The organism is Luteimonas padinae, assembly GCF_014652935.1.
GTDB lineage: Bacteria > Pseudomonadota > Gammaproteobacteria > Xanthomonadales > Xanthomonadaceae > Luteimonas > Luteimonas padinae.
The window spans coordinates 112,896-225,626 of sequence record NZ_BMZT01000001.1 but is presented as its reverse complement, the minus strand read 5'-3'; the positions used below and the strand labels follow the sequence as shown (position 1 = coordinate 225,626).

The 112,731-nt window shown below is 71.7% G+C and carries 103 protein-coding genes, 1 tRNA gene, 5 pseudogenes and 2 riboswitches (2 of these 111 running past the window's edge); of the genes and pseudogenes, 54 read left to right on the top strand and 55 right to left on the bottom strand.

Annotation, left to right across the window (positions count from 1 at the left end; genetic code table 11):
• Nucleotides 1-756, bottom strand: partial view of a bifunctional molybdenum cofactor biosynthesis protein MoaC/MoaB gene (gene moaCB, locus IE168_RS01055; protein WP_189494230.1) — the 5' portion only. It extends 255 nt beyond the left edge of the window; only the first 756 of its 1,011 coding nucleotides appear in the window; it begins with the start codon at nt 754-756; its stop codon lies off the left edge, out of view.
• Entirely contained in the window at nt 753-1,733 is a 981-nt protein-coding gene (gene moaA / locus IE168_RS01050; protein WP_189494228.1) for a GTP 3',8-cyclase MoaA, read from the bottom strand. The genes moaCB and moaA overlap by 4 nt, the downstream gene beginning before the upstream one ends.
• Nucleotides 1,725-1,860: riboswitch (molybdenum cofactor riboswitch) on the bottom strand. It overlaps the preceding gene by 9 nt.
• A gap of 91 nt (nt 1,861-1,951) precedes the next feature.
• Here moaA and IE168_RS01045 point away from each other — a divergent pair.
• Nucleotides 1,952-2,734, top strand: a complete 783-nt coding sequence (locus IE168_RS01045) for a cytochrome C assembly family protein (protein WP_189494226.1) — start codon at nt 1,952-1,954, stop codon at nt 2,732-2,734.
• Between the two features lie 174 nt (nt 2,735-2,908).
• Here the strand turns inward: IE168_RS01045 and radA are convergent, their stop codons facing one another.
• Nucleotides 2,909-4,288, bottom strand: a complete 1,380-nt coding sequence (radA, locus tag IE168_RS01040) for a DNA repair protein RadA (RefSeq protein WP_189494217.1) — start codon at nt 4,286-4,288, stop codon at nt 2,909-2,911.
• A gap of 148 nt (nt 4,289-4,436) precedes the next feature.
• On the opposite strand from radA, the gene IE168_RS01035 reads away from it, so the two are divergent.
• The 4 genes from IE168_RS01035 to IE168_RS01020 all read left to right on the top strand — a co-directional run bounded on the left by IE168_RS01035 (nt 4,437) and on the right by IE168_RS01020 (nt 8,608).
• Nucleotides 4,437-6,107 carry a GMC family oxidoreductase gene (locus tag IE168_RS01035; RefSeq protein ID WP_229822976.1) on the top strand — a complete coding sequence of 557 codons (1,671 nt, stop codon included), beginning with the start codon at nt 4,437-4,439 and terminating at the stop codon, nt 6,105-6,107.
• Nucleotides 6,108-6,150: 43 nt separating this feature from the next.
• A tRNA-Thr gene (locus IE168_RS01030) sits at nt 6,151-6,226 on the top strand.
• 599 nt (nt 6,227-6,825) lie between these two features.
• The gene (locus IE168_RS01025; RefSeq protein ID WP_189494213.1) at nt 6,826-7,824 is read left to right on the top strand and encodes a Tle-like phospholipase domain-containing protein; all 999 of its coding nucleotides are present in this window, start codon (nt 6,826-6,828) and stop codon (nt 7,822-7,824) included.
• Nucleotides 7,825-7,876: 52 nt separating this feature from the next.
• A complete protein-coding gene (locus IE168_RS01020) occupies nt 7,877-8,608 on the top strand; it encodes an ankyrin repeat domain-containing protein (RefSeq protein ID WP_189494211.1) in 732 nt (243 codons plus the stop codon).
• An 81-nt stretch (nt 8,609-8,689) separates the two neighbouring features.
• Here the strand turns inward: IE168_RS01020 and IE168_RS14460 are convergent, their stop codons facing one another.
• The 8 genes from IE168_RS14460 to murJ all read right to left on the bottom strand — a co-directional run bounded on the left by IE168_RS14460 (nt 8,690) and on the right by murJ (nt 18,281).
• Nucleotides 8,690-9,232, bottom strand: coding sequence for a hypothetical protein (locus tag IE168_RS14460; RefSeq protein WP_229822975.1), 543 nt, complete (start codon nt 9,230-9,232; stop codon nt 8,690-8,692).
• 29 nt (nt 9,233-9,261) lie between these two features.
• A complete protein-coding gene (locus tag IE168_RS01010) occupies nt 9,262-10,365 on the bottom strand; it encodes a glycoside hydrolase family protein (RefSeq protein ID WP_189494210.1) in 1,104 nt (367 codons plus the stop codon).
• Nucleotide 10,366: 1 nt separating this feature from the next.
• Complete coding sequence (locus IE168_RS01005) at nt 10,367-10,906, bottom strand: hypothetical protein (RefSeq protein ID WP_189494208.1); 540 nt, start codon at nt 10,904-10,906, stop codon at nt 10,367-10,369.
• Between the two features lie 186 nt (nt 10,907-11,092).
• Nucleotides 11,093-12,043, bottom strand: coding sequence for a 4-hydroxy-3-methylbut-2-enyl diphosphate reductase (gene ispH / locus IE168_RS01000; protein ID WP_189494205.1), 951 nt, complete (start codon nt 12,041-12,043; stop codon nt 11,093-11,095).
• A 137-nt stretch (nt 12,044-12,180) separates the two neighbouring features.
• Entirely contained in the window at nt 12,181-12,678 is a 498-nt protein-coding gene (lspA, locus tag IE168_RS00995) for a signal peptidase II (protein WP_189494203.1), read from the bottom strand.
• Nucleotides 12,669-15,455 (bottom strand): isoleucine--tRNA ligase, encoded by a 2,787-nt coding sequence (gene ileS / locus IE168_RS00990; RefSeq protein WP_229822995.1) that lies wholly within the window; start codon nt 15,453-15,455, stop codon nt 12,669-12,671. The genes lspA and ileS overlap by 10 nt, the downstream gene beginning before the upstream one ends.
• 56 nt (nt 15,456-15,511) lie before the next feature.
• Entirely contained in the window at nt 15,512-16,462 is a 951-nt protein-coding gene (locus IE168_RS00985; RefSeq protein WP_189494200.1) for a bifunctional riboflavin kinase/FAD synthetase, read from the bottom strand.
• Nucleotides 16,463-16,568: 106 nt separating this feature from the next.
• On the bottom strand, nt 16,569-18,281 hold the full coding sequence (murJ, locus tag IE168_RS00980) for a murein biosynthesis integral membrane protein MurJ (RefSeq protein WP_229822974.1): 1,713 nt from the start codon (nt 18,279-18,281) through the stop codon (nt 16,569-16,571).
• Nucleotides 18,282-18,391: 110 nt separating this feature from the next.
• On the opposite strand from murJ, the gene rpsT reads away from it, so the two are divergent.
• Complete coding sequence (gene rpsT / locus IE168_RS00975) at nt 18,392-18,664, top strand: 30S ribosomal protein S20 (RefSeq protein WP_189494198.1); 273 nt, start codon at nt 18,392-18,394, stop codon at nt 18,662-18,664.
• Between the two features lie 203 nt (nt 18,665-18,867).
• Here the strand turns inward: rpsT and cgtA are convergent, their stop codons facing one another.
• From cgtA to rplU, 3 genes are all read right to left on the bottom strand, one after another.
• Entirely contained in the window at nt 18,868-19,923 is a 1,056-nt protein-coding gene (gene cgtA / locus IE168_RS00970; RefSeq protein ID WP_189494196.1) for an Obg family GTPase CgtA, read from the bottom strand.
• 104 nt (nt 19,924-20,027) lie between these two features.
• A complete protein-coding gene (gene rpmA / locus IE168_RS00965) occupies nt 20,028-20,288 on the bottom strand; it encodes a 50S ribosomal protein L27 (protein WP_189494193.1) in 261 nt (86 codons plus the stop codon).
• Between the two features lie 12 nt (nt 20,289-20,300).
• Nucleotides 20,301-20,621, bottom strand: coding sequence for a 50S ribosomal protein L21 (gene rplU, locus IE168_RS00960; protein WP_189494191.1), 321 nt, complete (start codon nt 20,619-20,621; stop codon nt 20,301-20,303).
• 558 nt (nt 20,622-21,179) lie between these two features.
• On the opposite strand from rplU, the gene IE168_RS00955 reads away from it, so the two are divergent.
• The 3 genes from IE168_RS00955 (at nt 21,180) to IE168_RS00945 (ending at nt 27,179) form a co-directional block, all read left to right on the top strand.
• Complete coding sequence (locus IE168_RS00955) at nt 21,180-23,642, top strand: S8 family serine peptidase (RefSeq protein ID WP_189494189.1); 2,463 nt, start codon at nt 21,180-21,182, stop codon at nt 23,640-23,642.
• Between the two features lie 169 nt (nt 23,643-23,811).
• A complete protein-coding gene (gene uvrA, locus IE168_RS00950) occupies nt 23,812-26,763 on the top strand; it encodes an excinuclease ABC subunit UvrA (protein WP_189494187.1) in 2,952 nt (983 codons plus the stop codon).
• On the top strand, nt 26,760-27,179 hold the full coding sequence (locus IE168_RS00945; RefSeq protein ID WP_189494185.1) for an acyl-CoA thioesterase: 420 nt from the start codon (nt 26,760-26,762) through the stop codon (nt 27,177-27,179). Before uvrA ends, IE168_RS00945 begins: the two co-directional genes overlap by 4 nt.
• On the opposite strand, the gene IE168_RS00940 is transcribed toward IE168_RS00945, so the two are convergent.
• The 7 genes from IE168_RS00940 to IE168_RS00910 form a co-directional block, all read right to left on the bottom strand.
• The gene (locus IE168_RS00940; RefSeq protein WP_229822973.1) at nt 27,157-28,332 is read right to left on the bottom strand and encodes a sigma-54-dependent transcriptional regulator; all 1,176 of its coding nucleotides are present in this window, start codon (nt 28,330-28,332) and stop codon (nt 27,157-27,159) included. The genes IE168_RS00945 and IE168_RS00940 overlap by 23 nt on opposite strands.
• A gap of 146 nt (nt 28,333-28,478) precedes the next feature.
• Nucleotides 28,479-29,828: an autotransporter outer membrane beta-barrel domain-containing protein gene (locus tag IE168_RS00935; protein ID WP_189494183.1), complete on the bottom strand. Its 1,350-nt coding sequence runs from the start codon at nt 29,826-29,828 to the stop codon at nt 28,479-28,481.
• Nucleotides 29,825-30,343: a hypothetical protein gene (locus IE168_RS00930; RefSeq protein ID WP_189494181.1), complete on the bottom strand. Its 519-nt coding sequence runs from the start codon at nt 30,341-30,343 to the stop codon at nt 29,825-29,827. The genes IE168_RS00935 and IE168_RS00930 overlap by 4 nt, the downstream gene beginning before the upstream one ends.
• Before the next feature lies 1 nt (nt 30,344).
• Nucleotides 30,345-31,052, bottom strand: a complete 708-nt coding sequence (locus IE168_RS00925) for a C39 family peptidase (RefSeq protein WP_229822972.1) — start codon at nt 31,050-31,052, stop codon at nt 30,345-30,347.
• Complete coding sequence (locus IE168_RS00920) at nt 31,049-31,390, bottom strand: hypothetical protein (RefSeq protein WP_189494179.1); 342 nt, start codon at nt 31,388-31,390, stop codon at nt 31,049-31,051. The genes IE168_RS00925 and IE168_RS00920 overlap by 4 nt, the downstream gene beginning before the upstream one ends.
• A 72-nt stretch (nt 31,391-31,462) precedes the next feature.
• Complete coding sequence (locus tag IE168_RS00915) at nt 31,463-32,383, bottom strand: hypothetical protein (protein WP_229822971.1); 921 nt, start codon at nt 32,381-32,383, stop codon at nt 31,463-31,465.
• 377 nt (nt 32,384-32,760) lie between these two features.
• Nucleotides 32,761-33,252 carry a copper chaperone PCu(A)C gene (locus IE168_RS00910; RefSeq protein WP_189494177.1) on the bottom strand — a complete coding sequence of 164 codons (492 nt, stop codon included), beginning with the start codon at nt 33,250-33,252 and terminating at the stop codon, nt 32,761-32,763.
• A 43-nt stretch (nt 33,253-33,295) separates the two neighbouring features.
• Between IE168_RS00910 and IE168_RS00905 the strand changes: the two genes are divergently transcribed.
• On the top strand, nt 33,296-34,051 hold the full coding sequence (locus IE168_RS00905; RefSeq protein ID WP_189494175.1) for an enoyl-CoA hydratase/isomerase family protein: 756 nt from the start codon (nt 33,296-33,298) through the stop codon (nt 34,049-34,051).
• Between the two features lie 39 nt (nt 34,052-34,090).
• Here IE168_RS00905 and IE168_RS00900 read toward each other — a convergent pair whose 3' ends face one another.
• The 3 genes and pseudogenes from IE168_RS00900 to IE168_RS00890 form a co-directional block, all read right to left on the bottom strand.
• Nucleotides 34,091-34,957 (bottom strand): sulfurtransferase, encoded by an 867-nt coding sequence (locus IE168_RS00900; protein WP_189494173.1) that lies wholly within the window; start codon nt 34,955-34,957, stop codon nt 34,091-34,093.
• Nucleotides 34,954-35,777, bottom strand: a pseudogene (locus tag IE168_RS00895) (NUDIX hydrolase). Before IE168_RS00895 ends, IE168_RS00900 begins: the two are co-directional and overlap by 4 nt.
• 121 nt (nt 35,778-35,898) lie before the next feature.
• Nucleotides 35,899-36,609, bottom strand: coding sequence for an FKBP-type peptidyl-prolyl cis-trans isomerase N-terminal domain-containing protein (locus IE168_RS00890; protein WP_189494172.1), 711 nt, complete (start codon nt 36,607-36,609; stop codon nt 35,899-35,901).
• Nucleotides 36,610-36,786: 177 nt separating this feature from the next.
• Between IE168_RS00890 and IE168_RS00885 the strand changes: the two genes are divergently transcribed.
• The 3 genes from IE168_RS00885 to nth are packed head-to-tail and all read left to right on the top strand — an operon-like array spanning nt 36,787 to nt 38,683.
• Nucleotides 36,787-37,566, top strand: coding sequence for an enoyl-CoA hydratase-related protein (locus tag IE168_RS00885; RefSeq protein ID WP_189494170.1), 780 nt, complete (start codon nt 36,787-36,789; stop codon nt 37,564-37,566).
• Between the two features lie 8 nt (nt 37,567-37,574).
• Nucleotides 37,575-38,006, top strand: coding sequence for a hypothetical protein (locus IE168_RS00880; protein ID WP_189494168.1), 432 nt, complete (start codon nt 37,575-37,577; stop codon nt 38,004-38,006).
• Nucleotides 38,007-38,035: 29 nt separating this feature from the next.
• Complete coding sequence (gene nth / locus IE168_RS00875) at nt 38,036-38,683, top strand: endonuclease III (RefSeq protein ID WP_189494528.1); 648 nt, start codon at nt 38,036-38,038, stop codon at nt 38,681-38,683.
• An 18-nt stretch (nt 38,684-38,701) separates the two neighbouring features.
• On the opposite strand, the gene IE168_RS00870 is transcribed toward nth, so the two are convergent.
• A complete protein-coding gene (locus tag IE168_RS00870) occupies nt 38,702-39,391 on the bottom strand; it encodes a TonB family protein (RefSeq protein WP_189494165.1) in 690 nt (229 codons plus the stop codon).
• A gap of 134 nt (nt 39,392-39,525) precedes the next feature.
• Nucleotides 39,526-40,377: a 2OG-Fe(II) oxygenase gene (locus tag IE168_RS00865; protein WP_189494163.1), complete on the bottom strand. Its 852-nt coding sequence runs from the start codon at nt 40,375-40,377 to the stop codon at nt 39,526-39,528.
• A 264-nt stretch (nt 40,378-40,641) separates the two neighbouring features.
• Between IE168_RS00865 and IE168_RS00860 the strand changes: the two genes are divergently transcribed.
• The 21 genes and pseudogenes from IE168_RS00860 to IE168_RS00760 all read left to right on the top strand — a co-directional run bounded on the left by IE168_RS00860 (nt 40,642) and on the right by IE168_RS00760 (nt 65,934).
• Nucleotides 40,642-42,159, top strand: a complete 1,518-nt coding sequence (locus IE168_RS00860; RefSeq protein WP_189494160.1) for a hypothetical protein — start codon at nt 40,642-40,644, stop codon at nt 42,157-42,159.
• Between the two features lie 89 nt (nt 42,160-42,248).
• The gene (locus IE168_RS00855; protein ID WP_189494158.1) at nt 42,249-44,984 is read left to right on the top strand and encodes a TonB-dependent receptor domain-containing protein; all 2,736 of its coding nucleotides are present in this window, start codon (nt 42,249-42,251) and stop codon (nt 44,982-44,984) included.
• An 838-nt stretch (nt 44,985-45,822) separates the two neighbouring features.
• Nucleotides 45,823-46,653, top strand: a complete 831-nt coding sequence (locus tag IE168_RS00850; RefSeq protein ID WP_229822993.1) for a type II secretion system protein N — start codon at nt 45,823-45,825, stop codon at nt 46,651-46,653.
• Nucleotides 46,650-48,704 (top strand): annotated as a pseudogene (gene gspD / locus IE168_RS00845) (type II secretion system secretin GspD); the annotation flags it as partial. The gene IE168_RS00850 and the pseudogene gspD, both read left to right, overlap by 4 nt.
• A 95-nt stretch (nt 48,705-48,799) precedes the next feature.
• Nucleotides 48,800-50,305 (top strand): type II secretion system ATPase GspE, encoded by a 1,506-nt coding sequence (gspE, locus tag IE168_RS00840; RefSeq protein ID WP_189494152.1) that lies wholly within the window; start codon nt 48,800-48,802, stop codon nt 50,303-50,305.
• Nucleotides 50,292-51,497 (top strand): type II secretion system inner membrane protein GspF, encoded by a 1,206-nt coding sequence (gene gspF, locus IE168_RS00835; protein WP_189494150.1) that lies wholly within the window; start codon nt 50,292-50,294, stop codon nt 51,495-51,497. Before gspE ends, gspF begins: the two co-directional genes overlap by 14 nt.
• Before the next feature lie 11 nt (nt 51,498-51,508).
• Nucleotides 51,509-52,015, top strand: coding sequence for a type II secretion system major pseudopilin GspG (gene gspG, locus IE168_RS00830; protein WP_189494148.1), 507 nt, complete (start codon nt 51,509-51,511; stop codon nt 52,013-52,015).
• A gap of 9 nt (nt 52,016-52,024) precedes the next feature.
• Complete coding sequence (locus tag IE168_RS00825; protein ID WP_189494526.1) at nt 52,025-52,477, top strand: GspH/FimT family pseudopilin; 453 nt, start codon at nt 52,025-52,027, stop codon at nt 52,475-52,477.
• 31 nt (nt 52,478-52,508) lie between these two features.
• Complete coding sequence (gene gspI, locus IE168_RS00820; protein ID WP_386659912.1) at nt 52,509-52,931, top strand: type II secretion system minor pseudopilin GspI; 423 nt, start codon at nt 52,509-52,511, stop codon at nt 52,929-52,931.
• Nucleotides 52,932-52,993: 62 nt separating this feature from the next.
• Nucleotides 52,994-53,596 (top strand): type II secretion system minor pseudopilin GspJ, encoded by a 603-nt coding sequence (gene gspJ / locus IE168_RS00815; protein ID WP_189494524.1) that lies wholly within the window; start codon nt 52,994-52,996, stop codon nt 53,594-53,596.
• A complete protein-coding gene (gene gspK / locus IE168_RS00810; protein WP_189494145.1) occupies nt 53,593-54,570 on the top strand; it encodes a type II secretion system minor pseudopilin GspK in 978 nt (325 codons plus the stop codon). Before gspJ ends, gspK begins: the two co-directional genes overlap by 4 nt.
• Nucleotides 54,567-55,658: a type II secretion system protein GspL gene (gene gspL / locus IE168_RS00805; protein WP_189494143.1), complete on the top strand. Its 1,092-nt coding sequence runs from the start codon at nt 54,567-54,569 to the stop codon at nt 55,656-55,658. The genes gspK and gspL overlap by 4 nt, the downstream gene beginning before the upstream one ends.
• On the top strand, nt 55,655-56,146 hold the full coding sequence (gspM, locus tag IE168_RS00800; protein ID WP_189494141.1) for a type II secretion system protein GspM: 492 nt from the start codon (nt 55,655-55,657) through the stop codon (nt 56,144-56,146). Before gspL ends, gspM begins: the two co-directional genes overlap by 4 nt.
• Nucleotides 56,143-56,841, top strand: a complete 699-nt coding sequence (gene gspN / locus IE168_RS00795; protein WP_189494139.1) for a type II secretion system protein N — start codon at nt 56,143-56,145, stop codon at nt 56,839-56,841. Before gspM ends, gspN begins: the two co-directional genes overlap by 4 nt.
• A gap of 107 nt (nt 56,842-56,948) precedes the next feature.
• On the top strand, nt 56,949-58,094 hold the full coding sequence (locus IE168_RS00790; protein ID WP_189494132.1) for an OprO/OprP family phosphate-selective porin: 1,146 nt from the start codon (nt 56,949-56,951) through the stop codon (nt 58,092-58,094).
• Nucleotides 58,095-58,173: 79 nt separating this feature from the next.
• Nucleotides 58,174-59,325, top strand: a complete 1,152-nt coding sequence (locus tag IE168_RS00785) for a glycosyltransferase family 4 protein (RefSeq protein ID WP_189494130.1) — start codon at nt 58,174-58,176, stop codon at nt 59,323-59,325.
• Nucleotides 59,303-59,851, top strand: a complete 549-nt coding sequence (locus IE168_RS00780; RefSeq protein ID WP_189494127.1) for a phosphatase PAP2 family protein — start codon at nt 59,303-59,305, stop codon at nt 59,849-59,851. Before IE168_RS00785 ends, IE168_RS00780 begins: the two co-directional genes overlap by 23 nt.
• A gap of 288 nt (nt 59,852-60,139) precedes the next feature.
• Nucleotides 60,140-60,997, top strand: a complete 858-nt coding sequence (locus IE168_RS00775; protein WP_189494125.1) for a 23S rRNA (adenine(2030)-N(6))-methyltransferase RlmJ — start codon at nt 60,140-60,142, stop codon at nt 60,995-60,997.
• Nucleotides 60,998-61,052: 55 nt separating this feature from the next.
• Nucleotides 61,053-61,667, top strand: a complete 615-nt coding sequence (locus IE168_RS00770; protein ID WP_189494123.1) for a GNAT family N-acetyltransferase — start codon at nt 61,053-61,055, stop codon at nt 61,665-61,667.
• A gap of 112 nt (nt 61,668-61,779) precedes the next feature.
• Nucleotides 61,780-65,292 carry a transcription-repair coupling factor gene (gene mfd, locus IE168_RS00765; RefSeq protein ID WP_189494522.1) on the top strand — a complete coding sequence of 1,171 codons (3,513 nt, stop codon included), beginning with the start codon at nt 61,780-61,782 and terminating at the stop codon, nt 65,290-65,292.
• A gap of 87 nt (nt 65,293-65,379) precedes the next feature.
• Nucleotides 65,380-65,934, top strand: coding sequence for an outer membrane beta-barrel protein (locus IE168_RS00760; RefSeq protein ID WP_189494120.1), 555 nt, complete (start codon nt 65,380-65,382; stop codon nt 65,932-65,934).
• Between the two features lie 30 nt (nt 65,935-65,964).
• On the opposite strand, the gene IE168_RS00755 is transcribed toward IE168_RS00760, so the two are convergent.
• The 5 genes from IE168_RS00755 to IE168_RS00735 all read right to left on the bottom strand — a co-directional run bounded on the left by IE168_RS00755 (nt 65,965) and on the right by IE168_RS00735 (nt 70,323).
• Entirely contained in the window at nt 65,965-66,639 is a 675-nt protein-coding gene (locus IE168_RS00755) for a DNA-3-methyladenine glycosylase family protein (RefSeq protein ID WP_189494118.1), read from the bottom strand.
• Nucleotides 66,640-66,643: 4 nt separating this feature from the next.
• Nucleotides 66,644-67,033 carry a DUF423 domain-containing protein gene (locus IE168_RS00750; protein WP_189494117.1) on the bottom strand — a complete coding sequence of 130 codons (390 nt, stop codon included), beginning with the start codon at nt 67,031-67,033 and terminating at the stop codon, nt 66,644-66,646.
• Nucleotides 67,034-67,113: 80 nt separating this feature from the next.
• Nucleotides 67,114-68,271, bottom strand: coding sequence for a polyketide cyclase (locus IE168_RS00745; RefSeq protein WP_189494114.1), 1,158 nt, complete (start codon nt 68,269-68,271; stop codon nt 67,114-67,116).
• A gap of 148 nt (nt 68,272-68,419) precedes the next feature.
• Nucleotides 68,420-69,097 carry a response regulator gene (locus IE168_RS00740; protein WP_189494112.1) on the bottom strand — a complete coding sequence of 226 codons (678 nt, stop codon included), beginning with the start codon at nt 69,095-69,097 and terminating at the stop codon, nt 68,420-68,422.
• Nucleotides 69,094-70,323 (bottom strand): sensor histidine kinase, encoded by a 1,230-nt coding sequence (locus IE168_RS00735; RefSeq protein ID WP_189494110.1) that lies wholly within the window; start codon nt 70,321-70,323, stop codon nt 69,094-69,096. The genes IE168_RS00740 and IE168_RS00735 overlap by 4 nt, the downstream gene beginning before the upstream one ends.
• A 171-nt stretch (nt 70,324-70,494) precedes the next feature.
• Between IE168_RS00735 and IE168_RS00730 the strand changes: the two genes are divergently transcribed.
• From IE168_RS00730 to IE168_RS00705, 6 genes are all read left to right on the top strand, one after another.
• Nucleotides 70,495-71,091: a GNAT family N-acetyltransferase gene (locus IE168_RS00730; protein WP_189494108.1), complete on the top strand. Its 597-nt coding sequence runs from the start codon at nt 70,495-70,497 to the stop codon at nt 71,089-71,091.
• A complete protein-coding gene (gene minC, locus IE168_RS00725; protein WP_189494106.1) occupies nt 71,091-71,915 on the top strand; it encodes a septum site-determining protein MinC in 825 nt (274 codons plus the stop codon). The genes IE168_RS00730 and minC overlap by 1 nt, the downstream gene beginning before the upstream one ends.
• 23 nt (nt 71,916-71,938) lie before the next feature.
• Nucleotides 71,939-72,748 (top strand): septum site-determining protein MinD, encoded by an 810-nt coding sequence (gene minD / locus IE168_RS00720; RefSeq protein ID WP_189494104.1) that lies wholly within the window; start codon nt 71,939-71,941, stop codon nt 72,746-72,748.
• 3 nt (nt 72,749-72,751) lie between these two features.
• A complete protein-coding gene (minE, locus tag IE168_RS00715; RefSeq protein ID WP_189494102.1) occupies nt 72,752-73,015 on the top strand; it encodes a cell division topological specificity factor MinE in 264 nt (87 codons plus the stop codon).
• Nucleotides 73,016-73,153: 138 nt separating this feature from the next.
• Complete coding sequence (locus IE168_RS00710) at nt 73,154-73,624, top strand: hypothetical protein (RefSeq protein ID WP_189494520.1); 471 nt, start codon at nt 73,154-73,156, stop codon at nt 73,622-73,624.
• Nucleotides 73,625-73,704: 80 nt separating this feature from the next.
• Nucleotides 73,705-75,687 (top strand): M2 family metallopeptidase, encoded by a 1,983-nt coding sequence (locus tag IE168_RS00705; RefSeq protein WP_229822970.1) that lies wholly within the window; start codon nt 73,705-73,707, stop codon nt 75,685-75,687.
• Between the two features lie 106 nt (nt 75,688-75,793).
• Here IE168_RS00705 and IE168_RS00700 read toward each other — a convergent pair whose 3' ends face one another.
• The gene (locus IE168_RS00700) at nt 75,794-77,044 is read right to left on the bottom strand and encodes a multidrug effflux MFS transporter (protein ID WP_189494100.1); all 1,251 of its coding nucleotides are present in this window, start codon (nt 77,042-77,044) and stop codon (nt 75,794-75,796) included.
• Between the two features lie 255 nt (nt 77,045-77,299).
• Nucleotides 77,300-77,401, top strand: a riboswitch (glycine riboswitch).
• A 48-nt stretch (nt 77,402-77,449) separates the two neighbouring features.
• On the opposite strand from IE168_RS00700, the gene gcvP reads away from it, so the two are divergent.
• On the top strand, nt 77,450-80,341 hold the full coding sequence (gene gcvP / locus IE168_RS00695; protein WP_189494098.1) for an aminomethyl-transferring glycine dehydrogenase: 2,892 nt from the start codon (nt 77,450-77,452) through the stop codon (nt 80,339-80,341).
• Between the two features lie 48 nt (nt 80,342-80,389).
• Here the strand turns inward: gcvP and IE168_RS00690 are convergent, their stop codons facing one another.
• Nucleotides 80,390-80,980 (bottom strand): alpha-ketoglutarate-dependent dioxygenase AlkB, encoded by a 591-nt coding sequence (locus tag IE168_RS00690; RefSeq protein WP_189494097.1) that lies wholly within the window; start codon nt 80,978-80,980, stop codon nt 80,390-80,392.
• Between the two features lie 132 nt (nt 80,981-81,112).
• Between IE168_RS00690 and IE168_RS00685 the strand changes: the two genes are divergently transcribed.
• From IE168_RS00685 to egtD, 3 genes are all read left to right on the top strand, one after another.
• Entirely contained in the window at nt 81,113-83,281 is a 2,169-nt protein-coding gene (locus tag IE168_RS00685) for a catalase (protein WP_189494096.1), read from the top strand.
• A gap of 78 nt (nt 83,282-83,359) precedes the next feature.
• Entirely contained in the window at nt 83,360-84,553 is a 1,194-nt protein-coding gene (egtB, locus tag IE168_RS00680) for an ergothioneine biosynthesis protein EgtB (protein ID WP_189494095.1), read from the top strand.
• Nucleotides 84,550-85,512: an L-histidine N(alpha)-methyltransferase gene (gene egtD, locus IE168_RS00675; RefSeq protein WP_189494094.1), complete on the top strand. Its 963-nt coding sequence runs from the start codon at nt 84,550-84,552 to the stop codon at nt 85,510-85,512. The genes egtB and egtD overlap by 4 nt, the downstream gene beginning before the upstream one ends.
• 70 nt (nt 85,513-85,582) lie before the next feature.
• On the opposite strand, the gene IE168_RS00670 is transcribed toward egtD, so the two are convergent.
• Both IE168_RS00670 and IE168_RS00665 read right to left on the bottom strand, forming a co-directional pair.
• Entirely contained in the window at nt 85,583-86,197 is a 615-nt protein-coding gene (locus IE168_RS00670; RefSeq protein ID WP_189494093.1) for a hypothetical protein, read from the bottom strand.
• 93 nt (nt 86,198-86,290) lie between these two features.
• Nucleotides 86,291-86,821, bottom strand: coding sequence for a hypothetical protein (locus tag IE168_RS00665; protein WP_189494092.1), 531 nt, complete (start codon nt 86,819-86,821; stop codon nt 86,291-86,293).
• Between the two features lie 159 nt (nt 86,822-86,980).
• Here IE168_RS00665 and arsC point away from each other — a divergent pair, with 159 nt between their 5' ends.
• Nucleotides 86,981-87,343, top strand: coding sequence for an arsenate reductase (glutaredoxin) (gene arsC, locus IE168_RS00660; RefSeq protein ID WP_189494091.1), 363 nt, complete (start codon nt 86,981-86,983; stop codon nt 87,341-87,343).
• Nucleotides 87,344-87,525: 182 nt separating this feature from the next.
• Here the strand turns inward: arsC and IE168_RS00655 are convergent, their stop codons facing one another.
• Both IE168_RS00655 and IE168_RS00650 read right to left on the bottom strand, forming a co-directional pair.
• The gene (locus IE168_RS00655; protein ID WP_189494090.1) at nt 87,526-89,523 is read right to left on the bottom strand and encodes a TonB-dependent copper receptor; all 1,998 of its coding nucleotides are present in this window, start codon (nt 89,521-89,523) and stop codon (nt 87,526-87,528) included.
• Complete coding sequence (locus IE168_RS00650) at nt 89,472-89,870, bottom strand: DUF2946 family protein (protein WP_189494089.1); 399 nt, start codon at nt 89,868-89,870, stop codon at nt 89,472-89,474. Before IE168_RS00650 ends, IE168_RS00655 begins: the two co-directional genes overlap by 52 nt.
• Nucleotides 89,871-90,067: 197 nt before the next feature.
• Here IE168_RS00650 and nirK point away from each other — a divergent pair, with 197 nt between their 5' ends.
• A complete protein-coding gene (gene nirK / locus IE168_RS00645) occupies nt 90,068-91,444 on the top strand; it encodes a copper-containing nitrite reductase (protein WP_189494088.1) in 1,377 nt (458 codons plus the stop codon).
• Between the two features lie 135 nt (nt 91,445-91,579).
• Nucleotides 91,580-92,140 (top strand): hypothetical protein, encoded by a 561-nt coding sequence (locus IE168_RS00640; protein ID WP_189494087.1) that lies wholly within the window; start codon nt 91,580-91,582, stop codon nt 92,138-92,140.
• A gap of 22 nt (nt 92,141-92,162) precedes the next feature.
• Here IE168_RS00640 and IE168_RS00635 read toward each other — a convergent pair whose 3' ends face one another.
• From IE168_RS00635 to IE168_RS00595, 9 genes are all read right to left on the bottom strand, one after another.
• Complete coding sequence (locus IE168_RS00635; protein WP_189494086.1) at nt 92,163-92,516, bottom strand: thioredoxin family protein; 354 nt, start codon at nt 92,514-92,516, stop codon at nt 92,163-92,165.
• Nucleotides 92,516-92,923, bottom strand: coding sequence for a host attachment family protein (locus tag IE168_RS00630; RefSeq protein ID WP_189494085.1), 408 nt, complete (start codon nt 92,921-92,923; stop codon nt 92,516-92,518). The genes IE168_RS00635 and IE168_RS00630 overlap by 1 nt, the downstream gene beginning before the upstream one ends.
• Nucleotides 92,924-93,005: 82 nt before the next feature.
• Nucleotides 93,006-94,343 (bottom strand): MATE family efflux transporter, encoded by a 1,338-nt coding sequence (locus tag IE168_RS00625; protein ID WP_229822969.1) that lies wholly within the window; start codon nt 94,341-94,343, stop codon nt 93,006-93,008.
• Nucleotides 94,344-94,350: 7 nt separating this feature from the next.
• A complete protein-coding gene (ygiD, locus tag IE168_RS00620) occupies nt 94,351-95,214 on the bottom strand; it encodes a 4,5-DOPA-extradiol-dioxygenase (RefSeq protein WP_229822968.1) in 864 nt (287 codons plus the stop codon).
• 30 nt (nt 95,215-95,244) lie between these two features.
• Nucleotides 95,245-95,553, bottom strand: coding sequence for a hypothetical protein (locus tag IE168_RS00615; protein WP_189494083.1), 309 nt, complete (start codon nt 95,551-95,553; stop codon nt 95,245-95,247).
• Between the two features lie 25 nt (nt 95,554-95,578).
• On the bottom strand, nt 95,579-95,920 hold the full coding sequence (locus tag IE168_RS00610; protein ID WP_189494082.1) for a DUF3325 family protein: 342 nt from the start codon (nt 95,918-95,920) through the stop codon (nt 95,579-95,581).
• Nucleotides 95,913-97,583: a PepSY-associated TM helix domain-containing protein gene (locus tag IE168_RS00605; protein WP_189494081.1), complete on the bottom strand. Its 1,671-nt coding sequence runs from the start codon at nt 97,581-97,583 to the stop codon at nt 95,913-95,915. Before IE168_RS00605 ends, IE168_RS00610 begins: the two co-directional genes overlap by 8 nt.
• Before the next feature lie 14 nt (nt 97,584-97,597).
• Nucleotides 97,598-97,909, bottom strand: coding sequence for an iron uptake protein (locus tag IE168_RS00600; RefSeq protein ID WP_189494080.1), 312 nt, complete (start codon nt 97,907-97,909; stop codon nt 97,598-97,600).
• Nucleotides 97,909-100,095, bottom strand: a complete 2,187-nt coding sequence (locus IE168_RS00595; protein WP_189494079.1) for a TonB-dependent siderophore receptor — start codon at nt 100,093-100,095, stop codon at nt 97,909-97,911. Before IE168_RS00595 ends, IE168_RS00600 begins: the two co-directional genes overlap by 1 nt.
• Nucleotides 100,096-100,299: 204 nt before the next feature.
• On the opposite strand from IE168_RS00595, the gene IE168_RS14730 reads away from it, so the two are divergent.
• Nucleotides 100,300-100,824 carry a cytochrome b/b6 domain-containing protein gene (locus tag IE168_RS14730; RefSeq protein ID WP_189494078.1) on the top strand — a complete coding sequence of 175 codons (525 nt, stop codon included), beginning with the start codon at nt 100,300-100,302 and terminating at the stop codon, nt 100,822-100,824.
• A gap of 20 nt (nt 100,825-100,844) precedes the next feature.
• Here the strand turns inward: IE168_RS14730 and IE168_RS00585 are convergent, their stop codons facing one another.
• Both IE168_RS00585 and IE168_RS00580 read right to left on the bottom strand, forming a co-directional pair.
• Entirely contained in the window at nt 100,845-101,456 is a 612-nt protein-coding gene (locus tag IE168_RS00585) for a protein tyrosine phosphatase family protein (protein WP_229822967.1), read from the bottom strand.
• A 36-nt stretch (nt 101,457-101,492) separates the two neighbouring features.
• A complete protein-coding gene (locus IE168_RS00580) occupies nt 101,493-101,828 on the bottom strand; it encodes an ArsR/SmtB family transcription factor (RefSeq protein WP_229822966.1) in 336 nt (111 codons plus the stop codon).
• Between the two features lie 74 nt (nt 101,829-101,902).
• Here IE168_RS00580 and IE168_RS00575 point away from each other — a divergent pair, with 74 nt between their 5' ends.
• The 3 genes from IE168_RS00575 to IE168_RS00565 are packed head-to-tail and all read left to right on the top strand — an operon-like array spanning nt 101,903 to nt 103,619.
• On the top strand, nt 101,903-102,775 hold the full coding sequence (locus tag IE168_RS00575) for an MBL fold metallo-hydrolase (RefSeq protein ID WP_189494077.1): 873 nt from the start codon (nt 101,903-101,905) through the stop codon (nt 102,773-102,775).
• Nucleotides 102,772-103,197 carry a YeeE/YedE family protein gene (locus tag IE168_RS00570; RefSeq protein ID WP_189494076.1) on the top strand — a complete coding sequence of 142 codons (426 nt, stop codon included), beginning with the start codon at nt 102,772-102,774 and terminating at the stop codon, nt 103,195-103,197. The genes IE168_RS00575 and IE168_RS00570 overlap by 4 nt, the downstream gene beginning before the upstream one ends.
• The gene (locus IE168_RS00565) at nt 103,194-103,619 is read left to right on the top strand and encodes a DUF6691 family protein (RefSeq protein WP_189494075.1); all 426 of its coding nucleotides are present in this window, start codon (nt 103,194-103,196) and stop codon (nt 103,617-103,619) included. The genes IE168_RS00570 and IE168_RS00565 overlap by 4 nt, the downstream gene beginning before the upstream one ends.
• Before the next feature lie 75 nt (nt 103,620-103,694).
• On the opposite strand, the pseudogene IE168_RS00560 reads toward IE168_RS00565, so the two are convergent.
• Both IE168_RS00560 and groEL read right to left on the bottom strand, forming a co-directional pair.
• Nucleotides 103,695-105,056: pseudogene (locus tag IE168_RS00560) on the bottom strand (ISCR element clade Ia family transposase); the annotation flags it as partial.
• A 188-nt stretch (nt 105,057-105,244) separates the two neighbouring features.
• A pseudogene (gene groEL / locus IE168_RS00555) lies at nt 105,245-105,472 on the bottom strand (chaperonin GroEL); the annotation flags it as partial.
• 7 nt (nt 105,473-105,479) lie between these two features.
• Between groEL and IE168_RS00550 the strand changes: the two are divergent.
• Nucleotides 105,480-105,839 carry a CopD family protein gene (locus IE168_RS00550; protein WP_049881948.1) on the top strand — a complete coding sequence of 120 codons (360 nt, stop codon included), beginning with the start codon at nt 105,480-105,482 and terminating at the stop codon, nt 105,837-105,839.
• Nucleotides 105,840-105,855: 16 nt separating this feature from the next.
• On the opposite strand, the gene IE168_RS00545 is transcribed toward IE168_RS00550, so the two are convergent.
• From IE168_RS00545 to IE168_RS00535, 3 genes and pseudogenes are all read right to left on the bottom strand, one after another.
• Nucleotides 105,856-107,052 carry a patatin-like phospholipase family protein gene (locus IE168_RS00545; protein WP_189494074.1) on the bottom strand — a complete coding sequence of 399 codons (1,197 nt, stop codon included), beginning with the start codon at nt 107,050-107,052 and terminating at the stop codon, nt 105,856-105,858.
• 38 nt (nt 107,053-107,090) lie between these two features.
• Complete coding sequence (locus IE168_RS00540; protein ID WP_023124372.1) at nt 107,091-107,882, bottom strand: 3-hydroxybutyrate dehydrogenase; 792 nt, start codon at nt 107,880-107,882, stop codon at nt 107,091-107,093.
• A 273-nt stretch (nt 107,883-108,155) separates the two neighbouring features.
• Nucleotides 108,156-109,675 (bottom strand): annotated as a pseudogene (locus tag IE168_RS00535) (ISCR element clade Ia family transposase).
• Here IE168_RS00535 and IE168_RS00530 point away from each other — a divergent pair.
• On the top strand, nt 109,657-109,929 hold the full coding sequence (locus tag IE168_RS00530; RefSeq protein WP_386658954.1) for a hypothetical protein: 273 nt from the start codon (nt 109,657-109,659) through the stop codon (nt 109,927-109,929). The pseudogene IE168_RS00535 and the gene IE168_RS00530 sit on opposite strands and share 19 nt — an antisense overlap.
• A 152-nt stretch (nt 109,930-110,081) precedes the next feature.
• Nucleotides 110,082-110,738, top strand: coding sequence for a hypothetical protein (locus IE168_RS00525; protein ID WP_386658987.1), 657 nt, complete (start codon nt 110,082-110,084; stop codon nt 110,736-110,738).
• A gap of 284 nt (nt 110,739-111,022) precedes the next feature.
• Here IE168_RS00525 and IE168_RS00520 read toward each other — a convergent pair whose 3' ends face one another.
• Both IE168_RS00520 and IE168_RS00515 read right to left on the bottom strand, forming a co-directional pair.
• Nucleotides 111,023-112,135 carry an ABC transporter permease gene (locus IE168_RS00520; protein WP_189494073.1) on the bottom strand — a complete coding sequence of 371 codons (1,113 nt, stop codon included), beginning with the start codon at nt 112,133-112,135 and terminating at the stop codon, nt 111,023-111,025.
• Nucleotides 112,132-112,731 carry the 3' portion of an ABC transporter permease gene (locus IE168_RS00515; RefSeq protein WP_189494072.1) on the bottom strand. It continues 588 nt past the right edge of the window, so 600 of the gene's 1,188 nt are visible here — the last part of the coding sequence; the start codon falls outside the window, past its right edge; the stop codon is at nt 112,132-112,134. Before IE168_RS00515 ends, IE168_RS00520 begins: the two co-directional genes overlap by 4 nt.

The window sequence follows — 112,731 nt, the reverse complement described above, 5'->3', positions numbered from 1 at the left end:
GCCCAGGCCGGTGCCGCCGGTGCACAGCGCGATGCGCACGCCCTCGCCCGCCAGCGCGCGCAGGCGTGTCGCCAGCGGCTCGATGCCGTCAGGCAGGACCTCGGCGTCGGCCACGCGCGCGCCCAGGCGGCGCAGCCCGTCCACCAGCACCGGGCCCGAGCGGTCCTCGTACTCGCCGCGGCTCGCGCGGTCGCTGAGCGTCAGCACCGCGCAGGGCACGTCGTCCAGGCGCGCGAGGTCGCGAGGGCGGTAGTGCGCGCGCTCATCGTCGTCCATGCCTTCGGGGTGCAGCCACAGCCCGCTTTTTCCGCCTTCCTTGAACAGCAGGCGGATGCCGCCGATGCCCAGCGCGGGTTCGACCGGCTTGGTCAGGTCGTACAGCGTCAGCAGCGCGGCGTTGGCACCCGCCAGCGCTTCCATCTCGACGCCGGTGCGGGCTTCGGTGGCGCATTCGCAGTACACGCGGATGGCGTGGCGCTCCGGCACCGGCACGCAGCGCAGCTGTACCAGCTCCAGCGGCAGCGGATGGCACAGCGGCATCAGGGCTGATGCCATCTTCGCGCCCTGCAGGCCGGCGATCTCGGCCATCACCAGCGCATCGCCCTTGGGCAGGCGGCGCTCGACGATCAGCGGGAACGCGTGGGGGCCGGCGGCCAGTTCGCCCACGGCCACCGCGCGGCGGCGGGTCGGTCGCTTGTTGCGGATGTCGGCCATGTGGAACGCGGCCGGACTGTCGTTGCCCATGCGGTGGTTCATCCTCCGATGGAGGCCAGGTGTGGAGTGAGGCCGGTCTCGCCCTGGTGCAGGCCGTGGCCGGCGGCCTTGAGGCCGAGCTGGGTGCTGATGCGCGCGACCAGCGCGTCGAAATCGTCGTCGGACTGCAGCAGCTCGCGCAGGCCGATGCCGAAGTCGCCGAACAGGCACAGGCGCAGGTCGCCGCGTGCGGTCACCCGCAGGCGGTTGCAGCCCTTGCAGAAATCCTTCGAGTACGGCGCGATGATGCCGATGCGGCCGCGGTAGCCGGGATGCGCGTACTCGCGCGCCGGGCCGGCGTCGGGCGCACGCGGGCGCAGCGTCCAGCCGGCCGCCGCCAGCTGCTCCTCGATCGCCTCGGCGCGCAGGTGGTGGCGCTCGAAGAACTCGCGGTTGTCGCCGGTGCGCATCAGCTCGATGAAGCGGATCGCGACATCGCGTTCGCGCAGGTAGTCGAACCAGGCCGGCAGCTCGTCGTCGTTGCGTCCGCGCAGCAGCACCGCGTTGAGCTTGACCGAATCGAAGCCCAGGCCCAGCGCCATCTCCACGCCTTCGGTGACCTCGGCAAAGCGGTCGTGCCCGGTGATCGCGTGGAAGCGCTCCGCATCGAGCGTATCCAGGCTGACGTTGAGCGCGGTCAGGCCGGCCTCGCGCCAGGCGCCGACGTGGCGCGGCAGGTGGGTGCCGTTGGTGGTGATGGCGACGCGGCGGATGCCCGGCACCGAGGCCACGGCCGAGATGATCGGCAGCAGGTCCTTGCGCAGCGTCGGCTCGCCGCCGGTCAGGCGCAGCTTGCTCATGCCGAGCGCGGCGAAGCCGCGGACCAGGCGCCGGATCTCGTCGAGCTCGAGGAAGCGCGCGCGGCCCTCGGCGCGATAGCCGTCCGGCAGGCAGTAGCTGCAGCGGTAGTTGCAGGCCTCCGTCAGCGAGAGGCGCAGATAGGGGAACGACCGCCCGAACCGGTCGACCAGGGCCACCATCGATGTGCTCCATTCCGATACAGGGAAGCCGGCCCGTTTCCAGTCCGACCCGGCGACCCGCGAAGGCCGCGGCCCGGCTGCCATATCCAGAGGACACAGGCGGCCAGGCTTGGAGTCCGCGCGGGACCCGGGCCCCGCGCGTCCAGCCAGCATATCCGTTCCAGACTCGGGCGTCCCCACCCGTTCAGGCGCGCGCGACGCTGTGAGACACTGCGTGGATGATTCCCGTCCTCATTGCCGTCGTGTCCTATCTCCTGGCGAGCAGCCTGCTGGTGGCGGGAATCCGCCGCGGGCGTCCTGGCCGCGCCTGGCTCTGGCCGGCCTGCGCGGGACTGCTGGCCCACGCCATCGAACCGCTGCCGGCCTGGCGCGCGCAGGGCGGCGTCGACATGCACTTCTACGCCGCGCTCTCGCTGGTCACCCTGGGCATGGCGCTGCTGACCACGGCCGTGGGCGCGCGCGGCCGCCTGGGCAGCCTGGGCGTGGTGGTCTATCCGATCGCGGCGCTGGCCCTGCTGGGCAGCCATCTCCAGGGCCATCGTCCGCCGGAGCCGCTGGACTGGCGCTTGCAGCTGCATGCCTGGCTGGCGCTGCTGGCCTATGCCACCCTGGCCGTGGCGGCGCTGCTGGCGGTGATGCTGTGGCTGCAGGAGCGCGCGCTCAGTCGCCGCGAGATCCAAGGCTGGCTGCGCGCACTGCCGCCGCTGGTCGAGCTCGAGATCCTGCTGTTCCGCACCATCGCCACCGGCTTCGTCCTGCTCAGCGCCACCCTGCTGACCGGCGTGCTGTTCGTCGAGGACCTGCTGGCCCAGCACCTCGTGCACAAGACCGTGCTCAGCCTGCTGTCATGGCTGGTGTTCGGCGTGCTGCTGCTCGGGCGCTGGCGCTTCGGCTGGCGCGGCCGCAAGGCGGTGCACTGGACGCTGGCGGCGATGGCGCTGCTGGTGCTGGCCTTCTTCGGCAGCAAGTTCGTGCTGGAGCTGGTGCTGCAGCGCGCCTGACAACACCGGCCGCCCCTGAACACCGGCCGCCACTGACTGAACATCGGCCGCCACTGACTGAACATCGGCCGCCACTGTATGTAGGAGCAGCTATAGCTGCGACCCGGGCTGGCGACACAGCGGTCGCAGCTATAGCTGCTCCTACATATTGGGGCGAGGCACTCGCCGGTGGGGCTACCCGGCGGCGTCGATGGCATCGGCCAGGCGCTCCACCGCGACCACCTCCAGGCCCTTGTAGGCGCCGGACTTCGGTGCATTGGCCTTCGGAACGATCGCGCGCCTGAAACCGTGGGTCGCGGCCTCCTTCAGCCGCTCCTCGCCGTTGGGCACTGGACGGATCTCGCCCGACAGGCCGACCTCGCCGAAGGCGCTGGTCTTGTCCGCCAGCGGCCGGTCCTGCAGCGACGACAGCACCGACAGCAGCACCGGCAGATCGGCCGCGGTCTCCTGCACGCGGATGCCGCCGACGACGTTGACGAACACGTCCTGGTCGCCAGTGGCGATGCCGCCGTGCCGGTGCAGCACCGCCAGCAGCATCGCCAGCCGGTTCTGCTCCATGCCCACGGCCACGCGGCGCGGGTTGGACAGCGGCGAGCTGTCGACCAGCGCCTGCACCTCTACCAGCAGCGGCCGCGTGCCTTCGCGCGTCACCATTACGCAGCTGCCGGGCTGGCGCGACGCGCCGGACAGGAAGATCGCCGAAGGATTGGGCACTTCCTTCAGCCCCTTGTCGCCCATCGCGAACACGCCGAGTTCGTTGACCGCGCCGAAGCGGTTCTTGAACGCGCGCAGCACGCGGAAGCGGCTGCCGGAATCGCCTTCGAAATACAGCACCGCGTCCACCATGTGCTCGAGCACGCGCGGGCCGGCGATGCCGCCCTCCTTGGTGACGTGGCCGACGAGGAAGACCGCGGTGCCGGTCTCCTTCGCATACCGCACCAGGCGCGCCGCGGACTCGCGCACCTGGCTGACCGAGCCCGGGGCGGCGGTGAGGGTCTCGGTCCAGAGCGTCTGCACCGAATCGGCCACGATCAGCCGCGGCCGGAGCTTCGAGGCGTGCCCGAGGATGTGCTCGACGCAGGTCTCGGCCAGCGCATTGACCCCGTCCAGCGGCAGACCAAGGCGGTGCCCGCGGCCGGCCACCTGGGCCAGCGACTCCTCGCCGGTCACGTACAGGCCCGGCAGCGCCGCCGACATGCTGGCCACCGCCTGCAGCAGCAGGGTCGACTTGCCGATGCCGGGATCGCCGCCCACCAGCACCACCGCGCCTTCCACCAGGCCACCGCCCAGTACCCGGTCGAACTCGCCGATGCCGGTGGTCACCCGCACCTCGTCGGCCTGGCGCACCTCCGCCAGCGGCGTGACCTTCGGCGCCTCGGCCTTGCCCGCCCAGCCGCCGCGGCGCGCGGGCGCGGCCGCCTTCGCCGACGCGGCGGTTTCGAGCACGATCTCCGCCAGCGTGTCCCAGGCCCCGCAGGCGCCGCACTGGCCCTGCCACTTGCTGAAATCGGCGCCGCATTCGTTGCAGACGTAAGCGGTGCGGACTTTGGCCATGGATCGGGCTGCCTGGAATCTCGGGTGGGCCGGCAGGATAGCGGCCGCGCGTCGCGCCGGGCGAGACCGGCGGTGTCCGTTGCCCGCCGCGGCCCGCGTTTCCACCCGGGTCCCCGCTGCCTTCCGGCGGCACGCCCGGAGCCGGCCCTTGATCCTCGATTACCTCGACCCGTCCACGCCCGACGACTTCGACTGCCACGTCTGCGTCATCGGGGCCGGGCCCGCGGGCATCGCCATCGCCAACGCGTTCGCGCACAGCCGGTTCACCGTCTGCGTGCTCGAAAGCGGCGGGCTGGACAGCGAAGAAGCCAGCCAGGCGCTCAACGGCGGCGACTCGGTGGGCACGGCGATGCTCGACCCCGCGCTGTGCCGCCTCCGCGCCCTGGGCGGGAGCTGCCGCCTCTGGGGCGGCGGCTGCGTGCCGCTGACCCGGCTGGACCTGGCCTCGCGGCCGTGGGTGCCGTCCAGCGGCTGGCCGATCGACTTCGACGAACTCGCCGCCTGGTGCCGGCAGGCCCGCGAGACCTGCGGCATCGATCCGCGCCACGACATCGCCGACGGCTCGTTCGCCAACGCACGCTTCATTCATGCGCTGCCGCTGCGTGGGGACGACGCGGTGGACCGGGTTTGCATCGAAAGCCCGGTGCTGTTCCAGGCCCACTACACGCAGCTGCTGCAGGACGCAGGCAACATCACCCTGCTGCTGCACGCCAACCTGATGGAACTCGCTGCGGCGCCAGACGCCGACCGCGTGCAGGCCGCCCGCATCGGCGCCCTGGACGGCCGACGCGGCACCGTCCGCGCCCGCCACTACGTGCTGGCCGCCGGCGGCATCGAGAACGCGCGGCTGCTGCTGGCCTCGGACAGCGTGCATCCGCGCGGGCTCGGCAACGGCCACGACCAGGTCGGCCGCCACTTCATGGACCATCCGCGCTGCCTGGCCGGCCAGGTGGTGGGCGGCGACCTCGCCTCCCTGCTGCGGCCCTACGACCGCGACGGCCAGCGCGAGAGCCGGCCGCTGTACCGGGAGCTCGCGCTCGCCGACGGCGCCCAGCGCAGGCTCGGCCTGCTCAACGCCCGCGCCCGGCCGATCCCGGTCGCCGATGCGACTCCGGCCGGACTGCAGGCGCTGCGCGAGCTGCGCGCCACGTTCCGCGCCCCGGCGGTGGAAAGCGCGAACGAGGTCGAAGGCGGGGTGCAGCGCGCGCTGGCGGCCGGCATCGGCGGGCCCGCGCCAGCCCTGCGCCGCGGCGCGGGACGGCGGGCGCGGCTGGCGCTGCGCGTGGGCATGAACGCCGGCGACGTCGCCGGGGCGGTGGCCCGCCGGCTGCGCAACCGCCCGGTGGACCGCTACCGCCGCGTCGACCTCATGACCTACTTCGAACAGGCGCCCAACCCCGACAGCCGGATCACCCTGTCGGAGGCACGCGACGCGCTCGGCATGCGCAAGGTGCGCGTGGACTGGCGCCTGACCGAACTCGACTACGCATCCTATCGCACCAGCGCGGCGCTGCTTGGCGAGGAGGCGGCGCGCTGCTGCGGCGGCCGGTTCGAGGCCGAGCGCTGGGTCGGGGATGCCGCGATCCGGCCCGACGTGGTCGGCACCGCCCACCACATCGGCACCACGCGCATGTCCGGGCGTCCCGAGGACGGCGTGGTCGACCGCGACTGCCGGGTGCACGGCATGGAAAACCTCCACGTGGCCGGCAGTTCGGTCTTCCCCACCGGGGGCTGGGCGTTTCCGACCTTCACGATCGTGGCCCTGGCCGTGCGCCTGGCCGACCGCTTGCGCACGGGACTGGAGATCGTGGGGCTCTGACGCTTTGACCGTGGCGCGTACGGCCCCCTACAATACGCGGCCCGCCGAAGTAGCTCAGTCGGTAGAGCAACTGATTCGTAATCAGTAGGTCGGAGGTTCGACTCCTCTCTTCGGCACCAGCAGGCAAGCCCCGGGAAGTCCGCTTCCCGGGGCTTTTTGTTTGCTCCAGTGGGAGCGGCTACAGCCGCGATCGGTGCCCCCCCGGCCGTTGTGAGGGAAGCGGCTCCGCTGGGGTCCAGCGCTGCCCGTCCCGCGCACAGGGGGTGTGCTGCGCCGGCCGTTTCCGCATCCTGCTCCCAGCGGCCGGGCGCCGGCCATCCATGGCCGGCTCTCCGCACACCCCCTGTACGCGGGACGGGCTGTGGCGTTTTCCGGCTTCGGGACGAAGGTCAAGGGCGACAGCAGGGCAAGAGCAGGAGCGGTCGCCGCTATAGCGGCTCCTACAGGAGTGCGTGAACGCCGCGGGTCGCGGTGTGCTTGCTTCCAGATCGCGACGGAGGTGGTGCCCGGCGCGGATGCAGGAGGGGATGCCCAGAGCCGGCCATGGATGGCCGGCGGCCGGAACTGGGAGCAGGACAGCGCATATTCCGGCTGGGCATCCCCCCCTGCATCGCGGTGGGCAGCGCGCGCCCCAACGGAACTGCTGGGGTCCACCCCAGCTGTGACGCGTCCGGCAGCGGCGCTAGGGTCGGCGCAGACTCTCGGGAAGGGCGTGGCCATGAGCATCGACGGCATCCGCGGCAGCCAGATCGACACCACCGCCTACCGGCCGGCCGATGCCGCCAGCCGGGAGCCCGCCGGCCCGCAGGCCTTCTCCAGCGGCCCCTGGCGCCCGGAGCCGTCCTGGAATCCCGTGCTCGCCGGCCTGCTTCCCGCGCTCCCGCCCGGCCAGGGGCCGGCCTCTTCCGCGGCCGGCAAGGTCGACTTCGACGCGGAGGTCCGGGGCCAGGACGCGCGCGCGATCGACATGGAGATGATGGAGGTCGCGTCCGCCGTCTACGACCCCGCGGTGACCGGAGTCGGCGACTGGACGCGCCTGACCGACGCCCAGCTGCTCGAGGCCGGCATCGATCCCTCGCTGCTGGAGAATCCGGACACCGGCTTCCGCGCCGGCATCTACACCGACGGCGAAGGCCGCCACGTGCTGGCATTCGCGGGCAGCAACGAACTGCAGGACTGGACCGGCCCCAACTTCGAACAGGGCATCGGCTGGCAGAACGAGCAGTACGACCAGGCCGTGGAGCTGGCCCAGCTCGCCGACATGGCCTTCGGGGACTCGCTGGTGATCACCGGCCATTCGCTGGGCGGCGGCCTGGCCGCCACGGCCTCGCTCGCCACCGGCAACGCCGCGGTGACCTTCAACGCCTCCGGCGTCCACGACCGCACGATGGAGCGCCTGGGCCTGGATCCCGATACCGCCCGCGCCGATGCCGCCGACGGCCAGATCCGCCGCTACAACATCTCCGGGGATCCGCTGACCGCCGCGCAGGAAGACACCTGGGGCACGCGCACCCTGATGCCGGACGCGCCCGGGCACGAGATCAACCTGGCCGATCCCTATCCGCCGATCGAGGGCCCGGAGTTCACCTGGAACCCTATCGAGATGGGCCAGCGACTCTATGAACACGGCCAGGCGAAGCTGGAACGCACGGGCGCGCTGCATGGGCAGCAGGGCGTGCTCGACGCACTTGCGCAGCAGCAGCCCTGGAACGACTGACGCTTTCCTCCCCTGGCCTGGCCGCGCGGAACCGCGTGACATAATCGGCCCGATGCGCACGCCTGCCACCCTCCTGCTGTTGGCGCTGGTGCTCGCGGGCGCCGCCTGCCAAGGACATGCGATGGATGCGAGCAAGGCCTTTCCCGATCCCGCGGTTGCCGCCCTGGCGCAGGCCGCCGCCGACGGCGATGTCGCCGAGGTCCAGCGGCACGTGGCGGCCGGGGCCGACCCGGATGCGCGCGGCGCCGACCAGGTCACACCGCTGCAGTACGCGATGCTGGCGCAGAGCAAGCCCGGCGTGGAGGCATTGATGGCGGCCGGCGCCGACGCCTCGGTGCCGGGACTTGCCGGGCGCACTGCCGTGCACAGCGCGGCGATCGCCGATGACCCCGGCTACCTGCGCATCCTGCTCGACCACCGCGCCGATCCCGACGCCCGCCACGGCCAGACCGGCGGCACGGCCCTGGCCGACGCCGCCGGCCCGCGCACCGACGCCCAGTTCCGCATGCTGCTGGAGGCCGGTGCCGACCCGTCGATCGCCGACCGGACCGGCAACACGCCGCTGCACAAGGCGGCGATGATCAACGCCGGCGCACATGTGCTGCAGCTGCTGGAACACGGCGCACCGGCATCGGCGAAGAACGCGCAGGACGCGACGTTCCAGGCCTACTACTACAAGCTGCCCGCGGACAAGCTCAGCGAACAGGCGCGCGGCGAGCGCGCTGCCGTCACCGGGTGGCTGGAAGCCAACGGAGTGCCGCTGCAGGCCGGGGCCAGCGACTGATCGCGTCGCAGGGGCCAACCGGGGCAAGTCCCAGGCGCGACGCCAAGGCTCTCGCGGATCCGCCGAGCTGCATCGCACCCGTCATCGCGAGGGGCGTGGACGTGCCTGCCGGTACTGCTGCTGCCCGCCTTGGTGCTGGCCATCAGGATCGACATTCACGCACATCCGTTCGCCACAGATGACGGCATCCGATGCGTAGAACGCCTGTACGACCGGCAGCGCGCTCTCGTAGCGCTTGAGTTCGGCCTCCATGCCGGCCAGCTCGCCGCGGACATGACCCAGCAGCATCCACCCCGAAAGCAGTACCAGTGCAACGACGGCTGCCGTGGCGCCAAACCAGGCCAACACTGCCCGCGAGGCACCCTGCAGACGCGCCGAGGTCCGGCTGGCCGCACGATCACATTCGGCCACGACCGGTACGACGGCCTTGCGCGCTTCCTGGACGATGCGGTCCGCGGCCCCCCCGACCAACCCGTCGAGTTCTTCCCTGAGACGTGCGGCATCGCTTCGGAGGGCCTGCATGTGCGCCTCGAGCGCAGCAGCCACCCGGGCCTCGCGCTGGGTCATTTCCGAGCGCAGCATGAGAATCGCCTTCACCGCGTCCTGCAATTCAACGTGCGTCATCAATCCTTCACTCCCGACGGACGCCTGCCTCACCGCACCTGCGCCAGGCCCTGTTCCCGTTGTTCCGCGGCCTGCTGCTGCGCAACCAGATGGTCTCCTTCGTGCGCGAGCGCCCGCCCTTCGGGCGACCGGGCAAACGCATCCGAGAGCCGGTCCAGAAGGTCGACGTCGCCGGCCTCGAGGGCGCCTAGCACCGTGGAGGGACCTGCAGCTTCGGTTACGGCGGCCTCGGGTCCAGCTTGAACGGGATGGCGCGTCAGGTCGATGTCCCCGGCATTGAAGCGGGCGTCGGTAAACTGTGCGGCATCTGCCGGATACCGTTCACGCAGGTGTTCGAGAAGCACAGTGCGCGCCGGCTCCAGCGACGCCTCCAGCGTCCTGACAGGGCCGTACGCAGCGACGATGGCGGGATAGTCGCGATTGGCGTGGGCAATCCGATTCGGCGTCGCCTCATCGCCGTCCAGCGGGACGCCGAAGGCCTGCTCGACCCGCGTGATTTCATCGCGATTCGCCTGGTACATCCGGTAGACGTCCGCGGCTTCCTCGACCCCGACCCTGTCGCGGTCGTCATAGAGACCGAAGACTTCCGACTCCGCGAAGCGGCGCTTGCGAAGGCCGCCCTCCATGTCCTCGCGGCTGCCCCAGCCGTTGTAGCGCATCTGGTACCACGCTTCCGCGCGGTCGTCGTCGGCGATCGCGTCGAGCACGGCGTGGCCCTGCATCGCCCCCACCCCGCGGTTGTAGGTCACCGACACGAGCGCGATGCGTTCGTCCGACAGCGGCATGCCCGCCGTGATCGCGTGGCCCTCGTACTCGCGCACCGACGCCCGGAACAGGCTGTCGGCCTCGGTCTCGTCGAGTTCGCGGGTCAGGGTCAGGCCGATGCGCGTCTTGCCCGCCAGCGTGGGTTCAGCGTCGACGCGCCTGAGGGTGTCCCAATCCGCCTCGCTCAACTCCAGGCCCGACCGCTCCCAGATCTCGACGTTGTTGTTGCGGTTGAGGGTGTAGCCCCAGCCGATGGTGGCGCGATTGTCGCCGACATCCATCGCGCTCGCGTGCAGGCCCTCGGTCCCGACGATCACCGTGCGCAGCCGGGTGTCGTACTCGTCCTGCGTCAGCTCCCTGTAGTCCATCTCAGCCCTCTCCCTGTGCGGCGGCATCGCCACCACAGCGGCGCGGAAGGGTCGTACGCGCGGAATGCGCGGGGGTCAGCCTGTCGTCGGTGGCGATGACCGCGGTGTCGGCGCCGCCCTGGCGGATGTTGTCCACCTCGCGCCAGTGGAGCGCACCGCCCTGCAGCTCGGCGCGAACCAGGGCGATCATGCCGTTGCGCCCGCTCTCCACCGCCAGCACCGCGGTGTTGCCCACCACGCTGCCGACGATGTCGCCTTCATCTACCTGTCGCTGGGCGACCAGCGCGCCGCCGTAGTCGCCGCAGAGCCTGTCCCCGTGCTGTACGAGCGTGACGTTGAAGAAGCCACAGTCGAGCTCCGGCTGCGAACGGTCGCACCACTCCACGGACCAGTTGCCACCCAGATGCGCAGGACCTTCCGGCGCTCCGGGAATCGCCAGGGCCTCGGGTTGCCGGGCGGGCACCCCCTCGTGCGCGGCCTGCTGCGCCGCGGACTGCGCGCAGCCCCCGGCGATCAGGGCGAGCACCAGCACGCCTGCCATGCAATATCGTCCAGCCACTTCCATATGTCCTGCTCCTTGTTCCCCGGGATGCCTGCCAGCGCGGCGCGCCCGGCATCCGCGAGGATAGGCCTTCCGCGTCCATCGGCTTTGAGTACGGGATCAAGGTTCAGGCAGTCACGCCGCGACGGTGGCGCAAACGCTGGGGCCCGGACCGGCCCGCAGGCGCTACTCCACCAGGTGCAGCCGCAGTTCCTTGGGCAGGGCGAAGACCATGCTCTCGGGCTCGCCGGAGAGTTCGCGCACGCCGCCGGCGCCGAGCTCGCGCAGCCGGGCCAGCACGCCTTCGACCAGGATGTCCGGGGCCGAGGCGCCGGCGGTCACGCCGACATGGCGGCGCCCTTCCACCCAGCGCGGGTCGATCTCCTCGGCGCCATCGATCAGGTAGGCGTCCACGCCCTCGCGCTCGGCGAGCTCGCGCAGCCGGTTGGAGTTGGAGCTGTTGGGCGAGCCGACCACCAGCACCAGGTCGCATTCGGCGGCGAGCTCGCGCACGGCGTCCTGGCGGTTCTGGGTGGCGTAGCAGATGTCGTCGTTCTTCGGGCCCTGGATGGCGGGGAAGCGCTCGCGCAGGGCCTGGATCACGCCGCGCGTGTCGTCGACCGACAGCGTGGTCTGGGTGGTATAGGCGAGGTTTTCCGGCTGGCCCACGACCAGCGCCGCGACGTCGTCCACGTCCTCGACCAGGTAGATCGAGCCGATGCCGCGCTCGCGGTTCCACTGCCCCATCGTGCCCTCGACTTCGGGATGCCCGGCGTGGCCGATCAGCACCACGTCGCGGCCTGCACGGCAGTGGCGCGCGACCTCGAAGTGCACCTTGGTCACCAGCGGGCAGGTCGCGTCGAACACCTTGAGGCCGCGGCGCTCGGCCTCGTTGCGCACGGCCTGCGAGACGCCGTGGGCGCTGAAGATCACCGTGTTGCCGTCGGGAACCTCGTCCAGTTCCTCGACGAAGATGGCGCCGCGCTGCTTCAGGTCGTCGACCACGTAGCGGTTGTGCACCACCTCGTGGCGGACGTAGATCGGCGCGCCCAGCGTTTCGATCGCGCGCTTGACGATCTCGATCGCGCGATCGACGCCGGCGCAGAAGCCGCGGGGGTTGGCGAGGACGATATCCATGGCGGCCATTCTACCCGCGCTACCCCACGTGGGAGCGGCTACAGCCGCGATGGCGCGTTGCCCGGATCGCGGCTATAGCCGCTCCCACAGACCGGGGTCGCGGCAGGTACCCGCCCCCGGACAGCCCGCTCCGCAGCTCAGCCCTTCGGCTGCTTCGGGGCCAGCAGCCCGAACAGCGCGATCCCGATCGCCCCGCCGACGATCGCGGCGTCGGCGATGTTGAACGCGGGCCAGTAGTGGTCGCGCCAGTGCCACTGGATGAAGTCGATGACGTGGCCGTGCTGCAGGCGGTCGACGACATTGCCGATGGCGCCGCCGATCACCAGCGCGAACGGCAGCGCCGTGCGCCAGTCGCCGCGCGGCGTGCGCGACAGCCACACCGCCAGCAGCCCGCTGATGCCGAAGGCCAGCACCGTGAAGAACCACTTCTGCCAGCCGCCGGCGTCGGACAGGAAGCTGAACGCGGCGCCGGTGTTGTAGGTCCGGTACCAGTTCCAGAACCCCTCGATCACCGGGATCGCGGTGTACTCCGGCAGGCTGGTCAGCACCCACTGCTTGCTCAGCTGGTCGAGCACCAGCACCAGCAGCGAAAGCAGCAGCCAGGACAGCGCATTCGGGCGAGGCTTCAGAACCATTGGCGGTCCTCCCCTTCCCCTTCGACGTTGGACACGCAGCGGCCGCACAGCTGCGGGTGCGCCTCCGCCACGCCGACGTCGCCTCGGTGCTGCCAGCAGCGCACGCACTTGGGCTTCTCCGTGGGCGTCGCCGACACGCGGATCGACTCCGCGTCCTCGTCGGCCACCAGGGCCACGTCGCCGCTGATGAAGAAGAAGCGCAGCTCGTCGACCAGGCCCGAGAGCCAGTTCTGGTCGGCCACGCCACAGGTCAGGGTGATCTCGGCATCCAGCGCCGCGCCGATCGCGCCGCTGGCACGCATCGGCTCGAGCACCCTGGCCACCTGCTCGCGCAGGCGCAGCAGGTCGTCGAAGGCGCGTGCCGACAGCCGCGCACCGTCCGGCAGCGGCGCCAGGCCCTCGTACCAGGTGGCGAACAGCACGTTGTCCTCGCGCGCGCCCGGCAGGTGGGCCCACATCTCGTCGGCTGTGAACGCCAGCACCGGCGCGATCCAGCGCACGAAGGCCGCGGCGATGCGGTACATCGCCGACTGCGCGCTGCGCCGCCCGCGCGAGTCCTCGCGCATCGTGTACAGGCGGTCCTTGGTGACGTCCAGGTACAGCGAGCCGAGATCGACGCTGCAGAAGTTCATCAGAAGCTGCACCACTTCGGCGAAGTCGTAGCGCGCGTAGGCATCGGTGACCTTCTCCTGCAGCTCCCAGGCGCGGTGCACGATCCAGCGGTCGAGCGCGAGCATGTCGTCGGGCGGCAGCAGGTGCGCCGCGGGATCGAAGCCGTGCAGGTTTCCGAGCAGGAAGCGCGCGGTGTTGCGGATGCGGCGGTAGGCGTCGGCGTTGCGCTTGAGGATCTCCTTCGACAGCGACATCTCGTTGCTGTAGTCGGCGCTGGCGATCCACAGGCGCAGGATGTCCGCGCCCAGGGTCTTCATGATCTCCTGCGGCTCGATGCCGTTGCCGAGCGACTTCGACATCTTGCGGCCGTGCTCGTCCACGGTGAAGCCGTGGGTCAGGCACTGCCGGTACGGCGCAGCGCCGTCGATCGCGACGCCGGTCAGCAGCGACGACTGGAACCAGCCGCGGTGCTGGTCGGAGCCTTCCAGATAGAGATCGGCCGGCTTGCCCAGGCCGCGCGCGGCGAGCACGCACTCGTGGGTGACGCCGGAGTCGAACCAGACGTCGAGGATGTCGGTGACCTTGTCGTAGTCCGCGGCCTCGTCGCCAAGCAGTTCGGCGGCGTCCAGGTCGAACCAGGCGTCGATGCCGCCCTGCTCCACGCGCTCGGCGGCCGCGCGCATCAGCTCGCTGGAGCGCGGATGCGGCTCGCCGGTCTCGCGGTGCACGAACAGCGCGATCGGCACGCCCCAGGTGCGCTGGCGCGAGATCGTCCAGTCCGGACGGCCCTCGACCATGCCGGCGATGCGCGCCTCGCCCCAGCCCGGGAACCACTCCACGCCCTCGATCGCGGCCAGCGCGTCGCGGCGCAGCCCGGCCTGGTCCATCGAGATGAACCACTGCGGCGTGGCGCGGAAGGCCACCGGCGTGCGATGCCGCCAGCAGTGCGGATAGCTGTGCCCGATCTTCGCCAGCGCCAGCAGCGCACCGCTGGCACGCAGCGCCTCGATGATGGCGTCGTTGGCCTTCCAGATGTGGGTGCCGGCCAGCTCCGTGCCGTGCACCGCCGGCGTCGACGGCAGGTACACGCCGCGGCCGTCCACCGGGTTCATCTGCGCGGCGGTGTAGCGCTCGACGATGCCGTAGGCGCGGGCTGCCGCGAAGTCCTCCTGGCCGTGGCCCGGGGCGGTGTGCACCGCGCCGGTGCCGTCGTCGTCGGTGACGTGGTCGCCCAGGATCACCGGGATGTCGCGCTCGGCATAGAAGGGATGCGCGAACAGCAGGCCTTCCAGCGCGGCGCCCTTGGCGTGGCCGTGGACCACCGGCTCGCCGTCGACGCCGTAGCGCGCCAGCACCTTCGCGGCCAGCGACGCGGCCACCACCAGCCAGCGCGCGTGCCCGCCGTGCGGCGGGCCTTCGACCAGCGCGTATTCGATCTCCGGACCCAGCGACACCGCCAGCGACGCCGGCAGCGTCCACGGCGTGGTGGTCCAGATCGGCACGGCGACCTCGACGCCCGCCGACAGCACCGCGCCAAAAACGCGCGCCACCGCGTCGGACTCGCGCGCCGGATAGGCCACGTCCACGGCGGGCGACACCTTGTCCTGGTATTCGATCTCGGCCTCGGCCAGCGCCGAGCCGCAGTCGAAGCACCAGTACACCGGCTTTGCGCCGCGCACGAGGTGGCCGTTGTCGATCACCTTGGCCAGCGCGCGCATCTCGTCGGCCTCGAACTTCGGGTCCAGCGAGAGATAGGGGTCGTCCCAATCGCCGAGCACGCCCAGGCGCTTGAAATCCCGCTTCTGCAGCTCGACCTGCGACAGCGCGTATTCGCGGCAGGCCTGGCGGAACGCCGCGGCGTCGAGCTTCGCGCCGACGCGGCCGTGCTTCTTCTCGATCGCGATCTCGATCGGCAGGCCGTGGCAGTCCCAGCCCGGGACATAGGGCGCGTCGAAGCCGGCGACGGTCTTCGAGCGGACGATGATGTCCTTGAGGATCTTGTTGACCGCATGCCCGAGGTGGATCGCGCCGTTGGCATAGGGCGGGCCGTCGTGCAGCACGAAGCGTGGCCGGCCCGCGGCGCGCTCGCGCAGCTGCCGGTACAGGCCCTCGGCCTCCCAGCGCTCGAGGGTGCCCGGCTCCCGCTTCGGCAGGTCGCCGCGCATCGGGAACGCGGTCTCGGGCAGGAGGATGGTCGGCTTGTAGCGCTGGCTGTCGTCGGTCACGCGGTTGCTCGCTGGGGGGCCTGCATCAGGATCGCGCGCGCGCGGGCGGCGTCGCGGTCCATCTGCGCGACCAGGGTCGGCAGGTCGGGGTATTTCTCCTCGTCGCGCAGGCGCGCGACGAATTCCACTTCGATGCGCCGACCGTACAGGTCGCCGTCGAAATCGAACAGGTGGGCCTCGAGCAGCGGCTCGACGCCATCGACCGTGGGCCGGGTGCCGAAGCTCGACACCGACGGCCAGGGCGCGTCGGCGACGCCGTGCACGCGGGTGGCATAGATGCCCTGCAGCGCCGGCACCTTGCCGCCGAAGCGCAGGTTGGCGGTGGGGAAGCCGAGCGTGCGCCCGAGCTGGCGGCCGCGCACCACGCGTCCGCCGATGGCGTAGGGCCGCCCGAGCAGGCGCGCGGCGGTGGCGAAATCACCGGCCACCAGCGCGGCGCGAATGCGCGTGCTGGACACCCGCTCGCCGTCCAGCAGCACCGGCTCGATCCCGTTCGCCGCAAAGCCCAGGCGTTCGCCCGAGGCCTGCAGGCTGGCAAGGTCGCCGGCGCGCCGGCTGCCATAGCGGAAGCCGGGGCCGACCCAGACCTCGCGCGCGCGCAGCCTACCGGCCAGCACGCGCGCGGCGAAGTCGTCCGGCGACATCGCCGCGAACCCTGCATTGAAGCGCAGCAGGCCCACCACATCGGCACCCAGCACACACAGCCCTTCGGCGCGCGCGCGCGGCAGCATCAGCCGCGGCGGCGGGGCGTCGGGGGCGAAGAATTCGCGCGGCAGCGGCTCGAAGCTCAGCGTCGCCAGCGGCAGGCCGAGCGCGCGCGCGCGGCCGGCGGCGTGGCGCACCAGCGCGCGGTGGCCCAGGTGCAGGCCGTCGAAGGCGCCGATGCAGGCCACGCTGCCTTCGGGGCACAGGGGCCCGCCGTCGACGTCGCGGAACAGCTGCTTCATGGGATCCAGGTGTGGTGTGGCGCGGCCGCCCGGGGCAGCGCGCCCGACCGGGGTCGGCCCGCAAGTATAGCGGCCGCGCGGAAGCCGCCGCGGACAGGCCGCGCGCTCAGTGCCGCAGGTCCCGCGGCCGCAGGCCCAGCGCGAACATCGCCACGCCATAGGCCAGGGCCCCGGCGGCCACCACCGCCAGCAGCAGGGCCGCGCGCAGCAGCAGGCTCCCGATCGCCGTCCAGTCGCCAATCCACGCGATCAGCGCCAGCACGGTCGCCGCCATCCCGGCGCAGGCCACGATCATCCGCAGCCAGAACACGCCCCAGCCGGGCTGCAGCCGCGCCAGGCCGGCGCGCTTCAGGTAGCGCCACAGCAGCCAGGCGTTGACGATGCCCGCCAGCGCGGTCGCCAGCGCGATGCCGCCGTGCGCCCCGGGTACGTTCCACAGCCACAGCGGCGTGGTGAAGGCGATGGTCATCACCACGTTGGCGATGACGGTGATGATGGCCGCGCGCATCGGCGTCTTCGTGTCCTGGCGGGCGTAGAAGGCCGGGGCCAGCACCTTGGTGAGCATGAACGCCGGGATGCCGATGCTCATCGCCGCCAGGCTGAGCGCCGCCATGCGGGTGTCGTGCGGGGTGAAGCGCCCGCCCTGGTAGACCACCGCGGTCAGCGGCTCGGCCAGCAGCAGCAGGCCGACCGCCGCCGGCACGCCGGCCAGCAGCGCCATGCGCAGCGCCCAGTCGAGCGTGGCGCCATAGCCTTCGCCGTCCTCGGCCGCGTGCCGGCGCGAGAGGTGCGGCAGGATCACGGTGCCGATGGCCACGCCGAACAGGCCGAGCGGAAACTCCACCAGGCGGTCGGACAGGTACAGCCAGGTCTGGCTGCCGGTCACCAGCAGCGACGCGAAGATCGTGCCCACCAGCAGGTTCAGCTGGGCCACGGACGACGAGAACAGCGTCGGCACCATCAGCTTCGCGACCCGGCGCACGTCGGGATGGTGGAATCCGGGCCTGAAGCGCGGCCGCATCCCCAGCCGCCCCAGCGCCGGCCACAGCAGGGCCAGCTGCAGCACGCCCGCCACCAGCACGCCCCAGGCCAGGGCCTTCACCGGCTCGGCGAACCAGCGCGAGGCCCAGACGATGGCGGCGATCATCACCAGGTTGTGCAGCACCGGCGTCACCGCCGGCAGCGCGAAGCGGCCGAAGCTGTTGAGCACCGAGGCCACCAGCGCCATCAGCGAGATGCACACCAGGTACGGGAAGGTGATCCGCAGCATGCCGGCGATCAGCGCCAGCTTCTCCGGATCGTCGATGGCGCCGGGCGCGAACATGCGCGCCAGCAGCGGCGCAGCCAGCATGCCGATGGCCGCGAACACCAGCACCACGGCCAGCAGCGCACCGGCCATGGCGTCCAGGAAGTCCTTCAGCGCCTTCGGGTCGCCGCGCTCGCGCAGCTCGTTGAACACCGGCACGAAGGCCATCTGCACCGAGCCCTCGGCGAAGATCCGGCGCAGGTAGTTCGGGATCCGGTAGGCGATGACGAAGGCGTCCATCGCCACCGAGACGCCGAACACGCGCGACTGCAGCGCGTCGCGCAGGAAGCCCGCGATGCGCGACAGCAGGGTCATGGCGCTGAACACCGCGGTGGAGCGCAGCAGCCCGCCGCCGCGGCGCGGCTTCGGCCCATCACCCGGCGCCGGAGGCTGGCCACCGCCATCGGCCGCGGCCTTCGTCGCCGGCATCGAGGCGGCCGGGTCCAGCCCCGCGGCCCCGGCCGCGCCGCCCCCGCCCTCCCCCTTTGGCCCGTCCTGTATCGTTGCGCTCATGCGATCCATCCCGTGACCGGGGGATTGTTGACGCAAATCCATGATTCGGCCATACTTTCCTGCTCGATCGACCCGAATTCCATCTTTACACCCGTTTCCAGGATCCCGCCGTGGCCAACATCAAGTCCTCCAAGAAGCGCGCCAAGCAGGCCGTCGTGCGCAACCTGCGCAACAACAGCCAGCGCTCGCAGATGCGCACCGCCGTCAAGAAGGTGCTGAAGGCGCTCGACGCCAATGACGCCGCCGGCGCGCAGGAGGCTTTCAAGGCCGCGCAGCCGCTGCTCGACCGGTTCAGCGCCCGCGGCCTGATCCACAAGAACAAGGCCGCGCGCCACAAGAGCCGCCTGGCCGCGCGCATCAAGGCGATCGCCAGCGCCGCCTGAGGCCGCCGCACCGCGTCACCCCGGAAGCCCGGCCCTTGGCCGGGCTTTTCGTTTGCGTGCGGTTCCGGCAGGGATGCTGCGTCAGAGCAACAGCTTTGCCACGGATCACGCGGATCACGCGGATAGAGCCAAAGCCCCCCGAACGTTCTGCTTTATCCGTGTCAATCCGCGTGATCCGCGTAAATCCGTGGCAAAAGAGCTTTTCAGCATTCTCCGGAGCCCGCGGCTTCCGCGGTCTCCGCGGCGTCGCGGGCCTGCTCGTCGAGGAAAGCCTGGATTTTCAGCATGACGTCGCGGGTGCCTTCGCGGGCCAGGCCGGAGACGATGAACCAGGGGCCGGTCCAGCCCAGGTCGGCGACCACGCGCTCGGCGTGTGCGCGCGCGTCCTCCGCCGGCAGCAGGTCGGCCTTGTTGAACAGAAGCCAGCGCGGCTTGTTCATCAGGCCAGCGTCGAACTTCGCCAGCTCGTGCTCGATCGCGCGCACCTGGCCGGCGGCGTCGGAGCCGTCCAGCGGCTCGACCTCCACCAGATGCAGCAGCAGGTGCGTGCGCTGGATGTGGCGCAGGAACAGCGCGCCGAGGCCGGCGCCGTCCGCCGCGCCTTCGATCAGGCCGGGAATGTCGGCGATCACGAAGCTGCGCGCGGGCTCCACGCTGACCACGCCGAGGTTCGGGTACAGCGTGGTGAACGGATAGTCCGCGACCTTGGGCGTGGCCGCCGACACCGCGCGGATCAGGGTGGACTTGCCGGCGTTGGGGAAGCCCAGCAGGCCGACGTCGGCCAGCAGCTTCAGCTCCAGGCGCAGCTCACGCTGCTCGCCCTCGGCGCCGGGCGTGGCCTTGCGCGGCGACCGGTTCACCGAACTCTTGAAATGCATGTTGCCCAGGCCGCCGCCGCCGCCGCGCGCCACCAGCAGGCGGTCGCCGTCGCCGACCAGGTCGCCGATGAGCTCGTCGGTATCGACGTTCACCACCTGGGTCCCGACCGGGACCAGGATCACGACGTCGTCCCCGCCCTTACCGTAGCGCTGCTGGCCCATGCCGTCCTGTCCGCGCTGGGCACGGAACATCTTCTGGTGGCGGAAGTCGACCAGGGTGTTGAGGTTGCGCGTGGCCTCGAGCCACACGTCGCCGCCCTTGCCACCGTCGCCGCCGTCGGGGCCGCCGAGGGGAATGAACTTCTCGCGCCGGAACCCGACGCAGCCGTTGCCGCCGTTGCCGGCGATGACGGTGATTTCGGCTTCGTCTACGAGCTTCATGGGATCGACTGCCAGATGGTGTGTGGTGAGCCGGGTCCGTCAAGGATGCCCGGAAACGAAAAGCCCCGCCGGAGCGGGGCCCTTCACGGAACGTGGCGCGGGACTCAGGCCCCGGCGATCACGTTCACGGTGCGGCGCTTCTTCGGGCCCTTGGTCGTGAACTCGACCGTGCCGTCGATCAGCGCGAACAGGGTGTGGTCGCGGCCGAGGCCCACGCCCGAACCCGGGTGGAACTGGGTGCCGCGCTGGCGGACGATGATGTTGCCGGCGTCGATCGCCTGGCCACCGTACATCTTCACGCCGAGGTACTTCGGGTTTGAGTCGCGGCCGTTGCGCGAGGAACCTACGCCCTTTTTATGTGCCATGGCTGCGTCTCCTTACTTCTTGTCGCCACCGGCAATGCCGGTGATCTCGATTTCGGTGTAGTGCTGCCGGTGGCCCATCTGCTTGCGATGGTGCTTGCGGCGGCGGAACTTCACGATGCGCACCTTGTCGGCGCGGCCGTGGGCCTTGACGGTGGCGGTGACGGTGGCGCCCTTCAGCGCGTCGCCCACCTTGATGCCATCGGAATCGCCGAGCATGAGCACGTTGTCGAACGTGATCTCCTTGCCGGCCTCGACGTCGAGCAGTTCCACGCGCAGGGTCTCACCCTGCATCACGCGGTACTGCTTGCCGCCCGTTACCAGGACTGCGTACATGACCAGACTTCCTCTGTAGTTATTGTGGTCGCCTGCCGCCATCGAGGGCGGACAGGAGCGGAATTGTAGATGGATCCACGATTCCGGGTCAAACCGGGCTGAATGGCGGCTATACGGTTGCGCACGCGGGCCTGCTTCCGGTAGGTTCGGGATGTCGGACGGGTACAGGGGCCCATCCGCTGCAGGACCAGCAGTCAGGCACCCCGCGCCGGCGCCGTGGTAATGCGCCGCAAGGGGCGTGATCGCCTTCCGGAGAGTCTCTGTCAGTGCAACAGCCTGAACCCGTCGGGGACCATCCCGCCCATCCGTCGCGGCCTGCTGGCCGGCGCAACCGCACCTCCTGCACACCATCTTCCGCCGGCGCGTCCCCCGCGACCCGCCAGCCATCGCCGCGCAACCCGGCGCGCGGCGCCCGCCTTCTGCACGCCTGCAGGCCGCAGCCCCTCCGGGCAGCGCCGCGGGCGTGCGTACAGCTTCCACTGGAGTAGCAACAGCCACTGCGTGGATGGGGCCGATCGCCAATGCGCGTTCGGATCGACGAAAGGAGAGAGGATCGAAATGACAAGCACGACTCGGAGCAACACGACTACCGCGCTGGCGGTGGCGATCACCGCGGCGCTGTTCGCGGCGCCGTCCTATGCGGCCATGCGGACGCCGGCGGCCAAGCCCGCAACGGTACAGAAGGCGGTGGCCAAGCAGCCCGTCTTCGCCAAGCCGGCCCAGGCCTATGGCACCAACCTGAAGGCACCCGCCGACGACAGCTACGACAGCTTCCTGGTGAGCTTCAAGAAGGGCGCCAAGCCCGCCGCGGACATGCAGCGCCAGCTGGACGCCATCGGCAGGACCCTGGGTGCCCGCATCAGCGTCGAACGCACCACCGCCACCGGCGCCCAGCTGATCCGCATCGACCGCGAGATCGACGTGGTGGCGCGTCGCAAGCTCGAAGTCGAGCTGATGAAGCACCCCTCGATCCGCGCAGTCGAGCCGAACGGCCGCCTGTATCGCGCGATGGAGCCGAACGATCCCCTGTTCGTCCAGCAGTGGCATTACAAGGGCGGCGGCATGGGCATCAACGCCACCGAGGCCTGGGACACGGTCGACGGCAGCGGCTACATCGTCGCGGTGCTCGACACCGGCGAACTGCAGCACGAGGACCTCGCCGGCCAGTTCGTCGCCGGCTACGACTTCATCTCCGACCCGGAAAACGCGCGCGACGGTGATGGCCGCGACGCCGACCCGTCCGACACCGGCGACTGGGACGACAAGTACGACAGCAGCTGGCACGGCACCCACGTGGCCGGCACGGTCGCGGCCCTGACCAACAACAGCACCGGCGTGGCCGGCGTGGCGCACGGGGCCAAGGTCCAGCACGTGCGCGTCCTCGGCAACCAGGGCGGCTCGTTCGCGGACATCAACGACGCCATCGTCTGGGCCTCGGGCGGCAGCGTCCCCGGCGTACCCGACAACACCACCCCCGCGCACATCATCAACCTCAGCCTCGGCGGCGCCACCGCGTGCCCGACGGCGATGCAGGACGCGATCGACATCGCCATCGAAAACGGCACCGCGGTGATCGCGGCGGCCGGCAACTCCAGCGCCAACGTGGCTGGCTTCAGCCCGGCGGGCTGCGAAGGCGTGATCGCGGTGGCGGGCACGGGCCCGAACAACACCAAGTACGCCAGCACCAACTTCGGCCCGGGCATCAGCGTCGCGGCGCCGGCGGGCAGCGGCGTGGTTCCGGAAGAGAACCAGGTGCTGTCGACCCTGAACACCGGCGCGGAAGGCCCGGAGGACGACGCATACGCCTGGTATGCCGGTACGTCCATGGCTGCTCCGCACGTCGCCGGCACCGCCGCGCTCATGATGGAAGCCGCCGGCGAGCACCTGCCCCCCGACGAGCTCGAGATGATCCTGCAGAACACCGGCTACGCCGCCAATGGCAACGTCACCGGCTGCGCCACCGCCACGCTGTGGTGCGCCAGCATGATCGACGCCGGCCGTGCCGTCGCCGTGGCCGATGGCAGCGAGACGCTGCCGCCCACGCCGCCGCCGCCGCCGCCGCCGCCGCCGCCGGTCGTGCTCGAGAACGGCGTGGCCTCGCCCGTGGGCCCCCTGGCCCCCAACGAGGAGCGGTTCTACACGCTGCAGGTGCCGAGCGGCATGGAAAGCCTGGTGTTCAACCTCGCTCCCGGCACGGGCGACTCGGACATCTACGTCCGTTACGGCTCGGCCCCGACCGCTGGCGCGTACGACTGCCGTCCGTACACCGGCGGTACCGTCGCCGAGACCTGCACGTTCAGCAACCCGACGGCCGGCACCTGGCACGTCCGCGTTGTCGCGTACAGCACCTCGAACGGCTGGAACCTCACCGGCACCTACGACAACGAGCCGCCGGTGGATCCGCCGGCTCCGGAACTGACCGAGCTCGAGAACGGCGTTGCGGTCACCGGCATCAACATCGGCACCGGTGAGGAGCTGCTGTACTTCATCGACGTCCCGGCCGACGCCACCAACCTTTCGGTCCAGCTGTCGGGTGCCGCGGGCGGCGATGCCGACCTGTACGTCCGTCGCGGCGAGGTGCCGACCAACTCGCTCTACGACTGCCGCTCGTGGCTGGTGGGCAACAACGAGCTGTGCGAGTTCCCGACGCCGGCCGCCGGACAGTGGTTCGTCCGGATCAACGGCTACGCGGCGGCGACCGGGCTGTCGCTGGTCGCGAGCTACGAGGATGGGGGTGACCCCCCGGTTGACAACGCTCCGCAGGACCTGGTGGCCCGCTACGCGTTCGCCCTCAGGGGCCAGCGCATTCGCGTGCCGCTGACCTGGACGGGCGGCGAAGGCGAGCAGGTGGACGTGCGCTTCGATGGCGAGGTGGTCGCGACGGCCGCCAACACCGGCAAGTTCACCCACACCTTCACGGCGGCCGCCATCGGCCCCGGCAGCGCGACCTACCAGGTCTGCAACGCCGGCACCAATGAGTGCTCCGCCGAGATCACGGTGGACTACACCGCGCGCCGCTGATACGGGACGCAAGGTGACAAGCGAGGGGCCCGGTTCGCCGGGCCCCTTTCTTTTGCTTCCAGTTCCCGGCACCCCGGCTGGAAATCCGACGGTTTGCCCCCATGACAGGCGCTCGGTAGGCTGGTTGATCGCCCGCCACCTCCCCCACTCCGACCCGGACCCCACCCGAATGGCGCTGGACCTCATCCGCATCCGCGGAGCCCGTACGCACAACCTGAAGGACATCAGCCTCGACCTGCCCCGCGACCGCCTGATCGTGGTCACCGGCCTGTCCGGCTCCGGCAAGTCCTCGCTGGCCTTCGACACCATCTATGCCGAGGGCCAGCGTCGCTACGTCGAATCGCTGTCGGCCTACGCACGCCAGTTCCTGAGCGTGATGGACAAGCCCGACATCGACCACATCGAGGGCCTGTCGCCGGCGATCGCGATCGAGCAGAAGTCGACCTCGCACAACCCGCGCTCGACCGTCGGCACGATCACCGAGATCTACGACTACCTGCGCCTGCTCTATGCCCGCGTCGGCCAGCCGCGCTGCCCGGACCACCATTACCCGCTCGAGGCCCAGACCGTCAGCCAGATGGTCGACCAGGTGATGGCGCTGGCCAATGACCCGGCGAACGCCGAGCGCCGCTGGATGCTGCTGGCGCCCGTCGTGCGCGAGCGCAAGGGCGAGCACGCCCAGGTGTTCGAGCAGCTTCGCGCGCAGGGTTACGTGCGCGTGCGCGTGGACGGGGTGGTGCACGAGATCGACGCGGTACCGCCGCTGGCGCTGCGCCAGAAGCACACCATCGAGGCGGTGATCGACCGTTTCCGCGTGCGCGAGGATATGCAGCAGCGCCTGGCGGAATCCTTCGAGACCGCGCTCAAGCTGGGCGACGGCATGGCCGAGGTGCGCGCGCTCGACGACGACGTGGCCGAGCCGCTGCTGTTCTCCTCGCGCTACAGCTGCCCGGTGTGCGACTACGCCCTGCCGGAGCTGGAGCCGCGGCTGTTCTCGTTCAACGCCCCGGCCGGCGCCTGTCCGACCTGCGACGGCCTCGGCGTGAGCCAGTTCTTCGATCCCGGCCGCGTGGTGGTGCATCCCGAGCAGTCGCTGGCCGCCGGTGCCGTGCGCGGCTGGGACCGCCGCAACCACTACTACTTCCAGCTGATCGCCTCGCTGGCGAAGCACTACGGGTTCAGCGTCGACACGCACTGGCAGGACCTGCCGGAGGACGTGCGCCAGGCCGTGCTGTTCGGCAGCGGCGAGGAGCGCATCGCCTTCACCTACGTGACCGAGAGCGGGGTTCGCAGCAAGCGCAGCCACCGCTTCGAAGGCATCGTGCCCAACCTCGAGCGCCGCTACCGCGAGACCGAGTCCGCGGCCGTGCGCGAGGAGCTGGCCAAGTACATCAGCGAGCAGCCTTGCCCGGACTGCGGCGGCGCGCGCCTCAACCGCTCGGCGCGCCACGTCTTCGTCGCCGACCGCGCCATGCCCTCGATCGTGGTGCTGCCCATCGGCGAGGCGCTGGACTTCTTTCGCCAGCTCGAGCTTCCCGGCTGGCGCGGTGAGGTCGCCGAACGCATCGTCAAGGAGATCCGCGAGCGGCTGGGCTTCCTGGTCGACGTCGGCCTCGACTACCTCACGCTCGAGCGCAAGGCCGACTCGCTGTCCGGCGGCGAGGCCCAGCGCATCCGCCTCGCCAGCCAGATCGGTGCCGGGCTGGTGGGCGTGATGTACGTGCTCGACGAGCCCTCGATCGGCCTGCACCAGCGCGACAACGAGCGCCTGCTGGCGACCCTGACCCGCCTGCGCGACCTCGGCAACACCGTGATCGTGGTCGAGCACGACGAGGATGCGATCCGCCTGGCCGACCACATCGTCGACATCGGCCCCGGCGCCGGCGTGCATGGCGGCGAAGTGGTGGCCCAGGGCAGCTACGAGGACATCCTGGCTGCGCCGCGATCGCTGACCGGCCAGTACCTTTCCGGCACGCGCCGCATCGAGGTGCCGGCCCAGCGCCACGCGCCCAATCCGAAGCTGGCCCTGCGCCTGCTCGGAGCCAGCGGCAACAACCTCAAGGACGTCGACCTGGTGATCCCGAACGGGCTGTTCACCGTGGTCACCGGCGTCTCCGGCTCCGGCAAGTCGACGCTGATCAACGACACGCTGTATGCGCTGGCCGCCAACGAGATCAACGGCGCCTCGCACAAGTCCGCGCCCTTCCGCGCAGTGGAAGGCCTGGACCTGTTCGACAAGGTGGTCGACATCGACCAGTCGCCGATCGGGCGCACGCCGCGCTCCAACCCGGCCACCTACACCGGACTGTTCACGCCGCTGCGCGAGCTGTTCGCGCAGGTGCCGGAAGCGCGCGCGCGCGGCTACGGCCCGGGCCGCTTCAGCTTCAACGTGCGCGGCGGCCGCTGCGAGGCCTGCCAGGGCGACGGCCTGATCAAGGTCGAGATGCACTTCCTGCCCGACATCTATGTGCCCTGCGACGTCTGCCAGGGCAAGCGCTACAACCGCGAGACCCTGGAGATCCGCTACAAGGGCCTGAACATCCACGAGGTGCTGGAGCTGACCGTCGAGGCCGCGCTGGACCTGTTCCACGCGGTGCCGCCGCTGGCGCGCAAGCTGGAGACGCTGGCCGACGTCGGCCTGGGCTACATCCGCCTGGGGCAGTCGGCGACCACGCTCTCGGGCGGCGAGGCGCAGCGCGTGAAGCTGTCGAAGGAGCTCTCGCGCCGCGACACCGGGCGCACGCTCTACATCCTCGACGAACCGACCACCGGCCTGCACTTCCACGACATCGACCACCTGCTCGGCGTGCTGCACAAGCTGCGCGACGATGGCAACACGGTGGTGGTGATCGAGCACAACCTGGACGTGATCAAGACCGCCGACCACGTCATCGACCTCGGCCCCGACGGCGGCCACCGCGGCGGCGAGATCATCGCCCAGGGCACGCCCGAGGATGTCGCGAAGATGCCGCAGTCGCATACCGGCCGCTTCCTGGCCAAGCTGCTGGCGGAGAACGCCGGGCACGCCGACAAGCCGCGCATCGACGACACCCCGAAGCCGCGCGCCCGCGGCAAGACCGGAACCCCCACCCGCCGCCGCAAGGCACGAGACATCTCATGAGCCACGAACCCGCCGAACACGGGAAGGTGCTCCAGCGCATGCCCATCGAGCTGCGCTGGCGCGACCTCGACGCCTTCAACCACGTCAACAACTCCAACTTCATGACCTACCTGGAGGAGGCGCGGATCCGCTGGTTCGAATCGCTGGGCGAGGAATGGGTCACCGACGCCACCGCGCCGCTGCTGGCGGCGGTGCAGATGAACTACCGGCAGCCCATCCCCTACCCCGGCTCGATCGTGGTCGAACTCACTGCCGACCGCGTCGGCACCAGCAGCGTGACCCTCGGCCACCGCATCACCAGCGCCGACGGCACCGTGCTGCACGCCGACGGCCACGTGGTGATGGTCTGGATCGACCGCGGCAGCGGTCGCCCGACGCCGCTGCCCGCGGCGGTCAGGCGCGTCGCCGGAGGCTGAGGCGCGGACCCGGCCGCCGACGGCGACCGCCTCGTTTCAGCCTCGACCGGTGCCGGCACCGGTGGCGTCCTCGCCACCGCGCAGGCCGTGGCGGTTCATCAGCCGGTACAGGGTGACGCGCGAGATCCCCAACTCGCGCGCGGCGGCCTGCAGGCGTCCGCCATTGCGCAGCAGCGCACGCTCGATCGCCACCGCGCTCGCGCAGCGCCGGCATGTGCAGCTCGATCACCCGCAGGCGGTGGTACAGGTCCTCGCGGAAGCGCCCGCGCTCGACAGCCGCCTCCAGGTCGACGTGGGTGGCGCAGATGATCCGCGCATCGACCGCGATGTCCTCGTGCCCGCCCAGGCGCTGGATCGTGCCCTGCTCGAGGAAGCGCAGCAGCGACGCCTGCGACTCCAGCGGCAGGTCGCCGATCTCGTCCAGGAACAGGGTGCCGCCGTCGGCATGCTCGAAGCGACCGCGCTTGCGCTGGGTGGCGCCGGTGAAGGCGCCGCGCTCGAAGCCGAACAGCTCGGACTGCACCAGGCTTTCCGGGATCGCGCCGCAGTTGATGACCACCAGCGGCGCTCCGTGCCGCTTCGAATGGCGATGAATCGCGGCCGCCGCCAGCTCCTTGCCCGTTCCGGTGCCGCCGCCGATGCACACCGGCGCGTCGGTCAGCGCCGCGCGCTGCAGCTGCCGGTAGAGCGCGTGCATCACCGGGCTCTCGCCGACCATGCCGTCCATCGACGGCACCGGACGTGGCATGGCCCCGCTGCAGTCCTCCAGCCGCGCCATGCCGTGGGCATGACCGAGCACGGTGGCGAGCAGGCCGTCCTCGCAGGGCAGCACCACGTAGTCGTGGCAGTGGTCACGCACCAGCCGCCGCACCGGTTCAAGCTTCACCTGGCCCGGGGCGAGGCCCGCCACCCAGCCCAGCCCGCCGCGGGCGAGCACCTCGCGGATGCGTTCGAGCCCATGCGCCGAGGGCTCGCCGCTGCCGCGAAGGTCCAGCAGGCCGGCGCAGCACGCGTCCGCACCGCGCGCCGGCAGGGCCGTGATCGCATCGGCCGACGACACCAGGCGCGGCTCCCAGCCGCGCTCGGCCAGGCCCGCGGGCAAGGCTTCGACCACGCCGCCCCCGGGCACCACCCAATGGATGAATCCGCGCACTCCAGTGCATCCCGGCATGCCCTTGCGCCGCATCCGCCCCCTTCGGATGGCCTCCCGTGTCCGTGCCCACTAACGCCAACGCGCCCGCATCGGCCAAGCGGACAGGCGCGCGCGCGCCGCCTGGCCGATGCCGCGCGGGGACGGATTCAGAACCGGATCGGCAGGCGCGCGACCAGGGTGACGTCGGGCGTGTCGCGGGTCATGCCGGCGCCCAGCGCGATGTTCAGGCTGGTGCGTTCGCTGATGCGGTAGGTGCCGCCGAGCATCAGCGTGCCCAGCACCACGCGCACCGAGCCCGGCAGGTCGCTGCCGTTCTGCTGCGAGCGCTGCACGATGTTGTGGTCGTAGCCGATGCTGATCGCGGCGCGCTCGTTGAGCGCGAGCCCGATACCGACGTTGAAGCCGATGATGTCGCCGGCGTCGACCTCGCCCAGGTATTCGGTGGTGGTCTGCGGAAAGCCCTCCGGCGCGCCGGTGAGCGTGGTGCGCGAGACGTCCTTGCGGGCGAAGTTGTGCAGGTAGCTCAGGCTGCCGAAGAACACCACGGGGTCCGAGGCGTACAGCCAGGTCACGCCCGGCTGCACCGAGGCGAAGCCGCTGCCGGTGGGCAGCTCCAGCGGCAGGCCGGTGCCGGTGGCGTTGGCCACGCAGCGGGTGACGCAGTCGGTGGTGACCTCGAACAGATCCTCGCCGGTGCGCGACTTGTAGCGCAGCCAGAGCACGTAGAACGGCCGGTCGGCGCCCTTGTTCGGCAGCTGGTAGCGCGCGGTCATCTCGATGTCGCCAAGGCCGCTGCCGTCGGCGCTGAACACGCTGTCCTGGGCCGAGCCGGTGAAGATCTCGCGGCTGACGGTATCGCCGCGGATGTACATGTACGGCACCTTCAGCTCGAGCTCGAAGCGGTTGGCCAGGCCGTAGCGCGCGGCCAGGCCGACCGACAGGCTGGTGGTCTTCACCTGGCGCACGTCGATCAGGCCGATGAGGATGGCCGGGATCACGGTGTAGCCGATCAGCGCGACGCGGTCGTTGGAGTAGTAACCGGTCTGCAGCGACGGCTCGAGCACCAGCGTGCCGCGCGGCGTCAGCACGCCCGGCTGGTCGAAGATCTGCGCGACCTCGGGAGGCCGCGTGGACTCCTCCGGTGCCTGCCCCACCGGCACCGGGCGGTCCTCGCCCGACTGGCCCGCAGCACCCGCCGCCGCCATCGCCGGCGCGGCAGGGAGGGCCGCGCCTGCCGCGCCGCGCGCGCGCAGGTCGTCCAGCCGCCACGCGTCGACGCCGCTCCCGGCCTCGTCCCAGCCCGCGCGCTGGCCTTGCACGTACTCGCGCAGCTCGCGGATCTGGCGCGCCTGTTCGTCGAGCCGCGCTTCCAGCGTGCGGATGCGCGCCTCGTCCGCCGCCGGCGTTCCGGCGTCCTGCGTCCAGGCCGGCAGCGGCATCGCCAGCGCCGCCGCCAGCAGGGCGAGTGCCGGGCCTGCGCCGCGCGGGACGGTCATGGCCCGCCCGCCGCGCCCAGCCCGGCGCGGCCCAGGGCTTCGCTGAAATGCATTGCCTGCAACAGGCCGAGCGTCCTGGTGGCGGCATCGACCGTGGTCTGCACGCGGATCTGGGCCGAGTCGAGCGTGTTCTGGATGACCAGGCCCGCGCCCCCCGCCAGCGCGTCGAGGTTGCCGGGCCCCACCTGCACCACCCGGGTCTGCTGCAGCTGCGCCAGTTCGCCCGCCTCGGCGGCGCTCATGCGCCCGACGTCGGGGATGTCGACCTTGAGCGATGCCACCAGCGCACCGTTCACCCAGGCCTGGCGCTCGAAGCCGAAGGCGACCACCAGGCCGGAGGGCAGCGCATAACCGCCACGCATCGCCCCGAGCCGCTCCGGGGACACCGGCACCCAGCCGTCCGGAAGGGCCGGCTCCGCGGCCTCCGAGGGTGCCGTCCATCCGACCGCGGCGAGGGCGAGCAGCGCCGTCACCAGCAGCGGCCATCCAATGCGCCTGGCGTCACGGATCTTCATGTCAGATGTCCCCCGGTCCGCGGCGGCTCAGGACCACGTCCTGCAGCCCGGCGCGCTGGACCGCGCTGGCCAGCGGCGCCATGGGCGCCAGGCGCCAGTCGCGCGCGGCATTGAAGGCCGCGAGCTCGCGGCGGTTGTGGACGACGAAGAGCACGCCGTTGTCCCACAGACGGTCGAACTGGCGCCTGGGCAGCAGCCGCGTGCCGCGCGCGGGATCGCCGACCAGCACGCGGCCGGCGCGCAGGCCCTTGACCACCACGAAGTGGCGGTAGCCGCGGTCGTTGAGCAGCACGATCGCCGGCAGGCCTTCCTCGAGCAGGCGCTCCAGCGGAACCTCGAATCCGTCCGCCGCGTAGCCCTGCGCCTCCAAGTAGGCGCGCATGTCGAGCAGCGAGAACCCTTCGCGGCGGATCCGTGCCTGGTCACCCAGGGCGTACATCTGGCGGAACACTTCCGCCTCGCCCACCGGCTGCCCGTAATGGAACGTCAGCAGGGTCGCGACCGCGGCCGAGCCGCAGCTGAAGTCGTGCTGCTGCGGAACGGTGGTGCGGTAGCGCGCGGCCTTCAGGCTGGTCACCGGCACGGCGTAGCTGCCACCGGAGGGCACCCGCACCTCGGCGGTCGACGCCTGCGCCGGCAGGGCCGCCTGGCAGGCCAGGCCGGCGGCCAGCAGCAGCGACGAGGCCGCCGCGGCGGGCCGCTGCCTCACGGGCCGCCCCCGCCGAACTGCACGTTGACCGCGGTGCCGCTCTGGATCAGCACGTTGGCCCCGCTGTTCTGGATCACGGTATTGATGCCGGCGGCGTTGCCGAACGCGCCGCCGGTGACCGTGTTGGCACCGCCAACCGTGCCCACGGCGCTGTTGCCGTCCACGGTGCCGGTGTTGTTGGCCTCCACCACGACCACGTTCGACGAATCGCCGCCGCGCATGGCCGCGAGGGCCTGGCCGGCCAAGGCCTGGCCGAAGCCCTCGACGGCCACCGGCTCAGCCGGTGGCGACGCCAGCGCGAGCGCGCCGACGATGACTGGAATCACGATGACGGGCATGTCCGTCCTCCTGGACAGCGGCGAAGCGCGCCGCGGGAATCGACCCGCGGCGCGCGCCTGGACCCGGACCCGTCAGGGACCGACGTTGAGGTTGGCCTGCACGGTCACGCCCTGCTGGATGAGCGAGGTCGCACCGCTGTTCTGTGCCAGCACCATGATGCCGGCGGCCGCGTTGGCCGAGCCGTCCATCGAGTTCGACATGTCGAAGGCACCGCCGTGGGCCCAGCTGGAGCCGCCGGCACCGCCCGCGCCACCGGTGGCCGCACCGCCGGCCGCCGCGCCGCCAGCCGCCGCGCCACCCGCGCCGCCGCCGCCGGCGCTGGCCGTGGCATCGCCGCTGCTGCCGGAGTTGTCGGCCGCGGTGTCGCCGCCGCTGGTCGTGCCGTCAGCCGACGCCGTGGCGTCTCCCGCGGTGGCCGTGGCGTCGGAGTCCGCCCAGCCCAGGTCGCCATCGCCGACGTCGCCGTCCGCAGCCGCGCCGGCCGCGGATGCCGCACCGGCCACGCCCAGCGTGCCGGCCAGGCCGGACGCCGCGGCATCACCGTCGCGCAGGCTGGCCGCGCCGGCATCGCCGCCGTCGCCACCGTCACCGCCGGAGCCGCCGCCTGCGAGTGCGAGACCGCCCAGGGCCGCGCCACCTGCGCCGCCGCCGGCGCTGCCGTTGTTGGTGGCGATGTTGCCCATCACCTGCACGCCGTTGCCGGACACCGACGCGCTGAGGCTGGTGCTGGCCACCGCCGTGCTGGTGTTGAACGAGCTGGCGATGCTCGTGCTGGCGGCGCTGCCGTTGTTGGCGGAGGCGGCCGAAGCACCGGACGCGTCGGCGAGGCCGGCGTTGTCGCGGGCATCGCCGCTGCTGTTGTCTTCGGTATTGCTGGCGTTGTTGTCGCCTGCGCCGCGCTCGTTCTGGGTATTGTCCTGGGCCCATGCCTGGGCGGACAGGCCCATGCCAAGTACCACGGCGGCGGCCAACGTGCTCTTGCGGATGCGCATCGTCGTTCTCCTGGGGGGAATGGTCGCGCCGGCCTGCGGGGGGGAAGGGGGCTGCAGGCCGTAGCCAGGGCGATCACGCAGGTTTGGTGCCAGCCTCCAGCGAGTGCATGCAAGCTGCTGATCCGACGATGTTTTTCAGCCACGACCCGAACTGCCATGGCCGCATTCGCCGCGTGCGCGGCGATCCGGGCGCGAAACCGTTGCAGACGCGAAACAGCCCCGCGCGGCGAAGCCCCCGGCCGCGCGCCGGAATGCCCGCCTGCAGGCGCGCTGGCCCGCGCCACCACACGCGTCCGCGCGTGCCGGCGCAGCCACCAGTCGACGTTTCATCGATGCAACGCGGCGCCGCCCGTCACCGGCGCGATGCCGGACGGCCGTCAGCGCGCTCCGGGCGCGCGCACCGGGAAATCGGCGGAGATGCTGCGGCCATCGGCCAGCACCAGCTCGACGCGTGCGACGTCGCCCTCGGCCAGCGGCGATGCCGGCCGCATCAGCATGAGGTGCAGGCCGCCCGGGCGCAGCACCGCTTCACCGCCCGCGGCCACGGGCAGCGTGTCCAGCGCGCGCATGCGGCTGACGCCGTCGACCACGCGGGTCTCGTGCAGCTCCACGGCGGCGAAGGCCTCGCTGCGCGCGCCGGTGACCACGACCTCGCCCGCGCACGGGTTCACCACCCGCGCGAAGCCGGCCACCATCGGCATCGGCATCGGTGGCGCACGCAGCCAGCCGTCTTCGATGCGCGGCAGGCACGCGGTTTCGGCTGCAGCGTCCTCGCCCGCAGGCCCGGATGCGAGGGCCTGCTGCACGGGAGCGAAAAGCAGCGCCAGCGGCAGGAAGGCGGCGGGCAGGAAGCGGGCGGTCGTGTCCATGCGCCTATGATAGCCCCCCTCTTCCACAGCACCGGGCCGACGCATGACCGCATCCATCGACACGATCGAACACGGCGCCATCGTCGAGCTGCGGCTCGCGCGTCCGCCGGTCAACGCCCTCGACCCCGCGCTGTGCGCGGGCATCGCGGCGGCGGTGGACGCGGCGGTGACGGCGGGCGCCAGGGGCATCGTGCTGTCGGGCGGGAAGGTGTTTTCGGCCGGCCTCGACGTGCCGCACCTGCTGACGCTGGAGTCACGCGAGGCGGTGGGTGCGGCCTGGACGGCATTCCTCGACGCCGCGCGCGCGATCGCGGCCTCGCCGGTGCCCGTGGTCGCGGCGATCACCGGGCATTCGCCGGCCGGCGGCTGCGTGCTCGCGCTGTGCTGCGACTACCGGGTGATGGCCGAAGGGGCGTTCCGCATCGGCCTCAACGAAACCCAGGTGGGCCTGGTTGCGCCCGACGGCATCCAGCACCTGATGCGGCGCGCGGTGGGCGCCCATCGCGCCGGGCTGCTGCTGGTGACGGGCGAACTGGTCGACAGCGCGCGCGCGCTCGACATCGGCCTGGTCGACGAACTCGCCGCGCCGGATGACGTCGTCGCGCGCGCGATCGCGTGGCTGGACGCCCTGCTCGCCCTGCCCTCCGCACCGGTGCTGCGCACGCGCGCCATCGCACGCGCCGACCTGCGCGCCGCGCTGGACCCCGCGAACATCGACATCGACACCTTCGTCGACGCCTGGAACGATCCCGATACCCAGGCCGGTCTGCGCGCGCTGGTGGCGCGCCTGGGCAAGTAGGACACACCGCGCTGCCGGCAGCGGGCTGCGCGGCCGTGCTCAGTCCGGCCCGGTGGACACCGGGCGGGCAGGATCCTCGATCCAGCCGCTCCACGAACCGGTGTACAGGCCGGCCCCCTCCAGCCCGGCGTGGGCCATCGCCAGCAGGTGGTGGCAGGCGGTCACGCCGGAGCCGCACATCACCACTGCGCCCGGCGCGCCCGCCTCGCCCAACAGCGGCCCGAACTCTCCGGCCAGCACGTCGGCCGGCTTGAAGCGGCCGTCGGCGAGGTTGCAGGCATACGGCCGCGACACCGCGGCGGGCACGTGGCCGGCGCGGGCGTCGATCGGCTCCACGTCACCGCGGAAGCGTTCCCCGGCGCGGGCGTCGAGCAGCAGGCCGCCCTGCGCGAGGTGCCCACGCACGCGCACGGCATCGAACAGACGCGCGCGCTCGAAGTCCGCGGGATACGGTGCGACAGCGGCGGCCTCCGGCACCGGCGCGGCATCGTCCAGCGGCAGCCCGAGCGAGCGCCAGCCCTCGAAGCCGCCGTCGAGCACCGCGGCATCCGCATGCCCGGCCAGGCGCAGCAGGCACCAGGCGCGCGCCGCGAACGCGCCGTCGGCGGCGTCGTAGACGACGACCTGGTGCGCGGGCGTGATGCCGCGGGCCGCGAGCATGCGCCCGAAGTCCGCCGCCTGCGGCCAAGGGTGGCGCCCCGCGCCGGGTGCATGCGCGCCGGACAGGTCGCGGTCCAGGTGCACGTAGCGCGCGCCCGGAATGCGGGCCTGGCGCCACGCGGCCTCGCCCGCCGCGGGGTCGGCCAGCGAGAAGCGCGCGTCCAGCACCACCAGCATCGGGTCGCCCAGCGCCGCCGCGAGCGCATCGGGCGTGACCAGCGTGGTCCATCCGGTCGATCGGGTCATGGCAGGCCTCCGGCGGCCAGCAGTCGCTGGCGCAGGTTGTACAGGATCGAAGCGGTCGCGCCCCAGACCCGCTGGCCGGGCGCGGCGGCGTGGCGCTGGTACTCGAAGACGTGGCGCTCGCGGCCGCCGAAGGTGATCGCGATGCGGTCGAGGTTCTCCGGCGCCATCAGCCACGACAGCGGCAGGCTGAAGACCTCTGCCACCTCGCCCGGCTGCGGCCGCGGCACGAAGCCCGCGGGCACGCGCGCCACCACCGGCAGCACGCGGAAGCCGGAGACCGTGGCCAGTGGATCGAGGTAGCCGAGGACGCGGGCGGCGCGGCGCGGCAGGCCGATCTCCTCCTCGGCCTCGCGCAGCGCGGCGGCCAGCGGGCCGGCATCGCCCGGGTCCACGCGCCCGCCGGGAAAACTCACCTGGCCGCCATGGTGACGCAGGCCGTCGTGGCGACGGGTCAGGATAACGCGGGTCCCGCCTTCGTCCAGCAGCGGCACCAGCACCGCCGCGTCGGCCAGCGCCGCGCGCGCGGGCAGCAGGTCGCGCAGCTCGTCGAGGTTCCAGGCCGGGCCCGCCGGCACCGCGTCCGGTGGCTCCAGCGCGGCCTGCAGCGCGGCGTCGGCCGGGTCCAGCGCCATCAGCGGCCGCGCTGCGCCTCGCGCGCGGGCAGCACGCGTTCCATCATGTCCTCGCGCTGCGCGTCGTCCATCGCCAGCCAGCCGGCGATCTCGGCGCCGGTGCGCAGGCAGCCGTCGCACAGGCCGTCGGGGTCGAGGGTGCAGACGCCGATGCAGGGGCTCTGCACGGCGCGGACTCCGGTGTTCATCCCGCCTCCGGGCCGTTACGGGTTGCAGACGCGAACGCGCCGGCACGAGGCCGGCGCGTCCGTGGAACATTGCGCGGCGTGGACCGCGCAGGAGTGCTGGGGCGCCGGCGGCGCCCCGCGGTCACTTGACGCTGACCAGCTTGACGTCGAACACGACGGCCTGGTTGGCCATGCGGCCGGCGCGGATGTCCGAACCGTAGGCCTTCTCGCCTGGCATCACGACTTCCCAGCGCGAACCGGCCGGCATCTGCAGCAGCGCCTCGCGCAGGCCCTCGAGCGGGACCTGGCTGACCTTCAGCGACACCGGGCCCGGGGTCTGACCCTGCGGCGCCTGGTTGGTGTCGACCAGCACGGTGCCGTCGGGCAGCGAGCCCTTGTAGGTCAGCTGCACCTCGCTGGCCTGGGTCGGCTTGGCGCCATTGCCGGTCTCGATCACGCGGTACTGCACGCCACCGGGCAGCGTTTGCACGCCGGCCTTGGCCTTGTTCTGGGCGAGGAAGCTGTCGCTGGCGGTCTTGTTGGCGGCGGCGAGCTGGCGGAACTCGGCCTCCATCTTGGCCTGCTGGCGCTTCTGCATGTTCTCGACCGCGGTGCGCAGCTGGTCGACCGGGACGGTGGGCTCCTTCTTGCCGTACGCGTCCTGCAGCGCCTTGATGACGGTGTTGACGTCGACGGCCTCACCGCGCTCGGTCAGCTCGGCGAGCTCGGCGCCGGTGTTGTAACCGATCGCGTAGCTGAGCTTCCCCTTTTCGGAAGTGGTGTCCTGGGCGGAGGCCGTGCCGGCGACCAGGGTGGTGGCCGCAAGGGCGGCAGCGAGCAGGCGCAACTTCATTCGTGGGACTCTCCGGGATTGCAGTTGGGTGTGTCCGGGGATGCGTGGGAACGGACTGGCCGCCCCGTGTGGACACGCTAGGATACTGGGGCCACGGCTTAACCGCCACTGACACCGCAGCCTCCGACCCCGCCCGCCCGCGGAAGTTCCGCGCCGGGCCCGAACACGAGCGATCCCATGCCAGACCCCGTCCTCATCGCCGACCACGGCGCCGTCCGCGTCGTCACCGTCAATCGCCCCGACAAGCTGAACGCGCTGAACCGGGCCACGCTCGAAGCCCTGCACGCCGCCTTCGATGCCGCCGCGGCCGACGAGGCGGTGCGCGCCGTGGTGCTGACCGGCGCGGGTGCGAAGGCCTTCGTCGCCGGCGCCGACATCGCCGAGATGTCGGGCCTGAGCCCGATCCAGGCCCGCGATTTCTCGCTGGTCGGCCAGCGCCTGATGCGGCGCATGGAGCGCATGCCCAAGCCGGTGGTGGCGATGGTCAACGGCTTCGCGCTGGGCGGCGGCCTGGAACTGGCGATGTGCTGCCACCTCCGCATCGCCGCCGACAGCGCGAAGCTCGGCCTGCCCGAGGTGACCCTGGGCCTGCTACCCGGCTTCGGCGGCAGCCAGCGCCTGCTGCGCCTGGTCGGGCGCGCCGCGGCGCTGGAGATGACCCTGACCGGCGCACCGGTCGACGCCGCGCGCGCGCTGGCGCTGGGCCTGGTCAACCGCGTCGTGCCGGCCGCCGAACTCGAAGCGCACACCATGGAACTCGCCGCGACGCTGGCCGGCAACGCGCCGCTGGCGATGCGCGGCATCCTCGACGCCATCCACGTCGGCGGCGAGTGCGCGATCGACGACGGCCTGGAATACGAGAGCGCGCAGTTCGGCCTGGCCTTCGCCACCGAGGATGCGCGCGAGGGCATGGCCGCCTTTCTCGAGCGCCGCAAGCCGGCGTTCAACAACCGCTGAGTCGCGGCATGGCCATCGAACGGACCGGCGCCGCACCCGTCGCGCCGGCACCCGATGCCGCGCAGGCGCTGCGGCTGCTGGAGCTGCTGCGCCATGACGATGTCGACGGCGCGATCGAGGCCGGGCTCGCCGGCTTCGCGCCGCTGGCTGCGCTGTGCGACAGCGACAACCGCATGCTGGCCGACGCCCGCGACCGGCTGCTCGCCGCCTGGGCCGCGCGCGCGCGTCATCGGGCACGCGCACTGCGCCTGGAGCGCATCGCGCACGAGCGCACGCAGGCACGCACTGCACGTGCGGATGCAGGCACCGGCCCCGCGGCCACGCGGCAGGGAGCGCGCGCGGCAACGGCTCCTGCGGATCCGCCGCGCCCGGCGCTGCCCGCGGCCGCGGCCGCGGCCCTCGCGCGGGCGCGGGCGCGCGCCTCGGGGAGCAGCCCGTGAGCGCCGCGCATGAACGCCGCGGCCGGGTGATGCCCAACGCGCGGGTGCCGGAGATGTTCGAGCGCCTGCGCGAACTCAACCCGAACCCCGTGACCGAGCTGGAATACAGCTCGCCCTACGAACTCCTGGTCGCGATGACGCTGTCGGCGCAGGCCACCGACGTCGGCGTCAACAAGGCGACGCGCCGGCTGTTTCCGGTCGCCAACACGCCGGCGGCCATCGCCGCGCTGGGCGAGGACGGGCTGAAGCCGTACATCGACACCATCGGCCTGTACAACGCCAAGGCCGCGAACGTGGTGGCGATGGCGAAGCTGCTCATCGAACGCCATGGCGGCGAGGTCCCGCGCACGCGCGAAGCGCTCGAAGCCCTGCCCGGCGTCGGCCGCAAGACCGCCAACGTGGTGCTCAACACCGCCTTCGGCCAGCCGACCATGGCGGTGGACACGCACATCTTCCGCGTGTCCAACCGCACCGGCCTGGCCCAGGGCAAGGACGTGCGCGCGGTCGAGGACCGGCTGCTCAGGCGCGTGCCCGCGGCCTACCTGCAGGACGCGCACCACTGGCTGATCCTGCACGGCCGCTATGTCTGCAAGGCACGCAGGCCGGAGTGCCCGGCCTGCGTGATCCGCGACCTCTGCACGTATCCCGACAAGACGCCCGGCGCGCCGCCGGGCTGAGTCCGCCGGCGGCGTGGATCAGCGCGCCGCGGTCCAGTTGACGGTTACGGTCGGATCGATCGGCAGCACGCTCTTGCTCGAGAACCGCTGTGCGTCGGGCCCGGTCCAGCTGCAGGCCGAGACCGGCGACGCCGGGCCGAGGTAGCAGACCGGCCACAGCAGGGTCGACGGCACCGCCTGTCCGGCCACCTGCTCGGGCGAGAAGCGCCACGTGCGCGCGGCCTCCTCGGCCATGCGCGCCATCGCCTTCGACACCGAACCCGTGGCCGCATGCACGTCGGTGTCCTGCACGCTGCCGTCGGCGCCCACCTGCAGCCGCAGCACGACCATGCCCTCGTGGCCGGCGAGCTGGTCGCGCACCGGATATCCGGGCGCCGTCATGGCGGCGAGCGCCGGGCCGGTGGTGGCCGAGACCACGCGCCAGCTGCCGTCGGCCGATTCGTCGACCACGACGCGGAGGTAGGTGCGGGTGCCGGCCGCATCGCCGGACGCCCCCGGGCTGAACACCCAGCCCCGCGCCTCGCGGGCCAGCGCATCGCCCGCGGTCCCGGGCACGGGTCCGTGCGCGGACACGTCGGCGACGCGGCCGTCGGCCCCGAGCTCGATCGCATAGGTGTAGACCTGTTGGGTCGCGGGCTCCGCGTCCGAGGCGAGTGCCGCACACGGCAGTGCCAGGCCGAGAAGAAGTGAGATCGAGATCCGCTGCATGATGATGCTCCCGCGCCAGGCGCCAAGTCGGTGATGACCCGATCACACTACGCGCGGCCCCCTGGCGGGTTACAGCACCATGACAAACACCGGCCAGCATGACGAGCGGTACCAATGGCCCGACAAACGGTCGGTCAGTCGTACCGACCCACGCGCAGCCACTTCGTCGCCACCCACTTTTCCCCGGCCACCACGGGGGCGCCGGCGTGCAGGCTGCCGGTCATGGGATGCGGCCGGTCATAGGCGAAGAACACGGCATTGCCCTTGACCGCGGCGACCTCGAAGCGCGCGTCCGGGAACGTGGTCGCACCGCCCCGCTCCGGCGTATTGAGATACATCACCACCGAGGCCACGCGCTGCCCGCCGCGGGCCAGGGTCTTCGCCGAACCGGGGCGCGCGGGGTCGAAGTAGTCGTAGTGCGGCCGGTACTCGGCGCCCGGTCCGTAGCGCAGCAGCTGCAGGCCCTCGCCGTTCTCGAGCGGCCAGTCGACCAGGGCGGCGAGCCGGCGCTCGATGCGCTCGCACAGCGCGTTCTCGCCGCGGCGGAAGAACATGCCGTCGCTGGTGCGGCTGGCGTGCACCGCGTCGACGCCGGTCTCCATGTCCAGCACCGGCGACGGCCGCAGGCGCTCGCGCCCCATCGCCACCAGCGCGTCGCATTCGTCGTCGGCGAGCACGCCACCGAACACCACCACCCGCGGATGCAGCATGTTGGCCAGCACGGTGACCCTGCGGTCGCCGGCATCGATGACCGATGCGCCGTTCATCTCCACCGGACAGGGAACGCGCTCGGGCGCCGGCAGCCCGTGCTCGCGCGCGTGCTCGGCCAGGTGTTCGCGCATCGCCGTCTCCAGGGCCGCGGCGGCGGCGGCGGCGTCCCAGCCGCGCTCGACCATGGCCGCGAGCACGGCGTCCGGCGATGCCCCCGAGCGCACGCGCTCGAGCAGCCACTGCATGAGTCCGGCATCGATCCCGGGGCTTTCCATCCGTCCGGTCCGCAGGGTTCGCAAAGGGACCACCAGCAGGCCTGCCGCGCATGACGCGCGGATGACAGCCGACATCCCGCTGTCGCGAAGCTGTCGCATGTGACAGCCGGGCGTCCGTGCCATCGGCGTGCAAGAAAGCTGTCACGCAAGGCCACTAGCCTTCATCGCCGATTCATCCGGAACGCAGCGGACGCCGCCCGACAGGGCGCGCCGGGCCGCGGTTCCATCGCTGCGTCCGCGCACCTTTCCTCCCGGAGACTACCGATGTCCACGCGCCACAGTTCCAAGGCCCTTCTCATGACTTTCGGCGCGGTGCTCGCGCTGAGCGCCTGCGGCGGCAACGGCGCCGACCGCGTCGCCTCGCCCGGCGAGGGCGCGTTCCCGCCGCCGCCCCCGACCGCCCCGCCGCCGTCGAACCCGCCGCCGTCCGAACCGCCGCCGAGCGAGCCGCCGCCGTCCGGTCCCGCCGCATCCTGCCCCGAGGGCTTCCGCAACATCGGCACCATCGCCGACTTCCGCGCCTGCGAACTTCCCGAGCGCATCATCGGCGAGCTGACCGTGCCGAAGGCCGCCGGCACCGTCTACGCCATCAATGGCGCGGTGCACGTGGGCGAGGACATGGGTGGCGACGCCGCCGCCCCGCGCGCCGGTGCCCGTGAAGGCATCCTCAACATCGAGGCCGGCGTGACCCTGTACGCCTCCGCCGGTCCCGACGCGCTGGTCGTCAACCGCGGTTCGAAGATCTACGCGCTCGGCACCGCCGAGGAGCCGATCATCATGACCGCGAAGATCGACGTCGAAGGCGGCGCCACCGCCGAGACCGAAGGCCGCTGGGGCGGCCTGGTGCTGGCCGGCCGCGCGCCCGTCAACACCTGCATCGGCGACTTCCAGCCGGGCACCGCGCAGTGCGAGACCCGCATCGAGGGCGGCGACCTGGGCATGTACGGCGGCAACTCGGCCACCGACAACTCCGGCACCGTGCAGTACATGCAGATCCGCTACTCGGGCTTCGCCTTCTCCGGCGGCAACGAGCTCCAGGGCCTGACCATGGGCGGCGTCGGCAGCGGCACCACCATCGAGTACGTGCAGGTCCACAACAGCTCCGACGACGGCATCGAGATCTTCGGCGGCACGGTCAACGGCCGTCGCATCGTGGTCACCGGCGCCAGCGACGACAGCCTCGACATCGACTCCATGTGGAGCGGTGCGGTGCAGTTCGGCATCGTGGTCCAGCGCGATAGCACCGGCGACAACATGAACGAGTGGTCGGGCACCAACAGCAGCAACACGATCCCGCTCACCCCCGAGCAGTACTCGAACCCGCACGTCGCCAACTTCACCTACGTCGGCCGCGCCGGCGGCACCAGCGGCAACGGCTCGGGCTTCACCGTGAACCTCGGTTCGCGCGCGGAGATCTACAACACCGTGGTGACCCGCAAGCCCGGCGGCACCGGGAAGGGCCTGACCTGCCTCAGCGTCGAGACCCCCGAGCGCGGCAGCACCGCCACCCTCGAGTCGGTGTTCTTCGCCTGCCCGAACAACTTCAACAACGAAGCCGCCGAGGCCGCCTTCACCGCGGGCGTCAACACCGTGGCCGGCAACTCGACCCTGACCAGCGTGTTCGTCAACGGCGCCAACGAAACCGCCGTGCCGGCGGCCGCCAACCTGCCGGGCAAGCATCCCTTCCTGCAGCAGGTGGACTACATCGGCGGCGTGAAGGACGCGAACGACACCTGGTGGCAGGGCTGGACCTGCGGCCTGACGGCCGACACGCCCTGCTGACCGGGCCTGACGTCCCAGCAAGGGGCGGCCCACCGGGCCGCCCCTCCCTATATGCACGGCCCCGTTTCCGCACAGCCCAAGGTCCCACTATGAAGCGCACCCCGACACGCAGCGGCCTGTCCGTCGCGATCACCACCCTCCTCGCCTGCCAGGGCGCCTGGGCCCAGCAGCACGACGTACCCGGCGGCCAGGCCACGGTGCCGTCCCAGGCGACGATCGTGCACGCCACGATCGCGCAGTCGGCCGCCACCGCCGCCCAGCCGGCTGCGGACGGCGACCAGGCCGTCCAGCTCGACGCGGTCGAGGTGCGTGGCGAGTACATCCCCGAACCGATGCTGCAGACCGCCGAGGTCGCCTCGTTCGTGACCCGCGAGGACTTCGTGCGCACCGGCGACTCCGATGCCGCCGACGCCCTGCAGCGCGTGTCCGGCGTGAGCATCGTCGGCGACAAGTTCGTGTATGTCCGCGGCCTCGGCGAGCGCTATTCCTCGGCGCTGCTCAACGGCTCGCCCCTGCCCAGCCCCGAGCCGATGCAGCGCGTCGTGCCGCTGGACCTGTTCCCGGCCGAAGCCCTCGAGGGCATGACCGTGCAGAAGACCTACTCGGCCCGCTATCCGGGCGAGTTCGGCGGCGGCGTGGTCGACCTGCAGACGCTCAACATCCCCGCCGAGCCGTTCCTCAAGCTCAGCGTGGGCGGCGGCTTCAACAGCGCCACCACCGGCGAGAAGGGCCTGACCTACTACGGCGGCGACGACGATTTCTGGGGCTACGACGACGGCACCCGCAAGATGCCGCGCGCGCTCCAGGACGCGATCGCCACCGGCAAGCGCATCGACCGCACCAACTTCAGCAACGAAGAGCTCGCGAATATCGGCCGCAGCTTCGAGAACGCCAACCTGAACGTGCTGCAGGAAAAGGACAGCATCGACCCCGACGTGAACTTCGGCATCAGCGCCGGCTGGTCCGGCGACATGGGCGACGACGCCCGCATCGGCTTCATCGCCGTGGCCGGCTTCGACAACGAGTGGCGGACGATCTTCGGCGACCAGGAACAGGGCGTGTTCCTCGGCGACAACGGCGAGACGCTGTCCTACGCCAAGGACTACGAGTTCCTCACCACCCGCAACAACGCGCGCGTCAACGGCCTGTTCGGCGTCGGCTACGAGTGGGGCACCCACCGCATCGACCTGACCACCCTGTACGTGCACGACACGATCAAGGAAGCGCGCAGCCGCGCCGGCATGGACTACGTCTCGGGCTACGGCTACCGCGAGGACGACACCCGCTGGTTCGAGCGCGAGATGGTCAACAACCAGATCAGCGGCAAGCACGAGTTCGGCGAGTACGGCGACGTCAAGGTCGAATGGCGCGCCGCCTGGGCGCGCGCGACCCGCGACGTGCCCTACGAGAAGCAGATCGGCTTCCGCGACGAGGGCGACGGCTACTGGGCCTACTCGGTGCGTAACCAGGAGAACTACACCCGCTTCAGCGGCGTCGAGGACGACGTCGCCAGCGGCGGCGTCGACCTGAGCTGGCGCCTGCCGGTCGAACGCGACCTCACCCTGCTCGCCGGCGCGTCCTACATGGACAACGACCGCAACGCCTGGTCGCGCGAGTTCCGCTTCTTCGCCGGCGACGGCCCCGGCAACGGCGCCGAGCTGCCCTTCTACTTCCCGTACCAGCGCCCCGATTACCTGTTCTCCGACTACAACCTGAGCCAGGGCTGGCTTCGCCTGGAGGAGACCACCGGCCTCGGCGGCCAGGCCGCCTACGACGCCACGCTCAAGGTGCTGGGCACCTATGTACAGGTGGAGGGCGAGATCACGCCGAACCTGCGCGGCACCTTCGGCCTGCGCTACGAGGACGCGACCCAGGCGGTGCATCCGTACGACATCTACACCGGTGCCCGCGCGGGCGCGATCGCGCCGCTGGAGAACGACTACATCCTGCCCGCGCTGACCCTGACCTGGAACCTGGCCGACAACCGCCAGCTCCGCTTCGGCGCCTCGCAGACCATCGCGCGCCCGCAGTTCCGCGAGCTCTCGCCTCAGCTCTACACCGATCCGGACAAGGACCGCCAGCTCTACGGCAACCCCTACCTGGTCGACAGCGAACTGACCAACCTCGACGCGCGCTACGAGTGGTTCTTCGGCTCGGGCGAGTACTTCACCGCCGGCCTGTTCTACAAGCAGATCGACAAGCCGATCGAGGCGATCATGTTCACCGGCGGCGGCGACGCCCTGTGGCAGACCTTCGTCAACGCGCCCGAGGCCACGGTGTACGGCGCGGAGCTGGAGTTCAAGAAGTACTTCGACCCGGCGTTCGCGGCCGACTGGTGGGACGGCAACCGCCTCTACCTGGCCACGAACTACACCTGGACGCAGTCCGAGGTGAACGCCGACGAGGGCGACACCGTGGCGCTCGACAGCGGCACCGGCATCACCCAGCCGGCGCGCAGCCTGATCCTGGACGGCAGCGCGCTGCAGGGCCAGTCGGAGCACATCGCCAACCTGCAGTTCGGCATCGAGAACACCGACAAGGACCTGCAGGCGACGCTGATCGCCAACTACGTCAGCGAGCGCATCTCGGCCCGCGGCAACAACCTGCGCCAGGACCTGATGGAAGAGCCGGGCCTGACCCTGGACTTCGTGCTGCGCAAGACCATGCGCTTCGGCGAGACCCCGGTGACGCTGGGCCTTGCGGCGCGCAACCTCCTCGACACCGAGGTCGACGAGTACATCGAGGGCGGCGGCGGGCAGAAGATCCACGTGCTGCGCTACGACCCGGGCGTGTCGTACTCGTTCAGCATCTCGACCGAGTTCTGACCGGGATCCAACCGGTCCGCCCCGGGGTGGGGACAGGGGCGTCCGTTCGCGGGCGCCCCTTTTTTTGGTTCTTCTCCCAATCGGGGGGATGTTCGCGTTGGTGTTTTTTGGGCTACGGCGGCCCGGTGCGGGCGCAGGGGGGATGCCCAGCCGGAATCTGCGCTGTCCTGCTCCCACTTCCGGCCGCCGGCCATCCATGGCCGGCTCTGGGCATCCCCCCTGCGCCCGCACCGGGCACCACCTTTCCCGCGGTCTGGAAAGACATTGAACCCTCCCTGCGCGATTCCTTCCCGACTCGGTCCCGCCACTCCCTGTCGCGGCTGCCGCCGCGATTGCTGTCGCCCTGCTGCTGATGCTGGCGTTGCGGGTGCGGTTTGCTGCGGTGCTGGTGCTGGCGCTGGTGCTGGTGCTGCTGTTGTTGCTGTTGCTGTTGCTGTTGCCCTCGATCTTTCCCGAGGCCGGACCTCGCCACAGCCCGTCGCGCGCACAGGGGGTGTGCGGACAGCCGGCCAGGGATGGCCGGCGGCCGGCAGTGGGAGCAGGACGCGGAGATGCCGGGGGAGCACACCCCCTGTGTGCGCGACGGGCCGCGTACACCACCACGGAGCCGACTTGCATCACGCCCCAACCCCGCAAGCATCTCCGGCCGTAGCAGACGCCGATCAAACATCACCCCAGTCAGTTCGACCGCGAGAGCCTCTTCCCCTCACTTGGGAAGAAGAACCCCTTTTTTCCGGTTCTGCGACCGGAATGTGTCAACTGAAACCCGGCTGTCACGAAACCTTCGCATGCTGTCGCGGCGGCGCACCTCCCGCGCCTGGACGACCTGCCCGTGCCCATGCTCGACGCCTTCCGCGATCCCCGCTTGCTGCTGGCCAGGCCCGGCGGCGTGGACGGGCTGCGGCGCGCCGCCGAGCTGGCCATCGTGCTGCTGCTCGGCCTGCAGGCGGCACGCCTGGCCTGGCTGCTGCTGCCGCCCGCCAGCCTGGGCACGCTGCCCGCCGAAGCGGCGCCGGACCTGCCGGTGCAGCCCGCGCGCCTCGCCATCGACGCCTTCCATCCGCAGCGCGGCCCGGTCGCCAGCGCCGACACCTCGGGCCTGCGCCTGTTCGCGGTCCGGCCCGCCGCCGGCGGCGGGAGCGCCATCCTCGCCATGGCCGACGGCCCGCAGCGCTCCATCGCCGTGGGCGCGGACGTGGTGCCGGGGGTGACCCTGGCCGAAGTCCTGCCGGACCACGTCGTGCTCGACAGCAGCGGCCGCCGCAGCGAGCTGCGCTTCGCCCGGCCGGACGCGGCACCCGCGACCAGGGCGCCGGCGCCGGCACCGCCCGTTCCCGCGGCCACCGCAGCGGCACCGCCATCGGCGCCGGCACCAGCGGCAGGCCCGCAGATCAACCCTGCCGAGCTGCTCGCCGGCATGGGCCTGCGGCCGGAAGAGGCCGATGGCCGGATCACCGGCTACACCGTCATTCCCCGCGGCAACGACGTCGTCCTGCGCCAGGCCGGGCTGCAGGCCGGCGACGTGCTGCTGTCGGTCAACAACGAAGCGCTGGATCCGGAGCGCCATGCCGCCCTCGCCCAGACGCTCGCAGGGGCCGACACCATCACCTTCACCTTCCGCCGCGACGGCCAGATCCGCAGCGCGACCCTGCAGGCCCAGACTCCGTGAACCACCGACTCCTCGCCGCCGCCCTCGTCCTCGCGCTCACGGCCCAGCCCGCGCCCTTCGCCTTCGCCCAGGCCGGTGCCGGAGTGACCGCGCAGGACGCCGACATCCGCGCCTTCATCCAGGACGTGGCGCGCGCCACCGGCACCACCTTCATCATCGACCCGGCCGTGCAGGGCAGCGTCAGCATCACCCGCGACGTGGCCATGGACGAGTCCGAACTGCTGGGCGTGCTGCTGGCGGTGCTGCGCGCCAACGGCCTGGTGGCGGTGAGCGCCGGGCCCGGCGCCTACCGCGTGGTGCCCGACGCGCAGGCCGTGCAGTCGCCCGGCGGCGGTTACGGCGCTTCGGCCTTCACCACCCAGGTGCTGCCGCTGTCGACGGTGGATGCGCGCATCGCCGCGGAAACGCTCAAGCCGCTGGTCGGTCGCGGCGGCGTGGTGATCCCGACGCCGCAGGGCAACGCGCTGCTGGTCGCCGACTACGCCGACAACATCCGCCGCATCCGCGGCCTGGTGGCGCAGATCGACAGCGACACCGCCGGCATCGATACCGTGACGCTCCGCAACAGCTCGGCGCGCGAGGTCGCAGCGACGGTCACCCAGCTGTTCGGCGGCGGCGAAGGCCGCGGCGGGCAGCTCTCGATCCAGGCCGTCGCAGGCAGCAATTCGATCGTCGTGCGCGGCGCGCCCAGCGCGGTGCAGCGCGTGGTCCAGACCATCCTCGAGCTCGACCGCCGCGCCGAGCGCACCGGCGGCGTGCGCGTGGTGCGCCTGCAGCACGCCAGCGCCGAGCAGCTGCTGCCGGTGCTGCAGCAGCTGGTGGGCCAGACGCCCGACGGCGAGGACGCCGGCGGCTCCGTGGCCGCCAGCGCGGCCGGTGCCGCCGACGCCTCCACCGCGCAGGTGATCAGCGCGGTGCCGGGCAAGCGGCCCACGATCGTGCGCTATCCCGGCGCCAACTCGCTGATCATCAACGCCGATCCCGAAACCCAGCGCCTGCTGGTGGACGTCATCACCCAGCTCGACACCCGCCGCGAGCAGGTGCTGGTGGAGGCGATCGTGGTCGAGATTTCCGACAACGCCGCCAGGCGCCTCGGCGCGCAGCTGCTGGTGGCCGGCAAGGAAGGCAGCAACGTGCCTTTCCTCGCCACCCAGCATCCCGGCGCCGGCACCGGGATCATGCCGATCGCCGGCGGCTGGTACGCCGAGCAGCAGCGCCGCGAGGGCAACGACGACGACGGCGTACTCGACCTCGCGCGCCAGGCCGCGGTGCAATCGCTGCTGGGCATCAACGGCGCGCTCGGCGGCATCGCCGGCAGCAACGACAACGCCACCTTCGGCCTGATCATCGACGCGGTGAACAGCGACACCGCCTCCAACCTGCTGTCCACGCCCTCGATCCTGACGCTGGACAACGAGGAGGCGCGGATCCTGGTCGGACAGGAAGTGCCGACCACCAGCGGCGAGGTGCTGGGCGACAACAACTCCAACCCCTTCCGCACCATCGAACGCCAGGACGTCGGCATCCAGCTCGAAGTCACGCCGCAGATCAACGCCGGCGGCGGCATCACGCTGACCCTGCGCCAGGAGGTGTCGTCGATCGCCGGGCCGGTGAGCGAGGACTTCTCGGAGCTGGTGCTGAACAAGCGCGAGGTGGAGACCCGCGTGCTGGTGGACGACGGCGAGATCGTCGCGCTCGGCGGCCTGCTCGACCAGAACGACCGCAACACCGTGTCCAAGGTGCCGCTGCTGGGCGACATCCCGATCGTCGGCCAGCTGTTCAAGCACCGCTCGCGCTCGCGCGACAAGACCAACCTGATGGTGTTCATCCGCCCGACCATCGTGCGCAGCACGGCGGACGCGCAGGCGATGAGCGCCGGGCGCTGGGACTACATGCGCGGCCAGCTGCCGGTGATGGGCGAGCGCGAGAACGCACTCGACGAGCTGGTGCGCGACTACCTGCGCACGAATCCGCCGGCGATGCCGGTGCCGGGCGCCGGAACGACATCAGCCCCGGTGCCCGCGTCGCGCCAGACCGAACCGGCCATGCCCACCACGCCGGCCGCGGGCCCGGCCGACACCACGGCCACCCCGGCTGCGGACATGGGCGTGGACAACGCAGCCGCCACCGGCGCCGACGCCGCCCGATGAGCGGACCCCTGCCCGCTTTCGCCTACGCGTTCGCCAAGCACCAGGGCGTGGTGCTGCTGGGCGTGGACGACGCGACCGGACGCGCACGGGTCGGCCTGCGCGAGGACGCCGATCCCGCCGCGCTGCTGGAGGCGAGGCGCAGCCTCGGCATCGGACTCGACGTGGAGCTGCTGCCGCGCACGGCCTTCGACCGCCGCCTGTCCGAGATCTACGCCGACGCCGCGCTCGCCGGCGGCGCCGACGACCTCGACCTTCCCGGCGATCTCGACGCGCTGGCCGGCGACATCCCCGCCACCGCCGACCTGCTCGATGCGCAGGACGACGCGCCGGTGATCCGCCTGATCAACGGCCTGATCGCCGAGGCCGCGCGCATCGGCGCCTCGGACGTGCACATCGAGCCCTTCGAATCCGCGCTGGTGGTGCGCATGCGCGTGGACGGCGTGATGCGCGAGGCGCTGCGCCTGCCCGGGCGCATCGCGCCGCTGCTGGTGTCGCGCGTGAAGGTGATGGCGCGCCTGGACATCGCCGAGAAGCGGCTGCCGCAGGACGGCCGCATCGGCCTCGCCATGGGCAGCAAGGCGCTGGACGTGCGCGTGTCCACACTGCCCGCGCGCGGCGGAGAGCGCGTGGTGCTGCGCATCCTCGACAAGGACCAGGGCACGCTGTCGCTCGAAGGCCTGGGCATGCAGCCGGGCGTGCTGGACGCGCTGCAGCGCGCGCTGCGCGTGCCCAACGGCATCGTGCTGGTGACCGGGCCCACCGGCGCCGGCAAGACCACCACGCTCTACGCCGCGCTCGTCGCGCTCAACGACGGCCGCCGCAACATCCTCACCGTCGAGGACCCGGTGGAGTACGCCATCGACGGCGTCGGCCAGACCCAGGTCAACGCGCGCGTGGGCATGAGCTTCGCCGCCGGCCTGCGCGCGATCCTGCGCCAGGACCCGGACGTGGTGATGGTGGGCGAGGTGCGCGACCCGGAAACCGCGCAGATCGCGGTGCAGGCCAGCCTCACCGGCCACCTGGTGCTGTCGACCGTGCACACCAACGATGCGCCGGGCGCGGTCACGCGGCTGCGCGACATGGGCATCGAACCCTTCCTGCTGGCGTCCAGCCTGCGCCTGGTGCTGGCGCAGCGGCTGCTGCGGCGGCTGTGCACGGCCTGCCGCCAACCGATGGCCGGCGAAGCGCTGGCGTCGGCGCTGCGGTTGCTCGGCGACAGCACCACGAACCGCGCCACGCTCTACCGCGCGACCGGCTGCGCGCAGTGCAGCCACACCGGCTATGCCGGCCGCCTCGGCATCCACGAGGCGCTGGAAGTCGACGAGCGCATCCGCCAGCTGATCGGCGCCGGTGCCGACGAGGATGCGCTGGCCGATGCCGCCTTCACCAGCGCGGGCCGCCTCGGCGACGCCGCGCGCGCCGCGGTGCTGCGCGGCCACACCACGCTCGAGGAAGCCATGCGCGTCACCCGCCAGGAGCTGCAGGACCATGGCGTCGTTTGAGTACTCCGCGCTCGACGTCCAGGGCCGCAGCCGCGACGGCGTGATCGATGCCGGCAGCGCCGCCGATGCGCGCCGCCTGCTGGAGGGCCGCCGCCTGCTGCCGGTGCGCGTGGAACCGGCCACCGCGCGCGCGGAACAGGCCTCGCGCAGCCGCGGCCGCTTCAGCGGCAAGGACCTCACCCTGCTGACCCGCCAGCTCGCCACCCTGGTGGCGGCGGCGCCGCTGGAGGAGGCCCTGCGCACCATCGGCAGCCAGTCCGAACGCGCGCCGGTGAGGCGCGTGGTCATGGCCACCCATGCGCGCGTGGTCGAAGGCTTCCGCCTGTCCGACGCCATGGCGCGCGAGCCCCGCGCCTTCCCGCCGCTGTACCGCGCCATGGTCGCCGCCGGCGAGGGCACCGGCGCCCTGCCCGCCATCCTCGAACGCCTGGCCGACCTGCACGAGCGCGACCAGCAGGTGCGCGGCAAGCTGGTCTCGGCGCTGGTGTACCCGGCCGCGCTGGCGGTCACCGCAGTGCTGGTGGTGATCGCGCTGATGGTGTTCGTGGTGCCGAAGGTGGTGGAGCAGTTCGAATCCATGGGTCGCGAGCTGCCGCTGCTCACGCGCATCGTCATCGGCGTCTCCGACGCGCTGGTGGCGTGGTGGCTGCCGCTGCTGGTGCTGCTGGCGGCGCTCGCCTTCGCCACCACGCGCCTGCTGCACCGCCCCGCCCTGCGCCGCCGCTTCGACGCCGCCCTGCTGCGCCTGCCCCTGCTGGGCCGCCTGCTGCGCGATGTCCACGCCGCGCGCATGGCGCGCACGCTCGCGACCATGTCCGACAGCGGCCTGCCGCTGATCGAAGGCCTGGCGATCACAGCGCGCACGGTCGGCAACACCGTGCTGCGCGAGGCCACCGGATCGATGGTCGAGGTCATCCACGAGGGCGGCAGCCTGTCGAGCGCGATGAAGCGCGCCGCGGTGTTCCCGCCGACGCTCCTCTACATGGCCACCAGCGGCGAGGACAGCGGGCGGCTGGCGCCAATGCTCGACCGCGCGGCCGACTACCTCGAACGCGAATTCAACACCTTCACCACGGCGGCGATGAGCCTGCTCGAACCCCTGATCATCATCGTGCTGGGCGCGATGGTGGCGGTGATCGTGCTCGCCATCCTGCTGCCGATCCTGCAGTTCAACGCCCTCGTGGCCGGCTGATGGAGGCCCACATGCAAGACCGCACCGCTCCCCGATCCACCGCCCCGCGACACGCTGCGGCTCCCGGCGCTGCCAGGCCTCGTCCATCCGGCAGGCGGCGGCGCCATGCCCGCGGCTTCACCCTGGTCGAGCTGATGGTCGCGATCGTGATCATCGGCCTGCTGTCGACGGTGGTGATGATCAACGTCATGCCCAGCCAGGACCGCGCGATGGCCGAGAAGGCGCGCGCCGACATCGCGGTGCTGGAGCAGGCGCTCGAGACCTACCGCCTGGACAACCTGGCCTATCCGACCACCGCACAGGGACTCGACGCGCTGCTTGAAGCGCCGTCCGGCCTCGCGCGCCCCGATCGCTACCGCAAGGGCGGCTACATCCGCCGCCTGCCCGAGGATCCATGGGGCAACGCTTACCAGTACCGCCAGCCGGGCCGCAGCGGCGGCTTCGACGTGTTCTCCTTCGGTGCCGACGGCGCCGAGGGCGGCGACGGCGACAACGCCGACATCGGTAACTGGCGCTGAGCCACGGCCATGCGGCGCGCGCGCGGGTTCACGCTGGTCGAGCTGATGGTGGCGCTGGCCGTCATCGGCCTGGCGGGCGCCGCCGTGGCGCTGACCCTGCCGTCCACCGACGACGCGCTGGTGAAGGAGACACAGACGTTCGCGGCGCGGCTGGCGCACGCGCGCGACGAGGCCATCCTCGGCATGCGCACGGTGGAAGTGGCGGTGACTGCGCGCGGCTACGGGTTCTCGCGCCGTCGCTTCGACGGCTGGCAGCCGCTGGACGGCCGCGCCTTCGCCGCCGTCGACTGGGCGCCCGGCACGCAGCCGCAGCTGCCGCGTCGCGATGCGCGCATGAGCTTCCGCTTCGACCCCACCGGCGCCGCCGAGCCCGGCAGCCTGGTACTGCTGCGCGAAGGCCGCCGGATGCAGGTCACGGTCGACGACGGTGGCGAAGTGACAGTCGATGGCCGCGCGCGCTGAAATCTCCGCCCAGCGTCGTGTCGAGGCATGCGTGCAGACGCTCCGCCGGGGCATCGCCGCACGCCGTGCGAAGGGCACGGGGCCACGGCACTGGAGCGATGCCGGCTTCTCGCTGATCGAGATGCTGGTCGCGCTGGCGGTATTCGCGCTGGCCGTGCTCGGGCTGCTCAACCTTTCGGGCGAAAGCACGCGCACTGCGGTCGCGATCGAGGAGCGCGTGCTGGCCGCGGTGGTCGCCGACAACGTCGCGGTCGAGGCCGCCACCCTGGACGTGCGCGAACTCGCCGACCAGGCGGCCGGCAGCGAAGAGGCCGGCGGCCGCGACTGGCGCTGGACCCGCAGCACCGCCCCGACTGCCGATCCCTCGCTGCTGCGCGTGGACATCCGCGTCTCGCCACCGGGCGAGTCGCGGGTGGCGGCGGAAGTCTCGCTGTTCCGGAGCGTCGCGCAGTGAACCAGGCCACGGCGACGCGCACGACGCTCACGAAGCGCACGACGGCACGCGCGCACACGGCCATGCACGCACGCGATGCGCTGCGTGGCTTCACCCTGCTCGAAGTGATGGCCGCACTGGCCATCTTCGGCGTAATCGCCGCCGCCGGCGTCGCGGTGATGGCCCATGCCGCCGACAGCCAGGGCGTGCTGCGCGAGCGCATGGACCGCCTGGGCGAATTCCAGCGCGCCCGCGCCCTGCTCCGCGCCGACCTTTCGCAGGCGGCTGTGCGCCTGGTGCGCAGGGCCGACGGCAGCAACACCCGCCATGCCTTCATCGGCGGCCGCCCGGGCGAGTCGGGCCCGCTGTTCGCCTTCGTCCGCCGCGGCCACGAGAATCCCGAAGGCCTGCCGCGCGCCTCGCTGGAGTACGTCGAGTACCGCATCGTCGACGGCCGCCTGGAGCGCAGCGCGCGCGCGGCCGTGGACGGCGCCGCGCCGCCGCCGGCGCGGGTGCTGATCGACGGCGTCAACGCCGCGCGCGTGGCCTACCTCGACGAAGGCCGCTGGAACGACGGCTGGCTCGGCGGTGCCGACTCGCTGCCCGAAGCGGTCGAACTGGAGCTCGAGCTCGACGCCATCGGCCATGTGCGCCAGCGCTTCCTGCTGCCCGGGGTCACGCCATGACCGGCGCGCACGAACGCGGCGCCGCGCTGCTCACCGTGCTGCTGCTGGTGGCGGTGATGACCGTGCTGCTGGTCGCGGTGATGGACGACATCCGCTTCGGCCTGCGCCGCACCGGCAACGCCCAGGCGCTGGCGCAGGCGCAGTGGTACGCGCTGGGCAGCGAGGAGCTGGCGCGCGCGCGCATCCACCAGCTCGACCGCGGCGACGGCCGCACCACCCTGGAGGGAGGCTGGAACGGCCGCCCCTTCGTGTTCCCGATCGACGGCGGCGTGATGCGCGTGCGCCTGGACGACGCCAGCGCCTGCTTCAACCTCAACAGCGTGGTCGAGGGCGCGCCCAACCAGTGGATCCGGCGCGAAGCGGGCGTGCGCCAGTACCGGGCCCTGCTGCAGGCGCTCGACTTCACCCCCGGCCAGGCCGCGGCGATGGCCGATGCGCTGGTCGACTGGATCGACCGCGACCAGGTTCCCGGCCCCTCCGGCGCCGAGGATCCCGCCTATGCCTCGCGCGGCCCGGGCTATCGCACCTCGGGCGCGCTGCTGGCCGAGGTCAGCGAGCTGCGCGCCATCGTCGCGCACGACGCCGGGGCCTACGGGCGCCTGCGTCCCCACGTCTGCGCGCAGCCCGACAACGCGCTGTCGCCGATCAACCTCAACACGCTCGAGGACGACGACGCCCTGCTGCTGAGCATGCTCAGCGACAACGCCCTGGACCCGGCGGCGGCGCGGCGCGTGATCGCCGCCCGCCCCGCGCATGGCTGGCGGCAGCTGCATGAATTCTTCAGCCTCGATGCGATCCGCGCCGCCGGCCTCGGCGACGACGCGATGCAGCAGGTCCGCCTGGCCACCCGCTATTTCTCGCTGCGCACCGAAGTCGAATACGACGGTGCCGAAGTGGTGCTGAGCGCACTGCTGGACAGCGATTCCCATGGTCCCGTGCGCCTGGTCGCGCGGCGATGGACACACGACGAATGAGCAAGCGCATCCTGTTCCTCCCTGCCGACCCGGCGGCGCCGGCCACCCTGCTGGACGTGGACGACGGCGGCCGCGTGCTGTCGCGGCGGAGCCTGCGGGCCGGCGACTCCGCCGCCACCGGCGCCGGGCCCGTGCACGGCGTGCTGGTGGTGCCCGGCGACGCCGTGCGCATCGACACCATGGAACTGCCCGCGCACAGTGCGGCGCAGGCGCAGGCGGCGGCCGCTGCGCTGCTGGCCGCGCGCCTGGCCCGGCCCACCACCCTGCACGTGGCCCTGGATCCGGCCGGCACCTCCACCCGGCGCACCATGGCCGCGGTCGACCCCGCCCTGCTCCGCGCCTGGCTCGAACGCGCCGCGGCGTCCGGCTTCATGCCCGATGCCGCCGTGCCCGAGCAGCTGCTGCTGCCCGCCCCGGACGACGACGCCCCGGTGAACCTGCTCGACGCCGGCGACCGCTGGCTGGCGCGCGGCCCGGGGCTCGCCTTCGCCGCGGAGCCGGCGCTGGCGGCGCAGGTGCTCGGCACCCGCCCGGTGTCGCGGATCGAGGGCGGACTCGATGCGCTGGCCGGGCATGCCTTGGCCCCCGAGCTCGACCTGCTGCAGGGCGAGTTCGCCCCCGCGGCCAGGCGCGCGCGCCCGGCCAACCGGCGGCGCCTCGCCTGGCTGGCGGCGGCGCTGCTCGCGTCGCCGCTGCTGCTGGTGGCGGCCCAGGCGCTGCGCCTCGAACTGGCCGCGCGCGCGCTGGAATCGCGCGCGGCGGCGACCCTGGACGCCGCCCTGCCCGGAAGCGGCGGCGACGCGGCCGGGCTGGACCGCCGCCTCCAGGCCGCGCACGCGCCGCGCGAGTTCGCGGCGGCGAGCGGCGCGCTGTTCGCCGCCGTCGACGCGCGCCCCGGCACGCACCTGGTCGACCTCGAATACGCCCGCGGCGACCGCCTGCGCGCGCGGCTGTTCCATCGCGACGCGGCCGACCTGGAGGCCCTGCGGGGCAGCCTCGCCGCCGACGGCTGGCGGCTGGTGGAAGGCGGCAGCACGGAGGTGGCCGGCGGCCTGCACACCGGCCTGGCCCTGGAGCCCTCGGCATGAACGACATGATCACCGCACTGCGCCGCTGGTGGCAGGGACGCGAACCACGCGAGCGCGCGATGCTGGCCGCCATGGCCGCGATGCTGGCCGCGTTCGCCTGGTGGTACGGCCTGCTGTGGCCGCTGCGCGCGCTGCGCGAGGAGGCCGAAGCCCGGCATGCCCGCGCCGTGGCCACGCTGCACGCCGCCGAGGCCGCGGTGGCCGCGCTCGGCACCTCCGCCGCGGCAACCGCGCAGCCGCCCGGCGGCGAGGCCCTGCAGCGCCTGCTGCTCGACAGCACGCGCGAGGCGGGTCTCGCCCCCAGCCGCCAGCGCACGGCGCCCGACGGCAGCTTCGTGCTGGAGTTCGAGCGGGTCGCGTCGCCAGCCCTGTTCGGCTGGCTCGGCGGGCTGGTCGACACGCACGGCATCGCACCGGCGTCGCTGCGCGTCGAGCGCACTGACGGCCAGCTGCGCGTCGAGGCCGGCTTCGCCGGAGCCGCACCGTGAGCGGCCGCCGGCTGGCGCTGTGGTTCGCGGGCGCGTTCGCGCTGGGCCTGCTACTGGCCGCGCCGCTGCAGCTCGCCATCGCGCGGCTCGCGCTGCCGCAGGCGCTGTCCGCGGCGGGCGTCGACGGCAGCCCGTGGCGCGGGCGCCTGCGGCAGGCCCGGTGGCAGGACGTCGCGATCGGCGACGTGCGGGTGGGCCTGTCGCCGCTGCCGCTGCTCCTCGGGCGCCGCCAGCTGCGGGTCCACGCGCCGCAGGCGTCGCTGGTGCTGCACGCCGGGCGCGTGCGCGGGCTGTCGCGCGCCGACGGCGTGCTGCCGCTGCCGTCACCGCCGGGCCTGGCCCTGCGCGCCTCGCTGGAGGACGCCCGGGTGCTGTTCGACGACGAGGGCTGCCGCGAGGCCGGCGGGCGCGTCCGGGTGGAAATGGCGCTGGCGGACGGGGCGCTGCCACCCCTGCTGCTGGCGGGAACCCCCGCCTGTGAAGGCGGCGCGGGGCGGCTCGCGCTGGTGCCCGAGGACGCGACGGCCCCGCTGTGGCTCGAAGCCACGCTCACCGTCGAGGCCGATGGCCGCCGCTCGCTGCAGGCCTCCGCGCGCACCGACGACCCCGGGCTGCGCGCCGCGCTGATCGCGCAGGGCTTCCAGGACGCGCCAGGCGGGCTCAGCCGGGTGGTCGAGTTCGGCGCGCGGCGCTGACCCGCCGCCATCCGTTCAGCTGTCGGGGGAGCGCACTGTCCCCGGGAGCGGCCGTCCCCGCGCGATAGACTTCGCGGTCCCCCGCATGACAGCCCCGCGACGATTCCATGAAACTCCTGTTGCCGCCGATCGCCCTGCTTGCCGCCGCCTGCCTGTTCCCCGCCCGCGCCGAGGTGCCGCTGGGCACGGTGGCCGGCTCCGAGGTGTCCTTCGAGAGCATGTTCCAGGTCGACGGCTACTGGTTCGACAATGACGTACTCGACCTGGACGCCCGCGCCGACGGCCGCGACCGCGCCACCGGCATCCGCCGCTTCGAGCTGGCGCTGAAGGGCAAGGGTCCGGGCGGCTTCGGCTGGGTGCTCGGCTACGACGTCCACAGCGAGACCTACCTCGACAACAACGTGTCCTGGACCTTCGGCGGCGACGGCGCGCCCGCGCACACGCTCCTGTTCGGCCAGTACAAGCAGCCCAACAGCCTCGAGGAGCTGTCCTCCGCGCGCAACAGCGACTTCATCGCCAAGGCCGCGGCCACCTCCACCTTCGCCGTCGGCCGCAGGCTCGGCGCGTCCTGGGGCTACGACGCCGGCAGCCACGGCGCCAGCCTGGGCTGGTTCGGCCGCAACCTGGACGACGATGCCGGCGGCGCCGGCTACGGCGCGCGCGCCTGGTGGGCCCCGCTGCAGGAGGACGGCCGCGTGCTGCACCTCGGCCTCAGCCACGTCGACCGCGACACCGACGCCGACGCGCTGCGCCTGCGCGCCCGCCCCAATGCCGACATGGCGGCGGCACGCATGGTCGACACCGGCGTGCTCGCCGACGTCGACCGCCTGGCCACCACCGGCGTGGAGGCGATGTGGATCCAGGGCCCGCTGAAGCTGCAGGGCGAATACTTCCTCGCCAGCGCCGACCGCATCGGCCATTCCGGCTTCGACGCGACCGGCGGCTATGCCAGCGCGCTGTGGACGCCCGGCGGCGGCACCTGGGGCTACCGCGGCGGCCTGCCGCGCACCAATGTCGCCGACGCCGGCCTGTGGCAGCTCGGCCTGCGCTACGACCAGCTCGACCTCGACGACGGCCCGGTGCGGGGCGGCCGCATGGAGGCCTGGACGGTGGGCGTGAACTGGTACTGGCGCAGCAACACCAAGCTGATGCTGAACTACGTCGACGTCGCCAGCAGCCGCACCGACGCCAGCGGCGCCCGCATCCACGACGATCCCTCGATCCTGGAAGCGCGCGTGCAGCTGCACTGGTAGCCGCGTCACACGGGCGTCAACAAACCGCCATACGCGCGACACCCCGCAGGGGCAGGCTTCGGTAAAACCGGAGCCGCCCATGCGCTATGCCATCGTCACCGAGACCTATCCACCGGAAGTCAACGGCGTCGCGCTGACGGTGCGTGAGCTGGAGCGCGGCCTGCGCGGCCGCGGCCACGACGTCGAGCTGGTGCGTCCGCGCCAGCATCGCCAGGACCACGCCGGCCCCGGCGGCATGCTCACCACCGGCGTGCACCTGCCGCTGTACGCGGGCCTGCGCTTCGGCCTGCCCGCGGCCGCGCGGCTGCGCCGCGCCTGGCGCCGCCAGCGTCCGGACGCCGTCTACATCGCCACCGAGGGCCCGCTGGGCTGGTCGGCGATGCGCGCGGCGCGCGCGCTCGGGATCCCGGTCGCCTCCGGCTTCCACACCCGCTTCGACCACTACATGCGCGACTACGGCCTGCCGCTGCTGGAGCCGCTGGCGCTGGCCTGGATGCGGCGCTTCCACAACCGCTCCGCCGCCACCCTGGTGCCGACCCGCGAGCTGCGCGCCGGACTCGAGGGGCTCGGCTTCCGCCACGTGGTTCACCTGCCGCGCGCGGTCGATACCCGACGCTTCGACCCGGCCCAGCGCGACGATGAGCTGCGCGCGCGCTGGGGCCTGGGTGCGGACGACCTCGCCGTCATCCACGTCGGCCGCATCGCCGCGGAGAAGAACCTCGGGCTGGCGATCCGCGCGTTCCGGGCCCTGCAGGCGCTGCGCCCCGATGCGCGCTTCGTCTGGGTCGGCGAAGGTCCGGAGCAGGCCGCGATCCGCGAGGCCAACCCGGACTTCATCTACTGCGGGCTGCAGCGCGGCGAAGCGCTTGCCCGGCACTTCGCCAGCGCCGACCTGTTCCTGTTCCCGAGCCTGTCGGAAACCTTCGGCAACGTGACCATCGAGGCCATGGCCAGCGGCGTGGCCACCGTGGCCTACCGCTATGGCGCCGCCGCCGAGCACCTGCGCCACGGCATCCACGGCGCCGCGATCACGCTGCACGACGAGACCGGCTTCATCGACGCCGCCTGCCGCCTCTCGCTGGAAGACGCCTCGCGCCGCGGCATGGGCGCGGCGGCGCGGACGGCGGTGCAGTCGCTGCGTCCGGCCCAGGTCGCCGCCGATTTCGACGCCGTCCTCGCCGGCATCGCCCACCGCAGGAGCCACGCCGATGTCCACGCTGCCCTCGCATAGCCGCTTCGCCGCCGACCGCCTGCTCTGCCTGCGCACCAACGCCTGGTGCGCGCGCACCGGCGTGCTGAAGGTGTTCGCCACCGTCAGCCGGCTGGGCGACGGCGTCGCCTGGTACGTGCTGATGGCGGCGATGGTGCTGCTGGACGGCCTCGACGGCGTCCGCGCCTCGGCGCAGATGGCCGCCACCGGCACCATCGCGCTGCTGCTGTACAAGGCGCTCAAGCGCTGGACCCGGCGCCCGCGGCCGTTCGCGGCCGACGTGCGCATCCGCGCCTGGATCGCGCCGCTGGACGAGTTCAGCTTCCCGTCCGGCCATACCCTGCACGCGGTCTCCTTCACCATCGTCGCCCTGGCCCACTATCCGCAGCTGGCCTGGCTGCTGGTGCCGTTCACCGCGATGGTGGCGCTGTCGCGCGTGGTGCTGGGCCTGCACTGGCCCAGCGACGTGCTCGCCGCCACCGCCATCGGCGGCCTGCTCGGCGGCGGCACGCTGTGGCTTGCGGCGCAGGTCCCGGGCCTCGGCTGACGGGACCTGCAGCCGGGCCGGCGCTCAGCGCGTCGCCGCCGGCATCGCCGCGCCAACCCGGTAGCAGTCGATCCTGCGCCGGCGCGCACGCGCTCGGCCGCGCCGCGGCCCAGCATCCGGTGCTCGACCGCGAAGCCTTCCGCGCGCAGCGCATAGACCACGGCCTCGGCGATCGCCGGATCGTCCTCGACCAGGAGCACGGTGGATGGCGCGGGCGCGGCGTCGGTGGACATGGCGGGCAGCCTGGCGGGCGCCGCGCGCCGCCGGCCGCCCCGGTATCCTTCCCCGATGAACTACCGCCACGCCTTCCACGCCGGCAACCACGCCGACGTCCTCAAGCACGTCGTCCTGCTGGCCCTGTGCGACGCGCTGGTGGCGAAGCCGGCGCCGCTGTTCGCGCTGGACACCCACGCCGGCCGCGGCCTGTACCGCCTGTCCGGCGCCAGCGCGCAGCGCACCGGCGAGGCCGACGACGGCATCGGGCGGCTGATCGCGGAAACGCCGCGCGATCCGCTGCTGCGCCGCTACCTCGACGCGGTCGCGGCCTGCCGCAAGGCGCACGGCGCCGACGCCTACCCCGGCTCTCCCTGGCTGCTCGCGCACGCGCTGCGCGAGGCCGACCGCATCGCCTGCTGCGAGACCCAGCCCGAGGAGGCGAAGGCGCTGGCGGCCAGCCTCGCCGGCGACCGCCGTGTCCGCGTACACCCGGGCGACGGCTACGCCGCCGTGCGCGCGATGCTGCCGCCGCGCGACGGCGCGACCCGCCTCGGCCGCGGCCTGGTGCTGGTGGACCCGCCCTACGAGACCCAGCTGGCGGAATTCGACGACGCGCTGGGCGCGATCCGCGAAGGCCTGCGCCGCTTCCCGCAGGGCGTGTTCGCGCTCTGGTACCCGATCAAGCTCAGGCGCACGCTGATGCCGTTCCAGCGCCGGGCCGCGGACCTGCCGGGCAAGTCGGTGTTGCTGGCCGAGCTGATGGTGCGCCCCGACGACTCGCCGCTGCGCATGAACGGCAGCGGCATGCTGGTGGTCAATCCGCCCTGGCAGCTCGACGCCGCGCTGGCACCGGCGCTCGCGTCGCTGGCGGCGGCGCTGGGCGAGCGCGGCGCCGGTTCGCGCTTCCACTGGCTGCGCACTCCGTCCTGATCCACGGCCGGCATGTGCAGATGGGCTTCACCCGTGCCGTGCCAGCATCGGCCCCATGGTCGCCAGAAACCGCCTCCCCCCGTGGCACGAGGAGCTCCGCCTCCGCAACGGCCACGACGTCCTGATCCGCCCGATCCGTCCGGAAGACGCGCCGGTGCTGCGCGCGAGCTTCGAACTCCTTGAACCCGGCGACACCCGCGGGCACCTGCTCGCCGGTGCCGGCGACATCGACGTCGAGCGTTCGCGCCAGCTGTCCCAGCCCGACACCCGCGGCGAATTCACCCTGGTCGTCACCGAGCAGCAACTGCCGCCCGGCGAGGCGATGATCCTGGGCCTAGCGCGCGCCGCCGTCGTGCCCGGCACCCGCGAGGCGGCGTTCGCGATCCTGGTCGGCCGCAACGTCGCCGGCATGGGCCTGGGCCGCCACCTGATGCGGCGCCTGGCGCGCTGGGCGCGGGGCAAGCGCCTGGACGCGCTGACCGGCGAAGTGCCCGAGGCCAACGGCCCCCTGCTCGATCTCGCGCGCTCCATGGGCTTCGGCGTGGACGAGGACGGTGCAGCCGACCCCGGCTTCGTCCGCATCCGCCTGCCGCTGGCCAGGGCCACCCCGGTGGCCGGCGTGGGCAGCGGCGGCAGCGGGGGCACGGCCGCCTCCGGCGAATCGCGCTGACACCAGCACTCCGCAGACGCCCGGGCCGCAGCGTAGAGGCCGGCCACGCTAGACTGTGCGGCCCTGCGCCGGGTGCGGTGGAACGCATCCGGTGCTGCCGCTGTTTGTGCCGATGACCGACCAGACCCCACGCCGCGCTCCCCTCCCCGCCTCTCCCACGCCCCCGCTTCCCGGCCCTGGCCGCCCGCGCGCATGGTGGCGCGCGCCGGCATCGCGCTCGGCGCTGGCCTGGTTCGTCGCGGCCGCGGCGCGCGCGCATGACGGCGTCCTGCTGGCCGTTGCCCGCGACAACCACGCCGCCACCCAGCTCGAAGCCGACCTGCACACCCTCGTCGGCGACGATGCCGGTCTGCCGGTACTGGCCTTCCCGGACTGGGAGACCCTGCCCTACGACCGCTTCAGCCCGCATCCCGAGATCGTCTCCCAGCGCCTGGCCACCTTGCGCCGCCTGCCGTCGATGAAGCGCGGCGTGCTGGTGGTGCCGGTGCAGACGCTGATGCAGCGCCTGCCGCCGCTGTCCTACGTGGTCGGCAACAGCTTCGACCTGGGCGTGGGCCAGCGCCTGGACCTGGACGCCGAGAAGCGCCGCCTGCAGGCCGCCGGCTACCGCAACGTGCCCCAGGTCTACGACCCGGGCGACTTCGCCGTGCGCGGCGCCCTGCTCGACGTCTACCCGATGGGCGAGGCGGCGCCGCTGCGCATCGAACTGCTCGACGACGAGATCGACACCATCCGCGTGTTCGACCCCGAGAGCCAGCGCTCGCTGGAGAAGGTCGATGCGCTGCGGCTGATGCCGGGCCGCGAAGTGCCGCTGGACGAGGCCTCGCGCGCGCGCGCGCTCGATGCGCTGCGCGAGCAGTTCGACATCGACACCCGGCGCAGCGCGCTGTTCCAGGACCTCAGGGCCGGGGCCGCGCCGGCCGGCATCGAATACTACCTGCCGCTGTTCTTCGAAGGCGGGGCCACCGCCACGCTGTTCGACTACATGGGCGACGGCGCCCTGCCGCTGGTGGACGAGGGCGTGGCCGCGGCCGCCGACCATTTCTGGGCCCAGGCCGGCCAGCGCCACGAGCAGCGCCGCCACGATGTCGAACATCCCGTGCTGCCGCCCGGCGCCCTGTGGCTGGCGCCGGACGAGCTGCGCGCGCACTTCAACGACGCACCGCGGATCGAGGTCGCGGGCGAGGGCCATGCGCGCCGCGACGAGGCCACCCGGCTGGGCGAGCAGCCCGCGCCGGCGCTGCCGGTGGCCGCGCGCCACGACGCCGCGGCCGTGCCGCTGAAGGAGTTCCTCGCGAGCTATCCGGGCCGCGTGCTGGTCTCGGCCGACACCGCCGGCCGCCGCGAGGCGCTGCTGGAGGTGCTCGACGCTGCCGCCCTGCGCCCGCAGGTGCTGCCCGACTTCCGCGCCTTCGCGTCCGGCGACGCGCGCTTCGCGATTTCGGTCGCGCCGCTCGAGGACGGCTTTGCCCTCGATCCCGGCGTGGCCGGCGAGGCGCCGCTGGCCGTGCTCACCGAGCGCCAGCTGTTCCCGGAGCGCGCCGCCGCGCCGCGCCGCCGCAAGCGCGCCGGCCGCGAGCCGGAAGCGATCATCCGCGACCTCGGCGAGCTGTCCGAAGGCTCGCCGATCGTGCACGAGGACCACGGCGTCGGCCGCTATCGCGGACTGGTGACGCTGGAAGCCGGCGGCATGGCGTCGGAATACCTCGAAATCGAGTACGCCAAGGGCGACCGCCTCTATGTGCCGGTCGCGCAGCTGCACCTGATCAGCCGCTATTCCGGCGCCTCGCCGGAGACCGCGCCGCTGCATTCGCTGGGTGGCGAGCAGTGGACCAAGGCCAAGCGCAAGGCGGCCGAGAAGGTCCGCGACGTCGCCGCCGAACTGCTGGAGATCCAGGCGAAGCGCCAGGCCCGCGCGGGGCTCGCGATCGACATCGACCGCGGCATGTACGAACCCTTCGCCGCCACCTTCCCCTTCGAGGAAACGCCCGACCAGCACGCCGCCATCGAGGCCGTACTGCGCGACCTGCAGTCCTCGCAGCCGATGGACCGCGTGGTCTGCGGCGACGTCGGCTTCGGCAAGACCGAGGTCGCGGTGCGCGCGGCCTTCGCCACCGCCGCGGCCGGCAAGCAGGTCGCGGTGCTGGTGCCGACCACGCTCCTGGCCGAGCAACACTACGCCAACTTCCGCGACCGCTTCGCCGACTGGCCGATCCGGGTCGAGGTGCTGTCGCGCTTCAAGTCGACGAAGGAGATCAAGGCCGAGCTGGAGAAGGTGGCCGAGGGCACCATCGACGTCATCGTCGGCACCCACCGCCTGCTGCAGAAGGACGTGCGCTTCAAGGACCTCGGCCTGGTGATCGTGGACGAGGAGCAGCGCTTCGGCGTGCGCCAGAAGGAGGCGCTGAAGGCCCTGCGCGCCAACGTGCACCTGCTCACGCTGACCGCCACCCCGATCCCGCGCACGCTCAACATGGCCATGGCCGGGCTTCGCGACCTCTCGATCATCGCCACCGCGCCGGCCAACCGGCTGGCGGTGCAGACCTTCGTCGTGCCCTGGGACGACGCCCAGCTGCGCGAGGCCTTCGACCGCGAGCTGGCGCGCGGCGGCCAGCTGTTCTTCCTGCACAACGACGTCGAGTCGATCGGCCGCATGCAGCGCCAGCTGCAGGAGCTGGTGCCCGAGGCGCGCATCGGCGTGGCGCACGGCCAGATGCCCGAGCGCGAGCTGGAGCGGGTGATGCTCGACTTCCAGAAGCAGCGCTTCAACGTGCTGCTGGCCTCGACCATCATCGAATCCGGCATCGACATCCCCAACGCCAACACCATCATCATCAACCGCGCCGACAGGTTCGGCCTGGCGCAGCTGCACCAGCTGCGCGGACGCGTCGGCCGCTCGCACCATCGCGCCTATGCGTATCTCGTGGTGCCCGACAAGCGCTCGATCACCGCGGACGCGAAGAAGCGCCTGGACGCGATCGCCTCCATGGACGAGCTCGGCGCCGGCTTCACGCTCGCCACCCACGACCTCGAGATCCGCGGCGCCGGCGAGCTGCTGGGCGAGGACCAGAGTGGCCAGATGGCCGAAGTCGGCTTCAGCCTCTACACCGAGCTGCTGGAGCGCGCGGTGCGCTCGATCAAGCGCGGCGAACTGCCCGACGTCGACGGCACCGCCGCGCGCGGCGCCGAAGTCGAGCTGCACGCACCTGCGCTGATCCCCGAGGACTACCTGCCCGACGTGCACACGCGCCTGACCCTGTACAAGCGCATCAGCTCCGCGCGCGACGCCGAGGCCCTGCGCGAACTGCAGGTGGAGATGATCGACCGCTTCGGCCTGCTGCCGGAGCCGACGAAGCTGCTGTTCGCCACCGCCGAGCTGAAGCTTGCGGCCACCGGGCTGGGCATCGCCAAGATCGACATCGGCGCCAGCGGCGGGCGGGTGAAGTTCGTCGAGAAGCCGTCGGTCGACCCCATGGCGATCATCCGCCTGGTCCAGGGCCAGCCGAAGCAGTACCGGATGGACGGGCCGGACACGCTGCGCCTGGCGCTGGAACTGCCCGAGGCGGGCGAGCGGCTGCAGGCCGCGCGCGGACTGCTGGCGCTGCTGGCGCCGGGCGGACGCTGAGACAGTGCCCCGTTGACAGCGCCGGCGCGCCTCCGCATCCTTCGCGCCCCCGGGAGGGGATCCTCTTTCCAAGGAACAAGGAACACGATGAACAAGACGATCATCCTCGCCGCCGTGCTCGCCGCCTGCGCGTCCGCGCCCGCCTTCGCCGCCGACGGCCGTGGCGGCTACATCCGCGCCGAGATCGGCCAGAGCGACATCGACCTGGACTACGCCGGCTTCTCCGCCAGCGAGGACGACACCTCGTTCGTCTTCTCCGGCGGCTACTGGTTCAACCGCAACTTCGCGCTCGAAGGCCACGTCGGCACGCTGTACACCGAGTACCTGGGCGACGACCTCGACCTCGACCTGGTCAGCTTCGGCGTGGGCGTGGCGGCCAAGCACAACTTCGGCCCCGACGGCACCGGCTTCTTCATCGGCGGCCGCGCCGGCATCGCGCGCATCACCGCGCAGCTGCGCGAGGACGACTGGGACGTGATCGACGACGAGCACTCGAACAAGCCCTACTTCGGCGCCAGCGTCGGCTACGACTTCAACCCGCGCTTCGGCCTGTCGCTGAACTGGGATCGCCGCCAGGCCGACTTCGACGGCGTCGACCTCGACATCGACACCCTCGGCATCGGCGGCGAACTGCGCTTCTGATCCACCCGGCGCGGGCGGCCTGCCCCGCGCCTATTCCTGCGAGCGCTTCACGGGCGCGGACGCGGCGCTGGCCGCGTCCGCGATCCGCCACAGGTAGAGCGCAGCCTGGGTCCGGAACGGGCCCCAGCGTTCGCCCCGCTCCGCCAGTCCGCGCGGGGTCGGCATGGCCTCCGCGCGATCCAGCAGCTGCGCGCCCTTGCGCACGCCAAGGTCGTCGACCGGCAGCACGTCCGGCCTTCCGAGCCGGAACATCAGCATCATCTCCACCGTCCAGCGGCCGATACCGCGGACCGGCACCAGGGCGGCGACGATCGCGTCCGCGTCCATCACCGACATCCTGCGCAAGTCGGGAATCTCGCCGCGCGCCTCGCGGGCGGCGAGGTCGCGCAGGGCCAGCGCCTTGTTGCCCGAAACCCCGCAGGCGCGCAGCGTGGCGTCGTCGACGCGCCCCAGGCTGTCGGCATGGAGCCGCGTGCCGCCAACCGCCGCCTTCACCCGGCCGACGATGGTGGACGCGGCCTTGCCGCTCAGCTGCTGGAACAGGATGGCGCGGGCGAGCGCATCGACCGGATCGAAGGAGCGCCGCCAGCGCGGGTCGGGCCCGATCGGACCGAGGCGGCGGATCCACGCGGCCAGGCGGCGGTCGCGCCGGGCGAGCCAGGCATCGGCCTCGGCGGTGTCGTAGCCACGGCGGAAGCGCGGCATGGCCTCAGCGCCCCCGCAGCGCGGCCGCGGCCTGGGCGAGCCACCCCAGGATCATCAGGCTGCCGCCCAGCGGCGCCAGGCGCGTCGACAACCCCAGCAGCGAGGCCCCGGCCAGCGAGCCTGCGAACAGCAGCACGCCGGCCAGCAGTGCGCCCATCGCGGCCAGCGCCAGCCGTCCCCGCGCGCGCGGCGCCAGCGCCGCCAGCGCCAGGCCGTGGCCGAAGGCGAACGCGGCCGCCAGGCCCAGGCGACTGCCGGCATCGGGGCCGGCGGCGTGCGAGGCATAGGCGGCCAGGGCGACGGCCAGCGCCGCGAGCACGGCCCCGGACGCGGCCAGCATGCGGCCGGCGGGCGCGACCAGGGCGCGGGGCGCGGCGTCGGGGGCGTCTGGCATCGGCGAACGTCCTCCTGGAACGCGGAACGCCGCATCCGGGGATGCGGCGTTCCGAGGGTACTGCAGGCGAGTGGCGAGGATCAGCCCTTGAGGTTCCAGAACACCTTGAACTGGCCGTCGGCGGTGAACGCCGCGTCGATCCCGTTGACGTAGTACTCGTAGGGGCGGCCGATGGCCTCTTCGCCCTGGGTCAGGGCCCAGGCGCGGGTGGCGTTGCGGGCCACGTCCAGCTCGGCCATGTAGCCCTTGTAGTCGGCGCGGGCAACACGGGTCGGCTCGCTGCGCACGAAGGTCACCGGGCCCTGCAGCTTGATGGCGTCCGCGTCCAGCGGCTCGGATTCCGTGACCACGAAGGCCGGGGCGGCCGGGGCCTCTTCGCCTTCCGCGGCCTCGTCGGCAGCGGTGGCGTCGTCGGCCGGAGCCGCCGCGCCGCCCTTGGGACGGACGGCCTGGACCACGTCGAAGGTGTAGCTGTCACGCGCGAACTCGGTGGTCACGATGCGCAGCGGGCCGACCGGCTCCAGGCCGCTCTCGTCCATCGTGCGCTTGATCCACTCGGCGTTGTCCTTCATCGCCTTCTTGACGACTTCGTTGTTGCGCTCGATCGCGCCGGCGTTGACCACCAGCAGGTTCTCGGCGGGGATCTGGGCCACTTCGAGGTTGGCAAGATTGGAGCCGTCGACGCGGTAGTCGAAGTTCGGCACCGAGGCCAGCATGTTGGTCAGGCGGCCGAGGCCGAACTTCATGGTGTCGCCGACGTTGCGGCTGACGTACAGGCCGGCGTAGCGGCCCAGCAGGTCCCAGCCGTAGTCGACCTGGTAGTCCTGGGTGATCTCGACGTTGCGGCCGCCGCGACCGGTCGGGGTCAGGGTGATGGCCGACTGCTTGTTCGAACCGCGCTTGTCGTCCTCGATGCGGTAGACCACGCGCGAATCCTGCTCGGACTCGATGATCTCCCAGCTGCCCTTGCCCACGCCGGAGACCTGGGAGTCGTAGTCGATGCGGGCGCCGACGCCCTCTTCGGGGCCCGAACGGTCGAGCTTGACCTGGCCCAGCGCGAAGGGATGCCAGTCGTCGAAGCGCTTGAAGCTGTTCACCGTGTCGAACACGATCGACATCTTGCGGTTGGTCTCCACGCTTTCGCTCAGGGAGCGGCTGGACGGCAGCACAACGCCGACGATCACGAACAGCACGGCGACGATCGCCATGGAAATCAGGAGCTCGAGCAAACGGGTCATTCAGGGTTCTCCGGGACCAGGACCGGCCGAGGCCGGGGCGCAGACCGGCAATCCTAGCAAGATTGCCGTCGTCGCCGCGACCTCGGGCCGCGGCTTTTTTCACATCGGGCAGGCCCGCCCCGGCGCGGCGGCCGGGCCTGCGCCGGGCTTACACCAGCTGCAGTTCGAAGGCCTTCAGCACCGCCCGGGTGCGGTCGCGCACCCCCAGCTTGCTGAGGATGTTGGACACGTGGTTCTTGATCGTGCCCTCGGCCACGCCCAGCGAGTTGGCGATCTCCTTGTTGGAGAAGCCCGAGGCCATCAGGCGCAGGATCTCGGTCTCGCGGTCGGTCAGGGGGTCTGGCCGGTCGAGGCTGACGAAGTCGTTGCGCATGTGCTCCAGGCCCGACAGCAGGCGCTGGGTCACCGCCGGCTGCACCAGCGAGCCGCCGCCGGCCACGGTGCGGATCGCGCCCACCAGCTGCTCCAGCGACACGTCCTTGAGCAGGTAGCCCTTGGCCCCGGCCTTGAGCCCGGCCAGCACCAGCTGGTCGTCGTCGAAGGTGGTGAGGATGATGGTGGGCGGCAGCGTGCCGGCCGCGGACAGGGCCTGCAGGGCCTCCAGGCCCGACATCGCCGGCATGCGCATGTCCATCAGGACCACGTCCGGCGCGACCCTCGGGATCATCTCGACGGCCTGGCGCCCGTCGACGGCCTCGGCCACCACCTCGATGCCGCCGTCGAGCGCCAGCAGGGAGCGGATGCCCTGCCGGACCAGGGTCTGGTCGTCGACCAGGCAAACGCGGATCGCCGGTGCGCCGGCCTCGCGGGGTCCGTCGGTCGTCATGTCGCCTCCGTGGTGAGGGTTGCCGACGGGCCGGATGGCTCCGCCGTGGATACCGCGATGTCGGCGACGTCGTCCAGCGGCAGCCGCAGGCGCAGGGTGAAGCCCTGCCCCGGTGCAGTGTCGGCCTCGACTTCGCCGCCGTACACCGCCAGCCGCTCGCGCATGCCGCGCAGGCCGTTGCCGGCGGTGAAGCCATCGGCGCCGCGGCCGTCGTCGCGGGCGACCAGGCGCACCGCCCCGCGCTCGAGCGCGTACTGCAGGTGCAGGACGCTGGCGTGGGCATGGCGGACGGCGTTGGTGATGATCTCCTGGGTGCAGCGCAGCAGCACGTGGGCGCGCTCGGGGTCCTCCATCGGGAACGGCCGCGGCAGGCGCATGTCCACCTTGAGGCCGGGCACGTTGCCGGCCAGCGGCTCCAGGGTGGCGGCCATGTCGATGGTCTCGTTGCCGCGGATCTGGCTGACCGCCTCGCGCACGTCCGACAGCAGCAGCCGGGCCAGGGTGTGGGCCTGGCCCACGTGCTCCTGGGCCTTGCCCTCGGTGAGGTGGTTGGCCACTTCCAGGTTCAGGCTCAGCGCGGTCAGGTGGTGGCCCAGCAGGTCGTGCAGCTCGCGCGAGATCCGGGTGCGCTCGTTGACGCGCACGCTTTCGGCCAGCAGGGCGCGGGTGGCGCGCAGTTCCGCATTCAGGCGGCGCTGCTCATCCCGGGCCTGGGCCTGCTGGCGCGCCACCAGGCCGGTGACGAAGGCGAAGCCGGTGAAGCCGACGTACAGGCTGGCCTGCAGCACCGCTTCGACCCAGGAGAAGTCATAGCCGCGCACGTACACCGGCACGATCACGAACTCGCACAGCACCAGCAGCGCCACGCCCTGCCACACCGGCAGCAGCCACGGCAGCACGCTGGCCACGACCATCAGCAGGATGCTGCCCAGGCCGCTCTGGCTGTAGTAGCTGATGGCGATGGCGCCGCCGGCCAGGCCGGCCAGCAGCACGCCGTCGACGGCCCTCACCCGCTGCCGGCCCAGGCCGCGGGTGAGCCAGCCGTAGCTGGCGCCGAATACCGCCCAGGCGATCCAGGCCTGCAGCGCGCCGGGCGCAGCCGCGCCCACCACGCCGTCGCGATCGGGCTGCGGCAGGGTCACCAGCAGCAGCGGCAGGCCGATCACCGCCCAGGTGAACAGTCCCGCGTAGCGCAGCAGCCGGTTGTGGTCGAAGCGCTGGAACATGCCGCCATGGTAGGCGCAAGCGGCACCGGGGCGACGGTCCGGAAGTCATGCCTCCGGTCGCCCGCCGGATCGGCACCATGCGATAATCGCCGCCGTCGACCGCCGCGCGATGGCTGGCCCAGCCCCACCGCGCGCGACGTTGGCGTCATTGGCCACATCCCGGAGTCTGGAATGTCGATTGTCGTCCGCGACGTGCGCGAGCACGAGCTGGATTCCGTCCTTGCCCTGAACAACGCCGCCGGTCCGTCCATCCTGCCGCTCGATTCGGCGCGGCTGCGCCATTTCCACGACAGCGCCGACTATTTCCGCGTCGCCGAGCGCGACGGCACGCTCGCCGGCTTCCTGGTCGGCTTCGGCTCGCGCCGCGGCCACGACGGCAGCAACTTCCGCTGGTTCGCCGAGCGCCACCCCGACTTCATGTACATCGACCGCGTGGTGGTCGCCAGCCGGCGCCGCGGCGGCGGCGTCGGCCGCACCCTGTATGCCGACATCCAGGGCTATGCCGAGGTCCGCTACCCGGTGCTGGCCTGCGAGGTCTTCATCGAGCACGACAGCGACACCGCGCGCATCTTCCACGGCAGCTTCGGCTTCCGCGAGGTCGGCCAGCACGTGATGCCCGACACCGGCATCCGCGCCTCGATGCTGACCAAGGACCTGTGCAGCTATCCCTGGGTGCGCGAGCACTACGGCGACGACCTGCCCGACGTGCGCTGGCTGGCACAGCCGCGCCCGCTCGGCGAGGCCCGCCTGGCGACGGGCACCCGGTGATGGCGAAGGCACAGGGCGCGACGGTCGCCAGCTTCGAACCCGCGGGCGAGCTCCGCATCGGCCAGGTCGGCATCGCCAACCTGCGCGTCCGCACCCTCGACATCGACCGCCTGGCCGCCGAGATGCGCGACCGCGTCCAGCGCGCGCCCAAGCTGTTCGCGCGCGGCGCCGTGGTGGTCGACTTCGGCGGCCTGCCGGCGCTGCCCGACGTGGCCACCGCGCGCGCCCTGCTGGACGCGCTGCGCGAAGCCGGCGCCCTGCCCGTGGCCCTGGCCTGGGGCAGCAGCGAGAACGAGCAGCTCGCGATCGAACTGGGCCTGCCGCTGCTGGCCAAGTTCCGCGCGCAGTACGAGCCGGCCGGCGGCGCTCAGGCCGCTGAAGCCGCACCGGCAGCGTCTCCCGCCGAACGCAGCCGGGCCGCCGAGGCCGCTCCTGCGACAAGCGGACGCACCGGTCCGGCGCCCGCCGAAGCCGCAGCCCTCGCGCGCGGCGGCGAGCCCGGCCTGATGCAGGCCAGCGCGGTACGCTCGGGCCAGCAGGTCTATGCCGAAAACCGCGATCTCACCGTGCTGGCCGCCGTGGGCGCCGGCGCCGAGGTCATCGCCGACGGCTCGATCCACATCTACGGCGCGCTGCGCGGCCGCGCCCTGGCCGGCGCGCAGGGCAACGCGAAGGCACGCATCTTCTGCCGCGAGTTCCATGCCGAACTCGTGGCGATCGCGGGACACTACAAGGTGCTGGAAGATCTTCCGGCCGACCTTCGCGGCAAGCCCGTGCAGGTCTGGCTGGACGGCGACCAGCTGAAAATAGCAGCGCTCGACTGAAGCGCGCACACAGGAGAGAGACTTTGGCCGAGATCATCGTAGTCACGTCCGGCAAGGGCGGCGTCGGCAAGACCACCACCAGCGCAAGCCTGGCCTGCGGGCTGGCGCGCCGCGGCAAGAAGATCGCCGTCATCGACTTCGACGTCGGCCTGCGCAACCTCGACCTGATCATGGGCTGCGAGCGCCGCGTGGTGTACGACTTCGTCAACGTCGTCCAGGGCGAGGCCACGCTCAAGCAGGCCATGATCAAGGACAAGCGCTTCGACAACCTGTACGTGCTGGCCGCGTCGCAGACCCGCGACAAGGACGCGCTGACCCGCGAAGGCGTCGAGCGCGTGCTGAAGGAGCTGGCCGACGACGGCTTCGACTACATCGTCTGCGATTCCCCGGCCGGCATCGAGAAGGGCGCGTTCCTCGCGATGTACTTCGCCGACCAGGCGGTGGTGGTGGTCAACCCCGAAGTGTCCTCGGTGCGCGACTCCGACCGCATCATCGGCCTGCTCGATTCCAAGACCCGCCGCGCCGAGGCCGGCGAGCCGGTGAAGTCGCACCTGCTGCTGACCCGCTACAACCCGGCCCGCGTCGAGACCGGCGAGATGCTGTCGATCGGCGACGTCGAGGAAGTGCTGGGCCTGAAGACCATCGGCGTCATCCCGGAGTCGGGCGACGTGCTCAACGCGTCCAACAAGGGCGAGCCGGTGATCCTGGACCTGGAGTCGCAGGCCGGCCAGGCCTATGACGACGCGGTCGCGCGCATCATCGGCGAAGATCGCCCGATGCGGTTCACACAGCTGGAGAAGAAGGGTTTCTTCAGCAAGCTGTTCGGGGGTTGAGGCATGGGTATGTTCGATTTCCTGAAGGCGAAGAAGAACACCGCCTCGATCGCCAAGGAGCGCCTGCGCATCATCGTCGCCCAGGAACGTTCGAGCCGCGGCGCGCCGGACTACCTTCCGCTGCTGCAGCGCGAACTGCTGGAAGTGATCCGCAAGTACGTCAGCGTCGACGTCGACGCGGTGAAGGTGGACCTGACCAAGGACGGCGAGCATGACGTGCTCGACATCACCGTCGCCCTGACCGACGAGCGCGCGGCCACCGGCTGAGCGCAGCACGTGCCCCGCGCCCCCACCGCTCCTGTAGGAGCAGCTACAGCTGCGACCGTCGCAACCCCGCTTCCCGACGCAGGTCCGGAGACAGCGGCGGGGGGTGTGGCCGCAGCTGTAGCTGCTCCTACAGGGGAGGTGGACGAAGGCGTGGGGGTGCTCCGGCTGGGCGACATCGCGCCCGGCGATGCCGCCGCGCTGCTCGCGCGCCACGGCCTCGAGCTCGTCGCCGTCGACGACGGCGCACCGATCCCCGGCAGCTACTGGGGCGCGCCCGAAGCCGGGATCATCGGCACGCGCGTGTACGCCCGCGCCGACACGCCCGTGCACTCGCTGCTCCACGAGGCCTGCCACCTGATCGTGCTGCCGCCCGAGCGCCGCGCGCTCGTGCATACCGACGCCACCGATTCGGTGCCGGAGGAGGACGCGACCTGCTACCTGCAGATCGTGCTCGCCGACGACCTGCCGGGGGTCGGCCGCGCGCGGCTGATGGCCGACATGGACGCCTGGGGCTACACCTTCCGCCTCGGCTCCACCCGCGCCTGGTTCGAGCACGACGCCGGCGATGCGCGCGCCTGGCTGGCCGAGCGCGGCCTGCCCACCGGCTGACGCGAGCTCACTTGCGGGGGCGCCACCCGCCTACTAGCCTGCGTGGGTTTCGCGCCCCCGGGCGCCACCGGAGATCCATCGTGAAGCCACGCACCCGCCTTGCGCTCGCCGTCGCCGCCGGCCTGGTCCTTGCCGCCTGTTCCCGCAGTCCGTCCACCGAACCCGGTCCCGACGGCGGCCCGTCCCAGGCGCAGCTGGAGAAGGAGACCGCGGACCAGTTCATCGCCCGCGTCAACGAGGAATTCGCGCAGCTGATGCCCGAATACACGGCCTCGCAGTGGATCGCCGCGACCTACAGCAATGGCGACAGCGAGCTGGTGGCCTCCAAGGGCAACGAGCGCTTCCTGGCCCGGACGCAGCAGTGGGTGGAGCAGTCGCGCCGCTTCGAGGGCAAGGAGATGGCGCCCGCCACCGAGCGCGCGATCGCCCTGCTCAAGCTCGGCACGCCGATGCCGCCGCCGCGCGATCCGGCCAAGCTGTCCGAACTGACCGCGCTGGCCAGCAAGATGGAGGGCACCTACGGCCGCGGCGAGTACTGCACCGGTGAAGGCGAGGCCCGCAGCTGCCGCCAGCTCGGCCAGCTCGAGGACGTGCTGCGCAACGACCGCGACTACGACGCCCAGCTCGAGGCCTGGCAGGGCTGGCACACCATCTCGCAGCCGATGCGCGAGGACTACGTGCGCTTCGCCGCCCTGGTCAACGAGGGCGCGCGCGACCTCGGCTTCGCCGACGCCGGCGAGCTCTGGCGTGCCGGCTACGACATGACATCGGCCGAGCTCGCCACCGAGACCGATCGCCTGTGGAACCAGGTCGAACCGCTGTACGAGCAGCTCCACTGCTACACGCGCACGCGCCTTGAAGCCGAGTATCCCGGCAAGGGTTCGGTCAACGGCATGCTGCCGGCGCACCTGATGGGCAACATGTGGCAGCAGGACTGGAGCAACCTCTGGTCGCTGCTGGCGCCCTACCCCAACGCCAGCCAGCTCGACGTCACCGGCGCGCTGGAACGCCAGTACCAGGCCGGCCTCAACGAGCGCCTGACCCGCGAGAACGCGCTGCTGCCCACCGACGGCCGGGTCGAGATCGCCCGTGGCGCCCAGCTCGAACATGCGAAGGCCATGACCCGCCAGGCCGAGGGCTTCTACACCTCGCTGGGCATGCCGGCGCTGCCGGAGTCGTACTGGGCGAAGACCCAGTTCATCAAGCCGCGCGACCGCGACGTGGTCTGCCACGCCAGCGCCTGGCAGATGAACGCCGACGCCAGCGACGTGCGCACCAAGATGTGCATCAAGCCCAACGAGGAAGACTTCACCACCATCTACCACGAGCTCGGGCACGTCTATTACTACCTGGCCTACGGCCAGCAGCCGCCGCTGTTCCAGAACGGCGCGCATGACGGCTTCCACGAGGCCATCGGCGACACCATCGTGCTGTCGATGACGCCGCAGTACCTGCAGTCGATCGGACTGGTGGAAGGCGCGGCTCCGGGTCATGAGGCCCTGATCAACGCGCAGATGCGCATGGCGCTGGCGAAGGTCGCCTTCCTGCCCTTCGGCCTGATGATCGACCGCTGGCGCTGGGGCGTGTTCGACGGCTCGATCACGCCAGACAACTACAACAAGGCCTGGTGGGAGCTGAAGGCGCGCTACCAGGGCGTGGCCCCGGTGACGCCGCGCGGCGAGGAGTTCTTCGATCCGGGCGCGAAATACCACGTGCCGGGCAATACGCCGTACACGCGCTATTTCCTGTCGCACGTGCTGCAGTTCCAGTTCTACAAGGCGCTGTGCGACGCCGCCGGCCACCAGGGCCCGCTCAACGAGTGCAGCTTCGCGGGCAACAAGGCCGCGGGCGAGAAGTTCTGGGCGATGCTGTCCAAGGGCAACAGCCAGCCCTGGCAGCAGACGATGAAGGAGCTCACCGGCGGCGACACCATGGATGCCTCGGCGGTGCTGGAGTACTTCGCGCCGCTGCAGGAGTGGCTGGTGCAGCAGAACGAGGGCAAGACCTGCGGATGGCAGGCGGCGGCCGCGGCTCCTGTTGCCGCCGCTCCGGACGAGCAGTAAGGCAAGACCCGCACCCGTCCGCCCTTCGGGCATCTTCCCCCGCGCTGCGGGGGAAGTACTCGCGCAGCGGGGATGGGGGCAACCCCGCGAAAAACCCCCGGCAGACCTACACGTGCTCCGCCGGGGCCGGTATCCCCGGCTCGCATTGCCCCGCCGGCAGCCGCTTGATCCGGTAGCGCTCCAGCCGCCAGACCAGCCAGCCGGCCAGGGTGAACGCGGCCGCGGCGATGGCCAGGGTCGCGGTCGAGCCGCTGACCAGCGGCGACAGCAGGCCGGCCACCACGGCGTTCAGCGCGAGGCTGGTGAAGGCCTGCATCGACGAGGCCGATCCGCGCTGACGCGGATACATGTCCAGGATCGCCAGCGTCAGCACCGGGAACACCATCGCCACGCCGAAGGCGTTGAGCGCGATCGGCAGCACCGCCCAGGGCACCGCCGGCACGTCGACCAGCAGGCCGTAGGCGACGTTGCCCGCCGCCGCCAGCCCGCAGCAGGCGAAGCCGATGTTGACCTGCACGACGTGGGGCATGCGCCCGGCGACGCGGCCCGAGGTGAACGCGCCCAGCATCATCCCGCCGATCATCGGCGCGAAGAACCAGGCGAAGCTGCGCTCGTCCAGCCGCAGCAGGTCGAGCACGAAGGCCGGCGCCGAGGCGATGTACAGGAACAGCGCGGCGAAGTTCAGCGCGCCGGCCGCGGCCAGGCGCTGGAAGCGGCGGTTGGCGAGGATCAGCACGTAGTCGCGCAGCATGCGCCGCGGCACCAGCGCGCTGCGATGCTCCGCCGGATGGGTCTCGGGCAGCCAGGCCCAGGTGGCCGCGAACAGCAGCGCCGCGAAGCCGACCAGGAACCAGAAGATGTCGTGCCACTCCCCCACGCCCAGGATCCAGCCGCCGATCACCGGCGCGATCGCCGGCGCGATGCCGAAGATCATCGACACCTGGCTCATCAGCCGCTGCGCGTCGTCGCCGTGCAGCACGTCGCGGATCACCGCGCGGCCGACGATCAGGCCCACGCCCGCCGACAGGCCCTGCAGCGCGCGGAAGGCGAGCATCGTCGGCAGGTCCTGGGCCAGGGCGCAGCCGACCGAGGCGCCGATGAACACCACCAGCCCGGCCAGGATGACCCGGCGCCGCCCCAGCGCGTCCGACAGCGGCCCGTGCACCAGGCTCATGGCCGCGTACGCGACCAGGTATGCGCTGATGGTCTGCTGCATCGCCAGCTTGTCGGCGCCCAGCGAGGCGCCCATGGCGGGGAACGCGGGGAAGATGGCGTCGATCGAGAACGGGCCGAACATCGACAGGCCGGCCAGCAGCAGGGCCAGCCGGCCCATGGACTTGGGAAGATGCGGGGGCATGGGCGGGCGCCGGCACGCGGGCCGGCGCGGAAAGGGCGGGGCCGCCAAGGATACCCGCCCCTCTTCTGCAGGAGCGGCTACAGCCGCGACCAGAGCTTGCGGCACTGCGTGTCGCGGCTGTAGCCGCTCCTGCAGAGGGGTGCGGGTATAATGGGCAGCGATACACCCTCCAGCGGGAGAAGCCGCCCCGATCCACCGGGCACCGGCTGCCGAAGGCGCAACGCCCGTAATCGCTCAGGCCCACGTACCGCCGGCTGGGACAACTCTGGAGAGACCGGTCAAACCCGGCGCCGAAGGTGCATGGGACAGGCTCCGCGCCCGTCCCGAACTCTCAGGCAAAAGGACAGAGGGGCGCCCCGCGTGCGTGCACGCGGCCCTCCCGCGCCCGCCAGAGTCCCGACCGCCATGTCCAAGCCCGCCTCCCTCCGCTCGCTCGAGCACCACGACGCATTCGTCTCGCGCCACATCGGCCCCAACGACGCCGAAATCGCGCACATGCTCGACGTGGTCGGCCACGCGTCGCTCGACGCGATGACCGACGCCATCGTGCCCGGCTCGATCCGCTCCGGCACCGCGCTCGACCTGCCGCCGCCGATGACCGAAGTCGACGCGCTGGCGAAGATCCGCGCCGTCGCCGACCGCAACCAGGTCTTCCGCAGCTTCATCGGCCAGGGCTATTACGGCACTCACGTGCCCAATGTCATCCTGCGCAACATCCTCGAGAACCCGGCCTGGTACACGGCCTACACGCCCTACCAGGCGGAGATCTCGCAGGGCCGCATGGAGGCGCTGATCAACTTCCAGACCATGCTGGCCGACCTGACCGGCATGGAGATCGCCAACGCCTCGCTGCTCGACGAGGCCACCGCGGCGGCCGAGGCGATGACCCTGGCCAAGCGCTCGGCGAAGTCGAAGTCGAAGTCGAACGTGTTCTTCGTGTCGAAGAACGTGCATCCGCAGACGCTGGAGGTGCTGCGCACGCGCGCCGGCGGCCTCGGCATCGAGCTGCACGTGGGCGACGACGCCGATGCGGCGACCGTCGACAGCTACGGCGTGCTGCTGCAGTACCCGGACACCTTCGGCCGCATCCATGACTACCGCGCCGTGGCCGAGGCCGTGCACGCGCGCAACGGCGTGGTGACCGTGGCCGCCGACCTGCTGGCGCTGACCGTGATCGCCGCGCCCGGCGAATGGGGCGCCGACATCGTCATCGGCAACACCCAGCGCTTCGGCGTGCCCTTCGGCTTCGGCGGCCCGCACGCCGGCTACATGGCCTGCCGCGACGCCTTCAAGCGCTCGATGCCGGGCCGCCTGATCGGCGTGTCGGTGGATGCCGAAGGCAACCCCGCCTACCGCCTCACCCTGCAGACCCGCGAGCAGCACATCCGCCGCGAGAAGGCGACCTCCAACATCTGCACCGCGCAGGTGCTGCTGGCGGTGATGGCGTCGATGTACGCCGTCTACCACGGCCCCGAAGGCCTGACCCGCATCGCGCGCCGCGTGCACCGCTTCACCGCGATCCTGGCCGCGGCGCTGCGCCAGGCCGGCGCCACCGTCGGCGACGACTTCTTCGATACCCTGCACGTCACCGGCATCGACGCCGCGGCCGTGCACGCGAAGGCGCGCGAGGCGCGCATCAACCTGCGCGCGATCGACGCCGGCAGCGTCGGCATCAGCCTCGACGAAACCACGACCCGCGAGGACGTGGCCGCGCTGGCCGCGCTGTTCGGCGCGGCCGTGGACGACATCGACGCGCTGGACGCCGCCACCGCCGACGCCCTGCCCGCCGCCCTGCCGCGCGGCACGAAGTTCATGACCCACCCGGTGTTCAACACCCACCACAGCGAGCACGAGCTGCTGCGCTACATGCGCGCCCTGGCCGACAAGGACCTGGCCATGGACCGCACGATGATCCCGCTGGGCTCGTGCACGATGAAGCTCAACGCCACCGCCGAGATGATCCCGATCACCTGGCCGGAGTTCGGCCAGATCCACCCGCTGGCGCCGGCCGACCAGGTCGAGGGCTACAGGGAGCTGATCGACGGCCTGGAGGCGATGCTGGCCGAGATCACCGGCTACGACGCGGTCAGCTTCCAGCCCAACTCGGGCGCCCAGGGGGAATTCGCCGGCCTGCTGGCGATCCGCGCCTACCTGGCCTCGAAGGGCGAGGGCCACCGCGACATCTGCCTGATCCCCGAGTCCGCGCACGGCACCAACCCGGCCTCGGCGCAGATGGTCGGCATGACCGTGGTCGTGACCCGCTGCGACGCCAACGGCAACGTCGACGTCGACGACATCCGCGCCAAGGCCGAGAAGTACTCCGACCGCCTGGCCGCGATCATGATCACCTACCCGTCCACGCACGGCGTGTTCGAGGAGGACGTGGTCGAGATCTGCGAGATCGTCCACGCCCACGGCGGACAGGTCTACACCGACGGCGCCAACATGAACGCACTGGTCGGCGTCGCCCGGCCCGGCAAGTGGGGCTCGGACGTCAGCCACCTCAACCTGCACAAGACCTTCTGCATCCCGCACGGCGGCGGCGGCCCCGGCGTCGGCCCCTGCGCGGTGAAGTCGCACCTGGCGCCGTTCCTGCCGCGCCCGCTCGGCGGCGAGGGCGAGGTCGGCATGGTCTCGGCCGCGACCCACGGCTCGGCCAGCATCCTGCCGATCAGCTGGATGTACATCGTGATGATGGGCGCCGAAGGCCTGCGCCGCGCCACCCAGGTCGCGCTGCTCAACGCCAACTATGTCGCCAAGCGCCTCGAGCCGCACTACCGGACGCTCTACACCGGTCGCAACGGCCTGGTCGCGCATGAATGCATCCTCGACCTGCGCCCGCTCAAGGACGCCACCGGCGTCGGCGCCGAGGACGTGGCCAAGCGCCTGATCGACTTCGGCTTCCATGCGCCCACGCTCAGCTTCCCGGTCTCGGGCACGCTGATGGTGGAGCCGACCGAGAGCGAGTCGCTGCACGAGCTCGACCGCTTCATCGACGCGATGATCCAGATCCGCGAGGAGATCCGGGCGATCGAGGACGGCCGCCTGGACCGCGAGGACAATCCGCTCAAGCACGCCCCGCACACGGCGGCGCAGGTCTCGGCCAGCGAGTGGACCCATGCGTATCCGCGCGAGCTGGCGGTGTTCCCGCTGCCCGGCCTGCGCCAGCAGAAGTACTGGCCGCCGGTGGCGCGCGTGGACAACGTGCACGGCGACAAGAACGTGTTCTGCAGCTGCATCCCGATCGGCTCGGCCGAGGACGAGCCGGAGGCGTTCAGCGAGCCCGACGTCGTCTGAGGGCGGCCGCACCTGCCGCGCGCTCTCCGGGCCCGACGCGCCCCGGCCTCATTCCGCATGCGCCGGCGGGCGCACGCGGAACACCACGCTCATGCGCGGGCCCACGGCCCGCGCAGTCTTCGGGATGCCGTGCTCGTGGCTCAGCTGCGAGGCATGGCTCATCGCCAGCAGGCTGCCGTGCACCAGGTCGATCGCATGGCGCTCGCGCGCGCCGTCCTTCGCGCGCACGAGCATCCTGCGCGCATCGCCCAGGGACACCAGGGTGATCGGCTGGCCGGGCACGATCGTATGCAGCCTGTCGTTGTGCATGGCGACGCTGTCGCGGCCGTCGCGGTAGAGGTTGAGGCCGACCGCGTTGTAGGGCGCGGGCACCACGCCGCATACGCGTTCAAGCATGTCCGCCAGCGGCAGCCCGTCGGGCAGCGCATCGACCGGCCACGAGGCCAGCAGCCGCGGCACGTCCACGGTCCGGTCGTACATCTGCCGCCGGTGCGAAGCCCATGGCACGCGTGCGCTCAGCACCTCGAACCATGCATCCGCCTCGTCCGGACTGGCGAACGCCGGCCAGTAGCGGATGCCGCCCTCGCGGTCATCCACCACCTGCACGACATCCGTATCGGAGAAGAGGTCCCTGGCCATGGCGACAGCCTGGTCCCGCACCCATGAAGTCCGCGTTGCGCGCGGCGACCTGTCGCCCGCATACGGCCCGGCCACGCCGGCTTTACGCCGCCCTGGACACGATGGCCGCTCCCCCAAGCAGCGGAGCAGCGCATGGCCAGGCCCCGGACCCCGACCACCACCCCGCCCGGCGCGCAACCGCCCACGGAGCGCCAGCGCGGAAAGCCCAAGTCCGCCGGCAGTGTCGGCCGGGCGGCCGGACCCGACCCTGAATTCGATGCACCGCGCGGCCAGGGCGGCGAATACCAGCAGCAGGCCGGCGGCAAGCGCCCGCCGCTGACCACCAACCAGGGCGTGGTCATCGCCGACAACCAGAACTCGCTGAAGCAGGGCCCCCGTGGCCCCACGCTGCTGGAGGACTTCATCCTCCGCGAGAAGATCATGCACTTCGACCACGAGCGCATTCCCGAGCGCATCGTGCACGCCCGCGGCTCGGCCGCGCACGGGTATTTCGAACTGACGAAGTCGCTGGCGAAGTACACGCGCGCGAAGATCTTCACCGAGGTCGGCGAGCGCACGCCGGTATTCGCGCGCTTCTCGACGGTGGCCGGCAGCAAGGGCTCGATCGACACCCCGCGCGACGCGCGCGGCTTCGCGGTCAAGTTCTACACGAAGGAAGGCAACTACGACCTCGTCGGCAACAACATCCCGGTGTTCTTCATCCAGGACGCGATGAAGTTCCCCGACCTGGTGCACTCCTTCAAGCCCGAGCCCGACCGCGGCTTCCCGCAGGCGACCAACGCCCACGACACGCTCTGGGACTTCATCTCGCTCACGCCCGAATCGATGCACATGATCATGTGGGCGATGAGCGACCGCACCATCCCGCGTTCGCTGCGCATGATGGAAGGCTTCGGCGTGCACAGCTTCCGACTGCTGGACAACGAGGGCCGCAGCACCTTCGTCAAGTTCCACTGGCGGCCGGAGCTCGGCATCCAGTCCACGCTCTGGGACGAGGCGGCGAAGCTGCAGGCCGCCGACAACGACTACCACCGCCGCGACCTGTTCGAATCCATCCAGGCCGGCGACTTCCCGGCCTGGACGCTGGCGGTGCAGCTGTTCACCGAAGAGGAGGCCGAGGCCTTCCCCTTCGACCACCTCGACCCGACCAAGATCGTGCCCGAGTCACTGGTGCCGCTGCAGGTGGTCGGGCGCATGGTGCTCGACCGCTGGCCGGACAATTTCTTCGCCGAGACCGAGCAGGTGGCGTTCTGCCCCGCCAACCTCGTGCCCGGCATCGACTTCAGCAACGACCCGCTGCTGCAGGGGCGGCTGTTCTCCTACCTCGACACCCAGCTGATCCGCCTGGGCGGCCCCAACTTCCACCAGATCCCGATCAACCAGCCGAAGTGCCCCTTTGCCAACCACCAGCGCGACGGCCACATGCAGATGCAGGTGCCGCGCGGACGGGTGAACTACGAGCCGAGCTCGCTGCAGGAGGACAGCCCGCGCGCCGACGCGCCGGCCGGGTTCCGCAGCCACGCCTCGGCCGACGATGGCGCCAAGGGCCGGCTGCGTCCGGAAAGCTTCGCCGACCACTTCAGCCAGGCGCGCATGTTCTTCCGCAGCCTGGAGGCGCCCGAACAGGCGCACCTGGCGTCGGCGCTGGTGTTCGAGCTGTCGAAGGTGGAGACGCCGAAGGTACGCGAGCGCATGGTCGGCCAGCTGCGCCACGTCGACGAGGCGCTCGCCACCCGCGTGGCCGACGGACTGGGCATGGACGCGCTGCCGCCGGCACCCCCGGCGGCGATGCCGGCGCAGGACCTGCCCCCGGCGCCGGAGGTGCGCATCATCGGCCGCATGAAGGACACGCTGAAGGGGCGCTGCGTGGGCATCCTTTTCGACGAAGGCAGCGATGCCGCGGCGCTGAAGGCGCTGCGCAAGGCCGCGGAGGCCGCTGGCGCGACCGTCAGGCTGGTGGCGCCGAAGCTGGGCGGTGCCGTGCTGTCCGACGGGAAGAAGCAGGCCGCCGACGGCCAGCTCGCGGGCACCCCGTCGCAGGTGTTCGATGCGGTCGCGGTGCTGCTGTCCGAGGCCGCGGGAAAGAAGCTGGCGAAGGAGTCCGCCGCGGTCGACTTCGTGTCCAACGCCTGGGTGCATCTCAAGGCGATCGCCTCCGATGCCGGCGCGGCGCCGCTGCTCAAGGCCGGCGGCGTCGGCCGGGACGCGGGCATCGTCGACGCGGCCGACCCGAAGGCCTTCGTCGCCGTGGCGAAGACGCGGCAGTGGGCGCGCGAGCCGAAGCTGCGGACGCTGGCCTGAGTGGCAAGCGTGCAGGACACCATCGTGCACGCTGCCGCGCGCCCGGAAGGACCGCGCGGCAGCGCGTATGCTGCGGGCATGGCGTCCGCCCTCGCCACCCGCTACTCGCAGGTCCGTGCACGTACCCTGGCCCTGGCCGCGCCGCTCTCCCCCGAGGACGCGCAGCTGCAGTCGATGCCCGACGCCAGCCCGGCAAAGTGGCATCTCGCGCACACGACCTGGTTCTTCTCGCGCTTCGTGCTCGGCGACGCAGCCTCGGCGATGCCTGCCGGCTGGGACTACCTGTTCAACAGCTACTACGTCGGCGCCGGCGAGCGCCACGCCCGCGCCGAGCGCGGCCTGGTGTCGCGACCGACGCTGGCCGAGGTGCTCGACTGGCGCCGACGCATCGACGATCGGCTGCTCGAACGCCTGGAGCGGGACGATGTCGATGAAGCGGCGCTGGACGTGCTCCTGCTGGGCACCCACCACGAGGAGCAGCACCAGGAGCTGCTGCTGACCGACATCAAGCACGCGTTCTGGTGCAATCCGCTGCAGCCGGCCTGCTTCGATGCCGCCTCCGCGCCGGACTGCGCCCCGCCTTCCATGGACGCCCAGTCCGGCACCGGTGCCGACTGGCTGGTCCGCGACGAGGCGATCGACTGGATCGGCGCCGCGCCATGGCCGACCGCCGGCAGCGGCTTCGCCTACGACAACGAAAGCCCCCGCCACCGCGTGCTGGTGCCCGCGCACGCGATCGCCGCGCGCCCCGTGAGCAACGCGGAGTACGCCGCCTTCGTGGCCGATGGCGGCTACGCGACCCCGGCGCTGTGGCTCAGCGATGGCTGGGAGCACGCGCAGCGCCGGGGCTGGCAGCGTCCGCTGTACTGGCACGCCGACGGCACGCGCGAGTTCACCCTCGCCGGCTGGCGCGAGCGCGATCCCGACGCGCCCGTGCGCCACGTCAGCTTCTACGAAGCCGACGCCTTCGCACGCTGGGCCGGTGCGCGCCTGCCCACCGAGGCGGAGTGGGAAACCGCCGCGTGCCGCCTCGCCGGCGCTGGCCGCTGCTGGGAATGGACCTCGAGCGCCTACGCGCCCTACCCCGGCTTCCGCCCCCTGCCGGGCACGCTCGGCGAGTACAACGGCAAGTTCATGAGCGGCCAGCAGGTACTGCGCGGCGGCAGCTGCGCGACGCCGCCAGGGCATGCGCGCGCGACCTACCGAAACTTCTTCGCGCCACCCTCGCGCTGGCAGTTCTCCGGCCTCAGGCTGGCAAAGGATCCCGATTGACCACGCCGCTCCGCATCACCGACCTCCATCCCAGCGACGACGACATCGCCGGCGACGTCCTGCGCGGCCTGGCCGCCACGCCGAAGCGGCTGCCGTCGAAGTACTTCTACGACCAGCGCGGCTCGGAGCTGTTCGAGGCCATCACCCGCCAGCCGGAGTACTACCCGACGCGGGTCGAGCTGGCGATGCTGGCCGAGCACGGCGCCGACATCGCGCGCGCCGCCGGCCCGCGCGTGCACGTGGTGGAGTATGGCAGCGGCAGCGGCCGCAAGACGCGCCTGCTGCTGGACGCGCTCGAAGACCCGGTCGCCTACACGCCCATCGAGATCTCGCGCTCGGCCCTGGCCGCGAGCGCGGAGCGGCTCGACCGCGAGTTCGGCGACCTCGAGGTGCTGCCGGTGCTGGCCGACTTCACCTGCCCGGTGCCGCTGCCGCCACCGGCGCGCCAGGCGGATTCGGCGCTGGTGTTCTTTCCCGGCTCGACGCTGGGCAACTTCACCCGCGAGGAGTCGGTGCGCCTGCTGTCGGCCATGCGCGACACCATGGGCAGCAACGGCGCGGCATTGCTCGGGCTCGACCTTGAAAAGGATCCGGCCATCGTCGAGGCCGCCTACAACGACGCCGCCGGCGTCACCGCGGAGTTCACCCTCAACCTGCTGCACCGGCTCAACCGCGATGTCGGCAGCGACTTCGATCCGGCGTCGTTCGCGCACCGCGCCCGCTACCTGCGCGACGAGGGCCGCATCGTGACCACGCTCGAAAGCCTGCGCGCGCAGGTGGTCACCGTGGAAGGCCGCCGCTTCGCGTTCGCGCAGGGCGAGCAGATGCACGTCGAGCAGAGCCAGAAGTACACCGACGCCCGCATCGCGGCGCTGGCCGCGGAGGCCGGCCTGCGCGTGGCCGCGGCCTGGAACGACCCGCGCGACTGGTTCGGCCTGCGCCTGCTGCGTCCCGCATAGCGCGGGGACGCCTCCGGAACGCGGCGCGCCGGGGCCGCCAGGGCCACGGCGCGCGCCGATGACATGCCGGTCAGTGCTTGCGCATCTGGTCGCGCGCGTTCTCCGCGCGCGCGGCACCGATGGCGGTTTCCACCTTCTTGACCTCCTCGGGCGGCGGCAGCACCGCCGGCAGCCCGAGCGACTTCAGCCACAGCTCCCGGCACCAGCCCTTGGTGTGGTACAGATGGTGGTCTTCCTGCTGTTCGACCTGCTCGTAGGCCGCCTTGAGCGCCTTGCCCACGTCGCCGGTGGCCTTCTTCGCCACGTAGCCGACCAGCTCCCAGTTGAGATGGTCCTTGGTTTCAGCGAGCACCACGCATTCCGCCGCGACCAGCTCGGCGGCCGCGGGGTCGCCGGCGGCCTGCGCCAGCTCCATCGCCTTCACCAGCGATTTGCCGTGGTGCGCGACCACGTCGCGCCCCGGCGTGCGGGCGGCGGGGTCGAGCCCGAGCTGCTCGAAGACCGACATCAGCACCTGCTGGTGCATGCGCGTCTCTTCGAGGTATTCGGTCCATTCCTTGCGCAGGCCTTCGTTGACCGCGCACTCGATCGCCTTCAGGTAGATCTGCTCGCCGCCGAGTTCGGTCTCGAGCCCCTGGTACAGCAGCTCGTGCAGCTGCGCCTGGTCATGGGTTCCGCGTGCCATGGTGCGTGCCCTCGTGGGTGGGAGGAGACACGATCCGACCCGGGGCGTGGCGACGCGGTGAAACGCAGGCGGCGCGGCGGCGCGCCGCCGCGTTCAGGGAGCCGTCGGCCGCTGCCTCGGCACCGCGTCGGGCGCCAGCATGATCTTCGCGCCCTTGAAGTACATCATGCGCAGCTGGCGGCCGCGGGGCGACCAGCCGATGAAGTGCGCGCGCGCCTCTTCCTCGAACATGTCGCGGTAGCGCTGCGCCATCTCGTCGTTCTGCAGCTCGATCATCACCCCCACCGACTCCGGCTTCGGCAGCGAGGCGTTGTAGGCCTCGAGCGTGTCGCGGATGCAATTGAGGAAGGGCATGGTCTGCTTCAGGCCGCGCGCGCCGACGTCGAAGAACTGCCGGTACAGGTACGTCGGCTGGCCGAAGGACGGCACGATGCCCAGCACCGCGGTGCCGACGCCCCACAGCGCGCCGGTCTCCGTGTCGCGCCCGACCGCCACGGCCTGCGCCGCGCGCTCGGCCGCCTTCGTCGGATCCGGCAGCGCGCGGTTGCGCGCCCACATCGCGATCAGCTCCGAAGACAGCTCCGGCGTCACCCGCTTCCAGACCGGCACGATCTCCAGGCTCATCCGGACACCCCGTTGCACTGCATGCGATCGAACATCGGAACCCTCCTCCCAGGACTGCGCCCGATCATGGCGCAAGCGGCGACGGCGGCGCAACGCGGGCCGCGAGCGACTACATTGGCGTCCCGCGCCGCGCGGCCGTGGCGCATCGCAGGAGCCCCCATGCACGCCGTGATCTACCACAACCCCCGCTGCAGCACCTCGCGCAACGCGCTCGCGCTGATCCGCGAGGCCGGCATCGAACCGGAAGTCATCGAGTACCTGCGGACGCCGCCCACGCGTGAACGCCTGGCCGCACTCGTCGCCGCCGCCGGCATCGGCGTGCGCGACGCGATTCGCCGCAAGGAAGCGGTCTACGCCGAGCTCGGCCTCGACGATCCCATGCTCGACGACGACGCGCTGCTGGACGCGATGGTGCGCGAACCGATCCTCATCGAGCGGCCGTTCGTCGAAACCGCCCTGGGCGTGCGCCTGGCGCGTCCGCTGGAGCGCGTGCGCGAGGTCCTGCCCGCCGTGGCGGGCTGAGGCTGCGCCAGCACCCGGGAGTCGTCCCTGCGCCCACGCGCGGGACGGCGACGGCGACGCGGACACGGGCCGCGAGAGGCAGTCGTGCAGGTTGCGGAGCTCGCGCTCCAGCAGCGGCGGCAGCTCGCTGGCAGGATCGGCACGCGGCGACTCCAGCCCGCGTGCCTCCCCGCCCCGGGGCCTCACCAGCTGTAGCCCACCCGCAGCCAAGCCGTCCGGCCGGGCTCGTTGATCCGCACCGCGTCGGCCGGGTATCCGAAGTCGGCGTTGCCGGCGAGGTTGAGGTGCTCGCTGTAGGCGCGGTCGAACAGGTTGTCCACGCCGGCGGTCAGCTGCACGCCGCTGGCGAAGCGGTAGCCGGCGTTGAGCGCGAGCGTGGCGAAGCCGGCGCTGGGGCCGATGTCCTGCCCGACCACGTTGCCATAGCCCTCGGCGACGCGGTCCTGGCCGTCGACGACGCGGACCAGCGCGCCGGCCGACCAGGTGCCGTTGTCCCAGTCGACGCTGAAGCGGCCTTCCAGCGGCGGCATCTGCGGCAGCGGGCGGCCGCTGTCGCGGTCCTCGCCGCGGGCGTAGGCCAGGCTGCCGCCGAGCTTCCAGTCCTGCGACGGCCGGTACTCCACGCCCAGCTCGGCGCCGCGGGTTTCGGCGTCGATATTGGTCACCTGCGAAATCTTCCCTATCATCGTGTCCATGTAGCGGAACTGGATGAAGTCGTCGACGCGCCCGGCGTAGGCCGAGATCCAGGCGTCGAAGCGCTCGCCGCGGTACTGCAGGCCGACGTCGAGCTGGGTGGTCTTCTCGGTGTCGAGGCCGGCGAAGGCGTTGGCAGCGCCCATCGGGCCCATATTGGCCGAGAACAGCTCCCAGTAGTCGGGCATGCGCTCGGTGTGGCCGATGCCGGCGTACCAGCTCAGCGAGCTGTCGACGTCCCGCTCGAAGCGGATGAAGCCCGCCTTCAGCGTCTCCTCGCGCGACATGCCCGCGGTCGGATTCGGCATCGCCTGGCCGCCGTGCCCGCCGGCCACCGTCGTGCGTTCGTCATCGGCGCCGGCGCGATCCACGCGCGCACCGGCGATCCAGCGGTCGCGCTCGCCCTGGAACCAGGTGCCCTCGGCGAACACGCCGAGGTTGTCGAAGCGCGCGTCCACCGTCCACGGCATCGCCAGGTAGGCGCCGCGACCCATCGCGCTGCGGCGGCGGTGGCGGCTGTCCATGGCGTCGATGCCGGTGACGAGTTCGAACGCGGCGCCGCGCCACGTGGCGGCGGCGCGTCCGCCGCTGGTGCTGCGCTCGACGTTGGAGGCCATGGGCATCGGCATCGAGCCCTGCGGGTTCGGCTCGCGCAGGCTGTAGTTGTCCATCACGTGGTCGGCGACGTTGTGGTAGACGCTGGCCTCGAGTTCCTGCAGCGCGCCCAGGCCGATGTTCTCCTTCTCGAAGCGCAGGCTGTAGTTGCTGCGGTCGAACCGGCTGCCGTCCATGCCGCGCGTGGCGTAGCGCGCCTGGCCGTCGCCGATGCCGATGCCGAGCTCCAGCAGCGTGTCCTCGTCCGGGGTCCAGCCGAGCGCGAGGTCGGCGTTCCACTTCTTCCAGGCCGAGCCGACACGGTCGCCGTTGCCGTCGTCGTAGTCGCCGGACTCGGAGCGGTTGGCGCTGATGCGTGCATAGCCCAGCGGCGCGCCGTAGGTCGCGTCGACCACCTGGTCGTTGCGGCCCCAGCTGCCGGCGAGCGCGCTGGCGGCGAGCTTCCAGGCGGGCTCGGCGTAATACTCCCGGTCGCGCTCGAAGCGCACCGTGCCCGCCGACGCGCCCGGACCCCAGAGCACCGTTTGCGGGCCCTTGGTGACCACCAGCGCGTCATAGGTTTCCGGCGCGATGTATGACATGGCGTTGTCCATGCGCGAGGGACAGGCACCGGGCATGGCGCCGTCGTTGGTGAGCAGGTTCAGGCGCGAGCCGAACATGCCGCGCAGCACCGGATCGCCGTTGCTGCCGCCGTTGCGCACGGTGCCGAAGCCCGGGATGGTCTTGAGGTCGTCGGCGCCGTCGCTGGCCGGGACCGGCTGGCGCGGAAGCTTCGGGCTGGTTTCCCAGGTGAGCGCGGACACCGGCGCGGCGGCGGTCGTCAGCCGTGCAGCGGCGGACCGCGGGACCCGAGCCCGCTGGGATGCAGCCATGGAAGCCGCGGCGAGGCGGGCCACGGGAGCGCCGCATGCAGCCGCGGCGGGATGTGCGCAGGAAACGGAAGCGCGATCGGCGCCAGCAGCGCCGACAGCAGCGGGCAATAGTCGCAGTCGGCGTCGCCGGGTGCCGGCCGGAGCGGTGCACGGCCGTCGGGCCGCAAGCCCTCGACGGGGAGCGCGCCGTGCGCATGGCCATGCGGGGTCGTGGACGCCAGGGCGTGGACGTGGGCGATGCCATGCGCCGCGTGCTCGAAGCGCGATGCGGTCGGCACGGCCACCAGGAGCAGCAGTGCCAGCAGTGCCAGCCGTCCCGTCCAAGCCTGGAATGCACGCGCGTTCATCGTGCCCTGGATTATCCCGACAGGTGGCTCCCGGACCTCTGACGCAGGTCAAGCAGGCGGCATTTCCGTACCAGCGCGTATGCGCTTGATCCAGGTCATGGCCGCATCTCCGGCGCGCGACTAACGTGCAGCCCATCGGCGAAGGAGCAACCGCTCCAACGCCCCACCGGCTCCGTTAACCCGCAAGGAAACACGCCATGAGGAACCTGGTACTGCTGTTCGCCCTCGCCGCCGCCGGCGGCTTCATCCCGCAGGACGTCGCCGCGCAGGGACCGTCCTCGGTCACGCCCGTCGCCGACGTCAACTTCAGCCTCCGCACCGCCATCCAGGACGGGCAGATGGTGTTCATCGGCAACGCCGGCGCCATCAAGGACCAGGTCAACCCCGATCTGCGCGTACCCGAGGGCGCGGTGGTCGCGATCACACTCACCAACGCCGACGGCGCCATGCATGACATCGCCGTGCCCGACTTCGGCGCCCAGTCCGACCAGGTGATCGGCGAAGGCGCCGCCACCACGATCGTGTTCCGCGCCACCAAGGGCGGCACCTTCGAGTACCTGTGCACGATCCCCGGCCACAAGCTCGCGGGCATGGTCGGCAAGCTGATCGTCGGCGACGTCAAGGAAGTCGTCAGCACCGCGATCGACGTCGCCAAGGATCCGGCCCATGTCGGCGAGCCGGTCGGCGACCGCGCACCCAAGCACATCACCTACGACCTGCTGACCACGGAAGTGGAAGGCAAGCTCGCCGACGGCAGCACGTACCGCTACTGGACCTTCGACAACACGGTGCCCGGCCCGCTGCTGCGCATCCGCCAGGGCGACACGGTCACCATCAACCTGAAGAACGCCGAGGACAGCATCAACATCCACTCGGTCGACTTCCACTCCGTCACCGGCCCCGGCGGCGGCGCGGCGGTGACCCAGGTGCGCCCCGGCGAGACCAAGAGCTTCACCTTCAAGGCGCTGCACCCGGGCCTGTTCGTCTACCACTGCGCCACGCCGATGATCGCCCACCACATCTCCAACGGCATGTACGGAATGATCCTGGTCGAGCCCGAGGGCGGCCTGCCCAAGGTCGACAAGGAGTACTACGTCATGCAGGGCGAGCTCTACACCGCGCAGAAGCACGGCTCCAGCGGCCTGCAGGAGTTCTCGGTCGACAAGCTGCTCGACGAGAAGCCCGAGCACCTGATGTTCAACGGCTCGATGAACGCGCTGACCAAGACCTTCAACATGGAGGCCGTGGTGGGCGAGGAGGTCCGCATCTTCTTCGGCGTCGGCGGCCCGAACCTGACCTCGAGCTTCCACCTGATCGGCGAGGTGTTCGACCGGGTCTACGACCTGGCCTCGTTCACCAGCCCGCCTCTGAAGGACGTGCAGACCACGCTGGTGCCCCCGGGCGGCGCGACCATGGTGGAGTTCAAGGTCGACTACCCCGGCAAGTACATCCTGGTCGACCACGCGCTGTCGCGCGCCGAGAAGGGCCTGGCCGGGTTCCTCACCGTCACCGGCGAGGCCGACGCGACGATCTTCGACAGCAAGGAAGGCATCGACGCCTCGTCCGGCCACTGACCGGCCAGTCGATCGCGATACCGGCGGCCCCGCGAAAGCGGGGCCGTTTTTCGTGGCGCTGTCAATCGCCGTCGCACACCAAGTCGTCATGCCGCAGTCACGCCGGATGAGACGAAGACGGGGACAATAGGCGCCATGCACCAGATGATCGAACTCCATCCCGCGGCCGACGCCCTCGACGTCCTCGGCCTGCCCGCCATCCCCTATCCCGTCGCGCTGCCGGTGTTCCAGGCGGCGGTGGCCAACGACGACGGCGGGCTGCCGCTCATCGACATGCTGCGCGGCCTGCAGCTGCGCGCGGCGCAGGCGGCCGACTGGCAACGCCTGGCGCCGGCCATGGCCCGGCTGTCCGAGCTGGTGGCGGGCGACGACGGGCGCGCGCTGGTGCCGGTGGACGGCGAAGGCTGGCGGATCGACATCGGACCGCTCGCGGCGGCGGAAGGCGTGGTCGCGCTCGTGCGCGACGAGGTGCTGCTGGCCGCGGCCGCACACGGTGGCGACGGCGGCCTGCGCGTGGCCGCGTGGCATCCGCTCGACGCAGGCACCATCGGCCGGCTGGTCGACCTGGCGCGCGCGGATCGCGATGCGACCGGCGGCGAGGACCTGTCGCCCTGGCACGGGCAGTGGATGCAGCCGCCGCGCCGGCCAGCCTGCGTGGCCGCCGACATCGCCGCCTGGAACGCGCCGCGGGGCTGAGCCCGGGCGCGCACGTGGCCTCTCAGGGCGTGCGCGCGAGCGCGTCGCGCAGGGGCTCCAGGTCCGCATCGGCCACCGGTCGCACCACGCGCACCAGCTCCATGCCCGAGCGCACGAGCACCAGCGTCGGCCACAGCTTCACTCCGAACGAACGTCCCAGCGGACGGCCGCGCCCGTCCTCGATCTTGAGGTGGCGGACGTTCCAGCGTCGCGACAGCAGCGCCCGCAGCGCGGGCTGCGCCGCCTGGCAGTGGCCGCACCAGGGCGCGCCGAACTCCAGCAGCAGCGTGCCCTCCATGGCGTCGAGGTCGCTGCGCGCCGGCTCCCCGGCGGCATAGCCGCCCTGGTAGCCGCCGGCGCCCGCGTCCGTGGCCATCAGGCCGTGGGACCGCGCAGGGCCGCTTCGATATCGGGCAGCGGCGAGTTGGTCAGCGTCTTCGGCACCTCCAGCAGCAGGCGCTGCTGGACCTCCTTGTGCAGCAGCGGCCGCATGCGCCCGAGCGTGGTCGGATCGGCCACCAGCACCAGGTGCGCGAACGCCTGCTTCAGCGCGCCATCGTTGAGTGCCAGGGCCAGCTGCTTGGCGAAGGTGGCCTCGTCGATCTGGGCGCCGGTGGATTCGTGCGGCATGCTGCCGGCCGGGCCGTCGTCGTCCATGTTCACCAGCTCGCGCAATTCCACCTGGTGCAGCGACAGCGCGCGCTCGTCGCCACGGTTGCGGAACAGGCGTGCGTTGCCGCCGTCGGCCACGACGACCAGGGCATCGTTGGGAACCATCGTCATGCAGGCGTCCTCGGGGAAATCGGGCGTCCACCTTTGCCGATGCCGGATCAATGCCGCGTGACCCGTGGCGCTGACGCCGCGCTCAGCCCGCCGGCAGCCGCGCCTGCAGCCGGCGGAGATGGGGCCAGAGCGCGACCGCGCGCGCCACGACATACGCCACGAACGCGGCCCAGAGCCCGTGGTTGCCCCAGGCCCTGGTCGCCGGCCACGCCAGCAGCAGGAACACCGTCGTCGACAGCAGCGCCGCGTTGCGCATCTCGCGCGTGCGCGTGGTGCCGATAAACACGCCGTCGAGCTGGAACGCCGCCACCGACAGCAGCACGTACAGCGCCGCCCAGGGCAGGTGCAGCGCGGCCGAATCGCGCACCGCCGGCAGGCTGGTCAGGGCGTGGACCGCCGCTCCCCCCGCCAGCAGGATGGCCAGCGAGAGCGCCAGCGCCGTCGCCAGCGCCAGTTCGCTGGTCAGTCGCATGGAGCGCCGGAATCCCGCCCGGTCGCGTGCGCCCCACGCCGCGCCCACGCGCGCTTCGGCCACGAAGGCGAAGCCGTCGAGGAAGAACGCGCTGAACGACACCAGCTGCAGCAGGATGTGGTTCGCGGCCAGGGTCACGTCGCCGAAGCGCGCACCGGCGTTGGCGAACCAGCCGAAGGCCAGCAGCAGGCAGAGCGTGCGCACCAGGATGTCGCCGTTCGCGGCCATCGCCTCGCGAATGCGCTGCGGGTCGGCCACGCGCCGCCAGTCCAGCAGCGGCGCCGGATCGCGATGGCGCCAACGCAGCACGCGCAGCGCGACCACCAGCGCCACCGCGCAGGTGCCCCACTCCGCGATCGCGGTGCCCAGGCCGATGCCGCGCGCGCCCATGCCGAGCATGCCCGCGAACCAGACGTCGAGGCCCGCGTTGAGGCCGTTGAGCAGCAGCTGCACCAACAGCAACTCGCGGCTGCGTCCCAGCCCGATCAGCAGGCCGCTGACCGCGAACAGCGCCAGCGCCGCCGGAGCGCCCCAGATGCGCGCGCGGAAGTACTCGCCTGCCACCGACTCCACCGCATCGCTGCCGTCCATCAGGCCGAAATACAGCCAGGTGAGCGGCCACTGCAGCACCAGCAGGGCCGCGCCGATGCCGGCGCCGAGCAGGAGCGCGCGCGCGAACGTCGCCCGCACCTCGGCCTCGTCGCCGGCGCCGCGCGCCTGCGCCACGAAGCCGGTGGTGCCCATGCGCAGGAAGCCGAAGCTCCAGTAGACGAAGTTGAACAGCAGCGCGCCCAGCGCCAGCGCGCCGAGCTCGGTCGCGCTGCCGTAGTGGCCGATGACCGCAGTGTCGACCAGGCCAAGCGCTGGCACGGCCGCATTGGCGAGGATGATCGGCCAGGCCTGCCGGGCGACGGCGGCGCGGGTCAGCGGCTCCGTGGACCCTGCCAAGGCGGCGCTACAGGTTGGACGCGTCCGCGGACACCACGCTGGACGGCGCCGCCGCGCCGGCACCCGGCTGGTCCTGGCGCGGGCACTGCGCATCGAGCGTGTACGAGGTCATCGACAGCGAGCCGTAGGCCGGGCCTTCCACGAGCACGTCCGCGCCCTTGCCCGCCGCGGCGGCGAGGCCGGCGAGGTAGAGCAGCGGCAGGAAGTGCTCGGGCGTCGGTGCGGAGCGTGCGTAGTCGCGGTGCGAGGCCAGTGCCGCCGCGTCGCCGGGGCGCTCGGCCAGCACCCGCCTGGCCTCCGCATCGAAGCGCGCGTTCCAGTCGAAGGCCGCGTCGGGCTGGGTCCAGTCCATCGCGCGCAGGTTGTGGACCACGTTGCCGCTGCCCAGCACCAGCACGCCGCGCTCGCGCAGCGCGGCCAGGCGCGCGCCCATCGACACGTGCCAGCCGGGCGGCTTCTGCGCATTGATCGACAGCTGCACCACCGGGATGTCGGCGTCGGGGAAGGCGTGCACCAGCACCGACCAGGTGCCGTGGTCCAGGCCCCAGCCATCGACGTCCCGACCGACATGGTCGGGCCTGGCGAGATCGGCCACCTCCTCGGCCAGCGCGGGCAGGCCCGGCGCCGGATAGTCGACTTCGAACAGCGGCTTCGGGAAGCCGTAGAAGTCGTGGATGGTGCGTGGCCACGGCATCGCCGTGACCGCCGTCGCATTGACGTACCAGTGCGCCGAGATCGCCAGGATCGCGCGCGGGCGCGGCACCGACGTGCCGAAGGCACGCCAGGCCTCGGTGTAGCGGTTGCGCTCGAGGGCGTTCATCGGGCTGCCGTGGCCAAGGAACGCGGCGGGCATCAGGGGGACGGTCGCCATCGAGCACCTCCTTGCTGCGGAGCGCCCAGTCTAGAGCCGCTCGACGGCCGTGGCCCGCACCAGCACCTCGTCCTGCCGGAAGCGATGCTCCAGCGATTCGCGGTAGTGGCGCCACCAGGCGTGGTCGACGTGGTCGACCATGACTTCGACCAGGACCACGTCGTCGCGCTGCACGTCGCCGTCGTCGTCCTCCCACAGCCCGGTCGCCGGCGCGCGGCTGAAGGCGGTGACGCCGCCGAAGTGCCCGGCGAGCTCGGCGCGCACTCCCTCGAACAGTGCGCGGTGAACGCGCTGGCCGCTGGTGTCGTACAGCGGCAGGAACATCTGGACCAGGTGCATGCGCGACAGCGTCGGCCGCGCTGCGTCAGCGCGCGGTGAACGTGCGCTCGCGCACCCACGGCACCAGCACGCGCAGGCGCCGGGGACGGGTGGCCAGCACCATGGCGATGGCCACGGCGGCGGCCGCCAGCAACATCGTCCATACGAGCACGGCCATCGTGGCGTGGTCGGTGCGCAGGCAGCATGCCAGGGCCAACAGCAGGGCCGAGGCGCCCAGCCCGCGCAGCATCTTCAGCTGGCGCACCCGTGGCAGCCGGCCCCAGGCCTGAAGCGCATGCGTCGGCATGGCCAGCGCCAGCCAGCCCATGCCCGCGAAGGCGCAGGCGGAGGCGACCAGCAGCCAGAGCGCGGCGGCGGGATCATGCATGGCGCGCCTCCGCGGCCGGCCTCGGCGCGTAACGCGCAACAGCCGCGCGCCGGCCAAGCCGGTGCGCCGCGACACCCGCGACCGCGGCGACGGCCAGCAGCGCGAGATCGACGCCGGCCACCGGCCAATAGCCATCGGACAGCGTGCGCAACAGATGGTCACCGGTCGTGGCCCAGTTGAGCAGCGGCGCGACAACAGCGAGGGCGGCGATCGCCCAGGCCTGCTCGCGCCACGCCGGATTCGGCAGACCACGCGCCACCGGCGCGCTGCGCCAGGCGGCATGCAGCAGCGCCAGCACCCAGGTGGCCCAGAAGGCGCGCTGCTCCCAGTCGCCGCGCGCCGGCAGGTCTTCGGGCAGCAGGCGGTTGGCGACCAGGATGCCCAGCGCGGCCAGCACCATGCCGGTGACCGAGGCCACCGCCAGCGCATCGACCACGCGCGCGCCCTGCAGGCCACGGGCGGCGTGCTGGCGCTTGCGCTTCTCGACGAAGAACACGAAACCGGTGGCGATGCAGACCGCGCCGGCCAGGCCGCCGAAGACGTACAGCCAGCGCAGCAGCCAGTGGCGGAAATGCTGCAGGTGCAGGCCGGTGAGGAATTCGGCCACTCGCCCCACCGTGGTCGGCGGCGGATCCTCCCGGATCAGCTCACCGTTCGAGGCCGTGTAGTGGATGCCGTCGCCAACCAGGGCGATGCGGTCGGTGCCGGCGCGGTACACGCTCACATAGCCATTGGCGTCGCCGGGATGCATCAGCACCAGGAAGCCGACGTCGCCGGCCTTGCCGGCCTGCTCCCAGCGCGCGCGGGCGTCGGCGACCATGGCATCGACGTCGGCCAGTTCCGCCGGCACGCCGGCGCGCGCGTGCGGCAGGCCGGTCTGCTGCGCCTCGAGCGCCGCGGCGCGGTCGTGCAGCCCGTGCAGCTGGGTATGTCCCAGCGGGAAGTAGTACGTCGCCGCGAAGATCAGCAGGCCGGTGAGCGCGAAGAAGAAGTGGAACGGCAGCGCGACCACGCCGGTCAGGTTGTGCAGGTCGAGCACGCTGCGCAGGCGCTGCTTGCCCGGGCGGAAGGTGAAGAACTCGCGGAAGAGCTTCCGGTGCATCACCACGCCGCTGACCAGCGCCGCCAGCATCACCAGCGCCGAGAAGCCGACGATCCAGATGCCGAGGTTCTTCCAGTCCAGCGTCAGGCCGTAGTGCATCGGATAGAAGAAGCCGCTGCCGATCCTGAGCTGGTCGTTGGGCAGCACGCGGCCATCGCGCGGGTCAACGGTGGCCTCCGCGTAGATCTGCTCGCCGTCATGCCTGGCGTTCGGCAGTTCCCAACCCGCGAACAGCGCCACCACCGGATCGCGGTGTGTGGTGTACGCGCTCCAGTAGGCGACGGTGTCGAAGCGCTCCGGCATGGGTCCGTCGACCTGCGGGCGCATCGCATCGATGGCCTGCGCCGTCGGCTGCATGCGCTCGAAGGCGGGACGCAGCACGGCGTCGTACGAGGGCATCGGCTGCGGCTCGATGCGCGTGGCCGGGATCGCCCAGCGGTCGAACTCGCGGTCGAACACCGACAGCGCACCGAAGAAGAACGCGGCCATCAGCACGAAGCCGAGCACCAGGCCGAACCAGGTATGGAGCCAGGCCATCGCCTGGCGGAACGTCGCGAACATCGGCTGCGTCCTCCTCAGGTCAGTGCAGCCTGCACCGCGGATCCCGCGCCGGCCAGGACCGCGCCGCCAATGACCAGCACCGTCCACACCGGCCACAGCCGCCGCGCCGAAATCGCCCACAGCAGCGCGGAGAGGCAGGCCGCCACGCCGAACAGGCTCGACAGGAACTCGGCGTCGTGGAAGCCCATGCCGCCCGCGACCATCAGGCTGGTGGCCGCGGCCACCAGTCCCCAGGCGAAGCCGTAGCCGCCGAGCACGCCGGCGGCGATGCGCGCCAGCAATGCAAGGCGCGGTGAGCGGGCGTGCGGCATGGGCGTGGCCGACATCAGAACCGCCAGTCGACGCTGAGCGTGTAGTTGGCCGGCGCGCCGTAGTAGCCGCTGTAGCGCAGGGTGTTGATGTACTTATCGTCGGTGATGTTGTTGGCGTTGAGGCGCAGCGTGGCGTCGGGAGCGACGTCCCAGGCGACGAACGCGTTCAGCACCGCATAGCTGTCCTGGCTGACCCGGTAGCCGCTGGCCTCGGTATTGAAGATCCCGCCCTGCCAGCGCCCGCCCAGGCCCCAGGACAGCGCAGGAAGCGCCGCGACGCGCCCGCTCAGCAGCAGGTTGGCCGCGCGGCGCGGAACCCATGGATACGTGTCGCGGCCATCGAGCCCGTCGAGCCGCAGCGCCGTGTAGCCGGCCACCAGTTCGAGGTGTTCGGTCAGCCGGCCCACCGCTTCCAGCTCCACGCCCTTCGAACGCACGTCCACCGGCGCATAGATCGCCATGCCGAACTCGTTGTACCGGCCCGTCGGCGTGGCCAGGCCTTCCTGGTCGGCCTTGAACACCGCCACCGTGGTCAGCAGGCGCCCGTCGAGCCAGTCGGCCTTGATGCCGGCCTCGTAGTTCACGCCCTGGCTGGCGTCGAGGTAGCGGTCGTTCTCGTCGACCTGGTCCTGCGGCTGGTAGATGTCGGAGTAGCTGACGTAGCCCAGCACGGTGTCGCTGAAGTCGAAGGTAAGGCCGCCGTAGGGGCTGGTGTGGCGCGTGGTCTGGTCGAAGGCCAGGTCGTAGGAGCGGCCGCTGCGGCGGTAGCGCGCATGGTTGGCACCGACGATGGCCTTGAAGCGGTCGGACAGCGCGATGCGCGTGGCCGCGAAGGCGCGCGTCAGCTCCTGGTCCAGCTCGGAATACAGCGCAGGCTCGCTCCAGGCCGGCTCCGGGATCGCATCGGTGGGATACGGAAACGGCGGCAGCGGCCCCCAGGCCGGCGACGAGAGGTCCGCCGTGCGTTCGCGGCTGTCGGTGGTGCTGCGCGCGCGGCTCAGGCCGACCATCGCCTCGTGCTCGCGGCCGAACATCCGGTACGTGCCGTTGAGGGTGGCGGTGCCGAGGTGCGCCGTGGCCTCGTCGTCGCCGCCCCAGGGATAGCCCGACAGGCCCAGGCCGGTGTCCGGATCGAGCCCCGTGCCCAGCCCGTCGAAGGCGTAGAACATGCGCTGGTCGCCGGTGTTGCGGCGCCAGTTGTACGACAGCCGGAGCTCCCAGTCGTCCGCCACGTCGTGCGTGTACTCGGCGAAGGCCGTGTGCGCGGTCGTGTCCCAGTACGTCCAGTCCTGCGTGGTGCTGGCGCTGCGCGGCCACTCGCGCTGGGTGCCGTCGCTGTTGCCGAAGGTCAGCGCCCCCCACATGATCCCGTCGGACTTCGCGCGCTGGTACGAGTAACCCAGGGCCAGCGTCCCGTTCCCGCCGACCTGGCCATCGACCACGCCGTAGAAGAAGTCGCGCGAATTCGCGTTGGCGTCCAGCCAGGAATCGCCGTGCTCGTGCGCCGCGACCACGCGTCCGGCCCAGATGCCATCGGCGGTGAACGGCGTGGAATAGTCGACCTCCGCGCGCAGCGTGTTCCAGGATCCGTACGACAGCCCCACCCTGCCCTCGCGCTCGTTGGTCGGGCGTTTGCGCACGTAGTTGATCGTGCCCGACGCGTTGCCGACGCCGGTCAGCAGCCCGTTGGCGCCGCGGATCACCTCGACCTTCTCGTAGCCGGCGGCATCGACCGCGCCGGTGGTCACGCCCCAGCCGTTGGGCAGGCCGACGCCGTCGACCTGGGTATTGAGGATGTCGAAGCCGCGCGCGCTGTAGCTGGTGCGGTTGGTCTCCCACTCGTCCACGCGCACGCCGGTGGCCAGGCGCAGCGCCTCGTTGACGCTGTCGGCGGCGAACCGGCGCATCTGCTCGGAGGTGACGACGGAGATCGACTGCGGGGTTTCGCGGATGGACAGGTCGAGGTTGGTGGCGCCGTTGCTCACGCGGTTGGCGCGCTGGCCGACGACGCGGACGGCGTCGAGGTCGGTGGCGGCGAGCGCACCCGCCTCCGCCGACTGTGCAACAGCAAGGCAGGGCGCGATGCCCAGCGTGAGCGGCAGGGCCAGCGCAATGGCGCGCCGCAGAGGGACTGCGCGGAGCGCGGGAACGGCAAGGCGGACGCGCGCGGGCGGCAAGAGGACGGGACGGATCGGATGCATGGAGGTCGGCTGCAATTGGACGTAGGGGACGAGCCCTGTGTCCGCTGGCGACCTCGGCTGGCGGGACATGCGGGAAATCGGCGCCGGCGTGGGCCGGACAAGGGGTCATTAGATGCGAACGATTCCCATTTTGCAATCGACACTTGCCGCGCGCGGCTGACCGAATGGGTGATGATGGCGGCGCGTCCGCTCCCTACTTTCCGAATGCAGGCGCCATGGATCCCGACCCGACCACCACTCCACGGCGACCAGCGCCTGGCCATCACCCAGGCCGACGGCCAGCAGTGGCGGATGGCGATGAACAATCCGCCCGTGCTGGCGGTCGGCACACCGGAAGCCTTCGACGCGCAGCTGCGCGCGATGGCGCCCGAACGGCCACCGGCAAGCCGGATCCGGCGCGGGTGGCCGCCTTCTTCGAAGCCCATCCCGAGTGCGCTTGCCCGCGCCAGTCACTGGGCGCTGTACGCGCTGATGCTGGCGTTGCCGCTCACCGGCTGGGCCATGCAGGGCGCCGCAGGCCTGCCGGTGCGCGTGGGCGGCGTCGTGCTCCCCGCGCTCGTGGACGCCGACCTCGCCCGCTACGGGCTGCTGCGCGAGCTGCATGCCTGGCTGGCCTATGGACTGCTGGCCCTGGTACTCGGGCACGCCGGGGCCGCGCTGCACCACGCCTGGGTGCGCCGCGATGGCGTGTTCGAACACATGACACTGGGCCGGCGCAGGTGCGACTGAGCCGGGCTGCGCGGCAGCGGTCAGCCGGCGTCGTCGCAGTCCGCGCCATCGGCGGCACGGTCCGCGCTGGCCACGCAACGCGGGCTGGCGATGCGCTCGCGGACCTCGCCCTCGAGACCGGCAAGCCCCCAGCGCCGGCCCTCGGCGACCGCGGCCTCCTCGTCCGCGCCCTGCAGCCAGGCCGCGCGCAGCGCCACCAGCGCACCCACCCGGTTGCCGCTGCCGCAGTGCACCAGCGTGGGTGCATCGGCGGCCTGCAACAGGCGATCGAAGGCCAACACCGCGGCACGGTCGAGGTCGCCGGCCCCGGCGATCGGCAGGGGGTCGTAGCGCATCCCCGCCGCCTGCACCGCCGCGGCCTCGTCGAACCCGGGCGTCTCCGACGCCGGTGCCAGGTTGATGACGTGGCGGATCCCGGCAGCGCGCAGCGCGGGAAGGTCGTCGCCCGTGATGCGGCCGCCGGAACGGATGCCGGCGGCCGGAGTGGCGAAACGTTCGAGCACGGGGGAGGTCATGGTCTTCTCCTGGTCGGCAGTGGTGGGCGGCACGTCGCCGGGCGTGCTGCACGCGGCGACGGCCCAGGACAGCGCAACGGCCAGCGCAGTGGCGGCGCGGGTGGGTCGTCGGGTCATGGCAGGGTCCTCATGGCGGGGTGCGGGCGCCCCTGGTCAGGGCTGCGCGCAGAAGGCGGCGTGCAGCGCATCGAGCACGCCCACCGCCGGCCCCTGCGCGAGCGAATAGTGGATGCACTGCGCCTCGCGCCGGGTGTGCACCAGCGCCATGTCGCGCAGCACCGCCAGATGCTGCGACAGCGCCGAGGCCCCCAGGCCAGTGGCGGGCTGCAGCTCGCCGACGGTGCGCTCGCCCTGCACCAGCTGGCACAGCACCAGCAGGCGGGCGGGATGCGCCAGCGCCTTCAGCAGCGCCGCCGCCTCGCCGGCGTGCAGGGCCATGTCGCGGGCCAGGAGGCTGGCGTCAGGAGCTGTGGTGGCTTCACCGGGCATCGTGGCGGGTCGCTTGACAGGTCGTGGGTGCGGCACTACTTTAGCAATTCCTTAAGTATATGGAAAGCCCCACGATGAAGCCCGAGGTGGAGAGCTTCCACGACGCCGCCACGGCCACGTTCTCGCACATGGTCTACGACCGCGACGGCGGCCATGCCGCCATCGTCGATCCGGTAATGGACTACGATGCCGCCACCGCACGCACCGGGTTCGCGTCCGCGCAGCGCCTGCTCGACTTCGCGCGCGAGCACCGCCTGCGCGTGGACTGGATCCTCGAGACGCATGCCCATGCCGACCACCTCTCGGCCGCCGCCTGGCTGCGCGCGCAGACCGGCGCCCGCGTGGCCATCGGCCGCGGCATCACCGCCGTGCAGTCGCACTTCAGGCAGGTCTTCGGACTCGACGATGCATTCCCGGTGGATGGTCGCCAGTTCGACCACCTGTTCGCCGACGGCGACACCTTCGCCGTCGGCGCGCTGTCCGGGCGCGTGTTGGCCACCCCCGGTCACACCGCCGACAGCCTGACCTATGTGATCGGCGATGCGGCGTTCGTGGGCGACACCGTGTTCGCGCCCGACACCGGCACCGCGCGCGCCGACTTCCCCGGCGGCGATGCGGCCACGCTGTACCGCTCGATCCGCCGCCTGTTCGAGCTGCCCGACGACACCCGCGTGTTCCTCTGCCACGACTATCCGCCCGACGGGCGCGAGCCGCAGGCGGAGACGTCAATCGGCGCCCAGCGCGCGCGCAACGTGCACCTGGCGGGTGATGCCAGCGAAGACGCGTTCGTGCGCCTGCGCACCGGGCGCGACGCCGGGCTGGCGGCGCCGAAGCTCATCCTGCCCGCGCTGCAGGTCAACATCCGCGGCGGCGACCTGCCGCCGCCCGACACCGACGGCGTGCGCTACTTGCGCCTGCCGCTCGACCGCTTCCGCACCGGCGCATGAACGCGGCGTGGGTGATGGCACTCGCCGGCGGCGTGCTGATCGGGCTCGCGGCCACGCTGCTGCTGTGGCTTGGCGGCCGCATCGCCGGCGTCAGCGGGATCCTGGGCGGCGTGGTCCAGCCCCGTCGTGGCGACACGGCCTGGCGCCTGGCGTTCCTCGCGGGCCTGCTGCTGGCCGGCGGCGTGGCGATCCCCCTGCTTCCCGGCATCGCCACGCCGCGCGAGAGCTACCCGCCGCTGCTGCTGGTGGCGGCGGGCCTGCTGGTGGGCTTCGGCAGCAGCCTCGGCAACGGCTGCACCAGCGGTCATGGCGTCTGCGGGCTGGGCCGGCTATCGCCGCGATCGCTGGCGGCGGTGCTGACCTTCATGGCCACCGCGGTGGCGACGACGTGGATCGTGCGTCATGCCGGGGGCTGGGCATGAAGCGGGTCATCGCGGCGGCGTTCGCATCGGGCGCGCTGTTCGGCGTGGGCCTGGCCGTGTCCGGCATGACCGATGCGCGGCGCATCCTGGGCTTCCTCGACGTGGCCGGCGCCTTCGACCCCACCCTCGCCTTCGTGCTGGCCGGCGCCGTCGCCACCACGCTGCTGCTGTTCCGCCCGGTGCTCCGGCGCGGCCGCCCGCTGTTCGACGACGCGTTCCGCCTGCCGCGGTCGACGCAGGTGGACGCGCGGCTGCTGGGCGGCGCGGCGCTGTTCGGGGTCGGCTGGGGGCTGGCTGGGTACTGTCCGGGTCCGGCCCTGGCCGGGTTGGGCACGGCCGCGCGCGAAGCCCTGTGGTTCGTGCCGGCGATGCTGGTGGGCATGGCGGTCCAGCGGGTTTTCAACCGCGGATCGCGCCGCTGACCGTGGCAGACGTCAGTCTTCACACCCTCTCCACGTACGCCAACCCGGGCTGAAGCTGCCGACGGAGGCCAAAAAAAAGACCCGCTTGAGCCGTTGCGCCCAGCTCATCGCACGGCGCTTCTGCTCGGGGCTGCGCGGCTCGTCGTGGGCGCTTGCGTCAACCGGCGCCGCATCGCCCGCAGGCCGCCTGCCGCGCCCCGAGGGCGTCAGCTGCGCACGCAGGTTTGCATTCGGGGCGAATACGCCGTGGAAGCGGGTGAGATGCGCGCGAGGTGGCGGGACCAGTGCCGCCAGCTTGGCGATGAAGTCCACCGCATCCCATTCGACATGCGTGGTCCCATTTCGCCACGGCGTCGTGAGCTGATACCGCACCCTACCCTGCGGTGAGATCGACAGCCGCTGCTCGCTGATCGCCGGGCGCGTGATGTAGCGGCACAGCTTTTCGAGCTTGTGGCTTTCGTGTGCTTCCGCGGCCACGCCGGCATGCAGCGAGAAGCCGCCGACCTTGCCGGCGTCGCCGTCCAGAGAACCCGCATCACCGGGTAGCGTTTTCAGGGTGACGACCTTGCGGCCAGCGTCGCGACCGGTGGCGATGCGGTAGGTCATCGAACTCATCCGCAGCCCATCCATGCCGTCGTCGCTACCCGCGCTGTCGGACAGGAACACGGATTCGTCTTCGCCTTCCAGCCAGCCTTTGCGCGTCAGGTGCCGGCAGACGCGATGCGCGATGGTGTTGGCGAGCTGCGTCAGTTGCGCAGAGGTGGGGGCACGGGCGCGGCGCAGGCGCGGCTTGCGCCGCGGGGGCTCGACGTTCGCGTCGTACACGCCGTCGAGCCACAGCATGTGGAAGTGAACATTCAGGTTCAGCGCGCTGCCGAAGCGCTGGATCAGCGTCACCGCGCCGCACTGGGCGCTGGCGCGGTCGATGCCGGCTTGATCGGCCAACCAGCCGGCGATCACGCGCTGCACGATGCCCAGCACCGGGCCAATGGCTTCTGGCTTGCTGGCGAACAGGAAACGCAAGGGGTACGGAAAGCTCAGCACCCATTGCCGCACCGGCCGCGGGCCGAACACCTCGTCCACCAGATGCCGCGCCGACTCGGCCATGCGCCGCGCGCCGCAGCTCGGGCACAGCCCGCGCTTCTTGCAGGAATACGCCACCAGCCTCTCGGCACGACAGTGCTCGCAGACCACGCGCAGGAAGCCGTGCTCGAGCACGCCGCAGCGCAGGTAGGTCTCGAACTCCTCGCGCACATACTCGGGCAGCGAGCGGTCTTCGGCCTCAAGACGCGCGATGAAGTCCGGGTAGTGCGCCTGCACTAGCGCGTACAGCAGCGTGCGCTCGGGCAGGTGGCGCGCGTAACGCGCAGCGGCGTGGGCGGCCGGCAGTGGCGCGCACACCTCGGCCTGCCGCCGGGGTGCGGTCAGGCGCGGCACGCAGCGCTCCGTTGCAGGGACGGCTGCTCAGGGTTGCGCCCGCGAGCACGCGTTCATATCGGCGTTTTCTGATCTTCGCGTCAGACATTGCCGCGGGGCGGGTAGGAAGTCTCCCGCCTCGGACGCCAGAACGCACAAAGCCCGGCACGAGGCCGGGCTTTGTGGTCTTGCTTGATGGATCGCGGGGCTTAGAAATCCATGCCGCCCATGCCACCCATGCCGCCCGGCGGCATCGCCGGCTCTTCCTTCTTCGGCAGCTCGCCGACCATCGCCTCGGTCGTGATCATCAGGCCGGCGATCGACGCGGCGTTCTGCAGCGCGGTACGCGTGACCTTGGTCGGGTCGAGGATGCCGGCCTCGAGCATGTCGACGTACTCGCCGGTGGCGGCGTTGTAGCCGAACGCGCCCTGGCCATCGGCGGCGGTGCTGTACCTGCCGCGCATCCTCGTGAACCTGGCCGAGGCAGGCGAACACCCGGCCGTGCGCGAGCGACTGGTGTTGATGGGGCGCAGGCTCTCCCGCTTCGGGCACGTGCTGTTCGGCATCGCGCTGCTGATGGGGCTCACGCTGTGGCTGCACTTCGGTTTCGCCGGCGGCTGGCTGCACGCCAAGCTGTTGCTGGTCACGCTGGTGTTCGTCTTCAGCATCGTCATCGGGCGTTGGCTGAAGGCTGCCGAAGCCGGGCGTCCGCTGCCGTCGGCACGTGCATTGCGCTGGATCAACGAGATCCCGCTGGTGCTCCTGGTCGGCATCGTCTATCTGGTGGTCGGCAAGCCGTTCTGAGGCGGGCCCGAACCGATCAGAAGCGCGTCAGATGCTTCTTCTGCGTGACGCGGTGCACGTCGTGTACCGCGCAGCCGTGGTCGCGGTCGGGCAGGTCGAACCAGCCGGGGTGTGACAGCGTCTGCCGGGTATCGGCCAGCCCGCTCTGCCAATGGCTCTCCATGCTGATGCGGCCGAACGCATAGTCCTTGAACTGCTGTTCGTGCGGCTTGGCCTGGTAGATCAGGTGGACGATGTTGATGACGCGATCGTCCAGCCACGGCGCCAGTGCCTCGCGGGCACTTTCGGGCAGTCCGCCTTCGGGCAGGCGGGCGATGAGGTCGTTCAGCGCGGCCCGCAACTGCTGGATGCACGCGACCGTATCGGTGCCGTGGCGGGTGCGGCTGGAATACTGGATGTCCTTGACGCGTTCGAGCACGTCCATCATCGTCTGCGGCCGCTGCCCGCGCGCGCTCCACAGGTCCACCTGGAAGGCCAGCGTGTCTTCGCGCGGCCATTCGTCGAGGATGTGTTCCAGCGGCGTGTTCGAGACCAAGCCGCCGTCCCAGTAATGGCGGCCCTCGATCTCCACCGGCGCAAAGGCCGGCGGCAGCGAGCCTGAGGCGAGGATGTGCTTCGGCCCGATCCGGGTGTCGCGGCTGTCGAAATAGCGGAAGTTGCCGCTCTCCACGTCGGTGACGCCAACGGTCAGGCGCACCGTGCGGTCATCGTTGATGCGGTCGAAATCCACCAGCCGCTCGAGCGTTGCCAACAGCGGCGTGGTGTCGTAGAAACTGGTGGCCTGCGGCGTGCCGTCGCAGCGCATGAAGGGCGAGGCCGGCCACGGGGTGAAGAAGCCGCGCTGGCCCTGCCACAAGGCGGCCAGGGCGCTCATCGTCGCGGCCCAGGTTTCCAGAGCCGGGTTCATCGGCAGCATCGAAAGCCCGGCGCGCACGACCATCGCCGGCCAGCTGGCGAGGCCCGCGGGTTCGCAGATCGTTTCCCAGAAATCACGCAGCCGTTCGATGCGATCCTGCGGCCGGTTGCCGGCGATGATCGCCGCGTTGATCGCGCCGATCGAGATGCCGGCGTACCAGTTGGGGCGGATGCCGGCCTCGTTGAGCGCCTGATAGACGCCGCACTGGTAGGCGCCGAGCGCGCCGCCGCCCTGGAGCACCAGGGCGATGGCGGGATATTGAGCGACCTTCTCGAGCAGTTGCGGGGACGTGTCCATGGCGAGGGATCATGCCACGGCGTGCGTGGCCGACCGCTTCACTGCATGAACCAGCCGTGGCTCACCACGATGCTCTGGCCGGTGAGCGCGTTGGTCTCGAAAGCGGCCAGGGTCAGCGCCACGTTGGCCACGTCGTCGAGCGTGGTGAATTCGCCATCGACGGTGTCCTTCAGCATGATCTTCTGGATCACTTCCTCTTCGCTGATGCCGAACTCCTTGGCCTGCTCCGGGATCTGCTTGTCCACCAGCGGGGTGCGCACGAAGCCCGGGCAGATCACGTTGGAGCGGATGCCGAGCTTGCCGCCTTCCTTGGCGATGGTGCGGGCGAGGCCGAGCAGGCCGTGCTTGGCGGTGACGTAGGGCGCCTTCAGCGGCGAGGCCAGATGCGAGTGCACCGAGCCCATCAGGATGATCGCGCCGGGCGCACCGCGCTTCTCCATGTCCTTCATGCACTCGCGGGTGGTCAGGAAGGCGCCGTCGAGGTGGATGGCGAGCATCTTCTTCCAGTCCTCGAACGAGAACTCGGTGATCTTGTTGATGATCTGGATGCCGGCATTGGAGACCAGCACGTCCACCCGGCCCCATTCGGCGGCGATCTGCGCGACGCCTTCGACCACCTGCGATTCGCTGGTGACGTCCATCGCCACGGCCATCGCCTGGCCGCCGGATTCGCGGATCGCGGCGGCGGTGGCTTCCGCGGCGTCCAGCTTCAGGTCGGCGATCGCGACGCGGCCACCGGCGGCGGCATAGGTTTCGGCGATGTGCTTGCCGATGCCGCTGGCGGCACCGGTGACCAGGCAGACCTTGCCATCAAGTTCGATTCGGGACATGGGGCTCTCCTCAGGCGGGGTATAGGAAGTTCAACCGCCCTTTTTGGCGAGTCTGGCGGGTAGGAAGCGGCCGCGCAAGCGCCGCTTTGGGCACAGATCGGGCACAGATCGGGGGTTCATGCGTGGGTTTTCGACATCGCGGGGCCACGCAGCGGCTCAGTGCGTAGCCATTTCTCACCGAATCCCGGCACAGGGCCGAGCGCAGCCCTGCGGGGTCGTGGCCGCATCGGATCGGACTCTGGCTTGGCTGCCGGCTGTGTGGCCGGCGCCTCGTCACGCGGCCGGCGGCGGGGCGCGCGCTGCGGGCCGGTAGTGCGCTTGCTCCAGCGCGCCGTGTTTCTCGAAGTGGGCGAGGATGGCGCGAATGGCCTTGGGGTCTTCGATGCTGGCGACGATCCGCACCGCGCCGCCGCAGTGGGCGCAGGTGGTGACGTCGATGGAAAAGACCCGCTTGAGCCGTTGCGCCCAGCTCATCGCACGGCGCTTCTGCTCGGGGCTGCGCGGCTCGTCGTGGGCGCTTGCGTCAACCGGCGCCGCATCGCCCGCAGGCCGCCTGCCGCGCCCCGAGGGCGTCAGCTGCGCACGCAGGTTTGCATTCGGGGCGAATACGCCGTGGAAGCGGGTGAGATGCGCGCGAGGTGGCGGGACCAGTGCCGCCAGCTTGGCGATGAAGTCCACCGCATCCCATTCGACATGCGTGGTCCCATTTCGCCACGGCGTCGTGAGCTGATACCGCACCCTACCCTGCGGTGAGATCGACAGCCGCTGCTCGCTGATCGCCGGGCGCGTGATGTAGCGGCACAGCTTTTCGAGCTTGTGGCTCTCGTGTGCTTCCGCGGCCACGCCGGCATGCAGCGAGAAGCCGCCGACCTTGCCGGCGTCGCCGTCCAGAGAACCCGCATCACCGGGTAGCGTTTTCAGGGTGACGACCTTGCGGCCAGCGTCGCGACCGGTGGCGATGCGGTAGGTGATCGAACTCATCCGCAGCGCGTCCATGCCGTCGTCGCTACCCGCGCTGTCGGACAGAAACACGGATTCGTCCTCGCCTTCCAGCCAGCCTTTGCGCGTCAGGTGCCGGCACACGCGATGCGCGATGGTGTTGGCGAGCTGCGTCAGTTGCGCAGAGGTGGGGCGCGGCGCAGGCGCGGCTTGCGCCGCGGCGGCTCGACGTTCGCGTCGTACACGCCGTCGAGCCACAGCATGTGGAAGTGAACATTCAGGTTCAGCGCGCTGCCGAAGCGCTGGATCAGGGTCACCGCACCGCATTGCGCGCTGGCGTGGTCGACGCCGACTTGATCGGCTAACCAGCCGGCGATGACGCGCTGCACGATCACCAGCACCGGGCCGATGGCCTCCGGCTTGCTGGCGAACAGGAAACGCAAGGGGTACGGAAAGCTCAGCACCCATTGCCGCACAGGCCGCGGGCCGAACACCTCCTCGACCAGGTGCCGCGCACTCTCGGCCATGCGTCGCGCGCCGCAACTCGGGCAGAACCCGCGCTTCTTGCAGGAGAAGGCCACCAGCCTCTCTGCACGGCAGTGCTCGCACACCACCCGCAGGAAGCCGTGCTCGAGCACGCCGCAACGCAGGTAGGCATCGAACGCCTCGCGGACATATCCGGGCAGCGAGCGGCCCTCCGCTTCGATCCGTACAATGAAGTCCGGGTAGTGCGCTACCAACGCGTACAGCAGCGTGCGCTCGGGCGCGTGGCGCGCGTACCGCGAACCGGTGTGGGCGGACGGCAGTGGCGCGCATCCCGCGGCTTGCCGCCGGGATGTGGCGAGGCGCGGCACGCAGCGCTCCGGTGCGGGGACGGCTGCTCAGTGTTGCGCCTGTGTTCGCACGTTCGTATCGGTGCGTTCTGATCTTCGCGTCAGACAGCCGCGGCGACTCCCGCCTCGACCGCCTCGACACCCAGGTGCAGGGGGCGGCCCAGAGCGCCGAATCCGCCAATCAGGGCGCCCAGCGCGCCAACCAGCGCCTCGACCAGATCGAAGGCCGCGTGCAGCGGCTGGAGTCGTCGCCGCGCCGCGTGCCGCGCGGGTGAGCACGCACTCCGCTTGACCGACCGGCGCGGGGATCCGTCGCCTGCGCGGCGCGGATCCCCGCGTTGGATGGTGTTCCGCCCCCGAGGAGCTTCCCATCCGTACTTTCCCCCACTCCCTCTCCCACCCGGGCCGGCGCGCGGTTGCGCTGGCCCTGGCGCTGGCGCTGGCCAGCGTGGGCGCCCCCGCCAGCGCGCGCGACGACGGCACCCCGCCGGTGACGTCACTGGACGAACTGCCCCGCGGCCAGGACGTCTCCGACACGGTGATCGAACTGGCCGGCTGGGTCGTCGCCTCCGGCGACAGCCAGGGCTATCCCTTCGCGATCATGGACAAGGCCGCCGCCCAGATCCTCGTGTTCGGCGGCGATGGTCGCCTGCGCGGCGCCGCGCCCGGCCTGTTCGGCTCCGCCGTGGGCGACCACACCGCCCCCGGCATCGCGGGCCTCGCCCTGCGCGAGATCCCCGGCCGCGACCGCACCACCCCGGCGGGCCGCTTCGTCGGCGGCTACGGTCCGTCCATCGATGCCGGCCGCGTGCTGTGGGTCGACTACGAGTCCGCGGTCTCGATCCACCCGACCGCGACCGGCGTGCCGGAGGAAAAGCGCCCCGAGCGTCTGGCCTCGCCAACGCCGGATGACAACCGGGTCACCCACGGCTGCATCAACGTGTCTCCGGCGTTCTACGAGCAGGTCGTCAGCCCCACCTTCGCGCGCGGCGGCGTGTTCTACGTGCTGCCGGACGAGGGCTCGCTGGAGGAGGCGTTTCCGGAGTTCGCGGGCGCCGGCACCCGGAAGACCGCCGGCGACTGAGCGCCGGTGCGTGGCCGCGCGGCGGATGACGCGGCGGCTCCGTTGCGTCGTCCGCAGCATGAAGAAGGCGACCCGGCGCCCGGGTCGCCTTTTCGTCACCGCACCCGCCGAAGGGTCACTTCAGGCCGCGGTTGCGCAGCAGGGCATCGGCGCTCGGCATGCGGCCGCGGAAGGCCCTCTAGCTTTCGGCCGGATCGATATTGTCGGCCAGCACATCCAGCGCGCAGACGATCTCCGATACCCGCGCACAAGCCGCCCCGGCCCCGTGTTCCGTGACCGGCCCGTCAGGCGCCGTCCCGCCCCGGGGCGTAGCGCCATACCGCCAGCGCGCCATACAGCAGTGTCAAAAAAGCGAGGTTGCACAGCTCGGGAAGCGCCTCGGCGAAGCTTGCGCCCATCTGGTTGAACTTCACCATCAGGTTGATGCCGGGCGTGGAGGGAACAAGCCTCGCCAGCCACGCCAGGGGCTGTGGCATCGCCACGGCCGGCCATGACAGCCCGGACAGGAAGAAGAGTGGCAGCGCGGTGACGAGCATCAGCTGGAAGGGCCGTTCGCGGGTGCGGAAGAAACTGCCCGCGAACAGCGCGAACGCCACCACCGCGGCCACGTACAGCGCTCCGCCCACCAGCGTACCGGGCGGATTGCCGCCACGCGGATAGTCCTGGAGCCACATCACCAGACCGTTGTAGTACAGCATGCTGCACACGCCGATCAGCGCGAACGCGGCGGCGATGCCGAGCAGGCCGCGGCGCGAGAACGCCAGCCGACCCAGGCGTTCGCGACGCGTGCCGGCCATGACCAGCATGCCGATCAGCAGTGTCTGCTGCACGATCAGCTGTGCCACGCCCGGCACCACGGCGCTGCCGTAACCCTCGCGGGTGTTGAACAGCGGCCGCGCCACCACCTGCAGCGGCGCTGCGCCGGGCGCACCTGCGAAACCTGCCTGCACCACGGCGGCCTCGCGCGCGAACGCGGCGGCGGCCTCGCCCAGGCCCTCCAGCACCACGCCGCCGCGACCGAGGAACGCACCACTGCCGTACAGCGCCAGTTGCCCCTGCCCGCCGCGCAGGATCCCGCGTTCGAACCCCGCGGGCACCACCAGCAGGCCATGCGCTTCGCCGCGGGCGATCCTTGGCCGGGCCTCCTCCAGCGAGGTCGCATCGCCGACGATCCTCACCGCGCGCACCGCGCCCGCCTTGCGCACCAGGGCGCGGCTCATGGCGCTATGGTCGAGGTCGACCACCAGCACCGGATACTGCGAAGCCACCTGGTGCCGGTAGGCGACCGGGTAGAAGAACGAGTACAGCACCACGGCGCCGATCAGCGTCACCACCGCGTAGCGGTCCGAGAACACGGCGCGCAGAGTCTCCAGAAAGGCGGCCCTGACCTGGTTCATCGCTGCCCCCAGGAGGCCGGATCGCGCGCTCCGCGCGCATACAGGCGCAGGCCCGCGCCGCCGGCCACCAGCACGAACAGCAGCAAGGTGCCCAGCAACGGCAGCGAGGCCGTCCATGCCGCATCCAGGTCGAGCTGCTGCGCCTGCAGCTTGAGGTAGGCGGTGAAGGGAAGCAGCTGGCTCCAGGCCTGTGCGAACAGCGGCGCTCCCTGCACCGGGAACGTCGCGCCCGAGAACGCCAGCGACGTGCCCGCGTACAGTCCGGTCAGCGACAGCGACGTGCCCATGTTGCGGGTGGCCCCGACCAGCAGCAGCGCGATGCCGCCGTAGGCCAGGTACATCGCCGCCTGCGCGGCGACCAGCAGCACCGCGCTGCCGGCCACACCGCCGCGGATCGCGGCCAGCCAGAGCAGCGACAGCGTGCCGTAGGCGGTGAACAGCAGCAGGTACGGGGCCAGCTTGCCGGCCACCGCCGGCAGCAGGCGATCGCCGCACCCGGCCAGCCATGTGCCCGCGCTGCCGTCACGCAGTTCGCGCCCGAGCGCGCCCACCATCGCCAGGCAGGCGGCGAGGTGCAGCAGTGCCGGGAACAGCAG

Coding starts and splice junctions, on each gene's coding strand:
- IE168_RS00855 (WP_189494158.1), top strand. CDS start 42,249: ATGAAGCGCACCCCGACACGCAGCGGCCTGTCCGTCGCGATCACCACC.
- IE168_RS14730 (WP_189494078.1), top strand. CDS start 100,300: ATGCAGGCGCCATGGATCCCGACCCGACCACCACTCCACGGCGACCAG.
- IE168_RS00650 (WP_189494089.1), bottom strand. CDS start 89,870: ATGAACGCGCGTGCATTCCAGGCTTGGACGGGACGGCTGGCACTGCTG.
- ileS (WP_229822995.1), bottom strand. CDS start 15,455: ATGCGCGGCGACCTGCCGAAGCGGGAGCCGGGCACCCTCGAGCGCTGG.
- IE168_RS00640 (WP_189494087.1), top strand. CDS start 91,580: ATGCACCAGATGATCGAACTCCATCCCGCGGCCGACGCCCTCGACGTC.
- IE168_RS00865 (WP_189494163.1), bottom strand. CDS start 40,377: ATGGAAAGCCCCGGGATCGATGCCGGACTCATGCAGTGGCTGCTCGAG.
- IE168_RS00665 (WP_189494092.1), bottom strand. CDS start 86,821: ATGAGCCTGGAGATCGTGCCGGTCTGGAAGCGGGTGACGCCGGAGCTG.
- IE168_RS00600 (WP_189494080.1), bottom strand. CDS start 97,909: ATGTCGGCCACGCCCATGCCGCACGCCCGCTCACCGCGCCTTGCATTG.
- IE168_RS00920 (WP_189494179.1), bottom strand. CDS start 31,390: ATGCCCGTCATCGTGATTCCAGTCATCGTCGGCGCGCTCGCGCTGGCG.
- lspA (WP_189494203.1), bottom strand. CDS start 12,678: ATGGTTCTGAAGCCTCGCCCGAATGCGCTGTCCTGGCTGCTGCTTTCG.
- IE168_RS00630 (WP_189494085.1), bottom strand. CDS start 92,923: ATGACGATGGTTCCCAACGATGCCCTGGTCGTCGTGGCCGACGGCGGC.
- IE168_RS00955 (WP_189494189.1), top strand. CDS start 21,180: ATGACAAGCACGACTCGGAGCAACACGACTACCGCGCTGGCGGTGGCG.
- IE168_RS01020 (WP_189494211.1), top strand. CDS start 7,877: ATGCGCACGCCTGCCACCCTCCTGCTGTTGGCGCTGGTGCTCGCGGGC.
- IE168_RS00790 (WP_189494132.1), top strand. CDS start 56,949: ATGAAACTCCTGTTGCCGCCGATCGCCCTGCTTGCCGCCGCCTGCCTG.
- IE168_RS00520 (WP_189494073.1), bottom strand. CDS start 112,135: ATGAACCAGGTCAGGGCCGCCTTTCTGGAGACTCTGCGCGCCGTGTTC.
- minE (WP_189494102.1), top strand. CDS start 72,752: ATGGGTATGTTCGATTTCCTGAAGGCGAAGAAGAACACCGCCTCGATC.
- IE168_RS00545 (WP_189494074.1), bottom strand. CDS start 107,052: ATGGACACGTCCCCGCAACTGCTCGAGAAGGTCGCTCAATATCCCGCC.
- IE168_RS00910 (WP_189494177.1), bottom strand. CDS start 33,252: ATGGACACGACCGCCCGCTTCCTGCCCGCCGCCTTCCTGCCGCTGGCG.
- IE168_RS00585 (WP_229822967.1), bottom strand. CDS start 101,456: ATGACCCGACGACCCACCCGCGCCGCCACTGCGCTGGCCGTTGCGCTG.
- nirK (WP_189494088.1), top strand. CDS start 90,068: ATGAGGAACCTGGTACTGCTGTTCGCCCTCGCCGCCGCCGGCGGCTTC.
- IE168_RS14460 (WP_229822975.1), bottom strand. CDS start 9,232: ATGACGCACGTTGAATTGCAGGACGCGGTGAAGGCGATTCTCATGCTG.
- gspE (WP_189494152.1), top strand. CDS start 48,800: ATGAGCGGACCCCTGCCCGCTTTCGCCTACGCGTTCGCCAAGCACCAG.
- IE168_RS00730 (WP_189494108.1), top strand. CDS start 70,495: ATGTCGATTGTCGTCCGCGACGTGCGCGAGCACGAGCTGGATTCCGTC.
- gspJ (WP_189494524.1), top strand. CDS start 52,994: ATGCACGCACGCGATGCGCTGCGTGGCTTCACCCTGCTCGAAGTGATG.
- IE168_RS00565 (WP_189494075.1), top strand. CDS start 103,194: ATGAAGCGGGTCATCGCGGCGGCGTTCGCATCGGGCGCGCTGTTCGGC.
- egtB (WP_189494095.1), top strand. CDS start 83,360: ATGGCGTCCGCCCTCGCCACCCGCTACTCGCAGGTCCGTGCACGTACC.
- IE168_RS00930 (WP_189494181.1), bottom strand. CDS start 30,343: ATGAAGATCCGTGACGCCAGGCGCATTGGATGGCCGCTGCTGGTGACG.
- IE168_RS00890 (WP_189494172.1), bottom strand. CDS start 36,609: ATGAAGTTGCGCCTGCTCGCTGCCGCCCTTGCGGCCACCACCCTGGTC.
- IE168_RS00670 (WP_189494093.1), bottom strand. CDS start 86,197: ATGGCACGCGGAACCCATGACCAGGCGCAGCTGCACGAGCTGCTGTAC.
- rplU (WP_189494191.1), bottom strand. CDS start 20,621: ATGTACGCAGTCCTGGTAACGGGCGGCAAGCAGTACCGCGTGATGCAG.
- uvrA (WP_189494187.1), top strand. CDS start 23,812: ATGGCGCTGGACCTCATCCGCATCCGCGGAGCCCGTACGCACAACCTG.
- IE168_RS00685 (WP_189494096.1), top strand. CDS start 81,113: ATGGCCAGGCCCCGGACCCCGACCACCACCCCGCCCGGCGCGCAACCG.
- IE168_RS00690 (WP_189494097.1), bottom strand. CDS start 80,980: ATGGCCAGGGACCTCTTCTCCGATACGGATGTCGTGCAGGTGGTGGAT.
- IE168_RS00635 (WP_189494086.1), bottom strand. CDS start 92,516: ATGGCCACGGACGCGGGCGCCGGCGGCTACCAGGGCGGCTATGCCGCC.
- IE168_RS00570 (WP_189494076.1), top strand. CDS start 102,772: ATGAACGCGGCGTGGGTGATGGCACTCGCCGGCGGCGTGCTGATCGGG.
- rpmA (WP_189494193.1), bottom strand. CDS start 20,288: ATGGCACATAAAAAGGGCGTAGGTTCCTCGCGCAACGGCCGCGACTCA.
- IE168_RS00770 (WP_189494123.1), top strand. CDS start 61,053: ATGGTCGCCAGAAACCGCCTCCCCCCGTGGCACGAGGAGCTCCGCCTC.
- gspM (WP_189494141.1), top strand. CDS start 55,655: ATGAACGACATGATCACCGCACTGCGCCGCTGGTGGCAGGGACGCGAA.
- IE168_RS00755 (WP_189494118.1), bottom strand. CDS start 66,639: ATGCCGCGCTTCCGCCGTGGCTACGACACCGCCGAGGCCGATGCCTGG.
- IE168_RS00860 (WP_189494160.1), top strand. CDS start 40,642: ATGTCCACGCGCCACAGTTCCAAGGCCCTTCTCATGACTTTCGGCGCG.
- IE168_RS00905 (WP_189494175.1), top strand. CDS start 33,296: ATGACCGCATCCATCGACACGATCGAACACGGCGCCATCGTCGAGCTG.
- radA (WP_189494217.1), bottom strand. CDS start 4,288: ATGGCCAAAGTCCGCACCGCTTACGTCTGCAACGAATGCGGCGCCGAT.
- IE168_RS00575 (WP_189494077.1), top strand. CDS start 101,903: ATGAAGCCCGAGGTGGAGAGCTTCCACGACGCCGCCACGGCCACGTTC.
- IE168_RS00880 (WP_189494168.1), top strand. CDS start 37,575: ATGGCCATCGAACGGACCGGCGCCGCACCCGTCGCGCCGGCACCCGAT.
- IE168_RS00900 (WP_189494173.1), bottom strand. CDS start 34,957: ATGACCCGATCGACCGGATGGACCACGCTGGTCACGCCCGATGCGCTC.
- ygiD (WP_229822968.1), bottom strand. CDS start 95,214: ATGGCGACCGTCCCCCTGATGCCCGCCGCGTTCCTTGGCCACGGCAGC.
- IE168_RS01005 (WP_189494208.1), bottom strand. CDS start 10,906: ATGGCAGGCGTGCTGGTGCTCGCCCTGATCGCCGGGGGCTGCGCGCAG.
- IE168_RS01010 (WP_189494210.1), bottom strand. CDS start 10,365: ATGGACTACAGGGAGCTGACGCAGGACGAGTACGACACCCGGCTGCGC.
- IE168_RS00580 (WP_229822966.1), bottom strand. CDS start 101,828: ATGCCCGGTGAAGCCACCACAGCTCCTGACGCCAGCCTCCTGGCCCGC.
- gspL (WP_189494143.1), top strand. CDS start 54,567: ATGAGCAAGCGCATCCTGTTCCTCCCTGCCGACCCGGCGGCGCCGGCC.
- IE168_RS00870 (WP_189494165.1), bottom strand. CDS start 39,391: ATGCAGCGGATCTCGATCTCACTTCTTCTCGGCCTGGCACTGCCGTGT.
- IE168_RS00785 (WP_189494130.1), top strand. CDS start 58,174: ATGCGCTATGCCATCGTCACCGAGACCTATCCACCGGAAGTCAACGGC.
- murJ (WP_229822974.1), bottom strand. CDS start 18,281: ATGAGCGCAACGATACAGGACGGGCCAAAGGGGGAGGGCGGGGGCGGC.
- gspK (WP_189494145.1), top strand. CDS start 53,593: ATGACCGGCGCGCACGAACGCGGCGCCGCGCTGCTCACCGTGCTGCTG.
- IE168_RS00655 (WP_189494090.1), bottom strand. CDS start 89,523: ATGGCTGCATCCCAGCGGGCTCGGGTCCCGCGGTCCGCCGCTGCACGG.
- IE168_RS00775 (WP_189494125.1), top strand. CDS start 60,140: ATGAACTACCGCCACGCCTTCCACGCCGGCAACCACGCCGACGTCCTC.
- IE168_RS00780 (WP_189494127.1), top strand. CDS start 59,303: ATGTCCACGCTGCCCTCGCATAGCCGCTTCGCCGCCGACCGCCTGCTC.
- IE168_RS00700 (WP_189494100.1), bottom strand. CDS start 77,044: ATGCCCCCGCATCTTCCCAAGTCCATGGGCCGGCTGGCCCTGCTGCTG.
- IE168_RS01025 (WP_189494213.1), top strand. CDS start 6,826: ATGAGCATCGACGGCATCCGCGGCAGCCAGATCGACACCACCGCCTAC.
- arsC (WP_189494091.1), top strand. CDS start 86,981: ATGCACGCCGTGATCTACCACAACCCCCGCTGCAGCACCTCGCGCAAC.
- IE168_RS00915 (WP_229822971.1), bottom strand. CDS start 32,383: ATGCGCATCCGCAAGAGCACGTTGGCCGCCGCCGTGGTACTTGGCATG.
- IE168_RS00825 (WP_189494526.1), top strand. CDS start 52,025: ATGCGGCGCGCGCGCGGGTTCACGCTGGTCGAGCTGATGGTGGCGCTG.
- IE168_RS00945 (WP_189494185.1), top strand. CDS start 26,760: ATGAGCCACGAACCCGCCGAACACGGGAAGGTGCTCCAGCGCATGCCC.
- gspF (WP_189494150.1), top strand. CDS start 50,292: ATGGCGTCGTTTGAGTACTCCGCGCTCGACGTCCAGGGCCGCAGCCGC.
- IE168_RS00540 (WP_023124372.1), bottom strand. CDS start 107,882: ATGTCCCGAATCGAACTTGATGGCAAGGTCTGCCTGGTCACCGGTGCC.
- IE168_RS01045 (WP_189494226.1), top strand. CDS start 1,952: ATGATTCCCGTCCTCATTGCCGTCGTGTCCTATCTCCTGGCGAGCAGC.
- IE168_RS00530 (WP_386658954.1), top strand. CDS start 109,657: ATGTGGCGAGGCGCGGCACGCAGCGCTCCGGTGCGGGGACGGCTGCTC.
- cgtA (WP_189494196.1), bottom strand. CDS start 19,923: ATGAAGCTCGTAGACGAAGCCGAAATCACCGTCATCGCCGGCAACGGC.
- IE168_RS00850 (WP_229822993.1), top strand. CDS start 45,823: ATGCTCGACGCCTTCCGCGATCCCCGCTTGCTGCTGGCCAGGCCCGGC.
- IE168_RS00740 (WP_189494112.1), bottom strand. CDS start 69,097: ATGACGACCGACGGACCCCGCGAGGCCGGCGCACCGGCGATCCGCGTT.
- mfd (WP_189494522.1), top strand. CDS start 61,780: ATGACCGACCAGACCCCACGCCGCGCTCCCCTCCCCGCCTCTCCCACG.
- IE168_RS00605 (WP_189494081.1), bottom strand. CDS start 97,583: ATGTTCGCGACGTTCCGCCAGGCGATGGCCTGGCTCCATACCTGGTTC.
- IE168_RS00985 (WP_189494200.1), bottom strand. CDS start 16,462: ATGAAGCAGCTGTTCCGCGACGTCGACGGCGGGCCCCTGTGCCCCGAA.
- gcvP (WP_189494098.1), top strand. CDS start 77,450: ATGTCCAAGCCCGCCTCCCTCCGCTCGCTCGAGCACCACGACGCATTC.
- IE168_RS00735 (WP_189494110.1), bottom strand. CDS start 70,323: ATGTTCCAGCGCTTCGACCACAACCGGCTGCTGCGCTACGCGGGACTG.
- IE168_RS00610 (WP_189494082.1), bottom strand. CDS start 95,920: ATGCATGATCCCGCCGCCGCGCTCTGGCTGCTGGTCGCCTCCGCCTGC.
- IE168_RS00935 (WP_189494183.1), bottom strand. CDS start 29,828: ATGACCGTCCCGCGCGGCGCAGGCCCGGCACTCGCCCTGCTGGCGGCG.
- IE168_RS00885 (WP_189494170.1), top strand. CDS start 36,787: ATGCCAGACCCCGTCCTCATCGCCGACCACGGCGCCGTCCGCGTCGTC.
- nth (WP_189494528.1), top strand. CDS start 38,036: ATGCCCAACGCGCGGGTGCCGGAGATGTTCGAGCGCCTGCGCGAACTC.
- IE168_RS00745 (WP_189494114.1), bottom strand. CDS start 68,271: ATGACCCGTTTGCTCGAGCTCCTGATTTCCATGGCGATCGTCGCCGTG.
- minC (WP_189494106.1), top strand. CDS start 71,091: ATGGCGAAGGCACAGGGCGCGACGGTCGCCAGCTTCGAACCCGCGGGC.
- IE168_RS00615 (WP_189494083.1), bottom strand. CDS start 95,553: ATGCACCTGGTCCAGATGTTCCTGCCGCTGTACGACACCAGCGGCCAG.
- ispH (WP_189494205.1), bottom strand. CDS start 12,043: ATGGATATCGTCCTCGCCAACCCCCGCGGCTTCTGCGCCGGCGTCGAT.
- IE168_RS00750 (WP_189494117.1), bottom strand. CDS start 67,033: ATGCCAGACGCCCCCGACGCCGCGCCCCGCGCCCTGGTCGCGCCCGCC.
- IE168_RS00595 (WP_189494079.1), bottom strand. CDS start 100,095: ATGCATCCGATCCGTCCCGTCCTCTTGCCGCCCGCGCGCGTCCGCCTT.
- IE168_RS00760 (WP_189494120.1), top strand. CDS start 65,380: ATGAACAAGACGATCATCCTCGCCGCCGTGCTCGCCGCCTGCGCGTCC.
- moaA (WP_189494228.1), bottom strand. CDS start 1,733: ATGGTGGCCCTGGTCGACCGGTTCGGGCGGTCGTTCCCCTATCTGCGC.
- gspG (WP_189494148.1), top strand. CDS start 51,509: ATGCAAGACCGCACCGCTCCCCGATCCACCGCCCCGCGACACGCTGCG.